Source organism: Trichodesmium erythraeum IMS101, from assembly GCF_000014265.1.
Lineage (GTDB): Bacteria > Cyanobacteriota > Cyanobacteriia > Cyanobacteriales > Microcoleaceae > Trichodesmium > Trichodesmium erythraeum.
In genome coordinates, this window is record NC_008312.1 from 173,014 (window position 1) to 288,356 (window position 115,343).

The 115,343-nt window shown below is 33.1% G+C and carries 70 protein-coding genes, 2 tRNA genes and 4 pseudogenes (2 of these 76 only partly in view); 42 read left to right on the top strand and 34 right to left on the bottom strand.

What is annotated here, in order from left to right:
• The 11 genes from TERY_RS00510 to TERY_RS00555 form a co-directional block, all read right to left on the bottom strand.
• Positions 1–4,375, bottom strand: the 5' portion of a protein-coding gene (locus tag TERY_RS00510; RefSeq protein WP_011610017.1) for a tetratricopeptide repeat protein. It extends 5,531 nt beyond the left edge of the window; only the first 4,375 of its 9,906 coding nucleotides appear in the window; it begins with the start codon at positions 4,373–4,375; its stop codon lies beyond the left edge, outside the window.
• A 1,214-nt stretch (positions 4,376–5,589) separates the two neighbouring features.
• On the bottom strand, positions 5,590–7,176 hold the full coding sequence (locus tag TERY_RS00515; protein WP_370496334.1) for a hypothetical protein: 1,587 nt from the start codon (positions 7,174–7,176) through the stop codon (positions 5,590–5,592).
• 269 nt (positions 7,177–7,445) lie between these two features.
• A complete protein-coding gene (gene urtE, locus TERY_RS00520) occupies positions 7,446–8,198 on the bottom strand; it encodes an urea ABC transporter ATP-binding subunit UrtE (RefSeq protein WP_011610019.1) in 753 nt (250 codons plus the stop codon).
• Between the two features lie 442 nt (positions 8,199–8,640).
• A complete protein-coding gene (gene urtD / locus TERY_RS00525; protein WP_011610020.1) occupies positions 8,641–9,414 on the bottom strand; it encodes an urea ABC transporter ATP-binding protein UrtD in 774 nt (257 codons plus the stop codon).
• Positions 9,408–10,589, bottom strand: a complete 1,182-nt coding sequence (urtC, locus tag TERY_RS00530; protein ID WP_011610021.1) for an urea ABC transporter permease subunit UrtC — start codon at positions 10,587–10,589, stop codon at positions 9,408–9,410. Before urtC ends, urtD begins: the two co-directional genes overlap by 7 nt.
• 644 nt (positions 10,590–11,233) lie before the next feature.
• Complete coding sequence (locus TERY_RS00535) at positions 11,234–12,394, bottom strand: ABC transporter permease subunit (RefSeq protein ID WP_011610022.1); 1,161 nt, start codon at positions 12,392–12,394, stop codon at positions 11,234–11,236.
• 1,082 nt (positions 12,395–13,476) lie between these two features.
• Positions 13,477–14,748 carry an urea ABC transporter substrate-binding protein gene (gene urtA, locus TERY_RS00540; RefSeq protein WP_011610023.1) on the bottom strand — a complete coding sequence of 424 codons (1,272 nt, stop codon included), beginning with the start codon at positions 14,746–14,748 and terminating at the stop codon, positions 13,477–13,479.
• Between the two features lie 349 nt (positions 14,749–15,097).
• Positions 15,098–15,205 (bottom strand): hypothetical protein, encoded by a 108-nt coding sequence (locus TERY_RS35840; RefSeq protein WP_370497356.1) that lies wholly within the window; start codon positions 15,203–15,205, stop codon positions 15,098–15,100.
• Between the two features lie 293 nt (positions 15,206–15,498).
• On the bottom strand, positions 15,499–15,783 hold the full coding sequence (locus TERY_RS35845; RefSeq protein WP_011610024.1) for a hypothetical protein: 285 nt from the start codon (positions 15,781–15,783) through the stop codon (positions 15,499–15,501).
• A 773-nt stretch (positions 15,784–16,556) separates the two neighbouring features.
• Positions 16,557–20,648, bottom strand: a complete 4,092-nt coding sequence (gene cobN / locus TERY_RS26830; protein ID WP_011610025.1) for a cobaltochelatase subunit CobN — start codon at positions 20,646–20,648, stop codon at positions 16,557–16,559.
• Positions 20,649–21,491: 843 nt separating this feature from the next.
• A complete protein-coding gene (locus TERY_RS00555) occupies positions 21,492–22,679 on the bottom strand; it encodes a family 10 glycosylhydrolase (protein ID WP_011610026.1) in 1,188 nt (395 codons plus the stop codon).
• Between the two features lie 569 nt (positions 22,680–23,248).
• On the opposite strand from TERY_RS00555, the gene TERY_RS00560 reads away from it, so the two are divergent.
• From TERY_RS00560 to TERY_RS00570, 4 genes are all read left to right on the top strand, one after another.
• Positions 23,249–24,376: a GmrSD restriction endonuclease domain-containing protein gene (locus tag TERY_RS00560; protein ID WP_011610027.1), complete on the top strand. Its 1,128-nt coding sequence runs from the start codon at positions 23,249–23,251 to the stop codon at positions 24,374–24,376.
• Positions 24,369–24,659, top strand: a complete 291-nt coding sequence (locus tag TERY_RS35850) for an AAA family ATPase (RefSeq protein ID WP_011610028.1) — start codon at positions 24,369–24,371, stop codon at positions 24,657–24,659. The genes TERY_RS00560 and TERY_RS35850 overlap by 8 nt, the downstream gene beginning before the upstream one ends.
• A gap of 141 nt (positions 24,660–24,800) precedes the next feature.
• The gene (locus TERY_RS35855; RefSeq protein ID WP_011610029.1) at positions 24,801–25,475 is read left to right on the top strand and encodes a DUF3696 domain-containing protein; all 675 of its coding nucleotides are present in this window, start codon (positions 24,801–24,803) and stop codon (positions 25,473–25,475) included.
• 17 nt (positions 25,476–25,492) lie between these two features.
• Complete coding sequence (locus tag TERY_RS00570) at positions 25,493–26,431, top strand: hypothetical protein (RefSeq protein ID WP_011610030.1); 939 nt, start codon at positions 25,493–25,495, stop codon at positions 26,429–26,431.
• Between the two features lie 493 nt (positions 26,432–26,924).
• Here the strand turns inward: TERY_RS00570 and TERY_RS00575 are convergent, their stop codons facing one another.
• Entirely contained in the window at positions 26,925–28,040 is a 1,116-nt protein-coding gene (locus TERY_RS00575; RefSeq protein ID WP_011610031.1) for a YhjD/YihY/BrkB family envelope integrity protein, read from the bottom strand.
• Positions 28,041–29,219: 1,179 nt separating this feature from the next.
• Between TERY_RS00575 and TERY_RS00580 the strand changes: the two genes are divergently transcribed.
• Complete coding sequence (locus TERY_RS00580) at positions 29,220–29,840, top strand: hypothetical protein (protein WP_011610032.1); 621 nt, start codon at positions 29,220–29,222, stop codon at positions 29,838–29,840.
• A 1,957-nt stretch (positions 29,841–31,797) separates the two neighbouring features.
• Here TERY_RS00580 and thrC read toward each other — a convergent pair.
• Positions 31,798–32,913: a threonine synthase gene (gene thrC / locus TERY_RS00585; RefSeq protein ID WP_011610033.1), complete on the bottom strand. Its 1,116-nt coding sequence runs from the start codon at positions 32,911–32,913 to the stop codon at positions 31,798–31,800.
• Positions 32,914–34,225: 1,312 nt separating this feature from the next.
• Here thrC and TERY_RS00590 point away from each other — a divergent pair.
• The 4 genes from TERY_RS00590 (at position 34,226) to TERY_RS24565 (ending at position 38,843) form a co-directional block, all read left to right on the top strand.
• Positions 34,226–34,489, top strand: a complete 264-nt coding sequence (locus TERY_RS00590; RefSeq protein WP_011610034.1) for a hypothetical protein — start codon at positions 34,226–34,228, stop codon at positions 34,487–34,489.
• Positions 34,490–34,792: 303 nt separating this feature from the next.
• A complete protein-coding gene (locus TERY_RS00595; protein WP_011610035.1) occupies positions 34,793–35,848 on the top strand; it encodes a fatty acid desaturase in 1,056 nt (351 codons plus the stop codon).
• 578 nt (positions 35,849–36,426) lie between these two features.
• On the top strand, positions 36,427–37,869 hold the full coding sequence (locus TERY_RS00600; protein ID WP_011610036.1) for an AAA family ATPase: 1,443 nt from the start codon (positions 36,427–36,429) through the stop codon (positions 37,867–37,869).
• The gene (locus TERY_RS24565; protein ID WP_011610037.1) at positions 37,869–38,843 is read left to right on the top strand and encodes a hypothetical protein; all 975 of its coding nucleotides are present in this window, start codon (positions 37,869–37,871) and stop codon (positions 38,841–38,843) included. The genes TERY_RS00600 and TERY_RS24565 overlap by 1 nt, the downstream gene beginning before the upstream one ends.
• A gap of 1,069 nt (positions 38,844–39,912) precedes the next feature.
• Here TERY_RS24565 and TERY_RS00610 read toward each other — a convergent pair.
• Complete coding sequence (locus TERY_RS00610) at positions 39,913–41,523, bottom strand: hypothetical protein (RefSeq protein WP_011610038.1); 1,611 nt, start codon at positions 41,521–41,523, stop codon at positions 39,913–39,915.
• The gene (locus TERY_RS00615; RefSeq protein ID WP_011610039.1) at positions 41,523–42,731 is read right to left on the bottom strand and encodes a glycosyltransferase; all 1,209 of its coding nucleotides are present in this window, start codon (positions 42,729–42,731) and stop codon (positions 41,523–41,525) included. Before TERY_RS00615 ends, TERY_RS00610 begins: the two co-directional genes overlap by 1 nt.
• A 55-nt stretch (positions 42,732–42,786) precedes the next feature.
• Here TERY_RS00615 and TERY_RS00620 point away from each other — a divergent pair, with 55 nt between their 5' ends.
• Together TERY_RS00620 and TERY_RS00625 are read left to right on the top strand one after the other, a co-directional pair.
• Positions 42,787–43,854 carry a polysaccharide pyruvyl transferase family protein gene (locus TERY_RS00620; RefSeq protein ID WP_011610040.1) on the top strand — a complete coding sequence of 356 codons (1,068 nt, stop codon included), beginning with the start codon at positions 42,787–42,789 and terminating at the stop codon, positions 43,852–43,854.
• Between the two features lie 1,014 nt (positions 43,855–44,868).
• Entirely contained in the window at positions 44,869–45,816 is a 948-nt protein-coding gene (locus TERY_RS00625; protein ID WP_044136244.1) for a glycosyltransferase family 2 protein, read from the top strand.
• 352 nt (positions 45,817–46,168) lie between these two features.
• Here TERY_RS00625 and TERY_RS24570 read toward each other — a convergent pair whose 3' ends face one another.
• Together TERY_RS24570 and TERY_RS00635 are read right to left on the bottom strand one after the other, a co-directional pair.
• Entirely contained in the window at positions 46,169–46,636 is a 468-nt protein-coding gene (locus tag TERY_RS24570; protein WP_011610042.1) for a Rho termination factor N-terminal domain-containing protein, read from the bottom strand.
• A 537-nt stretch (positions 46,637–47,173) separates the two neighbouring features.
• A complete protein-coding gene (locus tag TERY_RS00635; protein ID WP_155994207.1) occupies positions 47,174–47,440 on the bottom strand; it encodes a hypothetical protein in 267 nt (88 codons plus the stop codon).
• Between the two features lie 710 nt (positions 47,441–48,150).
• On the opposite strand from TERY_RS00635, the gene TERY_RS00640 reads away from it, so the two are divergent.
• The 3 genes from TERY_RS00640 (at position 48,151) to TERY_RS00650 (ending at position 52,443) form a co-directional block, all read left to right on the top strand.
• Positions 48,151–49,005: a hypothetical protein gene (locus tag TERY_RS00640; protein WP_370496343.1), complete on the top strand. Its 855-nt coding sequence runs from the start codon at positions 48,151–48,153 to the stop codon at positions 49,003–49,005.
• A gap of 251 nt (positions 49,006–49,256) precedes the next feature.
• A complete protein-coding gene (locus tag TERY_RS00645; protein WP_011610045.1) occupies positions 49,257–51,251 on the top strand; it encodes an ATP-binding protein in 1,995 nt (664 codons plus the stop codon).
• Between the two features lie 286 nt (positions 51,252–51,537).
• Complete coding sequence (locus TERY_RS00650; RefSeq protein ID WP_011610046.1) at positions 51,538–52,443, top strand: PD-(D/E)XK nuclease family protein; 906 nt, start codon at positions 51,538–51,540, stop codon at positions 52,441–52,443.
• Positions 52,444–53,223: 780 nt separating this feature from the next.
• Here TERY_RS00650 and TERY_RS26840 read toward each other — a convergent pair.
• Positions 53,224–54,471, bottom strand: a pseudogene (locus tag TERY_RS26840) (IS701 family transposase).
• On the opposite strand from TERY_RS26840, the gene TERY_RS35860 reads away from it, so the two are divergent.
• Positions 54,391–54,558, top strand: a complete 168-nt coding sequence (locus TERY_RS35860; RefSeq protein ID WP_370497397.1) for a hypothetical protein — start codon at positions 54,391–54,393, stop codon at positions 54,556–54,558. The pseudogene TERY_RS26840 and the gene TERY_RS35860 overlap by 81 nt on opposite strands.
• Before the next feature lie 1,028 nt (positions 54,559–55,586).
• On the opposite strand, the pseudogene TERY_RS29575 reads toward TERY_RS35860, so the two are convergent.
• The 3 genes and pseudogenes from TERY_RS29575 to TERY_RS35865 all read right to left on the bottom strand — a co-directional run bounded on the left by TERY_RS29575 (position 55,587) and on the right by TERY_RS35865 (position 61,696).
• Positions 55,587–56,475, bottom strand: a pseudogene (locus TERY_RS29575) (IS630 family transposase).
• 808 nt (positions 56,476–57,283) lie between these two features.
• Positions 57,284–59,683 (bottom strand): transglutaminaseTgpA domain-containing protein, encoded by a 2,400-nt coding sequence (locus tag TERY_RS00665; protein WP_011610048.1) that lies wholly within the window; start codon positions 59,681–59,683, stop codon positions 57,284–57,286.
• A gap of 1,890 nt (positions 59,684–61,573) precedes the next feature.
• Entirely contained in the window at positions 61,574–61,696 is a 123-nt protein-coding gene (locus tag TERY_RS35865; RefSeq protein ID WP_370496346.1) for a hypothetical protein, read from the bottom strand.
• 1,748 nt (positions 61,697–63,444) lie between these two features.
• Between TERY_RS35865 and TERY_RS35870 the strand changes: the two genes are divergently transcribed.
• From TERY_RS35870 to sds, 3 genes are all read left to right on the top strand, one after another.
• Positions 63,445–63,576, top strand: a complete 132-nt coding sequence (locus TERY_RS35870; protein WP_370496348.1) for a hypothetical protein — start codon at positions 63,445–63,447, stop codon at positions 63,574–63,576.
• 237 nt (positions 63,577–63,813) lie between these two features.
• The gene (locus TERY_RS35875; RefSeq protein ID WP_370496350.1) at positions 63,814–63,939 is read left to right on the top strand and encodes a hypothetical protein; all 126 of its coding nucleotides are present in this window, start codon (positions 63,814–63,816) and stop codon (positions 63,937–63,939) included.
• A 1,353-nt stretch (positions 63,940–65,292) separates the two neighbouring features.
• The gene (sds, locus tag TERY_RS00670; protein WP_011610049.1) at positions 65,293–66,264 is read left to right on the top strand and encodes a solanesyl diphosphate synthase; all 972 of its coding nucleotides are present in this window, start codon (positions 65,293–65,295) and stop codon (positions 66,262–66,264) included.
• A 210-nt stretch (positions 66,265–66,474) separates the two neighbouring features.
• Here the strand turns inward: sds and TERY_RS00675 are convergent, their stop codons facing one another.
• Entirely contained in the window at positions 66,475–66,954 is a 480-nt protein-coding gene (locus tag TERY_RS00675; protein WP_011610050.1) for a hypothetical protein, read from the bottom strand.
• Positions 66,955–67,051: 97 nt separating this feature from the next.
• Between TERY_RS00675 and hetZ the strand changes: the two genes are divergently transcribed.
• Together hetZ and TERY_RS00685 are read left to right on the top strand one after the other, a co-directional pair.
• Entirely contained in the window at positions 67,052–68,215 is a 1,164-nt protein-coding gene (gene hetZ, locus TERY_RS00680) for a heterocyst differentiation protein HetZ (RefSeq protein WP_044137080.1), read from the top strand.
• Complete coding sequence (locus tag TERY_RS00685; protein ID WP_155994208.1) at positions 68,205–69,227, top strand: hypothetical protein; 1,023 nt, start codon at positions 68,205–68,207, stop codon at positions 69,225–69,227. Before hetZ ends, TERY_RS00685 begins: the two co-directional genes overlap by 11 nt.
• 362 nt (positions 69,228–69,589) lie before the next feature.
• Here the strand turns inward: TERY_RS00685 and murI are convergent, their stop codons facing one another.
• From murI to psbP, 4 genes are all read right to left on the bottom strand, one after another.
• A complete protein-coding gene (gene murI / locus TERY_RS00690) occupies positions 69,590–70,402 on the bottom strand; it encodes a glutamate racemase (RefSeq protein ID WP_011610053.1) in 813 nt (270 codons plus the stop codon).
• An 898-nt stretch (positions 70,403–71,300) separates the two neighbouring features.
• The gene (locus tag TERY_RS00695) at positions 71,301–71,870 is read right to left on the bottom strand and encodes a peroxiredoxin (RefSeq protein ID WP_011610054.1); all 570 of its coding nucleotides are present in this window, start codon (positions 71,868–71,870) and stop codon (positions 71,301–71,303) included.
• Between the two features lie 1,657 nt (positions 71,871–73,527).
• Complete coding sequence (locus TERY_RS00700; RefSeq protein ID WP_011610055.1) at positions 73,528–74,142, bottom strand: nucleoside triphosphate pyrophosphatase; 615 nt, start codon at positions 74,140–74,142, stop codon at positions 73,528–73,530.
• A gap of 690 nt (positions 74,143–74,832) precedes the next feature.
• Positions 74,833–75,375 carry a photosystem II reaction center PsbP gene (psbP, locus tag TERY_RS00705; protein WP_011610056.1) on the bottom strand — a complete coding sequence of 181 codons (543 nt, stop codon included), beginning with the start codon at positions 75,373–75,375 and terminating at the stop codon, positions 74,833–74,835.
• Between the two features lie 466 nt (positions 75,376–75,841).
• Between psbP and ruvA the strand changes: the two are divergent.
• The 8 genes and pseudogenes from ruvA to aroF form a co-directional block, all read left to right on the top strand.
• Positions 75,842–76,132: pseudogene (ruvA, locus tag TERY_RS00710) on the top strand (Holliday junction branch migration protein RuvA); the annotation flags it as partial.
• 597 nt (positions 76,133–76,729) lie between these two features.
• On the top strand, positions 76,730–76,936 hold the full coding sequence (locus TERY_RS35880) for a reverse transcriptase N-terminal domain-containing protein (RefSeq protein ID WP_044136247.1): 207 nt from the start codon (positions 76,730–76,732) through the stop codon (positions 76,934–76,936).
• Positions 76,937–77,532: 596 nt separating this feature from the next.
• Positions 77,533–77,619 (top strand): group II intron maturase-specific domain-containing protein, encoded by an 87-nt coding sequence (locus TERY_RS35885; RefSeq protein ID WP_370497359.1) that lies wholly within the window; start codon positions 77,533–77,535, stop codon positions 77,617–77,619.
• Between the two features lie 340 nt (positions 77,620–77,959).
• Positions 77,960–78,034: an HNH endonuclease gene (locus TERY_RS26865; RefSeq protein WP_370497361.1), complete on the top strand. Its 75-nt coding sequence runs from the start codon at positions 77,960–77,962 to the stop codon at positions 78,032–78,034.
• A 177-nt stretch (positions 78,035–78,211) separates the two neighbouring features.
• A complete protein-coding gene (locus tag TERY_RS00725; protein ID WP_011610058.1) occupies positions 78,212–78,571 on the top strand; it encodes a helix-hairpin-helix domain-containing protein in 360 nt (119 codons plus the stop codon).
• Positions 78,572–78,658: 87 nt separating this feature from the next.
• On the top strand, positions 78,659–78,928 hold the full coding sequence (rpsO, locus tag TERY_RS00730) for a 30S ribosomal protein S15 (RefSeq protein WP_011610059.1): 270 nt from the start codon (positions 78,659–78,661) through the stop codon (positions 78,926–78,928).
• A gap of 10 nt (positions 78,929–78,938) precedes the next feature.
• Positions 78,939–79,412, top strand: a complete 474-nt coding sequence (locus TERY_RS00735; RefSeq protein ID WP_011610060.1) for a photosystem II biosynthesis protein — start codon at positions 78,939–78,941, stop codon at positions 79,410–79,412.
• A gap of 1,643 nt (positions 79,413–81,055) precedes the next feature.
• Entirely contained in the window at positions 81,056–82,117 is a 1,062-nt protein-coding gene (gene aroF, locus TERY_RS00740; RefSeq protein ID WP_011610061.1) for a 3-deoxy-7-phosphoheptulonate synthase, read from the top strand.
• Between the two features lie 1,452 nt (positions 82,118–83,569).
• Here the strand turns inward: aroF and TERY_RS00745 are convergent.
• Positions 83,570–84,703, bottom strand: a complete 1,134-nt coding sequence (locus TERY_RS00745; protein WP_011610062.1) for a HetZ-related protein 2 — start codon at positions 84,701–84,703, stop codon at positions 83,570–83,572.
• Positions 84,704–85,344: 641 nt separating this feature from the next.
• Between TERY_RS00745 and cofG the strand changes: the two genes are divergently transcribed.
• From cofG to TERY_RS00760, 3 genes are all read left to right on the top strand, one after another.
• Positions 85,345–86,304 (top strand): 7,8-didemethyl-8-hydroxy-5-deazariboflavin synthase subunit CofG, encoded by a 960-nt coding sequence (cofG, locus tag TERY_RS00750; RefSeq protein ID WP_011610063.1) that lies wholly within the window; start codon positions 85,345–85,347, stop codon positions 86,302–86,304.
• A 452-nt stretch (positions 86,305–86,756) separates the two neighbouring features.
• Complete coding sequence (locus TERY_RS24580; protein WP_011610064.1) at positions 86,757–88,415, top strand: GUN4 domain-containing protein; 1,659 nt, start codon at positions 86,757–86,759, stop codon at positions 88,413–88,415.
• Between the two features lie 680 nt (positions 88,416–89,095).
• The gene (locus tag TERY_RS00760) at positions 89,096–89,275 is read left to right on the top strand and encodes a hypothetical protein (RefSeq protein WP_011610065.1); all 180 of its coding nucleotides are present in this window, start codon (positions 89,096–89,098) and stop codon (positions 89,273–89,275) included.
• A 90-nt stretch (positions 89,276–89,365) separates the two neighbouring features.
• On the opposite strand, the gene TERY_RS00765 is transcribed toward TERY_RS00760, so the two are convergent.
• Positions 89,366–89,965 (bottom strand): COP23 domain-containing protein, encoded by a 600-nt coding sequence (locus tag TERY_RS00765; RefSeq protein ID WP_011610066.1) that lies wholly within the window; start codon positions 89,963–89,965, stop codon positions 89,366–89,368.
• A gap of 793 nt (positions 89,966–90,758) precedes the next feature.
• Between TERY_RS00765 and TERY_RS00770 the strand changes: the two genes are divergently transcribed.
• Together TERY_RS00770 and TERY_RS26115 are read left to right on the top strand one after the other, a co-directional pair.
• Positions 90,759–91,133, top strand: coding sequence for a hypothetical protein (locus TERY_RS00770; RefSeq protein ID WP_196797182.1), 375 nt, complete (start codon positions 90,759–90,761; stop codon positions 91,131–91,133).
• 134 nt (positions 91,134–91,267) lie between these two features.
• Positions 91,268–92,947 carry a GUN4 domain-containing protein gene (locus tag TERY_RS26115; RefSeq protein ID WP_011610068.1) on the top strand — a complete coding sequence of 560 codons (1,680 nt, stop codon included), beginning with the start codon at positions 91,268–91,270 and terminating at the stop codon, positions 92,945–92,947.
• Between the two features lie 189 nt (positions 92,948–93,136).
• Here the strand turns inward: TERY_RS26115 and TERY_RS00780 are convergent, their stop codons facing one another.
• On the bottom strand, positions 93,137–93,901 hold the full coding sequence (locus TERY_RS00780) for a transposase (RefSeq protein WP_011610069.1): 765 nt from the start codon (positions 93,899–93,901) through the stop codon (positions 93,137–93,139).
• 1,246 nt (positions 93,902–95,147) lie between these two features.
• Here TERY_RS00780 and TERY_RS00790 point away from each other — a divergent pair.
• The 3 genes from TERY_RS00790 (at position 95,148) to psbA (TERY_RS00800) (ending at position 99,376) form a co-directional block, all read left to right on the top strand.
• Positions 95,148–96,521, top strand: coding sequence for a cytochrome P450 (locus TERY_RS00790; RefSeq protein WP_011610070.1), 1,374 nt, complete (start codon positions 95,148–95,150; stop codon positions 96,519–96,521).
• A 276-nt stretch (positions 96,522–96,797) separates the two neighbouring features.
• Positions 96,798–97,859 (top strand): photosystem II q(b) protein, encoded by a 1,062-nt coding sequence (gene psbA / locus TERY_RS00795; protein WP_011610071.1) that lies wholly within the window; start codon positions 96,798–96,800, stop codon positions 97,857–97,859.
• A gap of 455 nt (positions 97,860–98,314) precedes the next feature.
• Positions 98,315–99,376 (top strand): photosystem II q(b) protein, encoded by a 1,062-nt coding sequence (psbA, locus tag TERY_RS00800; protein ID WP_011610071.1) that lies wholly within the window; start codon positions 98,315–98,317, stop codon positions 99,374–99,376.
• A gap of 229 nt (positions 99,377–99,605) precedes the next feature.
• Here psbA (TERY_RS00800) and TERY_RS00805 read toward each other — a convergent pair.
• The 3 genes from TERY_RS00805 to TERY_RS00815 all read right to left on the bottom strand — a co-directional run bounded on the left by TERY_RS00805 (position 99,606) and on the right by TERY_RS00815 (position 103,832).
• Positions 99,606–99,679, bottom strand: a tRNA-Val gene (locus TERY_RS00805).
• Positions 99,680–99,750: 71 nt separating this feature from the next.
• Entirely contained in the window at positions 99,751–101,577 is a 1,827-nt protein-coding gene (locus TERY_RS00810; protein WP_011610072.1) for a protein kinase domain-containing protein, read from the bottom strand.
• Positions 101,578–102,653: 1,076 nt separating this feature from the next.
• Complete coding sequence (locus TERY_RS00815; RefSeq protein ID WP_011610073.1) at positions 102,654–103,832, bottom strand: aminotransferase class V-fold PLP-dependent enzyme; 1,179 nt, start codon at positions 103,830–103,832, stop codon at positions 102,654–102,656.
• Positions 103,833–104,751: 919 nt separating this feature from the next.
• Here TERY_RS00815 and TERY_RS00820 point away from each other — a divergent pair.
• The 6 genes and pseudogenes from TERY_RS00820 (at position 104,752) to TERY_RS00840 (ending at position 111,660) form a co-directional block, all read left to right on the top strand.
• A complete protein-coding gene (locus tag TERY_RS00820) occupies positions 104,752–106,290 on the top strand; it encodes a TM0106 family RecB-like putative nuclease (protein ID WP_011610074.1) in 1,539 nt (512 codons plus the stop codon).
• A gap of 213 nt (positions 106,291–106,503) precedes the next feature.
• Entirely contained in the window at positions 106,504–107,628 is a 1,125-nt protein-coding gene (locus tag TERY_RS00825; protein WP_044136251.1) for an esterase-like activity of phytase family protein, read from the top strand.
• 339 nt (positions 107,629–107,967) lie between these two features.
• Positions 107,968–108,041, top strand: a tRNA-Asp gene (locus tag TERY_RS00830).
• A gap of 349 nt (positions 108,042–108,390) precedes the next feature.
• Positions 108,391–109,815 (top strand): annotated as a pseudogene (gltX, locus tag TERY_RS35890) (glutamate--tRNA ligase); the annotation flags it as partial.
• A 774-nt stretch (positions 109,816–110,589) separates the two neighbouring features.
• Positions 110,590–111,036 carry a CAAD domain-containing protein gene (locus tag TERY_RS35895; RefSeq protein WP_370497363.1) on the top strand — a complete coding sequence of 149 codons (447 nt, stop codon included), beginning with the start codon at positions 110,590–110,592 and terminating at the stop codon, positions 111,034–111,036.
• A gap of 129 nt (positions 111,037–111,165) precedes the next feature.
• Complete coding sequence (locus TERY_RS00840) at positions 111,166–111,660, top strand: hypothetical protein (protein WP_052845729.1); 495 nt, start codon at positions 111,166–111,168, stop codon at positions 111,658–111,660.
• A gap of 1,188 nt (positions 111,661–112,848) precedes the next feature.
• On the opposite strand, the gene TERY_RS00845 is transcribed toward TERY_RS00840, so the two are convergent.
• The gene (locus TERY_RS00845) at positions 112,849–114,858 is read right to left on the bottom strand and encodes an FAD-dependent oxidoreductase (RefSeq protein ID WP_011610078.1); all 2,010 of its coding nucleotides are present in this window, start codon (positions 114,856–114,858) and stop codon (positions 112,849–112,851) included.
• 294 nt (positions 114,859–115,152) lie between these two features.
• Positions 115,153–115,343, bottom strand: partial view of a hypothetical protein gene (locus TERY_RS00850; protein ID WP_044136254.1) — the 3' portion only. The gene runs 61 nt beyond the window's last position; only the last 191 of its 252 coding nucleotides appear in the window; its start codon lies beyond the right edge, outside the window; the stop codon is at positions 115,153–115,155.

Genomic DNA, 115,343 nt, shown 5'->3' on the forward strand with positions numbered 1-115,343 from the left:
TTACTTTTTTAGGTTCTAAAGAGTAAGCTTGGTACCAAAAATCTAGAACTCCTAATGTTTCACCTAACTCAGTCAAAACCATCGCTAATTTGTAATAATTCTCAGCCACCTTTAGTTTTATTTCTAACGCTTTTTCATAACAATAAATCACCAAATTCAAAATTTTATACTCAACATATAAATTGCCTAATACTATATAAATTAAACCATAACTTTGCTGAATTTCCAGAGCTGTTTTGTAACTGCTCTCAGCTTGTTTTATTTCCCCAATTTTTTTCTGAGAATCTCCGATAATTATGTAAGCTGCTGCTACATCTATTTTAAGAGAAATCGCTTGCTGACATTGAGAAATTGCTTTTTCATAAAATCCCTCCTCATAATATTTTTGAGCTTCCTGAATATAAACATTAGGAATATTTCTCACACCATTAGATGTCATATCTTTTAAAAGAAACGTTGAATTTATTTGTTTTACCTCATTGACTTTGGAAATTTCTTTCAGTTTTAAAGTGGAGTGAATAATCTGATTATTATTAGCTTTTTTTGGACTATTCATAACGGTTTTTTCTCCCTCTATATTCCCATAAACATTAGTGACATCTGCTTCGATGATTAGAGGTTTATTGGGAGCTAAAGTTTTCGTAATTTCCTTATAGTTTGTAACCCTTTTATCCTGACTATTTTCTAACACAGATAAAGATGATTCTAGATAATTAACAGAGTCCGATAAATCACTTTTTAAATCAAAAGTTGATATCACTCTACTAACTCCTTTACTAACAACTCTTTGAAAATTTTCAGGTTTCTGAATAATATGAATTGTATCATCAGCCCGAACCTGCTGAATTATTCCCTGACTATTTTGGTGATTTTCTCCTATTAGTAAATTGAGAGAATTTTCGAGATTTTGCCAATAATTAGGAAACACTTTTGTAGTAGGTTTCTTTGTTCCTTGCAGTTTTAATGCTTCCCCTAAACTTTCATAAGCTCCTAATAAATTAGGATTTAATTCTATCGCCCGACAATAGCACGATATTGCTTGAGAAATTACCTTTTGTTGCAGCAGACTATTTCCTAATATTAAATGTTCTTCTGCTGTAGCTTTTCCAGGCTCTAAACTGTAGGCTTGATACAAACAGTTATCACCTTTTGTCTTCTTACCAACTTTTCTCCAAGCTATAGCTAGTTGACGGTAAGCATCAGCATAATTTGGCTGGATAACCAAAGATTTTTGATAACATTTAATTGCTTCTATCCATTGTTCCTGTTGAGCATATAAACTACCGATATTCAGATAAATTTCTGGGTCATTTTTTTCTAAAGAAAGAAATTTTTTATAGGACTGCCAAGCTGCTTCTACTTCCCCTTGAGATTGCAATCTTTTGCCTAACTTTTTGTAGTATAAAGTTAATTTTATGGCTTGATTTTCTGGAGTTATTTTTTGATTAACAGGTTCTAAATATTCAGCCTTTATCGAAAATTTTTCCGCCTCAGTATAGCTGCCAATTTTTTGATAAATTCTGGCTAAGTTTCGGTAAACTCCGGCAAATTTTGGTTGAATTTTTAGAGCTTTTTGATAATAACTTATTGCTTCTTGCCACTGTTCTTTTTTTACAGATAATGTGCCTAAGTTAGCATAAGCTTCTGCAAAATTTGGCTGATATTCTATAGCTTTTGTATACCAATACCAGGCGGTTTCTATTTGACCTTGAGCATAAAAAACATTCCCTAAAGTTTTACAAGCTGGGCTATAATCTGGTTGAGATTTTAAGGCTTGAGTACAGGTAGTTTTGGCTAATTCTAATTCTTTTTGCTTTAAGTATAATTCTGCTTGTTTATTTAACTGACCAGCTATTTCTTGGGAGTTAACTTTTAATGATATTTTTTGACCTACCTGTTTCATCGGTAGCTTCTTCTTTTCCTGAGATATTTTTTTCCTAATACCTACTTGTTGTTCTTTCTGAATAGACGCTTTTATCTCACTACTGAAAACTGTTTCTAGTATTTTTTTCTTCTCAATAATGCCAAGAACTTTTAGAGCTTTTTCTAAAGAATTAAGATTCAGGATAATATCTTCTGTCAGAGGATTTTGATACATTAATTTCCGGATGGGAGCACAACCAAAATCTTCTCCTTTTAAATAGTAATGTTCCAGTCCTATTTTTTGGCTAATCCCACAATAATAATGTCTAATATAGTTAGGTGATACTAATTCTATAACTTTAGTTCCTCTAGGAGAAAATATAATATTTGTCAGTCCACTACCATGAGCTCCAATAATCACTTTGGCATGAGAAAATATGGCTATCTGCTCTTTCAAATTCATTGAGTCTGGCTGAATACAAACAAAACCTATTTCACTTAATTTTAAGAGTACTTCTTCTTCATTGAAAACTCGTCTATATCGTGAATTATTTCTACTTATATATATCCTTTCTGGATAGAATGAGCTGGTTTTATTTTCTGTAAATATCTCCTGTTTTATTCTTGATAAAAATACCTGACGGTGAAATTCTAAACTCCAGGATGTTAGCCTACCTAAATCTCCAGGAAATGAGGGAACAATTAATTTTTTAGCTTGGATATAAGGGTGCTGTTCGCTGGAGATAATTTTATTTTGGGGAATACCTAATACATTCAAACTTTCCCTTTGAAATGGCATCTGATAATTACTAACTAAAAAAAAATCTATTTCTTTTAAGTCTATGCCATGAAGCTTTAGAATTTCTAACCTCGGCAATATATCTACCATCCAATGAAAATATACATGGTCATATAATCCTGATAATACTGCTACTTTACCATCTATTTTTTCTAATTCTGGTAGTTCTTCTAAGTCAAAAATTTCTTGTTTATTTTCATCAGAATTTTGACATCCTAGCTGACCTGCTTCGTTCCAGGAAAGCTCTTTTACAAGTTGATTATCTTGATTGATAATTGCTATTGCATTATTAATCATCCCATATTTTTTCTGGGGTACAACCCATGCCCTACCTGATAGTAGTTGAGCTACAAATGTTTCTGTTTCTGCTCTTTTTAATGAGTTATTTTGGCTGAGAATATTTGTCGTTGTTTGATTTTCTGAACAGCTATAAATTCTACTGCCTAAGTGGAGCATATTAAATTCTTGAAAATTTTGTTCCCACCATGGTCTACTGTTTAATCTTTCACAGGATGATGATAAAAATTTCGGCTTTTTCTGAGCTTTTTTTGATTTTGATAAACTCTGCAAATTCTCTAATATTTCGGGATGCTCTGGATAAGTTTCTAATCCTAGATTAGTAATAATAATTGCTGAATTTATCAGATTTTGCTTGACTAAACTATTACCTAGCTTGACATAATCTTCTGCTGTTACTTGTTCCAGTTCTAAAGCTTTTTTATAATAAATTTTTGCTTGTTCATCCAGGTCAGATTCTCCTGATACATTCCCTAGATGTAGATAGATTTCTATCAGGTATTGAGAAATTTCTTTCAGAGATAATGAATTGGGAAAATTAGAGTTTTTTAGAGCTTTTAAAAAGTTGGCGCCGGCTACTTTCCCTTTGTCTAATTCATCTGTACTTTCTGCTAATAAATTACTCCATTTACAGTAACCTTCCACAAAAGAATTGTTCTGAATAGCTTTTTGTAAATTAGTCATGGCTTCTGAGAGTTTTCCTTGTTCCATTAGGGAATAAAAACTCTCACTATAAGCTGTTAGATTTTCTGGTTCTAGTTCTATGATTTGCTGAAAATATTTAACTGCTTTTTCATGTAATCCCTGACTTTGATATACTTGACCAAGATGATAAAGAGATATGGTAAATTGAGGTTCTAACTTTAGGGATTTTTTCAAGTAAGTTATTGCCTGGTCTAATTGACTTTTTTGTAATAGGGCTTGACCAATATTATTGTAGATAGTAAAGTCGTCTGGTTTCAGCAATAAAGCTTCTTTAAATACAGCAATTGCTGCATCTGATTGACCTTGATGCAATAAAATACAACCCCAATTACTGTAACAATTAACTATAGTTTCATGAGGGTTACTTTTCTCACTTTTTGATAAGTTTATTGCTTGCTGATAACTATCAATTGCTGAAATTAATAAACCTTGATTTTGCAAGACAATGCCCAGATTATAATAAGCGTTAATATCGTCTGGTTTTAGGGCAATTGCTTTTTTATAGCTCTGATATGCTCCTAATAAATCTCCCTGTTGATAGTGTATAATCCCTAAGTTATAGTTAACTTGTTGTAAATTTGGATTCTGATTTAGTGCCTGTTGATAATAAAATGCTGCTTCTTCTAATTGGCCTTTTTCCTGGCACAATGAACCTTTAATTGCGATGTTTTTAGCTTCATCTATCAGTTGAATAACAGGAGTATTTTGCATGTATTATTTTTCTCCATTATTTTCTAAATATGTTTAGTCATAACTGAACCATAACTACTGTCTTTAGTTGGTGTTTAATAGCTAGCCCTACCTATCTAAACATGAAGCACTCTTACATATAGTGTAGACTTAATTTAATATGCATGGGAAAGTCTTGATAATAATTGTTTAAATATTCTTTTTGGATAAAAATAGCTTAGGTTTTATGATCTTCTACTCTTGATTTATTAGGCTTATAGAATAAGTATTGAATAGACTAGTGTGATTAATTTACTTTTCATAAACTTAATTTAAATACTCCATTGTCTCTATTTTTCCCACTATTATTTGATTTTTACCTTTTTTTACGTTGGCAATTTAAAACGGGGCAAATAAATATTATGGTAGTAATTAATGATTATAAACTAGTATAAACACTGAGGCAATTAGCAGTTTTCGCAGTATAAAGCCTGATAAACATTTGGGTAAACTTCGATGATATAACCCGATTTTAAGGTTAAGTAAGGTATGGTAAAAATTACCATCACAGCTAAAAATATTAGTTTTATTGGTTGACTGGGGAGGCTATTTGCGATTAATTCGTGTATGAGTAATTCAACTTTTTTCTTTACCTAAAAGCTAAACTTTATAACCGATAAAATAAAATGTAATTCTAACGAGGGTAGTACTAAGTCTTATTATTGGATAATAACTTATACTAATGGGATAACTAGCACCAGAAAATAAACGAAAAGCAAAGGTACTAAAGTTGGTTGCAATGATGGTAAAAAATAGAACTATGGAAGGATTTTTTCTATATGCTAGAAAGTATAGTCGTTTTAATTAAGATTGAGATAAAAATTGAGTATAATAAAATCAAGTAAACTAGAAACTATTTTCAATCAGGCTTTACAGTTTAGACTTCAGACAAAAAGTAAGAATTTTTATTTTGGTGGAAAATAGTGGTAAAATTAGATAATTTTCTTATATATTTGGGGTAGGAATACCATTATTATATAGATGGTTTTTTCGCCTAAAATTGGAAACAATTAAGGTACAATGCCGTTCAATAAAATTAGATTAAAAAGCATTGGAAAAAGATGTAAAAGAAAATTTAAAAGCTAAATTAGCATATACATAATTTGAAGTTCATCTAACTGCTATTCAGGCTGAGTTTGGGACGATATATACAATTTTAGGTTTGATATATAGACTAACGGTGAGTTATGATTTATTCAACGTGGCCAAGCAATTTCAGCACTGACAGCAAGATAACGAGCTACAGCACCAGCACCATAACGGTTTAAATGACTGGGATCAAAGAAGTATTCATTTTTGGCTAGTTGAGGCTGATATAAATTAAAGTTCAGAAACCTAAAGCCATTTTCTCTCGCTTTACGTTGCATCCACGAATCAAATTCTTTTTCAGCGGACCAACGTACAGAGTCTAAATAACTATCAGATAGAGGTAAGTTAACAAATACTAAAGGAATATTTCGAGATTTAGTAAAGTTAACAAGGGAATTTAAAGCTGCTCCTTGAGTACCTCCAAGATAAAAACTGGCATAGTCACCATCGTAAAGACCTGCTACATAAGGTCGTTGTCGATAATAATAGGAAGGATTAAATTGTCTATCTATTGCCAGAAAACCATTAGCGTTAATGGCATTAGCAGCATTGGCGATCGCTACTGTTTGTACAGGTAGAGTATAGTTTTGGGTATAAGAGGTTGAGTTTGAGGAATTTTCCCTAATAGGCCTTTCCAAAAATACTGATTTGGGAACGGGAGTATAAAGGTTTGAAAACCTGTTATGGGGAACTTCAATGGGTTCATAGAAATATTTTATATAATTACCTAATTTAATATGGCTATCCTTAACCTCTATTGTCTCCCCTACCGATGTATCCCAAGGAAAATTGGTACTGGGTGAAAATACGTTATAGGGTTGAGGAAACTGATAACAGGTAGAAGCAAAATTAGATTGAGCTTGAGGTAACTCGGGACGAATGCCAGAAAGCAATAGTCTTCTACCCTCAGAAGCAATAATTGAATTATAAGTTCGATCCACTCGCCCACTATTAAAAGCTCGTACTCCATCAGCCCAGATAATTAATTTTGGCAGTTGGTTAGTGCTTAAAAGTTGTCGGAGTTGAAAGTCAACTACTTGAGCTGTAGCCCCATTAATACCAAAATTAAATATATTTAACCGAGGATAACCTTTAGCCATTAAATATTGTTGTAGTTGTTGGGGGGCGACCCCATGTAAAGCACGGGAACTCCCAACAATTAAAACATCTGGTACACCGATAGTGGCAATGTAAGATAAATAAAGTTTTAACTGGATATCAAGAATATTACTATTGAAAGAAACAGGGTTAAATTTAGAGGGAGCAGAAGCCGCTTGTTGTTGAGAATAAGCTAGGTTTCTCATATACTCAGCAACTTTTTTCTCAGCAAAAACACGTCTAGGGTTTTCTGGGGGCACTGCTTGCATCCAAGCTACTGCTTGCACCCACTCTTGTGCTACTCTATCCCATTGTTGTTTGGTTCTTGCATATTGAGCTAAGTTTGCGGCTTTTGTAGCAAACCTAATTGCTTGACTAAAAGGGTCAATGGAAGCACATTGTTGACTAGAATTAGAGTTTTGAGAAACGAGAAAAGTTTGGGAGTTATTTTCTGTGTGTGAAGTTAAATGACAATTATTAATTAAGATCGGGTTTTTCTCTAAGGTGGGAGATATTTTGTTTTTAAACTGTTGAGTCGACATACATCCAACAGTTAGGGTGAGCAAAGTTATGGTTACTGTAAAACGTTGAAGCAAATTAATTAGAATTCCATCTACTACTGTTAGTTTTATTTTCTATCTTAGAGTTTTTGGGTGTGGGAAAATTAAATAATGCTCAAAAACTTACTATATAAAATTTTCAGAATTTCAGGTTCGGAAAAACGCTATCAATATTGACTTAATTTAGGTTTGAGCTATCTTTTTAGCTTAATTCCCAACAACTCTATTTTTTTTCCACATAAGTTTAGGAGTGGCATGATATAAATTGATTAAATTAATTCTAGTCACCTAAATTCCTTTACAAACTAAACTGCTAAAAATCTTTGGATCACCTCTTGAGTTAGTTCCGTGGTATTTCCTGATGCAACAATTCCTCCCTTCTGCATTGCATAGTATCGGTTTGCTTTCCGTACAAAATGGAGATGTTGTTCTACCAAGAGAACAGAAATATTTCTACTTTCAATAATATTTCTGAGTGCAGTTTCTATCTCTAAAATAATAGAGGGTTGAATACCTTCAGTTGGTTCATCTAACAAAAGTAAGTTTGGTTTACCCATCAATGCACGAGCGATCGCTAGTTGTTGTTGTTGACCTCCACTCAAGTTTCCTCCCATTCTAAATAACATTGTTTTCAGAGTAGGAAACAATTCAAATATTTCTTCAGGTATTTCATCCTTTCTTTTTCTACCTTTTTTTCTAGCTTCTAAACCTAACAATAAATTTTCTTTTACTGTCAATCTGGGTATAATTTCTCTACCTTGGGGTACATAACCAATACCTAAACGAGCCCGTTGGTCCGTTGTCAGTTTAGCAATACCTTTACCCCATAATTTAATTGTTCCTTTCCGTGGTTTTATTAATCCCATTAATGTTTTTAATAATGTTGTTTTACCCACTCCATTTCTACCAATTAAACATACCATTTCCCCCTGTTTTACACTTAAATCAACATGACGCAGAATATGACTTTCTCCATAAAATACATTTAAATCGGATATTTGTAGGGCGAAATAATTCAGCTGATTTTTCTCAGTTTTATTCTGGATATCAACATTCATTTTTTTTATTTTTTTAATTTCTTATTTTAGTCTATAATAAAGTGCTACAAAATTTAACCCTAACTCTTGGCCACCTAAATTATAATACCGTTTCACAGAAGTTATGTATTAAGATTTTATAAACTCAAAAGGCATCAAAATATGATCGTGATTTCAGAGTAATTAGTCGTCGGGAGCCCACATCTCAAGTTGACTCAAATTGTGGCTTTAAAGGAGGAAAATTAGATTTATCAATTCATCAATGGGAATGTCCTCATTATGGTACCAAATACGACCACTGCAGAAAATACAACAATAAATTATTAGTCACGGCCGGGCAGTCACCAGACAAAAAACGGACAAACCAGGCTAGGGTAGCCCATTCCCATCCCCTCGTTGGGAGGGTAGCAACAGAGGTGGGTCCAGCAGCGAATGAAGCCTTAAACCCCCTAAAAGCTTAGGCTCAGTAGGACTCTCTGTGACTAATAGCCGGAGAGGATGTCAGCCCTAAATAAACTTCTATAACCCTGGGATCATTTTGTACCTCATCCATAGTTCCCTCACAAAGTACAGAGCCTTGATGTAAAACAGTTACTTTTTCGGCTATTTGACGCACAAATTCCATATCATGTTCAATCACAATAATTGAATGACTAGAAGCCAAATTTAACAAAATAGAACCAATATTTTCTGTTTCTTCATCAGTCAAACCAGCAACAGGTTCATCTATTAATAATAGGTCAGGAGATTGAGCAACTAACATACCTATTTCTAAACGTTGTTTTTCACCATGAGATAAAAAAGCAGCCTTAATATTTGCTCTTCCAATTAAACCTATTGTTTCCAATAAACCAGCTACACTTCTAATTTCTGCTGCCGGAATTTTACGAAATAAAGTAGCAATTACTCCTTTATGACGATTAATAACTAAATCTAAGTTTTCTCTAACAGTTAAATTCAGATATACTCTGGGTGTTTGAAACTTACGCCCAATTCCCATACAAGCTCTTTTATATTCTGGAATTTTAATTAAATTTTTACCTCTAAATAATACTTTTCCTGTTGTTGGTTTAACTTGACCAGTAATCACATCTAAAAAAGTAGTTTTTCCGGCTCCATTCGGACCAATAATAAATCGTAATTCACCAGTATCCATGGTAAAATTTAGTTTATTCAGAGCCTTAAAATTATCAAAAATAACAGTTAAATTTTGAATTTCTAAAATTTTTTCTACCACTTCTTTTTTACCTCATCTGAACCTAATTGTTGTTTTTCTACTTCTTCCCTTTCTACCTGAACTTCTGGATTTTTATCTATATTAGGGTAGGTCATAATTGACTGAGAGTAACCAAGAAGCGATCGCAACTTTAACCAACCATATTCTTGCCACCAACCAACAATTCCATTAGGTAATATTGTCACAACTAATAAAAATAATACTCCTTGAAAAAATAACCATATTTCCGGAAATTTTTCACTTAAAAAAGTACGCCCAAAATTAACTAATAATGTGGCAATAATTGCACCAACTAAAGTTCCTCTACCTCCCACAGCTACCCAAATAACCATTTCAATTGAAAAAGCTACTTCCATATAACTAGGGGTAACAATACCACTTTGAACTGTATATAATGCTCCAGAAATTCCGGCAATAGCACCGGAAATAGCAAATACTAAAACTTTAAATTGGGTGGGATTATATCCAGAAAATCTTACCCTAGTTTCATCATCTCTAATAGCAATTAATAGGCGACCAAACCTACCACTGGTTAGCCAACGACAAATCAAATAAATAATAATAACACTAATAATTGTCACTTCATAAAATATTAATTGTGCTTGTTCTGATCCTGCTAAAATACCGAAAAATTTTTCTATATCTGTTTTTAAACCGTTTGTACCATTAATTAGTTTTTGTTGACCGTTGAAGAAGTTAAAAAATACTAGTAAAGCTGCTTGAGTAATAATAGAAAAGTAAACTCCTTTAATCCGATTTTTAAATACTAGATAACCGAGAATTGCCGCAGTGACAGCCGGAATAATTATAATTGCTAAAATTGTTAGAGGAAATGAGTGAAAAGGCTGCCAAAATATAGGAAGTTTTTCTACACCATAAAGAGTAAAAAATTCTGGTAATTCTCCTTCTGGTAATTGTAGTTTTAGGTGCATTGCTAAAGCATAACCTCCTAGTGCAAAAAATATGCCATGACCTAAACTTAATAAACCAGTATAACCCCATATTAAATCTATACCTAAAGCTACAATTGTTAGAGAGAGAAAACGCCCTAATAATTTTAGTCTAAATCCTGATAAAGCTAATGGCATTATGATAGCAAAGATTACAGCTATCACTACTATTATGCCAGTTTGAGTTAATAATTTTCTATGTTGACTTTTAAGCTTTAAAATCATATTTTTGATTAACAATTTGTGGTTGTTATATTTAGCAATTATATCGGAAAAGTGAGAACTATGGGCAGCACTTATGGAGGATACAGAAGGCAAAAAAAACAGGATTTGGAGCTTTTTTGTAAGAAAGCTGATGATTTTATATTTAGGATTTAGGATTGCTATATATATAGCAGAAACTTGCTTATAGATTGTCACAATTCCATAAGTAGAAATAAATTTATCAGCTCTTGCCCATTGACTATTTTCTGTTCTCTATTGTTAAAAATATGGTAATATTTTAGAGGAAAATAAAATAGGATTACTATAGTGTTTTCTTACTTATTTAGGTTCAGTTATTTTTCTGAAGTTTTATTTTTACACAATAGGAATTATACCAAATCTGTTTTCAACAGAACCAATATTTATCAAGGTAAGGTACTTATGAGTCAGGCAGGGGACAGAAGGGTTAGAACGGAATAAAAAAACGTGGTTTTGATAATCTGATTTGCTATTACTAATCTGTAAAAAAATTGCATGGAATATATCTGCTCAAAAAGACGAATTTTGTACTCAAATTTAGATATAATAATTACTATGGATATAAATTTTTGTAGAAAAACTTTCCTAGTTTAGTAGGTACTTTTAATTCAATATTTACCCAAAAACTATAATTCTACTCCTCGACCTTTTTGCGGGAATAAACCTGCTGGTTTAAGTTGTAAAAAAACAATAATTAAAACAAATACTATTACTTTTGCCATAGAAGTAGTTGCAAAAAAATTAAATAAGTCAGTCAAAAATTTGAAACTGTCCGTATTTCCCAAAATTAAAGCTATAGCTCCTGAACCAATCAAATAATTAATAATACCAATTCCCATAGCAGCAATGACAGTACCAAATAAATTACCTACTCCACCAACTACTACTACCATAAAAGCATCTACTATATAATTCTGTCCCGTATTTGGACCAACTGAACCTAATAATGTAATTGCACAACCAGCAATTCCGGCTAATCCTGAACCTAAAAAGAATGTAATACTATCAACCTGATTTGTTGGGATACCTAGACAAGCACTCATGCTTCTATTCTGAGTAACAGCTTTAATTCTTAAACCCCAATTTGATTGGTTCAAAAATAAGTAAATTCCTAGCAAACTTATAGCAGTTAAGATAATAATAAATACGCGAGAGTAAGGTAATTGAAAATCACCAATAGGTAATCCGCCTTGTAACCAAATAGGAGCAGTAACATCAATATTTCTAGAACTAAACCAAGGTTTTACTAATTTAGGATTTGTTAATAAAAATCCGCAAGTAATAGAAATTCCTAAAGACAAGAAAAAAATAATTGCTCTTGCTAAATTTTTAATTTTATCCCAATCAGACCGACGTTTTTTAAGAAAGTAAAGATTCCCAAAATATAAAATACAAAAAATTGTTATACCAATAATTAAAACTCCATTTACACTCCGTACAAATTGACGCAAAATCAGACTAACTCCCCAAGTTGCTAGTAGAGTTTCTGAAGGTCTACCATAGAGAAAACGTATTACGCTTTTTTCTAAAATTAAACCAGCGATCCCTACAACTATAAATGCAATAGGAATAGTCAAAAAAATATAAATATTAGCAATAGGTTTACCTATACTATTACAAATATTTTGAACTACAAAAGTCGTATAAGCACCTAACATTATTAATTCACCATGGGCTAAGTTAATTACTCCCATTAGTCCAAAAATAATGGCTAATCCTAGAGCGACTATTAACAAAACTGAACCAATACTAATACCGTTAAATATAGCTATTAATAATTCTTGCATTACAATTAGGGGTGAGTTTTTAGGAAATAGGGAAAATGGTCACAAGGAAAGGACAACAGATACCTTATAAGACCTTCAGCAATAGGGAAAATTGGAAAACTAAATATTTATGCTCTCCTGGCTATTTTATGAATACCAAATAAGGAATTAAATTACATCAAGTATTACAGCAATTGTTAAGATAGTGAGGTTAAATTTTATCTCCATCTTTTTACCTATTTCCTATTTCCTAAAACCGTAAATAGTTGTACCTCATTGGATTAAAAACTGCTGTAAATCTACAGAGTCAGACCATATTTTCAATAAACTAGGGAAAGTTATAAATAAACCTAGTCCTATTATGCTTATTGACAATTGATTTTATATATATAGCAATTCTAAATTCTGCATAGAAAATGATAAGCCTTCTGAAAAGAATAGCTCCAAATCTTAGTTCCTGCTACCTTCAAGCCATCCATTGATTTTACTCTTCAGATAGGATTTAAATAGGTTTTAATATTTGATTTAACGCTGTTTAGTTTCCAAAGCTAAGTGAAAACGGGACTTGGAAACTAAACCTCTAAAGTTTTATTATCACATTTTATTATTGATTATTATATAGTGTTCATTAAACTCAATAAACACTTCTATTAACTCCAAATAGGTTGTGACAACTCAAGAACTAGAAATCAAATTTGAAACTATTATTAATTACCTATTGACTCTAAACTATTATCTCAAAAAGCAGTAAAATTTTACACACAAATAAAATAAAAATAGGATGGCTATATATATATAATTAAATGCATTTAACCTGCTGTAAATATTAATAATTACTAATTATTATGGAGTTTCCTAAGTGAAATTTATGAGAAATATTAATATCAGGATTCAGCTATCAGCTTTTAGCCTTAAACTAGATTATAATTACTAAGTATTGTATTTAAAAAAAAATTATTCTTCCTCTATTTAAGATAATTTATAAAATAAATAGAAGCAACTTAATTAATATAATTTTTCTACAACAAATCCTTACTTAATTCATCAAAATTTTGAGAGCTAATTACTAAAAATTAAATGCTTAATTGTTAACTATTAACTGTTTAAGTTTTAAATTTACCGCCTTTGTTAGGGTCACTCCAATCACAACTAAATCCCTTAGTTGCTGGCACAAATTGATTCCAGGGTACAGGTGCAATGGGTTTTTTAGTAGACCAAACTATATTAAATAAACCATCATCACGAACTTGACCTATTCTTACAGTCTTAGAAATATGATGATTAACATTCATCGTAACCAAACCTTCAGGAGCATCAAAAGTTTGTCCGATAGCCGCTATTCTTACTGCTTCCAAATTATCAGCTGTACCAGCCTTCTCTACTGCTTGCTTCCAAAGATAAACCATAATATAAGCAGCTTCCATCGGGTCATTTGTAACTCGGTCTGTACCATATTTTGCTTTAAAACTTTCCACCCATTTTTTATTAGTTTCTGTCTCAACAGTTTGGAAATAATTCCAAGCAGCATAATGACCTACAAGAAAATCTTTACCAATTTGTCTAACTTCTTCCTCAGCAATACTCACCGACATAACAGGGTATTTTTCAGGAGTAATACCAGTGCTTTTTAACTGCTTAAAAAATGCCACATTACTATCGCCATTAAGACTATTAAAAATTACTCCACCATTAGGTAAAGCTTGTTTAATTTTAGTAATAATTGGAGTAACTTCTGTATTTCCTAAAGGTAAATAATCTTCACCAATAGTCGTACCTCCTTTAGCCTTTAACTGCTCTTTAATAATTGTATTTGCAGTACGAGGAAAAACATAATCAGAACCAACTAAGAAAAATTCTTTTCCCTTATTTTCTAATAACCAATTTACAGCAGGTTCAATTTGTTGGTTAGGAGCAGCACCTGTATAAAAAATATTTTTGGAGCATTCTTGACCCTCATATTGGACGGGATACCAAAGCATATGATTCTTAGATTCAAAAACAGGCAAAACTGACTTCCGGGAAGCAGAAGTCCAACAACCAAAAACAGTAACTACCTGGTCTTGATCGATAAGTTTATTTGCCTTTTCTGCAAAAGTTGGCCAGTCAGAAGCACCATCTTCGACAATTGCTTCTATTTGCTTACCTAATACACCACCAGCAGCATTTATTTCTTCAATTGCTAATTTTTCAGCTTCAACTACTGTAGTTTCGCTAATTGCCATTGTGCCACTGAGAGAATGGAGAATACCTACTTTAATTTTGTCATCTTTAGTTGTGGTATTATTATTATTACTACAAGATTTGAGAAAAATACTGGTACCTAGAGCAGCCGAACTATAAATTAAGAATTTCCTACGTTTTAATCCTTTATTCATAAAAATAGAACTCTACTATGATGAATTACAAACTTAACTGTACTATAATTAATGACAAATTAAACTTGATTATCAATAATTATGCAATACCACTATATATGGTGTGTTTTACTGATTAATTCCTATTATTTAAACTACAATTAGTTCCTTGGCGTAAATGATGTGAATAGTATAGTTTCGTAGTTCATATATGATGGAAAATAATAATTAATTTGTCTATATTTATCTACTGTTAATACTACTAAAATTTTCAATTAAAAAAAAGATTAAGAACTGAAAAACATTAATTTCTCCAAGTAGCTCTCAATCTTAATTTGATATATCGAAAACTGAATAATATCCCCTTCTCCTAATTTTTAACCAAATAATGAAGTTGTTTTTTTTGTAACTTTGATTTTTTTTTCAAAGCATAATATATAGCCCTTAGTCTGACTCCAAATTTGTTAGCTTTATCTATTAATCTCTATTTCTAAACCTTCTCTAAAATATATTTAGAAGGCTTTCCCATTTAATTTTCAATTTTGGTAAAACTATCGACATTTTCTAAATAATCAATTGCTCTTTTATTTAAGTCTAAACTGCAAGAAATTTGAGAATATTAAAGTTGAAAATTATGGTGTTTCTCAGAAGCTAACCCAGCTTGTAGATTTTTGAGAACTTCTGCCATATCTCTAGCTAAAAGCGCTGAAACTGCTAGCCATAATCAAAGAAATATAAGGCTTTGAATTATGTTATTATCCAAAGATAAGCTCATTTTTTATCCCGTAAGTTAATATTTGCTGTACTAGCTGCTCTTTCGGCCACAAGTTCGGGTGGCCCTTCAATATATCCATCATTACTCAAGCAGGACTGCCCTCCACACTGACTATCTATGAGTAAGACTGCATCTGCTTGGGGTTCATTGTCAAGGTCGAGTGGCACCGTAGGATTATCTTCCAATCTTACACTAGAAGTCACTACTTTATAATTACCCAACCAAATTATTAAATTAGCATGAGTTTCGGCATGAGGTTCAAATCTTAATGGTGAGGCCATATAAACTTTTCCTTCAATAAGTTGGGCTTTTTTAGCTGTGGCATTACATTGTAACGTCGCTCAAATTCTAAGGAGGTAAGGCTATCTCCATTTGCTAGGGGGGGGAATAGAAATTATCTTTTTTTCTCTAGGTAAAATTGTTGTCATTTTTGCCTCTTAGTAATTATTACTAGTATTAGTTTAACTTGGATTTAAGAGTTTTTTTAATTATGCACAAAAACTCAATAATAATTATTTTTATCAATCATTTTATTAGTATACTTATCATTTATTTTCCTATTATTTAATCTTAGAAACAATTAATTTACAATTAATATCTTAGACATTAGACTGATTAGGTGTAAATTATTATCCTCTTAATGCGCATAAAAATTTAAGTATAAATTCTTCTAAAAATTAGGTTATATTTTCGGGATATTCTCCTTATTTAACTTAGATTAAAGCAAGATATTTTGATAACTTTAATTTTCTTAATCTCGGAATTATTGGTTAAACCATAGTAAAAGTTTTCAGATGAGATTCACTTTGCTTATAAAGTTATTTTACGTTTTGCCATTTATCATTTAGGTGCTATTCAACTTTTTTTATATCCTTTAACTTAGTTTGAATTTTTTGCTCTAGATCTCGTTTAATTTCTGTATTATTAATATCATCATATCTGATATAGTTATATTTTTTTTAAATTCTTTATAAAAAATATAATAATATAATAAATTCCTCTGGCGAAAGTTTTTTTGTTTGAATTGATAATGATTAACTAAGAGTTATTTACATCAAATATTAGCCTCAATTATGCCTTCTGCTTCTAAAGCAATAGCCCTCAATTTATCCAAAGTTTTTTGATTAGCTAACTGCCATAAACCTCGTTGATTTGCCTCTAATAATCTTTCTGCCATATCACGCAATGCCCAAGGATTTTTTGCCTGAATAAATGATTGTACATTTTCATCAAAAATATAAGCTTCAGCTACTCCTTGATACATAAAATCTTCTACACATTTTGCCGTCGCATCATAAGCAAATAAATAATCTATTGTAGCTGCCATTTCAAAAGCTCCTTTATAACCATGACGCATAACTCCAGCTATCCATTTAGGATTAACAACTCGCGAACGATAAACCCTAGCAATTTCTTCTTTTAATTGCCTAACTTTAGGATTTTCTGGCAGAGAATTATCTCCAAAATAAGTATGAGGATTTTTACCAGTTAAAGCACGAACTGCAACAGTCATTCCCCCTTGGAATTGATAATAATCATCCGAGTCTAATAAATCATGTTCCCTATTGTCTTGATTATGCAAAACTATCTGCATTTGCTGGAGACGTTGGGAAAATACTTCGGGAGAATTTATAACTCTTTTTTCGGGATTATAACTATTATTAATTCCCGTATAAGCATAGCTGCTCCAATTAATATAAGCTCTAGCTAAATCTTGGTCATCTTGCCAATTTTGAGATTCAATTAAACCTTGTAAACCAGCACCATAAGCTCCTGGTTTAGAGCCGAATATTCTATATTGAGAACGTGCTTTTGCCTGAACTTCAGTTAACCCTAAATCTTGCCAATATTTAACTTCTTTTTTGACTTGACTAGCTAAAGGATTTTCGGTTTCAGGTTCATCTAAATTAGCTACAGCAATAACAGCTTGGTCGAATAAATCGATAATATTAGGAAAAGCATCTCTAAAGAAACCAGAAATTCTTAAAGTTACATCTACACGGGGTCTTCCTAATATTGAAATTGGCAAAATTTCAAAGTCAATAACTCTGCGAGAAGGTCTATCCCAGACTGGTTTTACTCCTAATAAAGAAAGTGCTTCAGCAATATCATCTCCACCAGTTCGCATCGTCGAAGTTCCCCATATTGATAACCCTAAACTTTGAGGATATTCCCCATTTTCTTGAGTGTATCTTTCAACTAAATTTTCTGCTGCTAATTGCCCTATTCTCCAAGCAGTTTCTGTAGGAATAGCACGAATATCTACAGAGTAGAAATTCCGACCTGTCGGCAAAACATCTGGTCTACCTCTTGTGGGAGCGCCGGAGGAACCACTAGGGATATATTTACCATCTAATCCTATTAATAAGTTGACTATTTCTTGATTAGTTTTTTGCAGAGAAGGTAGGAGTTTTTGGCGAATCCATTCTAATTCTTTATTTGTCTGTTGTAAGGGAGAATTAATCAGATTTTTTTCAATTAAATTTCCCACTAAATTAGCTGCTTTTTCTTCCAATAACTCAACAGCATCACCCACAGTACGACAAGATTTTTCATCTATAACTAAGCTCTGATTAATAATTGTAGCAAAATCGTCAGTGAGAGGGTCAAAGTCTAAATTTAAATCTTCAGCTAAAGCACGAGTTAAACCTAAACGTGTGGTACTAGGATGACGAGCAATGGCTATGATTAAATCTCGCAGTTGTTGACCTTGAGGAGATTGACCAAATATATGTAAACCATCACGAATTTGTGCTTCTTTTAATTCACAAAGATAACCATCTATATTAGTCAGTAATTTTGCAAATATAGCATTTTCATCATTTCCAAATTTATCTCCTATTTTTAGAGATAATGAAGATGTCAATAAATCTTCTTTTGAACTAGATAAGTCGGAAATTACACTTTCTTTTCCTCTAACAAATTTATCCTTATTTTGCTCGAAAGGAGGAATAGAATTATAATTTACGTTTTCTACTTCTGTGGAAAATTTATCCCTATTTGCCTGAGAATTTGAAAGGAAGTCTGAGTCTTTTTGTAAAAAGGATAAATCTTTATCTAAACCTTCTTTTTCTATGAGATTAATTATCCTTTCTCCAATCACAGATAACCGAGATGGGTCTAAATTTTGCGCCTCATAATATTCATCAATTAAAGTTTCTAACTGTTGTAAAGATCCATAAATTTCAGCACGAGTCATAGGTGGAGTTAGATGGTCAATAATTACAGCTTGAGACCTACGTTTAGCTTGAGAACCTTCTCCAGGGTCATTAACAATAAATGGATAAAAATGTGGCAAAGCACCGAGTGCTATTTCTGGAAAACATTCTTGAGATAAACCGACACTTTTACCTGGCAACCATTCTAAATTTCCATGTTTTCCCACATGAATAATTGCATCTATTTTAAATTTTTCTCTTAACCAATAATAAAAAGCTAAATAATTAGGAGTTGGTTCTAAATCTGGAGCATGATAATTTAAACTAGGGTCAATATCATAACCACGGGAAGGTTGAATACCGACAAAAATATTTCCTAGTTGAAGTCCTGGAATGGGAAAATTATTTATTTCTTTTACTTCCCTATCTTTCTGAAATTCTGAAAAACAACTAGATATAGATTTGATAAAAGATAGAGGAATAACTCTAGAATTAATCTGTACATCTGTGCTCAAGTTCGTGTCATTCTTATTTCCCCATCTATGAATAATTTTTTCTCGTATCACTTCCGGCAAACTAGCAAAATATGTTTCAAATTCTGCCAACGATAAAGACTGGAAAACCGGACGTAAATCACGACTTTCCCAATCATTTGTTACTCCAGAAGTCAGACGTTTAATTAACTCATCCCCTGTTGTCGGAATACTTTCCAAATAATAACCAGTTTCTTGTAAAGCTTGAAGAATTTCTACACAACTGGCAGGAGTATCTAACCCCACTCCATTAGCAAGACGACCATCACGGTTAGGATAATTTGCTAATATTAATGCGATGCGACGTTGAGACGCTGGAGTTTGTCGTAACTTAATCCAATTAGCAGCTAATTCTGACACAAACTCAATCCTATCTTCAAGCGGAAAATAACTAATTACATCTGTTTCTAAAGCGGAATTCCAAGTTTGAATTGCTTTAAAAGAAACTGCACGACTAATAATATTTCCATCTACTTCTGGTAGTGCAATATTCATTGCCACATCCCGTGGTGAAAGACCTTGAAATTGACTATCCCACTGCTCAAAGTTACCACCACTAAAAATTACTTGTAAAACTGGTATATCTAAATTTTTTCCCTGCCTTAATAAATGATGATTAGTATATATTTCTCTCTCTAAACCTCGATCATTTACAACAGAGACAGCAAAACTGGTTGTGTTTAACAATAATTGAATTGCTTCAGTATTTTTAGGTTGAAAATATTCCAATATTTCTCTTTGTACTTCTACATCTCTAGGAGAAGAAATAAATACCGGAACAGGATCTAAATTTTTTTCTATTAAAGCTTTACAAAGAGCATCTATAGGAGCAATATTTCCAGATAAATAATGAGCCCGATAAAATAATATTCCGACTTTTGCTTTTGTGCTTTTTTCTTCTTTTTTCCTAGGATAAATTCCGACTCGTGGTACTGATATAGGTGAGACAAAATCATAATTCTTTTCCAGACAAATATTAGCGACAAGTTTGAGACCATTAACAAAATTATCTACCCCACCTTCTATTAAATATTGCCAGAATTGATTAACTAGAGAAATTGAAACATTAGAATGACTAATTAAATCTGGATCTTGGCGGTCATCTCCAGGAACAACTATTAGTTTTGCCCGTTCTTTTTCTATCACTTCTAGCAATACTTCTAAGCCATAAGACCAATAGGAACGCCCCCCTAAAAGTCGAACAATAATTACTTTTGCCTTGGATAAAATTTCATCAGCATAAGTATCAATAGTTAACTGTTGTTGTAAGTGAAGTAAATTAGCAACTCGCAGTTGCGGAAAATCAAAAGGTAATTTATTAACTGCTGCTGCTAATGTTTGAATATCTGTATCTGCAGCAGTTAAAAATATTATTGGTGCGGGAGTTTGTTTGATAAAAATTACTCCTTCTGCTTGAGGGTTCCAACCACCAGGGATAGCTGCTATTCGGTGCATATATTTATATTCTTTAAAAGACCTAATAATTCTACCATATTCTTTTTTTTCTTATCTATTAATACTTAGGCTCAACTATAAGCTTTTGAACTCCCGGATTTTTTTACTATCCCTGTATCTTAAATATAATAGTAATTAAATTAATTTTGAAATTAGAGATAAAAATAATATAAATAAACTTGATAATTTGGAGAATATTATTCATAGTCTTATCAATGTTTGTGGTAGTTTTCAGTGGTGTGAGTAATTATCTATTGACTAAATCTCAACTATCTCAAATTTAATCAATAATAATGGAAGTTTAGGAAAGTCGTCGTCTAATATCTTTAATAGGTAAATTTATAGAAAAAACCTTAGAGTAAAAATTATGGGTCTTAAATAGTAGGAGATAGTAATTATTATTTCCTAGATGTGTGGGATTTATAAATATAAAAATTCTATGCTAAAGAAAGTGTAATTCTACTTGCTTCAAAGGGAATAATTTTTGCAAGTTGTGCCAAATATACTAGAAAAAAAGTGTAACTCAAATGAGAATAGGTACATCTTATTCTAAAGTTACTTCAGTAAAATCTTTCTGAGGTAAACATAATATAATTTCATCATTTTTTTTATGAAAGTCTAGTTATTTACCTAAGAGATAAAAATTTACTAGCTCCAGTATTTTTCCTCACCAAAGTCTGCAAAATTTGTACCTTTTACCTTCTAGTATTTATTCAGTCTAATATTAGCCAAAAAATACAAAAGTTAGAGTAGCTATTTCTAATTTATGGAGTGACGCTTTGTCCTAAAATTAAATAGTCTTGGTATTGACTTGAGAGGAAAAAATTTACTTTATTCCTTCTTTTAACCAGATATATATGGTCTATAAGTTTTATGTTTAAACATTTCCTCAAAACTTTTATTTCTGATATTTTCTGACTCCTTTCCCCATTTCCATAAACTTTCATAGAAAAAGAATGATACTCCCGCAAAATTTCTTTTCCGCACAACTTCTACCTGTTCTTCAATTGTCTTTATCGGAGTAGAATTATCTTTTAAACCAGTCAAAATTCCAATAGCAAAAGGGATATGATTTTTTGCTAATTTTACCTCTGTTTGTTCCAACTCATTCATAAAACGTTTAATATCTGGACGATAAACCTGTAAAACAATTTCATCAATCCATTTTTCCCTTTCCCAAGTAAACCAATCTTGCAAATAAGCAGATAAAGCAAAGTGTAAAGGATTTGGAGATACAGAAATAATATAGTCCGGTTTTATCGCTTTTATTTCTTTAGAAACCCGCTCCATAAAATTATTAATTTTATTTGCTCTCCAACGAACCCAAAAAGTTTCTTTATAATCATCAGAAGGCAATAAACCAGGAAATTCTTTTTCATATAATTTTACTGTAAAATCATCATAACCAAATTCAGAAGGTAAGCCAAAATGATCATCAAATTGTATTCCATCTATATCATATTTAGTCACAATTTCTATGACTAAATCTAAAATAAATTGTTGCACTTCTGGATGAAAAGGATTAAGCCAAACTCTAGGATATTTTCCTTCCATTTTTATAGTAGTTCCATCCCTACGTTTAGTCAGCCAATTAGGATGTAATCTTGCTAATTCTGAATCTGCAGGTGCCATAAAACCAAATTCAAACCAAGGAATAATTGTTAAACCTTTTTCGTGTCCTTCACTAATAATTTCTTGTAAAACATCTCGTCCTTGTAAACCAGTTTCAGGATCTAATGATTTGCCAAATACTTGTTGAGCTACTTGACTAGGATAGAGAGTATAACCACCTTGCCAAATAGTGGGATAAAGTGTGTTGAAGTTGAGATTTGCTAAACGATTAATTGCTGTTTTTGTCTCTGAACTAGAAAATAAAACCTCGCTGTCAATGTTGGTTATCCAAACACCACGAATTTCTGTTTTTTGTGCAGATTTACTAATTTGATTAGATGCTAATACAAATGTGATTGTGGTGAAAATTGCCATTAGTGTTAAGGTAATGATTCGGTAAATTGATTTGGATTTAGACATGAAATTTTTAGGGGGATTAAATTTTTTATAGTTGAGCTTTTGCTCAGATTCAGGTATTGATAATTAATCTAAATATCAATAGGATCATTTATTCAATTTCTGACATATTCTCAAAATATTATAATAGAAATAAGTATTAGGAGGATAATTGGAGAAATTAGTTGGTATTTAGGCATAAAATTTTTATAGGGATTAATTTTTTTTAGGTGAGCGATCGCTTATATTCAGACATTAATAATTAATCTCTGCATAAATAGTACAAATTAAAGGTTAGTTTTAAGTAAATATTTAGCTATTAGCTCGATCTATTTTCCTTAGTAATGCTGCACAAAATATGTATAAAATTAATAAATAAAGAAGTTTGGTTTATCATCTTTTTCCTTTCGTAATTTTAATTATCATTAGTGGGTAATTTTTCCTTATAGCTGATAGTTAATGGCTGACAAATTAATACTTACAGTATTAATACCATACTTCTTGATAGTAGTTGTCAGTTTTAAGTAAAAGTTATCAATCTTATTTAATCTCAGATGGTATAATCAAAGTACAAAAAAGAGGGGGTAAAATATATGGTAAATAAAGAAAATTCAGACAAATATCAAGAGGAAGAAAATGATGAAGAGGAAGAATATGAAAAGGATGACTTAATTTACGAGCCGGAGGAAATTAATATTATTACTAGAGAACCTACAATTGAACAGTTGGTGAGAAGAATAGATGAAAAAGTTCTTGATTTAGCTCCAGATTTTCAGCGTCATTCTGATATATGGAAAGATGACGTTAAAAGTAGATTAATTGAATCTATTATTATTAGGATTCCTTTACCAGCTTTTTATATTGATGGTACTAATGAAGACAACTGGTTAGTAGTAGATGGATTGCAAAGACTTTCAGCTTTAAAGCAGTTTATGATTAAAAGTAATAATAATTTACGGTTAACAGGTTTAGAATATCTTGGGGAAGAACTTAATAATAAAAGCTATGAAGAATTACCTCGTAAATATCAACGTCGTATTCAAGAAACTCAAGTTACTGTCTATCTAATTGCGGCAGGTACACCACCTAAAGTTAAGTATAATATTTTTAAACGTATTAATACAGGAGGAGAACGTTTAACTCCTCAAGAAATACGCCATGCTCTTAATCCTGGGAAAGTCCTCAAATTATTATTTTACCTTGCTAAATCTCCAGAATTTACTAATATTATTAAGCTTGGTGAATCACGACTCAAACGTATGGATGATAGAGAATTTGTATTAGGTGCTTTAGCAGTTATGCTTACATCTAATTCTTATGAAAATTATACAAAAGATGGCAGAGAAGAATTTTTAGATAATGCGATGAAAAAAATTAATGGTTTATCTGATTCGGAAATTAAAACACTTGAAAATAAATTTAGAAATACTATGATTATTTGCCAAGAAATATTTGGCAACGAAGCTTTCCGCAAGCCAAAAAAACAAAGAAAAAATCCAGTTAATAAAGCATTATGTGAAACTTGGTCATTTCATATTAGTCAGCTTAATTCTCAACAGATTCAGAAACTTAAAAATCGGAAGCCAGAATTATTAGATAAATTTGCCAAATATATAGATGATGACAAAGAATTTTTGATGTCGATATCTCAAGCTCAAGATAAGATAGAATATCGTTTTAAAACTATTAAAAAAATTATCGAGGAAGTTCTAAATGATTAGTTTATTACGTCTAAAAAATTTTAAACCTTTTTCTAATCAATCTCTATCATTTAGACCGTTAACTTTACTTTCTGGTCTGAATAGCACTGGTAAATTTTCTACTTTACAAGCATTACTATTAATGTGTCAATCTTATCAACAAGGTCTCTTTGAAAATCAAGGTTTATCTCTAAATGGTGAATTAATTCCTATAGGTACTGCTCAAGATGTACTATTTGAAGGAGCAAAAGACGATTTTATTAGCTTTGAAATTGTCTGGCAAAATGGCGTTCGAGGAGTTTAGAATTTCTCTTATGACCGAGAAAAAGATGTTCTAAATCTTAACTCGCCATCTGTTGCTTTTAATATTTATAAATCCAGTCTTTTTAATAAAAAAATTCACTATCTGCAAGCTGAATGTTTAGGTCCTCACTTATTTTTATAAATGTCATATTTCCAATTTCAACAACTAGAAAATTTAGCCACTAAAGGAGAATACACAGCCCATTTTTTATCTGTAAATGAAAGTAAAACTATACCAAATCGTAGCTTAGGACATTCACAAGCAAAATCCCTAGTTTTAAGAGATCAAGTTGAAGCTTGGATGGGAGAAATTAGCCCTGGTACACACTTACAAATAAATGTTAAACAAGATATAGATTTAATCAGTCTTCAATATTATTATGGAGATAGTAACCCTTATCGTTCTACTAATGTTGGATTTGGAATTAGTTACACTTTACCAATTATTGTAGCTATTCTTTCATCCCCACCAGAAACTTTAATTATAATAGAAAATCCTGAGGCACATCTTCATCCGAAAGGTCAAGCAAAAATGGGAGAATTATTAGCTCTTGCTGCTAGTTGTGGAATGCAAATTGTAGTTGAAACTCACAGCGACCATGTTTTAAATGGAATTAGATTAATAGTTTATAGAGAAAAAGTTGACCCTAAAAAAGTTCAATTACACTATTTTGACAGCCAAAAACGAGGAAGAGAATTTATCACTGAAGTTATATCCCCACAGATAGATCGAAACGGACGGATCGATAAATGGCCAGAAGGTTTTTTTGATGAGTGGGATAATAGTTTAGAAGCTCTTTTGGAACCCAGGGAATAATAAATATAGATTTAGAAATGGCGCTTAATGAACTTTCTCTACAGACTCCTATTGCTGATATTTCCACAGCGCAAAAATTAATGTCAGAGTTAATTCAAACTTTACGCCAAGTAAAAAGCCTAGGTATAAGACTGATACTTCGGACTCACAGTAATATTAACAATATAGAACTTGTTTGTGATTATCCTATAGCAAGTTTGCGTAACGACAAAATAGTAGATTTAGAGGAGCGTAGATTTTTCCGTAGTCTAACTCTAAAAGCTCCTTTTTGTGAGGATGTTGTCCCAGAAATTAAAAATAAATTTGATGTGTCTGAAGTTCGGCATCAAGGAACATTAGTAGAGGGTCTTCATTTTGCTTTAATTAGTGATTATCTTGCGGTTAGTTTATTATCTGAACCCAAATGGGATACAGATTTTTTGGATATTCAGGTAACAGAATTAGACGAAAATATAGAGTTAATTGACCAGTCCGAAAAAATTGTTCATGCTAGTCGCAGTCGCCATGTAAAACAACATACCGAATGGATTAAAAACCACATCGAAAATAAATTATTTGCCGGGCAAGTTGATGGAGAAGTCTTATGGGAAAGAAGACAAGAATTTTTTCCGAATTTAATCTTCTGTGAACAAGTAGAACAACAGTTACAACAACTAAAGAGTGGCGACTTAATTTTGCAACAAATAAAGAAACGGTTATTAGACTTAGAAAAATACTGTAAACTTTGGAAAAATGGAGCTTTTAATCCCAATATTTTACCAAGCAAAACAACTCCAGAAAGTGACTCAAGAATTCAAAAGTTTAGACAAGAACTAACTATTAAATGTCCGGATACTAAAGAAAGTCTTTTTAGTTGGCATCTACGGATGACTCCTGGTGCTTGGCGACTTTATTTTTCTGAAGAGTTAGGACCAGGAAAAATAATCATTGGCTATATAGGTACTAAGTTACTTTAGCTAAAATAGTGACAATATTTTTGAGAATAAAGTGCATATTGTTTTTTTTAAATCAGATATAAATCTATATTCAGGTTTTTTATGATTCTAAGAAAAAAGCCCTGAGCGCGAATACTTTATATCCTACTTTTGCTACTATTTAATGCTTTTCTCCTTCTTTACTATTTTAAGAGTGCCCTTAAAGCTATTCCCTTTTTAATAGCGCGAGTTTTTCACATCCCGAATAAAAACACTATATATTCATATTAACTAAAATTAATGAGCAAAAATTACAACTTTCTCATTACCCAATTTTCCTATGTTTTTGGTATTCTCAGCATTTTAACTTTATTAGTATGGATCCTAAGAGGGTGGAAAGTCCTCTCATTTTTACCAGGAGGAGTGCTTTTATTTCTAATTTTTATATCCATAGTAACTGGCGTCATTAGTCTATTACAAAGACCACGGTAACTACAACTTTTTTCAAATATTTACTTATACTATTTTTTACTCTTTATAATTCTCGGTCTCTTGCCATTACTTCTCCTACTGTTACATTTAATTGTGATCCAATTAACACTACAAATGAACTAATATATAACCATAACAACAAAATAATAAAAGTACCAATAGCTCCATAAATTCGGTTATAATTACCAAAATAAAAAACATATAAACGAAACAAATTAGAAGCTGCTGCCCACATTAATGCTGCAATAATTGCACCAGGAATTATAGGTGTACCTTTCCTTCTATAACTCGGGCCAAAACGATAAACAAAAGCAAAAGCTATTGATACTATTCCTAAAGTAATCGGCCATCTTAATTGATTCCAAGTCTCTAATAATCGCAACTTTAAAACACAATTATTAATAGGTTTTTGAAATAAACAACTAGCAACCTGATCAGAAGGGCAGTTAGGTAAAATTTCTAGTAAGCAACTTTGTCGGGAAATCATGTATACAATTAAGTCACTAACTAATACTAATCCAGAGGCAATAATTAATAGTATTAGAGTACCAATAGTCAGTCCTAAAGAAACTAACTTTGCTTTCCAAAAAGGTCTTTTTTTATCAAGAGGAACTTGATGAATTTCATCAAGTGCTGCCATTGCAGAACTAAGTACACTAGAAAATAGCCAGATCGATAAAATAAAACTGAAAGAAAATATTTTTTTGTTGGGAGACCTCTGAATTTCATAGACAGCACTGCTAATTAAATCTTGCACTTGATTTGGCACTATATCTATTAGTAAACTTCCCATTTGAAAAAGGATTGAACTCAAAGATTCAAAGACTCCAATTGCCGCAATTATTGTTAATAATGCAGGAAATAAAGCTAGCATAGCACTATAGGCCATCTCAGCAGATAAACCTGATAATCTCTTTTTAGCAACACAATTAAAGACTTCCTTAATAGTCGTGAAATTCAGATGGAGAATAAAATCAAAAAAGTGGGTTATTCCTCTTAGTATATATTTAATGATAGCATTCAATATTGCCAATAAAAACCTATATTTATTTTGAGCAATTAGAGTTAATAAATATAAAAAATGTCGCCTATTTGTGCGCTTTAAAAATTCCCGCAATGTTACACAATTAAAGTTACGTAGAAAATTTATAAATCTCATTGCTTTTACATAAAAAATATCATAAAAATTATGGGTATTTGAGAATAAATGAGTGAGTAACTACAACTTAAAAGTAAAAATTAATTATAGTAAGCATTTATATATTCGGTGCAGAATAGTTTGCAATTCAGCTTTTGAACATATTCAAGGAATTATCAAAAGTTAGCTTATCACCAATTTCATTTCCTAGTTGATACTGTAGAAACATAACTTTTAATTCTCCTTGAAGACTAATTACTTCTGCCTAGATAATGAGTAATAACTGATAACTATTTGAGTTTAGTTATCTGTAAAATAGTAAAGTAGATTCAAAATGGTGATAAATATTTGATAAATTGTTTACCAATTATTTTTGAGATTTTTTTTTATCTTTATCTATGCTTACCTGTTTAACTGATAGCTGATAGCTGAATGCTTACAAATTATAAATTGATCAATCTCGAAATATTGACCAAAGTAAATTATTGATTTTTTTCAGTTGAATACTTATTATTAATATAGTAGGGTACTAGCAGTAGTAGGGAATAAATTGGAATATATCTAGCCCTTTATCCTTGATTTTATTTTCATAACTACTTGAGATGAAATATTTATCCTGGGTTATTCCTCTAGGTGTAATAAATTTTGTTTTCTACCTATAGTGGTTTTCACTTTATGACTACAAAACTTCTCCCCTCTGCTTTATAGCTTCTGCCTTGAAAACAAAAAATGTGTGTATTTCTTGAATCATGAAAACTGCTATAAGTAATGATATTAACTTGGAGCTTGACTTATGCAAAGCAAGCCCAGAAATCTAGTTTTTTTATTTTGGGTTATGAATGTTAAAAACAATGATTTTTTTGTAGAAATAGAATATAAGCGTAGGTGAGTTCTATTTATATAGTGCTAAATATATTTAAGTAACGAAAATATAAAATAGGGAGTAAGGATGAATTATAAGTCTTTTTTATAAACTAGAATTATTATAAAATATTAAATTAATTGTAATCCAAAATTAGCCATAATAAAGGGTATCAAAAATATTACCTACTATCTATTCCCTATTCCTTCTTGTCTACTACCTAATCACAACCTCTTTGCCACTAACAAATTAATTCAAAATTAGTTTAAAATTGTAGTGGTAACCTGACTTGAAAGTATCACTCAATTAAATGGACACCTTAGAATCTCAAATCTGATATGACTCAGGATATAACCCCATGGTTAAATGAAATTAAAGCTCTTCAAGAAAAAATAGTTGAGCTACAAACAAAAGTAAATGTAACTCAAGATACTGTTTCTAAGTGGCTTAAGCTATATAATATTGAGGCTAAACAACGAAGAAATGAAGCTCAACAGAGTCAAGAAACTATTGATAACTTAAAAACCAAACTTCAGAAACTACAAAAAGGTTTTTCTTTTGCTAAAGACAATAGAGATGAAGTTATGACAACTATTGAAGAGCAAATTGAAGATTTACAAACCTTGGATCAATTTAAGGCCAAAATTATTGAGGTGAGTCAAGAACGCGATCGCTATCTTGAAAAACTCCAGGAATTAACCAAATGTCTTCAGCAAGAGCAAACCAGTCATGGAAATACTCGTAGAAGTTTAACAAATGCCTTAGCAGATGCAGTAGATCTTTTGGCCAAAGCTAAAGCAGCTAAACAGCAAAAATCAGAAACTACTCCTAATATTCAGCTAAAAACAGAAATTAATCATCAAAATCAAACATCTGTCCAATTGCAGGAACGCTTTTATCCTGATATTTCCCAGTTATTAAACAACGAAGAACCATCCCCCCGCTTACCTGAATATTAAGTGATTAGCCTTGCCCTTCCTTATTTGATTATCAGCATGGTAAAATAAAAATAAATAAGTTCCACGCAAAATTAAATACCAGAACCGACTTTCTACATACAGTATTTTCCATTATTACAGGGTATAGTAGAAATACTTAGTAAACCATTTTTTTCAAAATTAATGATTTATTAACACCAAGTTCACATAAATGGTTATATAAACCATTTGTGTTATAGTTGGAGGTAATAATTAAAGTATCTAAAATCCAGTAATAGAGTGACTTATGAAAATCACTGACTCAGCAATTTAATAGTATCATTCTCAATAATGACGAAAATAAAAGCTTGTAGCCATTTATAATTGAGAATATAATTAGGAAAGTAATGACTAGAAATGCTTATAAGTAAAAACTTATACCATGTACCGTTGAATACTTAAACTTTGGAGGCAATAAGGCAGGACGCTCTGTGACTTTCAGCAGAATGATAGAATTGGTACTTACAGTCGTTAGTTTTTTTGATCACTGATTATCCGGACATGATACTATCAACTTTTAAATAAGACTTAAATGCTTAAAGTTGAAAAAAAACTTCGTCAAAAATATTTCAATTGCAACCACCATAATTCAATGGAATAAGTCACGAGAGTATGGAGATAAACTTAGGACTTTAGCCCTTATAAATTCAACTATATCTTCAATTAAATCTAGTTTGTGTGCAGGTAAATTATCCATAACTACAACTCCTCTAACCATAATTTAAGTAGTAAAAAATACTCAATAAATGCTTCAAATGTTAATAGTAAAATTAAATTATTTATCCTCGTTAATAGCTACTATTTTTTTATTAGTTATAGCTTAAATTACTGCAACTTTTTTACCTATAAAAATGCTTGACTTTCATATTATTTGCAACCATTATCTGAACTTGTATGAGTTCTTTTCAAACCTAGTATAAACCTAGTATTACTTCTATTTTATATAAAAATATCAAGTTTGATTTATTGCTTTATATCTTTTACCTTTTACCGCTACTATACTCTTAATTTCGGCAATTTTTTTTGTTGCTGCTTGTCTACTGTTCAATATTTTGTTTATTTTACGGCTTAATTCCAGTTTTTGTAAAGCTCGAAAAATAACAGTCAGACTTAGCAAATTTTCCGCTTTAAATGTAAATAACTAACATAATTCTACCTTAGTTGCATCTAGATTTTATGATGCTTTTCCTCTGATTTTTTTAAGATTACCAAATTTTGTTTTCCCATCTTTTAATAGTTATAAATTGTTATATTATTTATATTGTTTTACCATTTTTTTTCCAACCTTTAGTGACAATAAAAATTATTGCTACTTGCCGAATTAATATTTTCTAATTCAGACGTGATGCAACTATTTTGTATCAGATATTTGTTGAATATAATTTCATAACAAATCATCTTAATTATTGTTTCTAAGTTTACTATCAAATCCGCGGAAGCTTCTATAAATTTTTTACTAAAATTATTAATGAAAACTAAGTAATAGTTTTAAAGAACTTTAATGTTTCTCGAGTACTTAAAAACCGTAACTATCTTCTAAGTTTTTGGTTGGTGTTGGTTGATTACCCCGTGATACCAAATCCAGTTATTAGTAGCTTAGTTAATTAAGTAAAAAATCCTGATCAGATTTGGGTTTTTAATTTGTGAATACCTCCTAATTCAATCATATTTGGTATGAAAACTCAAACAACCTAATAGCTAAGTCTATAAGTCTAGTAAAGGAAAGAATCCCCATACCTTTAGGGCTAATACAGTTCAGATAAGACCAAAACTATTATATTATGGAACTATTAGAGTAGCTCTTCAGACTACTGAAGTGCCAAAAAAAGACTTAACTGAAACCTATTGCCTTGAGGTCGGGGAAGACCTCAACAATTGGTAAAGATTAGAGAAAAAACTTAATTGTCAAACCCAAAATATTTTTCTTCTGGGAACTTTGTCATAATCCCATAATTTTAGCAACTGCCTCCGTAGTTGGCTCTATTCCCTGGGAAAAGTGATCATTATGGCTATGTTTAATTGCTACATCTGGGTCTTTAAGACCATGACCAGTAAGCACACAAACTATCTTTGCTCCTCTGGGAACTTGGTCTTTAATCTTGAGTAAACCAGCAACAGAAGCGGCACTAGCAGGCTCACAAAAAATCCCTTCATTAGAAGCCAATAAACGATAAGCTTCTAATATTTCCTCATCAGTAACAGCAGTAAAACTTCCCTGACTAGCTTTTTGAGCTTCTATTGCTTTTTTCCAACTAGCAGGGTTGCCAATCCTAATAGCACTGGCCACTGTTTCTGGATGAGCTATAGGATAGCCTTTAACAATAGGTGCTGCTCCTGCAGCCTGAAAGCCCATCATTTTTGGTAGGCGATCGCATTTTTTACTTTTATGGTATTGACAAAATCCCATCCAATATGCAGTAATATTTCCGGCATTTCCCACAGGAATACATAACCAATCTGGGGCATCGCCTAAAGTATCCACCAGCTCAAAAGCACCTGTTTTTTGACCTTCCAGACGATAGGGATTAACTGAATTGACCAAAGTCACGGGATATTTCTTAGCCACATCCTTGACAATTTGTAGGGCTTGGTCAAAGTTTCCCTTTATTGCTAAAACTTCAGCCCCATATAACAAAGCTTGAGCTAACTTTCCTAGAGCTACATAACCATCAGGTATTAAAACAAAAGCTCGCATCCCACCCCGTAAAGCATAAGCTGCGGCAGCAGCAGAAGTATTGCCTGTACTGGCACATATTACTGCTTTAGCTCCTGCCTCTTTAGCCTTAGATATGGCTAAAGTCATGCCTCTATCTTTGAAACTACCCGTGGGATTGAGGCCATCATATTTAACAAATACTTCCACCTGTCTGCCTATTTTATCGGCGATGGCTGGCACAGGAATCAGAGGAGTATTACCTTCTTTCAGTGACACCACAGGAGTTTCTTCTGTGACAGGTAGATAGGATCTATAGGCCTCGATCAAGCCAGGCCAACCTTGTAATTTTGACTGATAGGGGGACAATAATTTTGACTGATATGATAATTCTAAAGTCATCTTTAAAGTTTTGAATTGTTTAATTTGACTACTCTTAATACTGAAATTAGAGGAATTATAAGCTGACACTTCGCAACAAGATAAATGAGCCTTAGAACTTTTCTTCTTCGCTGACCAGATTTATATTCTTTGGGGACTAGTCAAAGTAACCTTACACAATAAAACCTATTAAAAATCCTTATAGGCATTATGTTTTGTATAAATTGGTTAGATATTAGATGAAGATTTACGGCAGATTCCAAGTATATGAAGTACTCATATTAAAAAATGCCTCGCCGGAGTGGGTGGGGTTTAAATAAAACCTTTGTATTACAGGCACCTTAACTACGACAGCTATACTTCACCCTTGATGAAATCGGCTGTATTACTTTTTCAGGATTTTCAACATATTTCACCAGTTGGGCATACTCTCGAAGCTACTATCATTTGTATTGATTAGGCAATAATCAAAACAGCTAACTTACTTGACGAGAGTTTCAGGCTTACTAGCTTGGTTGAACGTATCGTATAGTTAATAGTTTTAATCGTAGTAATTTCATTTTTTAGTCTCATTTAATTATACCACAAAAAGTTTATATCTATTCTGGGAATTGGAATTTAACTTTACTCCTTCTAATTTCTGACTTTAGCTATATCAGTGGGTTACAACGCACAAATTCTACCTAGTATCTAGTTGCAAAAGTTAATTTATTTATAGAATACTGCGAGTAGTTATATTTTTTTGGCCATTAAGTAAGCAATTGAGGAGTTCACAGATTCGTAACTTGAGAATCTCAAGCTTTTTATTTAGAAAAAAACGTGAACTCAAAGATTCTCGACTCAAGAATACTATTACTAATTTTTACAATTAGACACTAGGATGAGCAACTATTGTTGGCAATTTATTGTTGGCAACTGGCAAATCTACCCTAAATAAGAATTTAACTTTAGTGTTAATCAAGACTTTCTCAATAACTTTTTGGTCGATAACTTAAGGGATAAAAACTTAATCAAATTTCTATAAAGTCTACTAAAATCTCACTTACTTACCCCAATACAGCAATTGGAGCAAATGGTTGTAAAAATTCAAACACTAGAAATAAACTCCGAAACTCTTGCCCCGGCAGTCCCAAATCCTATTCCCTATTTCTCAAGAATCAGCAAGATTTTGGACAATATCAAAATAGGATTGCTATATTTTATTAATTGTTTAGTATTAGCTTAATTGAACCCAAGATCTAATTTTGGAGGTTAAATTTTGATTTAATCAAGGTTAAATAGCTTAACTTGCTGTAATCTATTCTTAGATAAAAACAATTTTAAGTGGGTATAAATGGCTAATAACTTACTGATTTCTGAGAGCTCATCTAGTTTTTCTAAAGCTGATTCTTCTTTAGATGCTGCTAGAAAAGTACATGAAGAAGGAAAATCAACTAATCAAACCCGTACCTTAAAACAGATGAAGTCCTTATATCAAACAGATCAACAAGTTAAGTTGCTTCACCTTGAGGCAGAAATAGAAACTCTCTTATTAGAATTACGAACCATTAGAGAACGCAATTTAGTCTCACTGATTGAAAAAGAAGTCAGCCTATAAAAATTCTGAAGGCTATTATAGCTAAACTTGAGCAAAAAAAAAGAAGTAGCAAAAGCAACAAAATTAATTAATCTGGTTAGTAAAAAGATTATGATATAATTAAGAAGTATCTTGCTACATACAGCCACCATTGTTTTGAACACAATTTACTAAAAATCACTAAATACTATTAGTTCTAAGCATTAGCTGTAAAAATATTTCTGAGCTCAAAACCGCCAGCAAAGTTTTTGAGCTGGCGTGTTTTTTTGGAGTAATAAATTTACTACATAACTATCAAAAAAAAACGGGGAATTTAAACAATTTATGACTGTATCAATTAAAGAATCTGCTCAGGTCAATTCTAATGGTCAAAAGCACCAACTACAGCTAAAAGATATTGTAAAAACTTTGCCGCGAGAAGTTTTCATCAAAGATCGATGGAAAACATGGGCAATGGTGACAACCAATATATTCATGGTAATTTTAGGTTATTGGGGACTAATAATTGCACCTTGGTTTTTATTGCCCCTACTCTGGGTTTTCACTGGCACTGCATTAACAGGGTTTTTTGTTATTGGCCATGACTGCGGTCATCGCTCTTTTGCTAACCGTAGGTGGGTAAATGATTTAGTTGGTCATTTGGTGTTTTTACCCTTAATTTATCCCTTTCATGGTTGGCGAATAGGCCATAATCATCACCACAAACATACTAATAAGATGGGTGAGGACAATGCTTGGCAACCTTGGTATCCAGAAGATTATGAGGTTGCTGGTAGTTCGATGCAGTTAGTGTATAGGGTTATGCGTGGTAGACTCTGGTGGTTAGCTTCTATTGCTCACTGGGCAGTTGTGCATTTTGATTGGAGAAAATTTGAGAAAAATAATAAGGAAGATGTAAAGTTTTCTGCATTGGTAGTTTTTGGGTTTAGTGCGATCGCATTTCCTTTGTTAATAGCTACAGTTGGTATGTGGGGTTTACTCAAGTTTTGGTTCATGCCTTGGTTAGTTTACCATTTCTGGATGAGTACATTTACTATTGTTCACCATACAGTACCAGAAATTCCCTTTACTCCTGTCCCAGAGTGGAATGAAGCAGAGGCTCAATTATTTGGTACAGTACATTGTGATTATCCCCGTTGGGTAGAATTTCTATGTCATGATATTAATGTACATATTCCCCATCATATCTCAACAGGAATTCCTTCATATAATCTTAGGCAAGCACATCAATTTTTGAAGGATAAATGGGGAGATAAACTTTATGAAACTCATTTTTCTTGGTCTTTAATGAAAAAAATAACAGATCAGTGTCATTTGTATAATCAGACTAAGTTCTATCTCAGTTTTAAAGAATATGATGCTCAGAAAGTTTCCCAGTAATTTGAACTACACTCAGCTATCAGCTTCTAAAATTGTATAACCGGGTTTGAATCTTAAATGTAGCAGTGGTATTATCTCATTATGGAGAAATTAATCAAACAATTATAGGGTAGTCTATACCTTAACTTACGCTTGTGAACTGGACGAGGTCGGCCTCCAGTGGTTGAAGCAAGAAGCAAATATCTTTGACCACGCATTACCTACTTTTGCCTAGTGAGTGACGGAATTGTATAGGTATTGTACAGCAGAAAATACAAGTTTGCAGGCCTGAGAGATTATTGAGCTCGGTTATATCACAAGAAACTGTCCTATTCCCTCGAAAATAGAGAGACTCAAACGTTCTGTACAACTATTAATTCACTATCTGAAGTTTTGGGATGTGCCTATTGATAAAGATTCATCCCGTTCTTTCAGCCACACCTAAACTTTTATATAATCTGGCATTTTGACCTGATTTTTTTTTGTGGAATAATACCCAAAAATACAATCAAACAAATTTCGTATATTATTGACATCAATTAACCCATTCTATCAAATTAGATGATTGAATCAATGAAAAAATGACAAGTTAAGAAATAATGAGCTTCAGTTTTAATCCAGATTTATGTCGCAATGAAAGCGAAGTAGAAAGCAAACTAATTGTTAGTTATCTACTGCCGAAATTAGGATACAGTCTCGAACATTGGCATCAAGAAGTGACCTTAGGTAATATCCGTTTAGACTTTTTATCATTTGCTGCTCAGGAATTACCTTTCTCTTTGAATGGAGACTATCCTTTAGCTTTAGTAATGGAGGCAAAACACCCAAAAAAAAATTTAGACCGCCATCAACGACAAATTAGGCGATATTTAACAAGTTTGAATGTAAAATATGGCTTGTTAACTAATGCTAAAGAAATTAGGATTTATAAGAGAGAAAAAAATGACATTAAGTTAGTATTTAAGTGTTGGGGAAGTGAAGTCGATTACAAAATAGAAGAAATTAAAGCATTAGTAGGTCGAGATTATTTGGGTAAAAATGTGAGTTCTGAGCAACCGGAAATTCGTCTAGAAGAAGCAGGGTTAAGTCACGCAAACACTACTCAATATAAGACAGAAAAAAATCTTATCAACACCCCTGAAAATAAGGTAAATGAAATGAATAAAAATAGTATTAATTCGATGAAAGTAATCGCTGTTTATCATAATAAAGGTGGAGTTGGAAAAACGACAACAGTAGTTAATTTAGCTGCTGCATTGAGTAAAAAAGGTTATCGAGTTTTGGTTATAGACTTAGATAGTCAGGCGAATACAACTTTTGCAACCGGTCTAATTAAATTTAGTGATGAGCAATTTGATGATATAAAAGACTCCTATATTTATCATGTTTTGAGGTATGATGAATATTCTAGTATTTCGGAAGTATCTAGAGTTTCTAGGTTTAATGATCCAGAAATTGATGTAGTTCCTTCTCATATAAATTTAATGGATGTTGAAGGTGAGTTGAACGGTCTAAGAAGTACTCAAACTGCACTAATAAAAAAATTAAAACTCGTAGAAGAAAAATATGATGTTGTTCTAATAGATACCCCACCTTCTTTGAATTTATATGCCTTTGTTCCTTTAGTCAGTGCTAACTATTTAATTATTCCTTCAGACTTAAAACCATTTGCTAATCAAGGTTTATTTAATGTTAAAAATTATCTTCAGCGGGATGTTAACCCCTTTCGGCAAATGATGAATAAACCAGATATAGAAATATTAGGTGTACTGCCTTGTAAAATTAACCCTAATCATAGATTTGTACAACATACATTACCAAAACAGATTCAAGCAGTTTCTAAGCGTTACGATCTTAATATTATGGAAACGGTTATATTTCAAAGAGAAGAACTTGCTAGGTGTGTTGATAAAACTCGTGAAGTTGGAAATTTGTTGATACCTGAACCTAGCTCTATATTTGACTATGCACTAGATTCTTCTTCTTCCCAAGAGTTTGAGTCATTAGCAAAAGAAGTATTAAACAAAATTGGACTACAATAATGTTATTATCTCCAGAATTTTTACTTGTAAAAGAAATTACTTCTAATGTATCTCGTTCCGAGTTTTCAGAGTCAGATTTAGAACAAGTTGCTCGGTTAATTTTAAAAGCTGAAGGTACAATTAAACCTCTAGTTGTACGTACTATTGGTTGGGAATCTTACGAAGTAGTTAACGGACATTTTGAGTATTATGCTGCACTTAGAGCAAAAGAAATAAATCCTCGTGATGGGGAAAGAATAGGAGCATTTATTATTGAAGGTCATAAAGCAGATGTGTTAGAAGAACAGGTGAAAATGCTCAGGAATATTTATCCTATATCTGAGGACTTTATGAAAATTCCTAGAAATATTTCTCCTGTATCTGAAGCTCCTACAATTCAAGAAGAAGGTAGAATCAATTTAAGTAATTTAGATAAGCTGCTAGATCAAAAATTGCAATTAATAACAACAAAGTTAGATCGATTAAATGCATCATCTCCTATTGATTATCAATCTCAAGAAAATAAGATCATAGAGCAAAAACTGGAGAATATTGAAAGTAAAGTTAACCAGTTATTACCAAAAACAAATATCACAGAAATTGAGGAAATTCTGAATAATAAACTAGAAATTATACGTCAAAAAATTAGTAATCTATCTAAGCAGGAAGCTTTAGATATATTAGCAAAAAATAAAACAGCTTTAAATCGATATTTAGAAGCTATTGATCGTGAATCTAATCAACTACAAAGAGTTAATTTGTTAACAGTAGAAACAGAAGAGGAAATCCAACAAGCTTTCCAGCGTAACAATATAAGAGGAGGAAATGAGGCATGGAAAGCAATTGAATATTGGCGAAAACCAGGTAAAAAGCTGACATGGGAAAATTTAGAAAAATCAGCAAAGACAGCAAGAAAAGGTCATCAAGATAAAATACAAGGATTTGCAAAAGGTACTTACAACAATTTAAAAAAGATTGGCTATATACCTGATTAATTGTGAAAAAATAATTACTAATTAATAAATAATCAGCTTTTCTTTTTTTTTACTTTTGGTAAAAAAAGAATGCTTAACTTGGGTGAAACTTCAATTATTAAGTAATTAAAATATGCTTAATAGCTTTTTTGATAACTATAGCAATTCTCAATTATTTTAGAGAAATTATTATATGTAGTCAAATCAGGTACCCTAAACAATTGTACTTTTCCATGATACCTCATTATTTATCTTCAAAATCATTTAGGATTAGTATAGCAGATCAAAAGAGTGTTTTTTTTCTCACAGGGTGATATGAAATCTTTTCCTATTCTAGAAGTCAAGAAACCTTGTCTTGTACTTAGAAATGGGTTTCTATAGCAAATCCAGAATAGAGAGAGCATCCTAAGTTTTTGTTAGATCGCTATACTATTCATGACTTGTAAATCATTAGACATCTCCAATAACAAAAAAGACAGGACTTACGCAAAGACAATATATATAGTTCATGACAAAAAAAGCGCGATCTTCATGCTCTGCTTTATCCGCGCTCGGTACTTTGCCACACGGAGCAAAACCTTAACTATTTTTATTCAAAAACACTTTAGTTATTCTTAATTGAAGGATATTTCAATTCTGAGGCCAAACTCATCTGATAATAATTCGTTGCAATTCTTGGTAAATATTTTTGCCGGAATTTATGTGCAAATGTTTTTCAAAAATTTTATACGTTCCATCTCACAAGCCTAAAGATTTTTTGAATTATCTCCAAACATCACCCTACATGCGTCTTAGACATGTTAATTGTTTAATGCTAGGGTAAAATTCTTCAATTTTCCATCTGGTTTGATATTCAAATTCATAGCTTTTAGTGATGATTGACTTAAGTCATTAGTTACAATATACTCGGCTGTTGTTGGTAGATACAGTTGCCTGTATGGAGCTTAACTTTTTGTTCCGAAAGGAATTTCTTTTATCTTAATTATTTTACCCACTATTTTCTCGGAATTATTCCAATTTCATTGGACAACTTTAACTTCCCACCTTCTGCGTTATAAATTCTGACTTTTGAATTCTGCCGTAACAACTCTCATCGCTGAATTTGATTTTTGTATATATTCTCCTCTTTTACAAAAGCAGCATCTAGTTGATCCAATAATTTTTCAATCTTTTCCTTTGCCTGTTTGCTAGTAGATGGTTGTTTATTTAACCATGACATTGCCCTTTTTCGGCCTTTTTGACTTGCGACAATTAGAGTACCCCAAGCTATCGCATTCATTTCCTCTCTATTTACTTTAATAGTTGCGTCAACTCTTTTGCGGAGACGACCAGTATCATTTTGCAGTAATTTAGCAATATCATAATTGCTGCTCAAATTATTTTCAAACACATCTAGACTTTGTTGCCAACGACCATCTATTAAACCAGCTAAAACTTTTTGACTTGGGCTTGCCCAGGAGGCGATCGCCTGAGCTTCTGTAATATTGGCATGAAACTTAATCAAATCAAACTGAGCTTGTGCCTTTTTCGACCATTTAGATTTATTTATTAAATTCTTTCGCAAAGGTTCAATTAAAGGAAAAGCAGGAGACCATAAACCATTACGAGCTAACCCCAGAGCATCTCTATAATATGCATCCCCAATAGGAGTTTCATCAAGGGAAATTTTCTCCAACTCAATGGGATTAAGTATAAACTTTCGCGGTTGAATCCAATAAATATCAAAATTAGGATCTAACCCCACAGTTTGCTCGATCACTAGTTCTGGATCTTCCCCACCAGTCATTTCCTGCCAGATCGGAGCTTGACCAGCAGCACTTTTCCACTCCAACATGGAACTTAAGTAATTTCTAGTGGGATTATAATTAATAATTTGCCCATAAGGAATAGCTTTATTATTTTGTAATCTCTGACCACTGACAGTAAACCAAACTCCTGAGGCAGGAACTTTGCCTTGAAACTGACGTACTGTTGTTATAGGTAAAGGTTGATTTGAACCTAGAAGAGCAGAAGCAGATTCAATAGTAGATTCAATTACAAAAGATTCAGCCGGACCTTCTAGTGGTAATTTATTAACTAATCGAAAATATGGTTTACTGCCTTCTCGTTGATTAACAGATAAAACTGATTGATAGACCCGCAATTCTACTACTTCCCGACAGGGAGTTTCACAGGGCAAAGATGCTCTAGATTCAATTTGCTTCATTACTGGCACTAATAGATCTGAACTAGAATCTGTTGTTTTATTAGGAAGAGAAAAAGTTTTTCCAGAGCTAAACCCTTCTTCTTTAATATTAGATTTAATTTGCTCAAGAGTTTTTAAAGATTTATTCCCAGATATGTAGAATTGAGTCCATTGTGGTAATATTTGATTGAATAAGACCATAGCGTTTGGATCAGAAATTAACTTGACACTAAGCCATGCTCCCACTGCCATTAAACTAGAACCACCAAATAACAAAGTAATTCCTATCCATTCAATTATCCATTTCCGCCAAGGTAAAGATAGCAATTTCAACGAAAGTTTTTGAGACTGAGATGGTCGTCTGCGACGTCTCCTAGATTTTGTAGTAGAGGTAATTTGACTAATTTGTGTAGCTTTTCTAGTTCTAGGATAATAGTTTTTCTCAACTGTTTGAAAAGCCTTAGGAGATTTCTCTTGTATGTAACTAACTTTGGAGTTGTAAATCTTTTTTTTCATTATCCTAGTAATACCCTTTCATACCGCTGACCTTGAATTTTCCAAGTATACTCGGTTTCTACCAGTGATCGCCCGTTTTCTGACAACGTTTGTCTTAACTGCCTATCCTCAAATAACCGACCAATGGCTTCTACATATTCTTCTACATAATTTGCCCTTAATGCTCTTAGTGGTTTACCTGCACCATCAACTGCTAATCCTTCCAAACCACGATTGCTGGCCACAACAGGTGTACCTGCTGCCATTGCCTCTAAGGTTTTATTTTTAATTCCAAAACCAGTGCGCATAGGAATTACACAAATTGTAGCCTGATGTAAATATTCTGCTATTGAAGGTACGCGGCCCGTAACTTTTACCCCTGGGCGAGTCGAATATTCCTGTACTTCTCGTACTGGTCTTGCCCCTACCAATGCTAAGGTTGTATCAGGATAACGTTCTTGTACCCTAGGCAATATCTCTAGAGTCAGAAACCGAACTGCATCAATATTAGGAAAATTATCTATAGCTCCCACAAAAATTAATTGCTTTCCTCCTGGGTCGCTACTACGACAAGGAAAATGACTAAGATCTACCCCATTCGGAATAACTGAAATTTGACTATTGGGGCTAAATTCCTTTAGTTGTTTCCCATCTTCTTCAGTTGTGGCAATTATAAAGGAAAATTTTGAGCAATAACGTTTTTCATAACGCAGGAGTAGGGGAAGATTCAGTCTATCTCGCAAAGGCTTCTCTGCTATGCCAGTTTCCAACTGTTGCCGACAAGTGCCATAAACTGAACTGTGGACATTAACTAGGGTTTTGACTTTCTCCTGCCATTGATGACGAATATAAATTTCATTAACGGAATGTTCGCAAGTAATGGCCTCACATCTACCTGCTCCCACAAACTCATCTACCCACTTTTGCATTTCTGGCGAATATATAGAGATAACGCTGGGTGGAGTACCTTCTATTATAAAATTACTAAAACGTCTTAGTTTTGCAAAATTTCCTTTTTTAGGCTCTTGAGGGCGGGGAAATATGGCCAATTCTTCTACATAAGATCTCAATGAATCTACTTCTAAATTATTGACATCTGGAGAGCTTTGTGTTAGCAAAGTAACAGAGTGTTTCTTGCTCAAAAATTTCAGTAGATTAAATGTTCTAACTTGTGTACCGCCTTTGCTAGGAGGATAAGGAAAAGTAGAGGAAAGCATTAAGATTTTCATAAGGATTCAAAATTGTTTAACTCACATATAATGAGGACGATCAAAAGCTTGTATTATGAACATTATGTTAATTGGGTATTATGGCTATCATAACATTGGAGATGATTTGTTCGTTAAGCAACTTACTAATTACTTAGCTAGCAAACAAAAAGTTAAAAATATTTTTATTTTAGGTGCAGAAAACTATTATAAATTTGAGAGTACAAAGGTTTTTTATTTTGCTAATAATCAATTATCAAAAATTAAGAGGGCTTTAATACTATTGAAAAGTGATTATATTGCTTGGGGTGGAGGAAGTTTAGACTTAGAAAGTAAACCAGGTAACTTATTGAAGTTGCAAACATTATCAAAATTAATGGGTAAGCGTTTTGGCTTTCTTGGAGTTGGATTGGAGTCTGTACTTAAGGAAAATAATAGCAAAAGCAAGATCGTCAATATTTTTGAAAAATCAGACTATCTATATCTTAGAGATGACTATTCCTATGAAATGGTATTAAAGCAGCTTAAATTTAAGCAATTACCAAGTCTAGGAGGTGATTTAGCTTTCTTAGATTTGACTATTTATGAAAAATTTTTAAAGCCATTAAACCAAGAAATTAATATTGCTAATATATCATTTTCTGGCAAAAACTGGTGGGGTGAGAGCAGAGCTAAATTTTATTCAAAACAGTTAATGCCTCTAATTAAAAATTATAATTGTGTTATTCATTTGCTGCCTGGACATGTAGGAGAATATAGGGAAAGAAATGATAATCGTTTCCATGAATTGCTGAAAAAATATCTCCCTTCTACTAATTATAAAATTCATTCCTGGAAAGAACCAGAAGATTTTCTAGAAATTCTGAGCTTGATGAATTTCCATATAGGAAATCGTCTCCACTCAATTATACTTGCTGATATACTAGGCATTCCAAATATTGGGATTGGTAGTTATAGATCAAAAATTTTCAATTACATTCATAAGACAGATACTCTAGTTAAAGAAAGATTAGTAGATTTTATGAAACCAATATCTATGGAAAGGATAATGACAATTTTTCGTCAATACAAAAAACCAGAAAAGTTTATATTAAAAGAATTTTCTACCGCCAGGTATTGCCTGGAAAAAATTTTCTTTTCTTAATTATTTCTTTATCATTTAAGGATGATTTTAGAGCTAATTTCTCAGTTCAAGCAAAGTCCTTATTTACAAAAGTTTTACCAATAAAACCTACCTATAGCAATCCTAAATAATATTAGAGAAAGTCTCTATAAAAAAATTTAGTTAAAATTTGTAAAATTAACAATTGAGCTTTTCCATGATACCTGATTTATATTCAAAATCATTTAGGATTAGTATATACTTGATCAGCATCTATAAAGTTTGACAAAAAGATTAAAACGTGGGTTGTTGAAAAATATAGTCCGTGGGATGTGCTCGTGAAAAAGGATTGCAGATTCTCAAAAAGGATAGACCCAACATGAAATAATGCCCTATAATTATAAAAATCAAGATTACCCTTCTACGAGTTATAGAATCTGGCTTAATTGTGTTCAATAAATTGATAGATAAGCCAATTTTAGAAAATATTTTCAATCGCCTCAGTAAAAGCTAGAGAGCTTTAACATCTATTTCACCATCACTAAAAATCTTCCCTTATCGGCAATAAATGCGCGCTATTTGAGCAAGGGTTATTGGTAGTATTGATTCAGTATAAATCTGCTTGTGTATTTTAGTTACAGTACTTTCCATTGCCGGTGAGGTCAAGTTTTGCCAAGCATATGCCTGCACTACAAAACTTTTGTTACTCAGATTTGTACCTCATTTGTCCGAAACCTGCTGTATCATTCAAAATTAGGTTAATAATAGAGTTGTTGTGAATTAAGGGAAAAAAATGGCTAAAACCCAAAACAAGTCCAGGTTGAAGTGTGCTTTTGAGTCCTACAATTTTGAAAATTTTTCAGAGTAAGCTTTTGAGTATTTTCAATTTTCCCACACCAAATAACTCTAATAAGTACTTTCCGCTGTTATTAAGTATACATAGCAAGTAAGATGCAAGGGCTACAAGAGTTTTACTATTTAAGCCTTGTACCTCATGTGTCCGGAATCTGCTGTATATTAAAGTTCCCTCATAAATTCTGTAATTTTTTATGGCAAATGATAAAAGTTAGTGTTTGCATCCCCACCTATAACCGAGCAAATTTGCTCCCCTATGCAGTAAATAGTGTTTTGAATCAAACTTACAATGATTTTGAATTAATTATAACTGATGATGGTTCAACAGATAATACTGCTGAAGTAGTTAGTCAGTGGAATGATTCTAGAATTCGTTATATTAGGCATCCACAAAATATTGGTAAAAGCAATAATATGCGCTCTGGTTTTAATGCTGCCACAGGTGAATACTTTATCAAATTTGATGATGATGATGGTCTGACCCCAGATTTTTTGGAAAAAACAATTTTCATTCTAGATCGAAATCCAAGTATTGATTTTGTAGGAACTGACCATTGGGTTATTGATATTAACAATCAACGAGATCAAAAAGTAACCGATAAAAATTCTCAAAAATGGGGTAGAACTCAACTTTTAGAAGGAAGAGTAAACAATTTACTAGAAATAGTATTTATTAATCAAAGTTTTCAAATTGGTGCAACATTATTCCGTAATAGAACCCTACAAGAAGTAGGATTTATGCGTCCTAATATACAAAATTGTGAAGATAACGATCTATTTGTCCGTCTAGCTCTAGCAGGAAAAACAGGTTATTATTTGCCAGAAAAATTAATGGAATATCGTTTTCATCTAGAACAGCATGGAATTAACCGGGCAATTCCTTATCTAACTGATAAGCTAAATTATTTACAACAATTTAATTTTAAGTTGAGTAAATTAGAGTCACTTAGAAAGTCAAGACTAGCAGAAACTCAGCTAATGTTGGGACTACTACTAATTGAAACAGGTAAAACTCAAAAAGGAAGGCATATGGTTTGGGAGCAAAAATCTTTTTCTCCACTAAGAGCGTGGACTGGGCTAGCATTATCTATATTACCTATAGAAACTCGTGAGCTTGCTTTCAAATTTATACGTAGGCTACGCAGTTAACAGTCGACTACTGATTAGACTGATTAGGCAGGCTAAGTTGCCTGCACTATAATAAATAGACTTTTCCTCCAAAAAGTTTTTCAACCCTCATTCTCCCGTTCCTAAATCAGTATTTTTGGAGAGGTCTAATACTTGGGGTTGCATACTTACGGGATGATAATTAGACATCTCTAAAAACTAAGTTTTAGCCTAGTAATTACAAAAGTTTGAGATTAATTTTCAGAAAGGTCTATTAAATTTATATAAGCTGAAACTATTGATTTTGGGACAGACTTTTGGCATATATCAAAGTCATCCCATGATCGTACAACCCCTAATTACTTAACTTTTGATATTCAGGATTAAGCTGATCTTAACTAGCAGCAGCATCAGCTTCCCGAAGAGCCTTGAGAATTTCCGGGCGTTTCATTCGCGCATAACCACGTAATTTCCGCTCTTGGGCAATTTTCTTAAGTTGTCTGAGTGATTTGGTATCGTAGTCATCAACAGGAACTTCTGGTTCTACCTGAGATGCTGAGTTAGCTTTAGTCTTTCTAGTACTTGTTTTGGTGGTAGTCGCCTTAGACCTAGAGGTTGTCGAGGTTGGCTTGCTCTTGGTCGTTGTCTTAGGTGCTGTCTCAGTTTTAGCTTCTACTTCTACGGTAGAATCTAGTTCTGGTATTGCCTGCAATTGACGTCGAACTGCTGAGACTTGAGTTTTTAAGTCATCTTCAAGATCTTTAATAGACTGGGAAAACTGATTAACTGTTTTTACCATCCCTTCAAGTTTTTTTTCTATTTGTTTGTCAAGATCATCAAGCTGTTTTGATAATAATTCCATTTTCACTCCTGTAGAGCTAGATATTGTCTTTTTAGTTGTTGAATTTGTGGTTTTTCTTACCAATGTTTCTACCTTATTATAAACTTAATTTTCTAGGACATGTAATCATTTTTAAAATGCTCAATTTGAGCAATATCAATGCTTTGCTCCAGCAAAGATGTTAATTGATTTCTAATAACCTCCTCATTTTTATTAATTGATTGATCGATTTTTTTCTGGTGAGACAATCTACCTTTTGATCAAATGATACCTCAAGTTGTTGTAATAGATGATCAAAGTTGAGTGTTTCTACTAGCTTTTTTGCTTGAGTTAATTTCTCCATCTGTAGTCTAGCTATCTCCACTTGTTCATCTTTCCTCTTATCAATTCAGGCCCATATTTTATTGGTTTCAACTTCTTTTACAACTTAACAGATATCAGCACCACGAATGATTTCGTATTGCTGTTCATAGTCGTAGTTATCTATTAGAGTTGTTGGGAATTAAGGATAAAAATGCCTAAAACCCTTATCAGTTGATCCTTAAGCCTGGATTCGACCTAAAATAATGAAAGTCTTATATAGTAAGCTTTTGAGCATTTTAAATTTTCCCACACCCAAATCTCTATTAATCTGACAAGTAGTGGTATCAAGCTACTATCTTGATCTATAAGACTATTAAATAGAGCTTCATCTCTTTCTGGAGGAAGATATTTCTCCTGAGACTCTGGTAAAGTAATTTGGGATATAGAAATCAATTCCAATTCCAAATTTAATGGTTGTACCGATAACTCTTCTTGTCGATTTTTGCGCTCTCCTGAAACCATTCCCTTATAACTTTCCTTAATTCCTAAAATCAAATCAAATATAAGGTATGATGCTGGTAACATCTAGATAGAAGGAGATAAATTACATTAACCTTGTTAGTCCTTTTTGTAACTTTTGATAAATTTAGGATTTTTTACTTTTCCAGCTATTAGAAATATCCTAATTCAATCCCAGGTAAGACAAAAATAGGATTAGGTGGTCAGAGGGAGTGAACTGTCTAGTGCTGCCTAAGCGATCCTAACAGGTTTATGGTCAAATGTGTGGGAATTTTAATTCTCAGGCTAAAAGCTCATATATCACCAAGCCCAACAGTGTTTTTAGTTATTGATTTTTGCCATGTCTTTTGTGATTTTTTCTCTTACCCAGATTTAACTTTTATCAGGCTACTTTAGCATACTCTTTTTAACTACAGTTGACAAATAAATTATGATCTTAGTAGCAGTTGACTGTATGCTATGAATTCAGTAAACACTTGTCAACATGTGTTAAGTTATTGCTCTAGTCCTAAAACTTGATTAGGTATAGCTAGGGAACAAGCCAAGAGAGGTCGCAATCATAAATTACTCTGAAAAAGATGGAGCTTACGGCATAAATTTTATGGCCATATTAGGTCGCGATCGCATAATTCTATTAAAGTGGCTGAAGTTATTTTGTAACTTTTTTGCACAAAATAGTCAAGGTTTACCTATTTGATTAATAATAGTATTAATTGGCTAATTTTTGCAAGTGGGGAGAAGATGATCGCATGGATCTTAAACATCTAAAATTTATTTTAAAATTACTAGGCTACAAAAACTATCGAGTATCTATTAATAAAATTCAGCCAGAGCATGGAATGAAGGTTTCTGAGAGGGATGAAATCTGTTACCGCCTTTGCGATCAAGGTTTAGTAGAGTTTACAAGGGAGGTTACAAAAATTAATATATCAGCCCAGGGAAAATCATTTCTAGATAGTAAAAAAGATAGCAATTCACTAACCTCAGAAGAGTTAAAAGTACTCAAAGCAACTGCTCGGGGTGCTATTTCTCCGGGAGCAACTGGTATCATGCCTAGCTATAGAGAAGCTGTCATTACAGATTTACTAGACCAGGATTTAATCAAAGTTGTTGCTCAAAAAATCAAAGAAGTTTGGCTAACAGAAAAAGGAAAGCAATTTTTGTGCCAAGAATATTCATCTCACAGTACGGCAAAAGAAATCTCATTGAAAATGTTAAGTGATTATCTCCAGTTAATGCGTACAAACTACAATCAGGAAAAAAAACCGTTGTTTTCTGGAGATTCAAAAAAAAAACAAAAACCCAATGACGATCAAATTTTAGCAGAGATTTGGTCTTTAGACAATCGTCATGGTACAGATAAGTACTTACCGATTTTTCATCTACGAGAAAAGCTACAACCCCGTTTATCCCGAGAAGAACTAGATCAGGCACTCTACCGTTTAGAAAGAAATCATCAAATAGAATTAAGTTCCCTACAGGAGGTAAGATCCTATACACCAGAGCAAATTGAAGCAGGTATCCCTCAAAACATTGGCGGATGTTTATTTTTTATCATTCTCGACTAATACAAAATTACCAAAAAATCTTTACAGTTAAAAAAAAGAGCAGATAAGGACGTTCCATCGAACGTCCCTAAGTCTTAGGGAATAGGGAAAATCCTTGCTATCTATTTAATTTTTCTGTATGGCAAAATCCAGGTCTTCCCTAGAAATAAAAAAAAGTTAATCTAGCAGTATTTTTAGAAACTGGTATAAATCTTCTTATATCTGCTATCGTAATTCTCTAAGCATCCTTAAAAATACTAACAATTTATATTATGGCATCTATAGATCAAATTATTCAAAGAGAACTTAATCCTTTCGATCCTGTAACTCTTTATACTATTAATTTTTGGCAAGAGCAACAAAATTCTAACCTGAATGTTGATTCTATCCATCAAAATATTATCACTGATATAGAAACTGTACTAGAGCAAGTGGCTCAGGAACATCACCCCCGTACTTTGATACTTACAGGTGACTCTGGTTCTGGCAAAAGTTACCTTTTGGGGAGAATTAAAAAATTATTCAATACTAAAGCTTTTTTTGTCTATGTCGATCCTTGGCCTCATAGTGATTATATTTGGAGACATATTTTACGTCAAACTGTTGACTGCCTGATGAAAACTCCAGATGGTAAAACAGATTCTCAGCTATTACTATGCCTCAAAAGTCTATTAGCTTTCCCAAATAGTAATTTGGTCCAAAAAATTCTTGGTGAAAGAAGAGTATTCATTAGAAACCTTAAAGCAATTTACCCTTCTGGGATTTACAATCCTAATGATTTTTTCAGTGTCCTCTATCATCTACTAGATCCCCAGTATAACGCTGTTGCCTGTGAATGGTTACGAGGGGATGATTTGGATGAAGACGATTTAAAATCTTTGGGCATTAAAAATAGTATAGATTCTGAATATTCTGCGCAAAAAATTATTACTAACTTGGGAATTATTTCCGCTGCATCTCAACCTATTGTTTTATGTTTTGATAATCTTGATAATATTCCTCGCTTGTTAAATGGAACCTTAGATTTACAAGCATTATTTAATGTTAATTCTAGTATTCATACTCACTATCCACAAAATTTTCTGATAATTATTAGTATTATTACGAGTACCTGGAAACAAAATTCTAAATTCATTCAACCAGCAGATAAAGCCAGAGTTAATGCAGGATATTTCCATTTAAAACCAATTACTTTAGAACAGGGTGAAGCTATATTAGCAACTCGTTTAAATACTTTACATTCCCAGGCAACAACTAGGCCTAAATCAGCTACATTTCCTCTGTCAAAAGAAATATTAGAACAGCAGTTTCCCAGAGGAATAACTCTACCTCGGAATATACTAGAATTGGGACGTAAAGAATATGAGCAGTACAAATTAAAATTATTGAATCAGACACAGAATAGTCAAGATTTAACACCAGAAACACAATTGGCGACTTTTAAGTTGATTTGGCAAGACCACTACAATAAGACTCAGAAAAAAATTAGCAAAATTACTGATTTAGCAGCACCTGAATTGATTCGGATGCTACAAGAAGTATTAAATTCTTTACAATGTCAGAAGGTAAAAACTAAATTATTAAGTGGGAAATATGCCAGCCATTCTTTGAGTTATCAAAAACAAAACCAAGAGCAAATTATCGGTATAGTTTGGACAGAAGATCCAAATATGAATAGTTTTTACAATACAATGAAGGCTTGTCAGAAAGTAGTGAATAAAAAATTGTGTCAAACTTTATATTTACTGAGAACTTCTGAGGTAGGAAATTCTAAAAATCTTAGCAATAAAATATATAGAAAAATTTTCCAAGGTAAGTCAAAAAATATTCATATTAAACCTAATTTAGAATCGGTGCATTTTTTAGCTACACATCATAGTTTGGTGAATGCTGTCCTCGCTAATGAATTAGTTATTGAAGGTAAGATTATTAATTTGAAAAAGTTTGAAGAAATAATTGGTGAATCACAAATTTTCAATAACTGTAGCTTATTAAAATATTTTTCTGTAGTTGTTTCTGTAGGTACTCAAGAACAGGAAAATGATCTAGATTTAGATGAGGTCAAGGATTTTGTATTAAATTTAATTAGAAAACAAAGTTTGATGGAACGCAACAGCATAATCGAAAATACACTAAATCAATTTGTCAAAATAGAAGGTTCAAAAATTGATATAATAATAACAGAGCTTGAGGGAGAAAATAAAATAAAAATTATTACTCCTACATTAGGATTAGATGAACAATTAGTTTGTTTTGTTCCTGGTTAATAAGGAATTTATAACTGATTATTAGAATGATTAACTATTTTTAATATAAACTATAGTAATTCTCATCTCTGAGTGAAGTGCAAAATTCTTTCGTTACGCGCAAGTAGGTAGGGACGTTGCATGCAATGTCTGTAGGTCATAGCAATTAGTGAAACAGGGAATAAAAAAGAAAAAACAACTGTACCTCAGTAGATTGAGAAATGTTATAGATAAAACTGATAATTATTAAAAATTGTTAGTTACGTTAATTGCTTGAAAAAAACAGGAAAATTAAAATAGTCCGTCAATGCCAATAAGTAATAAACCGCAATTACAATCTCCACCATTTAGTATTAATAATGTTAAAGTTGCTTTTGATTGCCCGCGTTTGTTTTATTTGAAACATAGTTTTGGAGGTAATCATCCGTTTTTTCCCAAGAATTATATCCAGGAAATTGATAATGCTTTTCTTGACTTAGCTAATCAGTTAATGAATATGATTTGGCAAGAATCTAGAATTAAAGTTTTGTTTGCAGGACAATTTGAGGGGTTGGTGGTAGGGGCGATCGCTAATCAAATACAGCAATTATTTTATGGTTTGATTTTCTTTCCTTATTTACAAACAATAATTACAAAAGATGCTACTTTAACAACAGCATTGTATCAAATTTGGCGGGTTTTAACTAAAATGATTTTTAATATATCTAAAATCATTGTTAAAAATCGGCGTTACTGTCATGAAAGTGTTGTGCTTCATCGCACATTAATTATGGGAGAAACACTAGTAGATTATACTTTTAAAATACCAGATGGTAAGACTCAAAAGTTAACGGGAAAAGTTAATAATTTAATTTTTGATTTTGAGTCTCGTCGCTTGTGTGTGGTTCATTTTCAAACTTATGAAACTGTGGAAGTATTGTCTCATTTAATAGGAGTTGCTCTCCATAGTTTTTTGCTTAAACAAAAGAAAAAAGTGCCTGTTGATGCTCTTGTTTATTGGGTTTTGCCTGAGTTGGGAGAGTATTATTATTCCTGGGAAAAGTTGGAGAACGTAGTGGAGAGTTTAGTTCCCAATAAGTTGGAAGAGATGCGGGAGTGGTTGAAATGGGAGGAGTTTCAACCTGGCTCACCTCCACCTACGGAGAAAGAGTATTTATGTGATATTTGCCCTCAAAAGGAAAGGTGTCAGAGTTTTTTTGATGGGGGTGGGTAAAGGTGTTAACAAAGTCAGAACTTACAAATTCAGAAGTTGTTTTTGTAATGGAGATTTTGATTAACCCTCAAAAAACATTTTGCCTGGTAGTTTTAGATTCAATAATTTTGATAATTATTAGGTTACCACCGAACGAGTATGATTCGTTTGGCCTGACAAGCTCATATAAGTTAGGCCACTCCCAAATTGAGTATCACTAAGGGTAGTTATGCAGGCTAAATTCCTCCCCTGACCAGATTTAGAGTAACTTCCGTTGCTCAAGTACCCTTAGTAACAACTTGCTCTGAAGTTACATGAGCTATTAGTCGTCAAACTAGCAGGCTTGATCTGTTTATTGCAGGCCTTGGAAGTTAGATAAGGTCAATGGACAGTCAATCATGTATTACCGCTTGTTACACAAAATTGGTGAAATTAAGCCTGATAAAACAAACCCACAACGGGATGACTCAGATGAGTGATAATGTCATTCAATGTTATCGCATCTACCTAGGGGCTAGGTGATACTAAGAGACGTATTGCAATAATAAACGATACATACATGGGAGTCGAAGCAGCCCCTTTAATACTTTCAGCTCTCGACTTTGCTCATCGGTGGTCATATGATAGTCCCACAGGGGGTGACTTCGTTCCCATAACTCATTTCTTGTGAGCTTTAGAGGTCCTAAGTCATCCTTTGATTTGCCCGCTAGCCCTTTAAGTGGTTGAAGACCTAAAGGGGCGTCATCTACACCATTTTGGTCACAGGAGATACAAGAACAATTAATGGAACTTACACAACTTTTAAGCCCAAATATAACCCAAACTCTCTCTGTGAGAGGCAAATACGTCACGGTTATTAGTCAACCAATTAAAAAAACGGAAAGATATAGCTGTACGAAAAGCTTCCAAAGCATCAGTAAACGTCTTTAAAGGTTTATTTGCCCATCGCCTTTGTAATCCTCCAGTTAGTTGATGGCAAATGATAAAAGTATAAGCACAAAATACCAGGATAAAATGGCGTTCTAGACTCCATTTATCTCTTACTTGATATTCTCTTAACCATAAGCATCATGAGCACTTCTCAATAAAAAACCTCTATCCAATTTCTGGAGGGAGTAACTATTGACTATCCATTCAGATGTCACTTTTAATGGCTCAACATTGGTAATAAAATAATCAATTTATGTGGCATATTCTATAGAAATAGCATTCATAACGATAGCAAATTTTCTTTCTTTAAAAAGGCTTGAATTTGATGTTGTAAATGTCGTTACCCAAACTTTTTTTGGTTTTTCTAAACTTAAGATAACTGGCTCAAATTTCTATGATGGCAAAATTTTAGCTAATTCTTATATTATAATTTATATTTCATCAAGGAATTTTAGTTTAACTATTATTTTTCGGTTTTTTGCGTTTTTCCTAAGTATTTTAATTCTCTTTCTTTGAGTTTGTTCAGGAGTGTTGTATTCTTGCCATAACCACCATTAATTAAAACTATTCCGGGACTCATAACTCGGCTAATACTGCGGTCTATTAGCTCTATTCCTATATCTAGTTTTTTATCAAAGAATTCGTCATCTTTTCCTTTTGCTAAAGAACTTGAATGTTGATATAATTTAATATCTAAAGGGAAACTTTTTTTTCCATCATAATAATGAGTTGTTACAGTTACTATGACCTTATCTGTTTTACCGATTTCTCCAATATATTATATTGTCGGCCTACGACCGATGTAAAATTCCCCTTTTTCGGTGTTCCGAATCATCTAAAATTAAACTACATCCTTTCTTGAATTTAGTTTGAGAACGTTTGTTGATTATTTCTAGGCGACGTTGATTGATTTGAGTTGGCTCGATTATGAGAATCTGCGATGAAATGATGTAGCCGATTATATACTACTCTAATAGAGTTATTGGCCATTTGGGGTATGTTTTTCCTTTTGCTTTCCCCTAGTAATCCAACCAGATAGTGACGGAATCCTGTTTTTTGGGGTGGGTTTTTCCAACAATCATCAAACTGTTTACACTACCTTTCAAAGCAAGGGGGCATTGCAGTAGGGGTCGTTTATTTCATAGAAGAGCGATCGCGAAGCGGACTGGAAGTCTATCGCTTCAACGTAAAATTATTGTAGACTAAACATTATAGTCTAATTTGGCCAGTTAAGTTGTATAAGTCCCATTAATTAACCTGATAGTGGTTGATGTTTGCTTAGCATGACCTAGGAAACCTTTAACAAAATTCATCTTCTTCACTAATACTTACTTCTGTTGCAGCATCGTCCTCAGTCCTTAAGGCTTATCAGCTTTTACCCCATGCACCAAGAGTAATATTTGTTAATTCATTAAACCTGAGCTATTAAGTCACTCCCTAGCTGAGAGGGAAGGAATTAAACCTCCATGAGTCGCACTCAAACTAACAAAGCCAATATTTGGTATTTTGGGGGGTGAGAATGTGATGACGTCACGATCTACTAATTTAATAAATGTTTGTTACACTTTACTTGGGTAGGGGAGCAGGGCACTTACCCCTGACCCCTTCTAGGAAGAGAAGTAGGTAGGGACATTGTATAAGAGCGTCCGTACCTCACCGAGTTAAAAGCCACTCAAAAGCATTGTTGGATAAGGGTTTAAAGAATATAAGTGAGGGTGAAGAATTGACTGATTTTGTGATACGGGATAATCATTCTTGTTGGTAGTGTGCTTCGCTCACCCACACCAACAATCTGCATTGATTTATTATTCAAGTATATGAATCTTAGAACATTTATGTAAATCAATTAAAAAATTTGAGCGATCGTCGTCTTTTATCTTTTCTCTTCACCTCTCTCTGTTAATCTACAAATATAGTTTTGATACCCATGTTTTTTGATAAGTTTACCTGGAGAAAATGAAGTAGTATAGCACTACGCATTCAAGTTAGGAAATATAACAAGTTAGGACATATAATTAAAATGGCGATCGCTAAATGGGAAGGGGGATAATTATTAAAATAGTCCAAATCCTTCAATGCTCCAACTATCTACTATACCTGAACTTCCCCCTAAGAAAAATAACACAATGCCCAAGCCAAAGTAGTTGAGCGCGATTTTTTCAACTACCAGTTACTGGGTAGAATAAATGGGCTTTTAAGGCCGATATAGTACATTTGTATGGAAGGAAGTTCAGCTATGGAAAAACGTTAGGACAATTCTTAAATGCTCCATCAACGCAATCTCTAATATTTTCAAATTCGTTTTTTCTTTGTTTGATCCATGTCTTCAATACTGCCCACCAATTTTCTATGTTGTTTAAATCGGATGAATAGGTTGGCAAGTACCATATTTCACATCCGTCACTTTCCACTATCTGTCTAATATTTTCACCTTTATGAAAACTAGCATTATCTATTATTATTACATCTCCTTTTTCTAACTGTGGTATTAAGCATTATTATAATTATTTTTCAAATAAGTATCGATTATATCCACCTTCAAAAGTTAATGGAGACAAGATTTTTTTCTCTCGTAAAGGGAAGCGTCCAACTGAATCTCTCTGCTCTTTTTCCTGATTTTAATTCATAGCATCTTTCCCCTTTTGGACTATAACCATAACCATAAACCAGTACAATTATCAAAACCTGCTTCATCTACATAAACCAGTTTTTTTTGATCTACTGTTAATAGTTTTTCCATAAATTTTTGTCTTTCCACTTCATTTCTTTCTTCATAACCGTAAGTTTTTTTTCTAGTTATACCCAATTAATTTTTGACAAGCTTTTGATACATTTTGTTGTGTCAAATTATCTCCCCATAACTCTGCTATTTGAATTTGAGTTTTGTGATTATGCCTCAAAACAAATTGTTCAAATTTATCCTAATCCTTAATTTTTAGTTGTTTGCCCTCTGATTCATTATTAATAGCCTCCAAATCTCCAGTTTCCTTTTTCCTTTTTAACCATAAATAAAGGGTATTTCTGCTAATGTGAAAAAGCCGACAAATAATACTTTTTTTTCTCTCTTCTTTCTACAGAAGCGATTGCCTTCTGTCGTAATTCATAACTATATGGTGCAGGCATGAAACAATCTTAAAATAAATTAGCTAATACCATTTTAACTTGTCCTAACCCGAATGCGTAGTGCTATATCGGCCTTAAAAGCCCATCTATTCTACCCAGTAACCGGTAGTTGAAAAATCGCGCTCAACTACTTTGGCTTGGGCATTGTGTTATTTTTATTAGGGGGAAATTCAGGCATAGTAGATAGTTGGAGCATTGAAGGATTTGGGCTATTTTAATAATTATCCCCCTTCCCATTTAGCGATCGCCATTCTAATTATATGTCCTAACTTGAATGCGTAATGCTATAACAACTTTGACAATTTTTTACCTCAAAAGTTCCACAGTTTATATTAGTTTTAATTCATTAATTAGGATTTGCTAAAAAAGTCTATTAATAAGGGAAATGAGTACGCAGCAATTGCATAATATTAATTTTTTTGTATTTTTCCACTCAGGTAAGGGAAAATCCTAACCTAAGTGGGAGAATATTAATTTCGTAACTTTTTTGTATGTTTTTCAAGGTAAGCTACAACTTAAACTGATAATATATAAAGATTCTATATGGCGTTGCTCAAGTTACTAAGGTAGCGTTTTTTTCTTCTTTTCTATATCCTGTTTTCCTTGTTTACTAGTTTTAAGTAACTTTGCATTCAGCTCCCCTACTAAAACAAATAAATTTTCTACCTCAACAGTGTAGGAATTGCTATATTGGTTCAGCTAGTCATCTTGATATAACTTCTGCTGTGCAGCCCATAAACTTATTTATTAACAAATCAAAAAAGAATCACTTTGTAATTCACCTTATTGACTTCTTTATTCCTAACTGTTAATTTAATTTCCGCCTGATACTACTCTTTAAATTCCGCAGTAAACCTTTTAATCTATTCAAATTAACCTCCTTACCACCATAACGCCATTCTACATAAGCTTGCGAAATTTCTTCTATTATTTCTGCTTCATTCCTAGAGTTATATCCCTTAATAGCCTTAGTATATTCAAAAGGGGTCTGAAAACCATGTTTAACTAATCCCTTACTCGCCATCAAATTCAACATTTGTTGATAGATACTCTCCATAGGATATAACCTTCCTAACCAACGACCATAATGCCATTTTTGCCAAAAAATATATAATAACCAACCCAAAAAACCTAAAGCAGTAAATAATATTAAACCAGTAAATATGCCTTGCCAACCTTGAGAAAATAAAGCAAAAAACCAAGCAATAACTCCCAATATCCAAAGGAATATTCCACCAATAAACCTCTCCAAAAAACCAGTTACAGGAGAAGGTAACCAACCAGCTACCCACTTCCAAAAAACCATTAACCCAGTAAAACTTTGATTTTTTTCAATGGAAGGAGGAATTAATGGCATTCCCGGAATAGGATTAAAAGCAAACCACCCATACCCCGGAAAATATACCTCCGTCATCATATAGGCATCTGTATTTTTGACCACATATAAACCAGTAAAAGGATTAAATTCACCAGGAGCATAACCGGCAACTAATCTCGCAGGAATTCCAATAGAACGTAACATTATTGTCAAAACAGTAGAAAAATGATCGCCATAACCACCCGTAATTTTTTCCCCTTCCCGGCTATTTTGGTAACCAAATAAAAAAGCTGAGACTAAATCTTCATCTTCTGCTAAAAATGGTGGTGCTTTTTGAAGTTTATAATTTGGGTTTTGCTTAAGGTATTGAGCTAAATAAAGAGCTTTTTCGTAAGGAGAAATAATAGGTTTAATTTCTTGAGCAACTTTATTTTTATTTGCTAAAATATCTTCTGTTTTTTGTCTGACTTTTTCTAGTATTTCAGAAGGAATCTGTAAATAATATTCACTAATACTTTCTGGATAATTTGTTCCCGCTTGACTCAAAATACTACGATTTCGATAAGGAACATTAGAAATTACTGTATAGGTTAAACCTTCTCTAAGTTCAAGAGGAGAACGTAAATTTCCATCAAGGTCAATGGCTACTTTTTTAGTAGGAAAATATACTTCTTTGGCCTGATATAAAGCTGGAATTAAATTTGGTAGCGGAGAAACTACTGTATAATTTTGAATGACTTCTTTAGTTTCATTTTTATAATTCTTTCTCTGTAAACCCACAGAAAATTGATAAGAAAAACTGCTACGATCTAAAGTAATAGTCTTATCATTTCGAGAAATTTCCCAACCTTCACCAGTATATTTATCAAATGCTAAAACTCTCCAAAAACCTTCAGCTTGCGACCTAACTCGCATCACAACTTGAGGCACTAATTGCCCACGCAAATTTTGGTTAATTTTAGTATTAAACCCGTAATAATAAGTATCATTTAAACTTCCAGGACCTGATTCTTGGTTAGTTCCATTACTATTTCCAGAACCATCTCTATTTCCCCTACCTTGACTAATATAACCAGGATTTGTAATTGTTCGCCCATCGAAATTTTCTAAATCAAAATTAATCGTACTGCTCACAGGAAAAGTTCGTATTTGATATCCAGGTAACCTTGGTAAAAAAGCAAAAATTGTCATGCCCAAACCAAGAATTACTAACAATAATATTGTTAATCGCTTGGGAGACAAAGTAGCATTTAACAGAGATATTTTTTTTTGCTGTTTTTGCCTTCGAAGCTCTAATTTATTACTGGACAATCTTGAGTACAAACCTAACCTAGAACGGTAATCTAAAACAAGACAAGGAATAGCAAATATAGTAAACACTATTAATACAGGTCCATAAGTTAAAGTTTGGCTAATAGTGCCTGCAACCCCCAACAAAATTAGCCCTATAACCATTGAATAACCTAAGTCTTTTCGCCTAGGTAGATCGAAGCTATGTAAGACTTGAAGTTGAATTAATAATTCAGCCAATACCAGTCGTGTATCATTTAGCTCACCAAATAATCTACTCAAAAAAGCAGCAAAAATTAATAACATTCCGATCGCCAAGCAGAATTTAGCTAGCACATTTCTTTTGTAGCGATTATACCAACTCCAAATTGCTCCTATAATACTTAGTGGTCCTGCCCAAACAGTTAAAGGTAGTTCATCTGTTGCTACCCCAGCAGCCACGTCAATTGCTATAATACCTACTATTACCAATGCCTGTACCATTACTCGTAATAGAATAGAATCTTCAGCAATAGGTTTAGGTGCTGCTTGTACTTGTTTCCACAGAAGTCCTAATATAGGTAGATTTCGCACTTTCCATCCAGAAAAATAATTAGACATAATTTTATTGGTAGAAACTGAGGGAATATTAGTTTTTGATTAAGATCATTCACTATTACTAAAAAATAAGAGTCTAATATACTAGAAAACTGATAATTTAACTCTAGTAAATCTCTATGAAACCCGAATTTTAGCCAATAATAAACTAGCTAAATCAATTAGTAGATAGTGATTTTATCCATTTAACCTATAGCTAGAATATAGAAGAAAATAGTATAATTTTCAACTAGCCTTAGCTTGATAATACAAAGTTTATAATCGCCTAAAATTATTTTTGGTAATGCATCAAGAAATTGTGAGAATGATAAGATTATTATTATCCCTAAATACTCTTAATTATTCTAGAATTGCCTTCTGTGTTGCCATCAGAAAACTTATAAACATGGAAAGACTAGTAATTTTCTCAACGATATTATTGTCCTGAATGTCTACAAACTTTCACCGATACTTTAACACTCTCTATTATCGGCGAAAAATTGGTCATGAGAAAATCCCATGGTTTTAGAGGCTCATGTTGAAGGTAGTAGTTTAAGAGGAATTCGTCGAAAAGTGAATCTGGTTTATAATACAGCAGTCAGTTTAGTCAAGGCGCGCTCTAAAAAAAGACAAATGTCAAGACTGGCCATGTAAAAAATCTTAAAACCTCACAGGTTACCAGTAATGAATTGTAGTCATTTGTTCAAAAAAACAAAAACATTGTCACATGAATAAATTGGCAGAAGATAACTGTTTGATAGTCATGCTTCAAGCTTCATCCAGCGGATTAATTTTAAGTGAAGTGAATAAATAAATATATTGACTAGTTTATTAAAATTAATTTTCATTTCAATACATAAGGAAAAACTAGCTGTAAACAATGGGATACAGGTAATTGGATAGGGTAAGACTCGTTCATACCCCCCAGAATTAAAGTACATCATTGGTCAATACCAAACCCAGCATAAAGAGCGAACTGACAAATTGTCATGCAGCTAACGTTTAGGTTGGCTCACGCTTACTTCAATTGGATTTAGATCTATACTCGTAAAGACAATACAGCGGTAAAAAGGATAGGATGAGCGGCACACCCTGGAGTGGGACAACTAACTAACTCATCCCAGACCTCGTGCTCTGCACTACCTTCTTTTTTGTAGTCAGGAAGTATACTTATTGCCTTGCTTAAAGCCTCTTTTTGTACAGACTTCCTTGCACCACTTAAATATAATAGAAATTTTTTTAGAATTTTATAAATATTAATGGTTAGAAACTAAGGCTTATTATATCTACTCTAATCTCCTGGAAGCTGTGAAAAAAATTATTACCAATTTTGAAACTGAATATACAGTTAATTTTGTTTAGGTAGTTAACATTATTAGTTAATTGAATTTTCATTGACTTTCTATATATTTTTTATGGTATGATAAAGCACTTATTTATTATTATTATTATTAATTATTCCTTATTTACAATATCTAAGGAATGTCTTTTTTTCATTATATATTGAATTGGTCTGCTATTCAGTGAAAGAGAATATTGCTAATGGAATGTTTAAATCAATTATATAAATGTATAACTATATAATTAAACATTTTGTTTTATTAATTTTTAAATTAAGGGTAATGAATTATTCTATGGAATAGATATCTAAAAAATAAAGGTCGTGCTATGATCACAGTATAAATACAAAAAAGATTAGTTATTGAACGATTAATTCAACTACAAAGATATCATCAAAAAAAAAGATATCATCAAAAAAAGTCGATATGATTAATTATTGATATTCATTTTTAAGGTTAGCTATATTTAGCCATACAATTTTAAAGCAGATAAGTTGATAATTTATTAATACATATCTATCAATATCTGCTGTGTTATATAATGCAAATTAGTATGGGAATTGACAATATCTTCTTACCAAGTTTTATTTCTTGTAATTTTTTCAGCTCGTTGAGCTAATACTAAAAGTAAATACACGGTAAATATATAACCAGTTGCCAGAATAGGAATTATTACAGGAGTATGATTGTAGTTCATAGTTTTACCAAATTGTGAGGAGCGTTTTGCTTTAAATAAAGAAGTAACTAATATAACTTATGTTAGATATTAATTAAATTAATTCTAAATACAGAAGTTATTTTTACTTAATTTTTAGAGTCAAATAAATTTGTTGATAATTTTTTTAACTCTTATGTTTTACTTACATGTTTTGTTGCTAAATATCAGTTAAAGCTTGTAGATTTTTTTTTATTTATTTCTACAATGTTATGTATTTTTTGAAGTTTTGTTGAGTTATACTCTACTTGAGTAGTCTCTGTAATTGATATATTAAGCTATCAGCAATTACCTATTACTACTAAAAAAAATATTATTAAAGATGGAGGCATTTAAATAAATGTCGCCCTGGATTACTAGATTTTGCCCTAATAAATATTACTTGATTTGATAAAAAATACCTGCAAAATTAAGTATTTTTTTTTAGATAGATTTATGATTCAAAGCTATTAATCAATATTAATTTAATAGTTGTTAATAGCAAATATCTTCCTGGTTTTGATTAGATATTAATCTAAATATACTAGCCTGATCAAAAGTTTTCATACTGAATATTCTCAGTGCTTGGGAAGGTAATTTAAATCTACTTCTGCTATTAAGTTGTTAATAATTTAAACGACGTATCGTATTGTAAATTTTACCAAAACTGCAAAATTATTACTGTACAAAACTTTAACTTGAACTAGTTGTTGTTAAAATAGCCAATTCAAATGGTTAATAATTTAAGTTGTCTGCATATATATCTCGTTCATATCATGCAGTATTTAACTGATTTACTTATAATCATACAACTTAATAGCTGATTCATACGATTAAACATCAAATTTTAACAAAATCATTATCATTCCTAAATTCTATGTATTCATTTCAGAGGTTCTTAAATACTTTTCACAATAATGACTAAGTTCTCACTATTAGAGACTGAAAAACCTATTTACTTTTTTTTAATTCAAGGTTCAATCAGTATCTTTTTTCTATCTTGATTTATTAAAGCTATAACATTTTCAAATGATATATCAAATAAGAGTAAGTTATTTATTAACTGTAAGAACATGAGGCAAACCTTCTTTCCTGTTGCCTCTTCCACACATATCTTTTACCTAAAAGCAACTAAGTTTTTGACGTGAATCAAATGAAATTGCTATTTTGGATTAATTAAAATTATAGCACAGTTAATGCTATTTGTATAGATTATTTTGAGATTAGCTTAACAGTTAGATACAATTTACTACTAATAATACTAACATCAACCTATATTTTTGTTACCGCTTAAGTAAAAACTGAGTTGATCTAAATTCAGATGAGAACGAATAAAACAATAAAATAATCAAGACAATAAACCGTGTTTCCTTATAGAATGAGCAAGTCTTATTTGTTTGTTTTTTAAAAAACAATTTCATGTGACCATCAAGATTTCCAACTTTCCTATATCTAAAGATAGTTAGTTGATACCAATTTTCTCAAGTATGGCTATACATCATACTCAACAAAAAAATCATCAGGACTTAAGCAATTAGGCTATATGTAGAGTACTCAACTGTCATTTTTCACCATGGGGATCCGCTGTGCAACACAACCAGAAGAAAGTGTAAAATTAATTCTTAAAAAATTCTAATTTAATTATTTCTTAAATGATAATTAACTTTTTGGAAAAAGATAAAATGGATTAAATTAGGATAGAACTGAATACTGAAAAAGCTGACTTTAAAAGATCATAAAAATACTGGCTCTTGATCAAACACAAAACAGAATATTTAATTAACTTTGCTTATGGACTTAACTGGAGTTTTTTATTAATATTTGGGCGATCGGAATGGAAGAGCGATCGCCCAAAACAGAGTTTAAATATTGTGCCTTTTTGATCATGCAATATACATAGTGTCTTTGTGTAAGTTCTGGTAATTAAAGAAAAAATAGCTATCTAGAGCGATCACCGAACAAAAAAAATGGCCAAAACATACTCATTCTCCCATCTATATTCGTGTGATATGAGCAAATTCAAAATTAAGAAGGTTCTCAACGTCACATAGTGCAAAGATTTCAAGTTAGTTTGGCTTTTGTCTTTGATTTATTACGGCATTATATAACCCAATTGAACTGTGAATCCAAAGCAACATAGAGAAATACCAAAGATTCAAATGGATGGCCATGTTAATTCTTTAATTCAGCAGCAAATCGAACAAAAACCTTATATTTTACTTTGTAAATTATGTGAATCTTTATAAATTAGAACTAGAGTGAAAGTGAGTGTATCAACGATGTATCGAATCAAAAAAAGTCAATATAAGTAGAAAAAAAGTCTTTATGCTTGTTGACCAACACAAAGAAGATATTAAACATGCAATGCACTTGTGTATCGAAAATAGCTGGCTAGATTTATGTAGATATAAATAATTTGGTTTTTGTTGACGAATTAGGAGTTAAGAACGAATCACTGGTCTTTATGATCGAGGGAAGATAGAAGAGAGACTAGTTAGCAATACCCCTATAAATAAATGACAGTAATTGGTAGTACAAATAAAAATGTATTTGAAGCATATATAAAGTAGATTTTAGTAACTCTACTTAGGCCCAGGGTAATGGTACTAATAGATAATTTAAGTTTATACAAAGGTTCTATAATTCAAGGGTTAATTTCTTTAACAGGAGCCAAGTTAATGTTCACACCCTGGGTACTCACCTGATTTTTGATCCATCGAACTAAACTATGTTAGTCAAAATTCAAAGAGTTTCTCTGCCTTCATCAAGCTCTTTCTTCAGGAACAATTATATTGAATTATATAAGAAGCGATCGCTCAAATTACTAAAATCGTAGCATAAATTTTTAGAAAAATAGTTTATTCAGATAAAAACCGCTGTATAATAGGGTACAATGATTTAAAAAAGTTGGAAAATTATCACGAAACTCAAATAAATCGACAGAAAGACTTTGCCAATTTTTGGAAATGTCTAATGAAGTTAGCTAAAAATTCCCAATTTACTCACTCAAATCCTAATAAACTCGTTGTTTATATTTAAAATCAGTTGTTTTGTATTGATAAATTTTTGCTTACATATCTGAACTTTTTTCTTATACTAAATTTGAGATAATTTATTAAATTTTAGATTTGAGAACTAGAGAAACGGTTAGTAAAAAGTTAAAAGTCTTGATGGGTCAACCTTTAAAGATTTTGTTACTGATTAGTTATTTCTACCATCCTGCATTAATGTTTAATTGTATAAATTAATATACTTATTGAGCCACTCAAAAAGCTTTGATCCAAAGGGAGGTCAGAAAAAAATAATATTACTAACCTTTGCAACTAAAAACTGGTTAATTTTTAACGCCATTCCCGGAAAGAGGACTAATATTAACCCAACACAATTAGTGCTATTTGTACAGAGTATTTTGATAACTTCTTAATAATTAGATACAATCTACTACTTCTAATGGCATTGACTTATAATATGGCTTATTTTTTTGAAAATATTTTATTTTAGAATCAAGATTTTTAACTTTCCTATATCAAGGATGCTTAGCTTAGAATAGGAATATAATTTGTAAAATTTTGTTAACTTGTAGCTTGATTGGTTAATCCATGACCACTTCCACTCTCCTATTCTCTCCAGTAGAAGCAGACCTTCAACTGCTAACGAATAACTTAAAACAATTGGTAGGTGCCCGTCACCCTATATTGTACGCGGCGGCAGAACACCTATTCCGCGTCAAGGGAAAGCGGATAAGACCAGCTATTGTCCTATTAATTTCACGGACTACCATGCTAACGCAAGAAATTACTCCTAAACATCGTCGTTTAGCAGAAATTACAGAAATGATCCACACTGCTAGCTTAGTTCACGATGACATAGTAGACGAATCAGAAATCCGTCGAGGCGTCCCTACCGTTCACAGTTTATTTACTAATCGTATTGCGGTACTAGCTGGAGATTTTCTATTTGCTCAATCATCTTGGTACTTGGCCAACCTGGATAATCTAGAAGTTGTGAAACTTCTTTCAAAAGTAATTATGGATCTTGCCGAAGGAGAAATTCAGCAAGGACTACATAGATTTAATACTGATTTATCCATAGAAGCTTATCTAGAAAAGAGCTATTACAAGACATCTTCTCTAATTGCTAATAGTTCTAAAGCTGCAGCTATTATTAGTGATGTCCCACCAGAAATAGTCCAAGATATGTACTACTATGGAAGATATATAGGTTTAGCATTCCAGATAGTGGACGATATACTAGACTTTACCAGTGCTACAGAATCTCTGGGAAAACCTGCTTGTTCAGACCTCAAAAGTGGCAACTTGACAGCACCCACATTATATGCTTTGGAAGAAAAGCCTGCATTAGAAAAACTACTGGAAAGAGAATTAGCCCAAGATAGCGATTTAGAAGAAGCTATTCAATTGATTAAAAATAGCCGAGGTATTAAAAGGTCTCAAGAGTTGGCTACTAAATATGCCAAAATGGCTGTTGAACATTTACAATCTTTACCAGATTGTGATTCTCGTCAAGCTCTAATTAATCTTACTGACTATGTTTTAAGTCGCCTGTCTTAGCTTTTACTATTGTCCAATAATTAGTTAGTAATAATGAACGAATACTATTAATTAGTGTATGGCTAACAAACAATATTTATATTGATACTAACTAGGGTTTTTTTGAGCCGATTTTAAATTATCGTTTCCAATTATAATTTTTATATATTTGCTTGAGGTAATTGAATTTTTAATAATACAAAATCCAGAGTGGGAAAATATTTCAATATCTTAAGCAATGTCTGGAGGAATTTTACTAGGATTGGAACTAGAGGATGCCTGATACTGTCTGAGATATATACTTATCATTTTCTGGACATCCTCTCTTTTAACTTCCGTAGCTACTGTTAAATCACCAGGTTTTTCAAAGAAAATAAGGCTGTCTAAAGGTTGAATTGCTATCATTTGAAAAAGTATATGAATAACTGGCATAGGTGTCGCTACAACATTATCTTCCGAAATAGATGATGAGGCATCTTTCAGTGTAGGAAAAGCATAAATAACGCGTTTTTCTAAATCCAATTTACTGCGATGACCTAAAGTAGTTAAAACCCAATTTTGCGACAAAGTTTGCAAAATATAGTATTGCAAGTGCTGGAGTTGTTGAGCTAACAGTTTTAAAGCAGGTGTAATAGCCTCAACAATTTGTGGTGTATTACCATCTTGGGGTGCATTTTTAATAAGTGTTTGTATTTGTTGCTCTAAGTACATAATTTAGTGTTTTTCATATTCTCATAAATTATCTAAAAAGTTAGGTGTATTTGTGATGACTTATAAAGTTTATTAGTAGTTAATTATTAATACAATGATGGGGGAAATCTGCCAAGTTGGCGAAGAAATCTTAAAGCTACTCCTAGATGAATTTCAGCAGTCTACTCGTGGGTCAAGGCAAAATTGCCGAGAGGTGGCAGAACGTATTACACACGAAGTAGATAGGATTTGCACAGAAAGTAAAAGAATTCAAGCTTCGGGAGAAGTGGGTAAATGGGCTAAAAATTTAGCTCTACATCGCTTGAAACGATGTATACATTACTACCAGCTTCGTTCTCAAGAAGGAAGAATAGAATTACATAGCACCTTCAGCGCTATTATTTATAGATATATCACTCCTGCCCAAATACAATCAAGTTATCAGGCCAAATTAAATCTGATAGAAGATTTTTTACAACAATTTTACCTGGAAACTTTGAATGCTTTTCGGCGAGAAAGTGAACTACCAGCAACTTATCGTCCCCGTACTTTGTTAGAACTTGCAGAGTATATGGCCTTTACCGAACGTTATGGAAAGAGACGTATACCTTTATCTGGTGGTCGTAGTCAACAATTGATTATTTTACGGGCACAAACATTTTCCCAACAACAACCAAAGGAAACATTTGTAGATATTGACCAAGCAGCAGAAGGAACAACTACTGACTCAGATAAGACTTGGAACGATAGATCTATCCAAGAAGTTCGAGAAGCAATGGTTGCACAAGACCCAGGTAATAATATTGCTTCTTTGCGTCAGGTTGTGATTGAAGAACTAATGGCCTATCTAGAGGAACGTGAACAGAAAGACTGTGCAGATTACTTTGCATTGCGTTTACAAGATTTATCAACTGGAGAAATAGAATCTATCTTAGGTCTAACTCCCCGAGAAAGGGATTATTTACAGCAACGCTTTAAATACCATTTGCTCAAATTTGCTATGGGACATCGTTGGGAACTGGTTCATCAATGGTTAGAAGCAGATTTAGAACAAAATTTAGGCTTAACTCCTACGGAGTGGGAAGCCTTGCATCACAAAATTGATTCAGAGCAAAAAAATTTGCTAAAATTAAAACAACAAGGTATTTCCGATGATGTGATCGCGAAAACTTTAGGTCGTAAAATCAACCAGGTTAAGAAAAAGTGGTATAAATTACTCGAACTTGCCTGGGAATTACGAAATCGTTCAGGTTCCGGAGCAGGGGCATCAAGTGATGAATAACGAAACGAACAAACAGGTGGAAATTTTTGAAAAAAATTTCTTTGATTGGCTTCTATCGAAGCCAAATTCTACAGAAATATCAACAGTAATAGATAGTCCAAAGTCCATAAATAATATGGAAGCAGAAGTCAAGGAAGAGTTGGACGAACTCTATCCAGATGATTCCGAAGAAATTGGCTGTCTCAACTGCAACGGACGTCCACCAATGCCACTGGGAGAAGTACTAACTGTGTATAATCGTTTCGAGTCATTGTTACAAAAACGGATGAAAACTGAGATTGAATCTAAACCACCACTGTTTCCTTGGGAAGAAGTGGGATACGATACTGACTATCCAGACGTTGAAGCTAAAGATTTAGTTTTCCCAATTCCTCCTTGGGCATCACAAATGAAAAATATCAAGTGGAGAAACTTATCTATACCTTTAACATATAGTGTATTTACTCGACTTTTGCAGTCTTGCCAAGAGATTGTGCAATCCAATTTACTACCTGGTAGTAGATTGGTTAAAGTTGTAGATAATTTGTTCCCTGGCCAATCTCAGTCCCTAAATCATTTAGCCAGCTTAGTCTTAGTGGGTCAAACCCGTGATGGAGAGTTGCCTTCCCTGGAAGTTATAACTTACAATAGTGCAACTCCAAGACAACAAATGTTGTTGTCTTTACTTGCTGCTAAAGAGATTCTATCATCTTTAACTTTGATCTGTTATTTAAACGGGTCAGTGGTAAGAAGACAGTGGGAAACTGCTGTAGGTTTGATTAATATTGAGGCTGAATATTATATTGCTGAAGATAAGTCTTCTGCATCTTTGAGATGTAAAGGGGAATTACCAGAAGCAGCAAGTCTAAAACTGCAAGGTGGAGAAGCTCAAACAACTGCTCAATGTTCTGAGGCTGGTACTCTATTGGTAGAATTGTTTGATCCAGAACCTGAGCAAAAATATGAGCTAACTGTTAAGTTTTCAAATTGGGAAGAACCTTTAAAATTTGCTGTTTGTCTTCAAGACCTTTAATGACTAAATTTGTAGCTACAAAATTCTAGTGACAAATGGCTAAGAATAATAATATACTGTGCCTATGCTGGTAAAATCTTAAATAGATGCTTCTAAAAATTAATTAAAATGTCACTGGCTATGAGATTTTAATGTTTATTCCTGCTTTGACGGTAATACTCGGCAGCAGGATTTTCACAGGTGTTAACGGTTCAGCTAAACGTATTCATTAAATTAATATTTGCATACTATACCCCATCTTATAGATATGCCAGACCTCGTTTAATCATAACTTATAAGGCTTAATAGCATATCTTTTATATAAACAGAATTAATTAGAATAAATCTGCCTCTGTGAAGTCTATATAGAAACTAGCATTAAATTACTTTAGCATAGCTGGTAAAGAAATTACTTGTACATCTGGTTTGTAACCAAGCAATTGTAATGATAAATCAGCAAATTTTTGTGGAGAAGAACTAACTACAAATTTTGTTGGTTTTGGTGTTTTATCGTTTTCCAAATTCATAATTTTTAACTCTCTAGCTACTACCTTAACCAGAGAAACTGCAGGATCTACAAAAATCACCGACTTAGGTAATAATGAACGCAATATTGGTTCTAAATAAGGATAGTGAGTGCAACCATAAACTAATGTATCAATTTGTTGCTGTATTAGAGGCATTAAATATTCTTCTGCTATCTGATATGTGTAGGGATCATGTAGCTGATTTTGCTCTATTAATGGTACGAAATAGGGACAACCAACTTGCCAAACTTGAACAGAAGCATTTGCTTCTAAAATAGCATAACGATATGCATTACTAGCAGCAGTTGCAGGAGTCGCAATAACACCTATTCTCTTTCCTTGTTTCACTGCAGTATTAGCTCCAGGTACAATTAATCCTAGAATAGGAACATCAAATTTTGATTTAACTTTTTCTAGAGCCAAAGCTGAACTGGTATTGCAAGCCATCAACACCATTTTTACTCCACTTTTGACTAGCCATGTAATAATTTCATCTACAAATTGTAAAATCTCTTCGGTAGTTCTTGTTCCATAAGGTAATCTTGCTGTATCGGCAAAGTAAAGAATAGATTCTTTGGGTAACTGTCTATATAATTCTCTTAAAACAGTTAAGCCACCTATCCCACTGTCAAAAATTCCTATTCTTTTTTGTCTGGTTTCAGTAGTCATTATTTGAGTATTTACATAAATCAACTATAGCAGTCCTCGGGGCAGTTAAGAGCTTCTCACGCCTCTCAAATTTAGTCTGTGTTGCGAATTTAACCTCTGACTTGAGCTACATATCTCCTAACCACTTTGGCTGTTTCTATATAATTCAATTCCTCAGTTTGACATACTCCAGACATTTTACTTAGAGTACACTCGGGAACTTTAAAGCTTTGACCATAATTTTAGTGGTGAGTTAATATTCTCCCTCTCTGCTATATTCACAGTAATTATACACACCCCTATTAGCCTCACAGAGGTATGTTTTTAATAAAGGGACAAGTAATGACTTTTATCCGGAATAAAATTTCAATAAAATAAAACCGTACTTTTTTATACAAAAAAAAGTATAAAATTTCTCTGATATCCTTCTCTTTCGCCCCTTCCACACCCAAGGGCATAATTAAAACATATACTCTTTTCATCCCCTCTCCGCTCCTGGGAGCGGAGCTATCGGGGTAATAGACTTATTTTTCTTATCTAGTTCCTGTCCAAGACTACTACAAGAATGCCAATCCTTAAATAAGCTTTTAAGAATTTTATTAAAGTATTCCCAAGTAGCTATAACTTAAACATAAACCAGGTTTATCAACAAAATTGCATATTTGTGGGCAAAAAAATAATCAGAGTAATAAAGCCAATTTATGATCAGGATAGGTAAGTCCTGTTAGGATTATGTGAAAAATTAAAAATATATAGCAGAGTAATTTGAAAATATTGTTTTACTGCAAAGCCTTTAGCCTTGTATTTAAGAGTTTGACACTACAGTTAACAAATCAAATATAATTGCTATATGAACAGAAAGAAAATTTTTCATTACCTACATTATTGTTTATCTCAGCCTAAAAATAAGAGACTACAACTATCCCACAAAATCTAATCTAGCTGGTTTGTCTTTTGGTGCTTCTTGACCTTTGAGAAAAGCTAATACTGTATCTGCATCAGATACCTCAAATGGGTCATCACCATAGTTGTCAGCAAAACCTTCCTCAACAAACATCTTTTCAATTGTGCAGTCATTCACAACCATTGCATAGCGCCAAGAACGCATACCAAAACCTAGATTGGACTTTTCTACTAACATTCCCATTTTGCGAGAGAATTCTCCATTACCATCTGGTAGTAGGAATACGTTTTTAGAACCTTGCTGTTTACCCCATTGAAACATCACAAAAGCATCATTTACTGATAGACAGATAATTTCATCTATTCCTTGTCCTTTAAATTCATTGTATAGTTCTTCATAGCGGGGTAGGTGAGTAGATGAGCAGGTTGGTGTAAAAGCACCGGGTAATGCAAATAAGACAACACGCTTGCCACCAAAAATTTCTTGAGTAGTTTTGTCTTGCCACCGGAAAGGATTTGGCCCATCAACTGACTCATCACGGACACGGGTCTTGAATACTACGTCAGGAACTTTGTCAATAACCATAACTTAAACTTACCTCTGGATAATTTAGTAGATTAGCAATTCAATCTATATTAGCTTTTACTGATTTGACACTCCCCTTACACTGAAGATATGGGGAATTCTTGGTTTTGCCACCGTAATTAAAATCTCAAAGAAAGGGAAAAATTTAAGGCTTCCCCAACCTCTTTTGAGTATTAAGACTCAAGTGATACAGTGTCACACAAGTATTGACTACACTGTTCCCATGTGCCTCACGGTACAGTTTGATTACTATAATAAAATAGTTTCGTACTCTTGTGGATTTAGTGAGAATCTATCGGCCATATTAGAATACTTTCTTTCCTAATTTTTGACCTTTTGATTGATTTCACCTTCTAGATCAGAATAATTATTAAATAAGAATATGTCAATGATATTAAAGAAAAATTTTATTTTCGAGTTTTTCAGTAGAAAGTGCTTTCAAATAAGGTTTTATTATCTTTACTATAGATAATTTGGTATATTTAAGAAGGAAATTAAAAATATTATATTTTAACACAATTGACTCTCGACTTACAATTTTCCACTCATCACTTACTAATATCACTCTCTGAATAATTGGTTATTTTACACTTTAGAAGTTAGGAGAAAGGAAAGCAAAATTTATTGTTTTGAAAGAAAATAAATAACACAAATAAGTATATTTAGTCTGAATATATAGGAGATTTCATCAATGGTTAGGTAAAACTATGCCAGTTAATAGAATTGAAGTACAAAGGTTTTATCAACAAAAACAATAATATACCAATTCAGAATAAGTTATGGCAGATATCATAGTAAAAATAATATCTTCAAAAAGCATTTATAGCAGATTTTATAGTAAAAATAATATCTTTACTTCACTGGAAAAAATTTAATATTATAAATGAACTAGATTATTTTTTACTTTAGATAAAAGAAGCCAAGTTAATAACAGAGGTAAAAAAAATAATAAGAGTTTTGGGCTCAAGATGATTTGGTGGGAAACTGTAGGGGTAACAGACAGAAATAAAAAGCTGATATGACAAAGTGTGCAGGTCTTCTACCTAGTCGTGATAATTTAGATGTTTTTGAGGGCAAACAGTCATTAATTATTCTGCAAATTTATCAAATATTTCACAGAAATTAACCAATATTGACCTCTATTACCTGTCTAAAAATAGCTATATTTTCAAGATTTTATTGAGACAACTTGCATAATTGGCTACTCTTTTTTGATAAATCACTTTTCCTTTTTTTAAGTATTAAGAGTAAGTCAAATTTATTAATAATGTGACCGCAATTAATAGTTCTATTTTTACCTGAGTTACTTCTAATTTATGGCCTGATTTATTGAAATATCTGAACATTTATTCAATACCTATTCATTTTTTATAGGTATTTATTTTGGTTTTGTTCAGCACAAAAGTTTGGTCATAATTAACCCGACCTATTCTGACATATTACCTCAATATTTATTTTCTACTTACTCACAAAATTCACAGCTATAAAAACCTGAGCTTGAGTAATTTTTACTCTTTTTAAATACATTTATCTTCCTAATTTTATTCCTACTTCTCTTAACGCTATCCTAAGTTATTTTTCTATTTCTATATACTGGATTATTTTCAATCTCAGACAAAAAAACATTTTTTTTAAATTTTAACTATTTTTATTGATTTTACCAAAAATTACTAACTTGATATCCTAGATTATTAAGCATAACTCTGAACAATGGTAGACTTAAACCTATTACATTTGTGTGACAACCATCTATCTTTTCTATAAATAAACCACCAATGCCATCTATAGCAAAACAACCAGCACATTTTAAAGGTTCTTCAGTTGCAACATAAGCTTCTATTTCTTGGTCATTAACATGGGAGAAATGAACTTTAGTCATTCGACAAAGTACGATAGTTTTATTTTGGGATAAATCAATTAATGCATGACCAGTGTACAACTGACCTACTTGACCACGCATTTTTTGCCAACGAGTGATCGCTTCTTGCTTATCATTAGGTTTACCATAAATCTGGTCTTCAATAACTAATACTGAATCACATCCTAAAATTAAATTTGATTGCTTTTCAGGTAATTTTTCCTTCATTATAGAGTTAGCTATTGTTTCTGCTTTAGCCTGAGCTAAAGTTTCTACTAATTGTCTAGGTTCTTTTAATTTAATTGTTGACTCATCGAAGTTACTAGGCATAACTATAGGGTTAATACCAACAGTTTTTAACAAGCGAAGTCTTGCTGATGAAGATGAAGCTAATATTACGCTGGGAATTTTCATATTTTAAAGCATGGGGTTCATAAAGTATTCAAAATTAGAATTGAATAATTTTTTAGGACTATAGTCTATAGTTTTAATGGTATTTATTATTATTTTCAATTGGGAAAATTACTATCCATTCCTTGGATTAAATCTTCCTATTGATGTAGGTAGGCATAAAAATTGCTTAACTCTTAATTAAATTTTAAAAGTAACTCCAAGTTCATCTAGACAGTTGATTTGAGAGGTAATTTATATTTTGTTACATGAATATATTTTCTAACCTAGCCACTTAATGCTAATTCCCAAAAATAATGCAAGAAGAAGGTTCAGGCTTAAGCTATTAAGTGATAAAAGAGTAAGACCAATGTTTTTAACAATTAATTTGCCAATTTGCCAAAGTGCGAAGATATCTTATTCCTAAATCCTACTCTCTACTCCAACTGTCTCAATAGAATGTGGCATTATTTTTTTTTAATAGTATAAGAGACTGCTTGTAAAATAGGTTAAGTATTAATATACTTGTGGATAAATTCAATCTTAAAATTGGAATAAGGTTATAGATAGAAATCAATTTACCTTTAGGGAGTATCCAGCCTTTATACTTTTAAGGTTATGGTAATAAACTCAATGGCAAATAATTGTATTTTTGCCTATTCCTTACTCCCTATTCCCGATATTTTTTTTGATATTTTCTAATATATTCAGTCTCTAATATACAGAGAAAGAATTAATAACTTGCTGAAACTTATCATTCACTTTTTCCCACCGCTTTTCGGTAGTGGAAATATTGATGGTGAAAAGCTTGCCTCGACTAACTGCTACACTTGCTAAGTTATGACGTTCTCTTCCATCAGCAAGTTTAACTGCATACTCCAATTTATAATATGTTTTAGTCTTATACTCTCGTGCTTCCGCGTTAACTAATTCTGCTTCCCGACCTGAGTCTTTTGGTGCAATGGCATTTTTGCTAAGTCTATAGCCTACATCGGTAGGAGTACCCAAATCACTCAAAGTCTTTTCTTCAACCATGGGACTAATAACTACGCTAACATTCTCAGTAGCCTCAACTAGGTCATGGAAGACTACATCTGGGCCATCAGAAACTTTGACTTCGATCCAACCATTGGGATAGAGGAACTCGTAACCATCTGTTGTATCTACAAAGCTTTGGAGTCCACCGCCTACAGAAACACAACCTGTTAGTGTAAGAGCGATCGCTACTAAACATAAGGCCACAATTTTTTTGAACATTTTTTTTAATCTAGACTCTACATAGCTGCAGTGGAGTTGAGTTAAAGTTAAATTCAACTCCTATTACTCCAGTAAATTTATTCTCTCATTAAATCTTGATTAATTTAACTATTTGTTCAGATTAATTAATTTTAACAATCTTTAAAGTTTTAGTTAAATCCAACACTTTTAGTAATAGAATTAATTTTTGTACAGCAATAAAATATATATTTTCCAAGTTTATTGTTTGTTCCATACCATAGATTTATCACCCTTTTATTATCAAAAAAACTAAAGTACGCTAATTTTAGTCAAGATAGGAAAAAATTATCATAGTCATACCAATTATCCCCACAGATTTGAATTTTATATAAATGTTATTTGTTGAAGTAAATCTAGTATAATCTGAAACTTTGTGAATATTAACTTTGTTGTTTCAAGAGTTGTCATTAATATATAATTTGATGATAATTTTGAATTAATTTGAATGATTAACTATCTAAAAGGCAAAGTGGCAAATGTGTACAAAGGCAGTGGTTTTCGTATGACTGTAATTTTAGAGGTTAATCAAGTAGGTTATGAGCTACAAGTTCTACCTCGTTTAACTCAGAGTTTACAGGAAGGGAAGCAGGTGCAAGTTTTTACTCACCAACAAATGCGAGAAGACCAAATGGTCTTGTACGGTTTTGGTACTTCAGCTGAAAGAGACTTATTTCGTCAGTTAGTAAGCGTAAGTGGTATTGGGGCACAATTAGCGATCGCTCTATTAGATACTCTGTGCGACTTGTTGGCCACTAAACCTTTAATTAGGATATAAATGGCCGTTCCAAGTCAACACATGAGGACAACCTCGACTTGTGAATAACTCTTATGACCTTGTAGGTGAGATTCCTACCGCCTTGTTGTTGGGTTGACAGCGTAGGCCACAAGGTAGAGACTGAACATCAATCCTTGAAGCTGGTCTAAATGGGGTCAAAGCTTTAACTACCAGATAAGTGAGACTTCTAGCAGAGACTGACAGGTGGACGAACAGGAAGGTAATTAAACTCTCGTGATAATAGACCATTTTAAAGGTAGCTAGTTTATGTAGGACGAAAGTCAGAGGGTCTATGGATAATTATATAGAGTAGTAATTATCAACAACCAATACGAACCCTCCGGGAGATTTTGCCCCGCTAAATCAGTCGCAATAAAGGCATAAGGGAACAAGGAAACTTCTCTAAGACACCTAAGAGTATAGGTCGAAAACTTAGGAAGCCATTCAAGGTCAATCTACGCAAAATGGTCGTAGGTCTTAGAGAGAGTAGGATTGAGTAAGAAGCTCATTGAAGCAGACGTACTCACTGTTAAACGTAATGTAAGGTGACAATTAGCGATGAATAAGGCTAAAACACTAAAAATAAATTTAGAAAATCCTAAACTATTTTTAAGTGTGGCATGGGATACAGACGATATACTCTCCCAAGTCTCTATCAAACTAGCCCTAAAGTGGCGAGATACAGACTGGAAAAAGGTTGAGAAGAATGTATTGAAGTTGCAAAAGTTAATTTACAGAGCATCCAGCCGTGGCAAACAAAATTAGCAAGATGCGTAAATACTAAAAACTTCTGACTTCTAGTTATTATGCTGGGTTACTAGCTCTTAGGTGAGTAACATAGGTAGACTTGGGGAAAAAAATGTGGCTGTGGATAGCATCAAAAATCTACCTCATAAGCAAAGATTTAACTTTGTAAACTTATTGAAATCAAATTACTTCAAGGGAAGTCCGACCCTTAGATCCTCAATACCAATACTAGGAAGAGATGAAAAGGGACAGCTAGGATCCCCAAAGATGTAGGAGAATACATTACAAGCCCTGGTAAAATTAGGTAACTCACCAGAATGGAAAGCAGGTTTCGAGCCTAACAGTCATGGTTTTCAACCACGACGATCAACACATCATGCTATTAGTGCTATCTTTGACAGTGTCAAGCAGAAAACTAAAGATGTGTTAGATGATGTGTTAGATGTTGATATATCCAAATGTATAAGCCTAATTAATCATGATGCACTGCTAGAAAAGATGGTAGCAAAGTCTACAGATAACTAATCAAAAAATGCTTAAATTCTGGGGTATTTGACTATAGGAAATTAGCGGATATATATAATTCTCACAAATCTGCTTCCATTAGAGCGCTAATAAAGAAACTTAATCCAGTAATTGGAGGATGGGGTAATTACTTTTCTACCCAAGTCAGTAAAAAGATATTTAGACTCACTGAATAATCTCTTGTTGAAAAGAATAGGTTGATGGACAAATAGAAGGTATCCAAACGAGTCAAGCAACTAGGTCAATAAAAAGTATTTGCTTAATATTGATAATGGCAATTTGATTCTGGAAAGGCGTAGATATTTACCAAATCAACACTTAGAGATATCTACTGTAAGGCATATCAAGGTGAAAGTTCACAAATCATCTGATTGTGACTGGACTTATTGGAATAGTAGAATTGCTAAACACCCAGGTGTAAAGACAGAAGTAGTAACACTAATAAAAAGTCAGAAAAACAAATACGTATTTTGTGGATTAAACTTCAGGCCAACTGTATAAATCGAAGTTGACTACATCGTTCCCTGGTCTGAAGGTGGTAACAAAACACATAAGAATAAACAAGTGTTATGTTTACATTGTCACTATTAAAAAAAAACTGCTGAAGACTTGAAAGCAGTGAGCCTATTAGACTAATTAGATTTTAGGTGGAATTTCATTGGGTGTACCCTTGAATGGGACGTTTAAGAGAGGAGCCGTGATGAGGTGAAAGTCTCACGTCCGGTTCTGAAGACGAGCAGACCTTATAAAGGATAACCGGAAATTGGTTTGCTTAGTTTAACAGAATTACCCGACTTAGTTCAAGCTATTGTTGGTGGAAATACTCGTGTATTAGCCAAAACCCCAGGAGTAGGAGCAAAAACAGCAGAACGTATTACTTTAGAATTGAAAAATAAATTGGCCGAGTGGCGACAAGATGCAGGTTTAACTACATCAGTACCAGTGGGAGTTATGCCTGCTATTCAAGAAGAAGTAGAAATGACTTTGTTGGCTTTAGGATACACAGGTCAAGAAGTAATACAATCATTGCAAGCAGTTAGTAAAGATGCTAATATGTCCAAAAATACAAATGCAGAAGACTGGATTCGAGAAGCTATTAGTTGGTTGAGTCGTTCTACTCAACTGTAAAAATTTCATATAGGTATTTATAAGAATTAATTTATGTGATATAGTAACAGTTTGTAGTATTTTTTTAAAGGTTAATAAATAAAGTATATGGCTCTCAAACAACAGCGTAAACAAGAGATTATTGGTGAGTATCAAACTCATGAAACAGATACAGGTTCGGCAGATGTCCAAGTAGCAATGCTGACAGAAAAAATAACTAAATTAAGCGCTCATTTAAGAAATAATAAACAAGATTATTCATCCCAAAGAGGCTTGTTAAAGATGATTGGTAAACGTAAGCGTTTATTAACATACATTCAGAAGCAAAACCAGGAACGTTATAAAGCATTAATTACTCGCCTTGGCATTAGAGGTTAAAAATTAATTTATGTCTTCAGAATCATCACGCAAACCCTTACCTTTTGAGCCTGCTAAAAGTCGGAAAAAGCAAGGTAAGAAATTATCTTCTTCACCAAAAACAAAGGTTACAGAAAAACAAAGTACTCCTAATCTAAGTCAAAAGAGTAAAAGAGTTAGAGCAGAAAGTTCTATTCCTGAAATAGTTAGTCGGAGGATGATTAGCCGTATGGTATTATTATCTGGAACACCTCTACTACTAGCTTTGTTAACTTTTGTTTTTGGCTATTTTATTATTATAAATGATCTGTTTACACTACCAAACCAAGTAATTTTGCTAGTTAGTATTAGTTTTTTTGGTTTAAGTGTTATTGGTTTGAGTTATGGTATTTTTTCAGCGTCTTGGGACGAAGATAAAAAAGGTAGCTTATTAGGTTTGCAAGAGCTAAAAACTAATTTTCAAAGGATGAAAGAAGCCTGGAAAGAAGCTAAATCAAAAAGCTAATTTCTTTCTATAATTTAGTAGTTATAGAGATGAAAATAAACTCATCTTATAATTCTAGTCCCAAACTTTATTTTATGGTTTTTTGAGAAAAGCTAGACTATCATATCTACAGAGAAAACAGGGCTTTATATTAGATATCTCCAAAAATACTAATTTTTTTTGGAAGGTCATTCAGTGAGGGCTTAAGAACTTTTTGGTGGAGAAGTCTGTTGATGATTCAAATTTGGTTGTAGACTTGTCCTCACTCTTTGTTAGTTTTGGAAGGAAAAGCCAATATTGATATCTGAGACACAACATATTAAGCTCTCGAGAATTAATTTCCCAGGATTACTCCAAATGATAGTCTATCTTTCTGCCTATGAAAAGTCTAAACCAGGAGAGAAGAAGTTTATTAATTCTAAGCTACAAAAACAGTTTATTACTCAAGCTAAAAAAATTAGGATAGAGAATGATTATCATGAGTTTATGTTATACCATTCCAGTAATCTTTAAATAATTTCAACCAAGATTACCAAAACTTTTTTACATCAACCAAAGGTAAGAGGAAAGATAAATCTATCAAACTTCATCAATACTTACTAAACTTAAAACCTTGAAGTCATGAGCTAGCTGCTAGATTTATAAAAAGGGGGGTTAAAGTTAGTCAATATAAAGTTTCTAGTATAGCTAAATTTGGCAATTTCAAAATATTTGGGTCTAGAGATTTACAAGGGTGAAGCATTATAATTAACTATTATTAAAGACTCTCCTAATAGATATTTATTAAGTTGTATAAGTAGAAATTAATCCAAAAACTTTACCTAAAACTAATGATTTAGTAGGTATAAGTTTTGGCGTTAAAACTTTTGCGAGGGTAGGGATATTGTATTAGGGCGTCTTTATATGTGGTAAAAAAATTGATTAAAAGTTAGCCTCTTTCAAAGGAGCTTTGAATGGCGAAAATTAAGTAAGTTATTCTGATAGAAAAACTAGAGACTTTAAAGGATAGAAAAAGAGAGATAAAGGCTTGCTAAATTGAAGACAAAACTAAAAGATATTAGAAAATATTTTTGGCATAACATAAATTATCTACTAAAATAAAATACGAAAACTAAGTAATAGTTTTAGAGATATGATATGTTTCTGGAGTGATTAAAAATCGTAAATTATTCAGAGAAATTATTGATATACATTTGCAGATTTATATAAATACTTCTAGCTAGAAGGTAAAGCAGAAGAATACGGTATTAATTTTATAGTAATTAGTTGTTGAGATTCAATATCTCAAATTTTCTCATGTTATGGTGTCTAAGGTGAAAAGTTAAACTTTCAGGTGCGAGAGAAGGTTTGGTTGTTACTCTATGACTTTAGGCCCGAAAGGATATTAATATTATAGAGATATAAACCGAAGTATAAATATTTTGATTGCGGGACTCCCAGTGACAATTTTTTGGAGTAGCCTTAAAAACTTCTGAAAGTAAATCTAGGAATATGGGTTCATTGAAGTAGAAAACTGCCTATCAGTAATGTTAAGGAATCATTTGCGGTTCCTAAAACCAGTATTAAGAAAATTTTAATAAGAAATTACTAGGACTTTACTATTTCAACTGATAGTTAAGGTAACCTTATATTGAACTTATACCTATTTGAGTGCAAAAGTATAAATGATAATAGTAACAAAAATCGGTTCTCCAGAAGTAGAGATAGATCGTCTTTGTCAGGAACTCAAAACTAATTGGGGTCTAACTCCAGAAAAAATTGTTGGGCGCTATAAAGTTGTTATTGGTTTAGTAGGAGATACTGCAGACCTGGATCCATTACAATTACAGGAAATGAGTCCTTGGATCGAACAGGTAATGCGGGTTGAACGTCCTTACAAACGAGCAAGTCTAGAGTTTCATAACGGAGAAGCTAGTACAGTAGTAGTATCTACTCCAGATGGACCTATACCTTTTGGCCTTCATCAAGATCTAGTTGTAGTTGCTGGACCCTGTTCGGTAGAAAATGAGCAAATGATTATAGAAACAGCTCAACGGGTGAAAGCTGCTGGTGCTAAGTTTTTGCGTGGAGGTGCTTATAAACCTCGTACTTCTCCTTATTCTTTTCAGGGACATGGTGAGAGTGCTTTAAATTTGTTGGCTGCGGCTAAAGAAAAAACTGGTCTGGGAATTATTACAGAAGTAATGGATGCTGCTGACTTACCAAGGTTGACTGAAGTTGCGGATGTGGTGCAAGTAGGTGCCCGTAATATGCAAAACTTTTCTCTATTAAAAAAGGTCGGTGCTCAAGATAAACCAGTGCTTTTGAAGCGGGGAATGTCAGCTACTATTGAAGAGTGGCTAATGGCTGCAGAATATATTTTAGCAGCCGGAAATTCAAATGTAATTCTTTGTGAGCGCGGTGTTAGGACTTTTGATCGTCAGTATGCTCGTAATACTTTGGACTTGTCTGCAATACCAGTTTTGCGATCGCTGACTCATTTACCAATTATGATTGACCCTAGTCATGGTACTGGTCGAGCTGAATATGTACCTGCAATGGCAATGGGAGCTATTGCTGCAGGAACAGATTCTCTAATGATTGAAGTCCATCCAAATCCAGCAAAAGCTCTGTCAGATGGCCCACAATCTCTAACACCAGATAAGTTTGATACCTTAATGGAGGAAATGGCAGTTATTGGTAAAAGTGTTAAACGTTGGCCACAACCGGAACCAGCCATTGTATAGCTTTGATTAAAAATTGATTGATTTTATCTGCAATACAGCCAAAAAATTAAATCTTGATTGACAATTATTAGTCAGTTAATAACCGAGGCGATATCAGAGTAAAGGTGCTTACAAGATTTTCTTTCTTGTAGACATTGAGAGATATCCCATCAGTAGATAACCCTCTACTTTGCATTACTAAGTATTTGGAATAAACTGATAGTATGGAAGCCGTAGAATTACAGCTAATTTCTCAAGCTTGGGGTACGTTTGTCATAGGTAAGATGCCTGTGTTACAAATATTTTATCTTTAATAAAAATTTTGTACTTTATATACTTGAAACCTACTATAAATTTCAAGCTTGTTAATGAATGGCGTGAAAGAGGATATTTCGTAATTATTTAGTAGTTAGCTATCAGTTATATATGAAATTATGATAGTTGACTACTGTTACTATCTATGAATGTTAATAACTCAAGACTAAAGGGAAAACAGGTTCATTTAACATTGAAACTTAAACATAAACTATTTAAATTTGAGTTTTTACCTATTTTAAAGGTATCTTTACTACATCAAAATAAATTTTCTACTTTTTCTAAGAGTAAAGATTCTCTCCTCAATAACTGTAACTTTGCTTTTTACCCATAATTTATAGGCGTTAACCTCAAAGTCTAATAATAGTAGATGATGATTTTTAGAGATTATTTTAAATATCTACTTGCTGATTTTTTTTAAGATAAATTAGATACAGTTGACTGATGATTTTCAGCTTATTGATAATAGCTTCAATTTTCTTTTGCTCTAAATTTTTAACTAGAGATTTTATAACTCCATTTTAATTTCAAATAATTATATATTGGGATGATTTTTGTTAAAAATAAATTCTGCCAATTCCTGTCATGATTATCAAACGAACTCCGGTAGTTATTTGACAATTTTTGAGTATTTAAAGCTGTTATAGTTTGAAGATAAATAGTTTTAAAATAACTGGAGTAATAGATTTCCAAAACATGAAAATTAACTAGGTAATTGCCATAAAAACAACTTTAAAAACAAACATTTTTTTTATATCAAATCATCCTATTATTTAGATTAAATAAATAGTTTTTAATTCCCTTTTAGGATGCTTTTTGTATGAATAATTGTTCATAATATCTGGGATAATATTGAACAAATAGCTATAAGTAATTAGTTGCAATTCATTATAGTTTTCTTCTAAATAATTATTATGTTTTCTATTGCTATTATGATTTTTTTGCAACTTATAAATGTAGTTTATGGCTCATGAATTAGGTAATTAATTTACATCAATAATATAAATAATTATAAGCAATTTGTATCAGCATACGTGAATATTATCACAGATATACGACTCTAATCCTAACTGATGACATAGTTTATTTATCATAATAAATACTGCTAAAGTACACCATTATTTACTAGGAATAAACTTTATTTAGTTTTTTGAGAAATCAGCTTTTAGAACTGTTCCGTAAAGATTGAGCATCCAAATATAATTGAGTCCATTCACTAATAACTTGATTAGTTTTTAGGTTTAACTCTTTAGCTATTTCCTCTAGAGTTGCACCTGACTTTAAAGCTTCAACTAAATGACGTTGTTGATGATTGAGATTTTGCCAATATTCTCGCCATTTACTAGGAGTCAAACCTAGGCTATTATCATTGAGAGAAATTTCTAGCCAACTAGCTATTAATTCTGGTTGTTGCTTGAGTGCAAAAACGCGAATTGCATGATAACTAACTTTTTCTCGTAGCCTATATATCTTTTGAACGGGGATATTTAAAGCTTTAGCAATTTCATACTGAGTATTGCCTCTAATATAAAGTCTTAGCCATTCTACGGCCTTTTGATCAACTTTTTCTGCTAAATATTTCTCAAATTCTTCTAGGACTTTAGACCGAAGTTGATATTTTTCTATTGTTTCCCCATCGTTATACTCTGATGTGACCACAGTGTCCAAGAAGCTTACTTTATCTTCGGTATCACCATAACTAATATCGTCTGAGATGAATTTTACCCATTCTTTGACAGGTACTTGAGTTAAACCACCTTTTTGAGTCCGACGTAGATAATTAACAAATCTATAAACCAGTAAAGGTTGATTACGAATTGGTCTGACACAATACTCTTCTACACTGGCCAACAATAAAGAGTTTCGGAGATGGGGATTTTTTGTACATTCGGCAATATTGGCCATTTGCTGTTGTAGGTAGCGATCGCTATTTAACATATCTTGGACTACTTCTTGGAGAACATCAATTGCACTTCGCTGGCGATCGCGACTAGTACTTACCCATGCTCGTATTTTTTCTCGCAGCATCACTAAACCACTCAAGCGCTGCATCAAGTTTTGATAAGCTTGTTCTGGTGAAGCTTCCAAATATCTTTGTCCTAGAATTCTATAAAGAAATTCTCTTCCTTGAGATGTTATTTCTTTTTGGACAGGAGTAAAGCTATCTAACTTATTAGAATCATTTCCCAATAGCCAACAAATAATACTATTGTGGACATCTGAGCTATGGTTTGGGTAGTCTTCTTGAAGTCTAGTTCTCCACTCTTGTGCCAGTGCTTCGGCGAAAGTCATTATATTTTTGATTCTAGATATTCAATTTTAGCTAATGGGCTAATGGAGGGAGTTAACCTCTGCCAAATTTTGCTAAAGTTGATATTTTCAGTTATTTTACTAAGATCTTTGACTACTAATTTAATATATAGTTTCAGTTGATTGTGTAGAGAAAGTTTTTGTTTGAGTTAAGTATATTTATGCAGTGGGAAGTCAAAACTAGTAGGAGGTAAAAATTTTCTATTAATTTCTATCTCCAGTATGGGAATTTTTAAATGAGGGACATTTGATTTATCTATAAACTTAAGTTATAGGAATTATTAAGCAAAAAAATTTTATCAACTAAAATAATCTTAAATTTTACTTTTAATAACATAATCTAATATTGGTTAAATATACAACTTATTTAATGAGAAATTTTTCAAGTCCTCAAGGTAATAAGCAAAAAATCTGGTCTCAAGCTTGCCCTTTTAAGTAAGACTTTTTCATTCTCCAAAACTAGTAATTAATTAAAGCTTCTAGTGCTGCTAAACTCTAGAATAAATTTGTGTAGGTACTTATTCAAGTTTATTGAAAAAAAATCAGAATATATTCTTTCATTATTGCTCTTCTAACTGACTCATTTTTTAAAAGTTATATAACTAAAATTTAATCCTTTACCCATGTCTAGAATTGTTACTTATAGTCCAGCTTATACAATAGTTCCTACTTATGAGTGTTTTAATAATTGCAGCTATTGTAATTTTCGCTCAGACCCCGGTAAAAGTTCTTGGTTGAGTCTATCAGAAGCAGAAAAACAATTATTATCTCTCAAAAATAAAGGTACAATTGAAATATTAACTCTAAGTGGTGAAGTTCACCCGAATAGCAAATACAGAAAAGCTTGGTTTCAACTAATATATAAATTATGTCAACTAGCTCTATCTTTAGGATTTTTACCCCATACTAATGTAGGGATACTTACTAGGTCAGAAATGGAGGAGTTGAAACAGGTAAATGTTTCAATGGGATTAATGTTGGAACAGATAACACCTAAATTACTAAAAATAGTCCATAAAAATTCTCCTAGTAAAATACCACACTTACGTTTACAACAATTAGAATGGGCTGGGGAATTAAGAATTCCTTTTACTACTGGTTTATTGTTAGGAATTGGAGAGACTGTAACTGACTGGAAAGATACTTTAGAAGCAATTTCTAATATTCATCAAAAATGGGGTCATATTCAAGAAGTTATTATACAGCCATATAGTCCTGGTTCGGAAAATAAATGGGTTTCTGATGGTTTTAATGTCAATTTATTGCCAGAAGTTATAGCGATCGCTAATGAAGTTTTACCCTCAAATATTACTCTACAAATTCCTCCTAATTTAGTGAAAAAGCCAGAAATATTATTGGCTTGTTTGGAAAATGGTGCCCGAGATTTAGGAGGGATAGGACCTTTTGATGAAATTAATCCTGATTATCCTCATCCTCACTATCAAGCTTTAATAAAAGTTTTGGAGTCTAGAGGATGGCAGTTAACTAAAAGATTACCAGTCTATTCTAAATATGATGATTGGTTACCAATAAATTTAAAAAATATTGTAAGTGAATGGCGTATAAAATTATCTATATATTGATAGTTTTTAATTTGTTTAAAAGTGGAAATAATTAAGTTTTGCTTGAACTTTCTTCTTTAAAGGCAGGAAATTAGGACGGGTGAAGCTAAATCTTGATTTTGAAGTTTCAATATGTCCCAGAGACAAGGTTATCGGTTAACCTAATTTGAAGTTTCAATATGTCCCAGAGATAAGGTTATCGGTTAACCTATATAAGTAAATTTAACAAGGTTTGTATTTGAATTTTTAGCTAACTATTGTTCCTCATAATGGTTAGAGGTAGAAATAAAAACCTATAGACTTGTTGAACAATCCTTACTTGACAAATAAAAGGATATATTTTAGAATTTACTGAATTATTTGTGGTTTAGATAACTCTTAAGCCTCTGCCTAACAATCAAAAATACAAATGGTTGTAGGTAAAATCAAAAAACAATTAACCTTTAACTTTTGCCCCTTTCTTTTTTATAAAGATGAAACCTATATTTCGGGCTATTATTCTAGCCTTCCTGGCATTAACTTTAACAAGTTGTTCATTACCACCAGATCAAATTGCCTCTCGACTAGAACCTAGTCTTGTTAAAGTATTTTATAAAAATCAACCCGGACATGGAACTGGTTTTTTTGTACCTGGAGAAACAGGAGTTTGTAAGGTACTGACGGCAGCTCATGTTGTGAACAAAGAAGGGGAAAAATTATTACAAACTAAAGATGGTAATGTCTGGGATGCTGCATCTGTTGAAATGTTTTCAGATGATATAGACTTGGCTTTAGTAACTTTTGAGCCAGAGAAAGAAAAATGTGATTATCCTACTCTCAAAATAGGTAATTCAGAGGATATCAAACAAGGTAGTTCTATATATGTTTCTGGCCTTTCTAGTCGGGATGGGAAGATGCTATCTCAATTTGTTAAAGGAAATGTTACGGCTTTGAATGTTTTTCCACAGGGTTATAGGGTTTCTTATCAAGCTTTGACTGTCGCTGGAATGAGTGGAGCTCCTGTTATAGATGAGAGGGGTAAGGTGGTGGCAGTTCATGGGATGAGTGATGTGGAAACAGTTAAAGGTTTTAGTTCTTTGAAAACAAGTTGGCCTGAGTTAGAGTTACAGACTACCTGGCAAGCTGAAGAAGTTGTGAATACTGCTATTAAACATTTGACTTTTTCTTGGGGTATACCTATTAGTTTCTTTAGGGAGTCTCCGTTTTACTATGACTCTGGGGATATCTATGGGTTAAGCTGGTGGATATTTTTGTCTGGTGCAGGAATAGTTGCTGTTAGTTTTATTTATGTTGGTTTCAGGTATTTAAATGTTTCACCATTTATTGCTGAAGTTAATAATTTGAAAACACAACTCCAGGATGAGGAAGACAAAGGGGAAGAGGTTCAGAAAGAGTTAAAGTCACTAAAAAATAGTTATAAGGGGTTGGAAAGAAAACTGGAAGCGGAAATATCGGAGAGATCTGAGGCTGAGGAGCAAATTCAAACTCTACAAGTTGTTGTGGAAAAACAAAAAGTGTTGGAAGTGCAACTAGAAATTGAGATGTCAACAAGATATCAGGTTGAGGAGCAAATTCAAACTCTACAAGTTGCTGCACAAAAGGAAAGGGAGTTGGAAAGGCAGTTGGAGTTTGAGTCTCAAAATACTGAAGATAAGTCTGGTGTTGATTTATTTCTGGTTTCTGAGGTGGTCGGTGACTATACTAAGTTGCGTGATCTATTGGCGGCTAAACAGTGGCGCGAAGCAGACTTAGAAACATATAAAAGAATGTTAGAGGTGGCGGGCAGAAACTTGAAGGGATCTTTGAGGGTTAAGGATGTGTATAATTTTCCTTGCAAAGATTTAGTGACTATTGACGAACTGTGGATAAAATATAGTGATGGTAAGTTTGGCTTGTCTGTTCAGAAGCAAATTTATGAGAGCATGGGTGGTACGAAAGACTATGACTATAAGGTAATAGAAGATTTTGGAAATAGAGTTGGGTGGCGTCAAGATGGAAAATGGTTGAGGTATCATTATTTGACTTTTAGTGAGAAGTATGAAATGGGGTGTTTACCAGTAAGTTTTTATCTTGAGAGGGTTGCTTCTCTTCTGTTTGCAGGAATGTGCAAGTTTATAGACTGTGATCTTTAGTTGTTTCACTTTTGTTTTTTGATGATTTTTTACTCTTTGAGTTTATCTGATGTTTAGGATATGCTCCTCTTTTACTACTAGAAAAGTGGCTGGGAAGTTGAGATTTTTCACACAAATTTTTTACACAGTTTTTTCACATAAATTTTTCACACAGTTTTTTCACATAAATTTTTCACACAATTTTTTTACACCACCAAATTTTTTTACACCACCAAATTTTTTTACACCACCAAATTTTTTTACACCACCAAATTTTTTTACACCACCAAATTTTTTTACACCACCAAATTTTTTTACACAAGTTTTTCACACAAGTTTTTCACACAAGTTTTTCACACAAATTTTTCACACAAGTTTTTCACACAATTTTTTTAGACCGCCAAATTTTTTTGGTCAAAATATTTTCTGGTTCTAAGCGATCGCTTCTTTTATTATTCTATTAGTACTCACTTATTGTCATGGTTCTAGGTAATAATAGAGAGTTAAGGGTTTGATACGGCGATCGCTTCTATTATAACATAAAAAATTTTGATATTCTCAAAGAAAATAAGTTGATGTTCGGGGGCTGAAAATAAGATAGTTTAGATGTTCTCAAAATAGGTAGTTCTTTCTATATTTCTGGTTTTCCTAGTCGGGGTTAAAGGCTCCTAACCCAGTTTATTGAAAGTGATGTTTCTGGTTTGGAGCGGTTGGCGCGGGGTTCTGGAGTTTCTGCTCAAGTTTTGAGTCTGGGTGGAATGAGTGCTTCCCCTGTTATGGATATGAGGGGTAAGGTTTTGGGAGTTTATGGGATAAGTCGTCTGGAAATTATCAAGTCCTTTGTTTTACAAAAAGGAGGTTTATTGACTCAGAATGGTTAGCTACTTACGAGGTTGTGCAACGAGTAGAAAGGGATGTTCAAAGTTTGACTTTTTCTTGAGCTCAACTTATGGTTTTTGACTTGACTAGTACTATTTTCCTGCTAAAAGATCTTCTTTTGCTAAAAAAGGCTGCAAATAGATCACAGATGACTCTCTAGAAAAATTAGGGTTTTCCTGTTTTCCTTTAGTTACTTGATGAACAATGGTACCGAGATGTAGGGCATCGGTCATTTTTCTCAAGGCTTGATAACCATCTACTCCTACGTCTAAAGTTAACAATAATGGGCAGTTGCTACTTAATTTGGTGTTGACACAAATGACTTCTTGTTTGGGAGTGTTAGGATCTTTGCGATAGTCTAAGGATAGAATGCCATCTTCGCGAAAATTTTCTAGTCGTCTTTGTATTTCTTCACATCGTTTAGCGGGAGACCAACCTCCTCCCATGGGTATCACCATACCTAACCAGGGTTTTTTGCTTTGATCATCGTCGTATGTTACTGTCCAAACTTTTTTGCCTTGTGTTGTGTCTGTTAGTAGCTCACAATAAAAACGGTTGGTTTTTTTTACTAACAAAGTCGGTCTACCTTGCACAATATCAATACTTAAACCTATGGCGTCTAATAATAATCCAATTATGTAAATTATTAGGCCTACTGCTGCTATTCCTGTAATTTTTTTGTTTCTTATCATTGGTTTATCCTAAATTATATCTATATATAAGTTGTGATAATTATGCAAAGTTAATTACACGTTTGCTTTTAAAAAGTTAAGTTTCAAAGGTTAAATTTTAAAGGTTAAATTTCAAAGTTTAAATTTCAAGGTTTAAATTTCAAAGGTTAAGTTTCAAAATTTACTAGAAATTTACGTCAAGGGTCATTCAACTCAAGGGTTAAAAGTTAGTAGATAAGTTGAGCGATCGCTTTTTGATAACTAGAAAAAATAGCTCTCTGTTTTTGGTCAAATATTTTTCTGGTCAGCAGCAACCTCCCTAATAATTTCTATATTAACTACATATCTGCTTTTGAATTTTGATTATATATATTGTGAAGCTCAAGAGCAACTTTACCTAAAGTTTTCTTCAATATCAGCTCAGGAATTTCCAGAAATTTCCACTTATTAGACTAGAGGTGAATTTTTTCTGTTATTTATTTTTCGGTTGTCAGTTTTTGATGGTCAATTTATTTGATTTTTGTAGTTTGTTTTTAATCATCAATTTTTTTCTTTGGGAAAGCTTCCCTAAATAATTTTAGCAATAAAAATAAGTTGGGTCTCAGATGGTAACTAAACTTTTGAGAATAATTTTTTCTGTGGTGACTTATTTAGTGAATAATAGGTTTTTTTGACTTAGCGATCGCTACATTAAAATTTTATCTAAAAATATGACTTAATAACTATATAATGGCATAGATAGATAACATAAGTTAGTCAAAAAAGAAATATGAAACATAATTATTTTTTACTTTTTTTTGTATTCTTAAATATTATGCTTTTTCCTAAAAATGCTTATGGTGACGAAACGTGGACGACTGAAGAATATAAGGTAATTTATCTCGAAGACAGAAAAAACACTGCAGTTTGGAGGTATGGAGATAACGTTGGACATGTTTTTATAGATGGTTTAGGGGGTAAAACTGAGGGCCGAGGGTCTTATCATGGTTATTGGGTACAAAAATCCTCTTCTCGTCGTTGCGATACTTATCGGGAAGATATAAATGGTAAGCCTACTTATTATTGGGGTAGATTTGAGATTAAGTTTATTGACCCTAATTTTCCTTCCCGTTGGCAAGCTAAGCTTGGTCTTTGTGATCAAAAAACTACTATTATTCTGAATGGAACTCCATCTGTTCTTGACAATTAGAAAAAGTTGTTTTATTCTGAAGGTAGATGAGTATTATAGGAAAATAGTGGCTCTTTTTAGGGAGTGGTCATTTAATCAATTTCTAGGTAAAATGAACAAGGCTTAATTTTAATACTTCCTAACTGCTGCTCAAAATGAAATCTCTACTTCGTGCTTTTGGTTTGACTTTCCTGTCACTAACTCTGACAAATTGTTCTTTGTCTCCAGAAAAAATAGCTTCTCGGTTAGAGCCTAGTATTGTTAAAGTATTTTATCAAGGTGAACCAGGACATGGCACTGGTTTTTTTGTGCCTGGAGAAAAAGGGGTCTGTACTGTACTCACGGCGGCTCATGTTGTGAAAAAAGAGGGGGAAAATTTATTAAAAACTAATGATGGGAAGGAGTGGCCTGCTTCTCAGGTCGAAATATTTCCTAATAATATAGATTTGGCTTTGGTCAGTTTTCAGCCGGAAAAAGGAAATTGTAATTATTCGCCACTGAAAATAGGTAACTCAGATGGCCTCAAACAAGGTAGTTCTATCTATATTTCTGGTTTTCCTATTAGGGATGGGTACTTGGTATCACAGTTTGTTTTGGGCAGTGTTTCTCGTTTGGATAGGTTGGCCCAGGGTTATGGGGTTTCTTATCAGGCTTTGACTGTGGGGGGTATGAGTGGTGCCCCTGTTGTTGATGTTAAGGGTGAGGTTGTGGCTGTTCATGGGATGAGTGATGTGGAGGTTGTTAAGAATTTTGCTTCACTACAGGCAAGTTTGTCTGAGTCGGAACGCTCTGTTTATCAGGATGCTGTGCGACGGGTTGAGGCGGGTGTTCAACGTTACACTTTTTCTTGGGGTATACCTATTAATATGCTTGAAAATTATCGCGGCGAGGCGATCGCTCTGGGCATGGAAGGACAGGAGGTTGAGTTACAAAAACAACTTGAGTTGGAGCGGCGGAAGCGTGAGGAGGCGGAACGACGAGTGGAAAAGCTGGAGGCGGATCTACAAAAGGAACTTCGAGAGGCTGAAAAGAGGGCTAAAGAGGAACGGGCAGTTGAACTACAAAGGCAACTAGAGGAGGAAAAACGCCAGCGTGAAGAGGCGGAGCGACGAGAACGAGAGCTGGAAGCTGAACGACAACGGCAGAAAAAAAATGAGGTTTCTCTAGTTTCAGCTAAGGGGGTTGACTATCGGAAACTGCGTGACTTATTGAAGGCTAAAAAGTGGCAGGAGGCAGACGCAGAAACAGAGAGGGTAATTTTAAAAGCTGCGAGTAGGGAGTCGGAAGGATGGTTGAGAGGGTCGGATGCTAAAAATTTTTCTTGTCAAGATTTAGGCACGATTGACAAACTTTGGGTAAAATATAGTAATGGAAAATTTGGATTTTCTGTGCAGAAGCAAATTTATCTGAGTTTGGGTGGTACAAAAGAGTATAATAGAGATGTGTGGGAAAAGTTTGGAGACAAAGTAGGATGGCGTAAAGGAGGTGAATGGTTGTCGTATAGTGAATTAACTTTTGATGATAAACATTATGTGGGGCACCTGCCGTGCCGGGCGTTGGGCGTTTGGGGTATTTTTTTTATTGGCTGGGTATACCGGCTGCACCTTTTCGGTCGCTGGGTTATTCCACCTGTAGATTGTAACATATATTATATCTGGCGTCAAGGGGAAAAATTGGGGAAAGCTTTTTTAACGGTTTTTCTTAATTTCGGCGATCTGATACCTGGCACCAGGGGGAAAAAAAAGGAAAAAAAGAGGGGGAGGGCTCAGAGAAAAAAGTCAAAAGTAGAATTCAGTCAGCCAGAAGTTGGAAATGTTGTCAGAAGTCTCACCTAAAAAGTCAGAAGTCAGATTTTAATCTTAATTTCTCTTTTTTGAGCATCAAAAAATTGCATGACCACCTGTGGGTCATATATTAGGTATTAGGTATTAGGTATTAGGTTAATGGTTTTAAGTGTTAGTTTTTAGGTTTTAGGTTTAAAAATTAACTAAACACTTTAATTTTGGCCACACTGCGATATGTCATTACTGATCATCGAAAAATTTCATAGCCGCCTCCGGGTCATAACAATTTGCCAAAACAAACTGCCTGGCTACCTCCGCCACCAAATTTGAGGGAGGTTCCCAGTCTGCCCAAGGAAGTCGCATTTGTCCTGGAGAAACCTTATTCTTTTTCTTTTTTTTCACCTTAGGCAAAAACCTACTACCCCAACGACTACGCTTTTCCGGTTTTGGTCGAGGTTTGTATTTGTGACAAAATTTCCTATAGTTTTTAGCACATTCATCAAGAGTTTTTCCCAGAGACAAAAAAGCAGGATGCCACTTTGTGAGACCATCATCAGTGAGGCGGTCATAAGTGCCATAGTTAGAAAAGTCATAGAAAAACCCAGACTGCATATTAGCTGCTTTTGGGTTAGCGTGAATATAGCGAAGAGTATTCAAAGCTCGTTTTTTATCAGTATTTTCAAACCCGGTACTATGGTATCTCTTCTCCCAAAAATGCCCGGTACGGTTAAGCATTTGATTAAAACACATAGCCGTATACCAGTTTAACCAGTGCATAATTTTCGGTAAGTCTTCCCGAATGGATGGCTCTAGTAAATAATGAATATGGTTACTCATAATGCATAGAGCATAAAGTTTAAAGCCAAACTTATCCAAAGCTTTTTTTAAGGCAAACAAAAAAACCTGACGACATTGGAGACGAGTCAAACGAAACTCTCGGTTGTTGCAACGACAAGTAACATGATCGGAATATTGAGGCAAAAGTTGACGTGGTTTTCTAGGCATTATCAGTTAAGAGATAGTCGGATATATTTGAAACCCAACAGAATTAAATATGTTAAGTTTCCCCCGGTTCTGCGGCAAAACATTATCAGGGTGAGTGCGTCTTTTCCTGAGAATGTCAACAGTCTATCAGCGGGTTGTTTTTGTGGTTGAGCTTGTTGTTTTTGTGGTTGAGCTTGTTGTTTTTATAGTTGAGCAAGTTTATATCCAGTTAATAAAACATTTTCTGATGAGTCAAGCTAGGGTAAATAGTCATATTCTTTACGTTCAAAAAATCCATGCCAAATTGTTAAAGCTAATCAAATTTTTGGCAAAAAAAATTATCTGATTTGACATAAATATTATTTCTGAGTTCATAAATTTGAAAAAGATTTCCCCCAAGTTATTTAAGTTGGTAAAAAGAATAGGCAGTAACTGACTCCAGCAGTAGGATATTTTTCGATTTTACTGCCTAATTCATTGCCAATTTTTTCGAAAAAATTTCAAAGGCGACTTCAGTTTTTGATAAATTATTGACTCTTTTGACAGCTAAATAACAGTCAGCTTTTGATAAATTATTGATTTTTTTTGGTGAATTATTTTCTACAACTTACTGCCTTACGAAAAAGAGATATTAATTAGTTTTTGATAAATATTTTTTTCCATTCAGTTATTAGTTATGAGTACGATAAACCTAGATAAACTCAGATAAAGAAACCTAAAACTATAAGGCAAAGTAGTAGCTTTCTGGCTATTCCCCTTTGTTAGGTTTTACTGATAACGATGTGGTTACTCCTCCATGAAAAGCCCTATGTGAAAATATTTTTTATGTGAGAATATTTTTGTAGCCTAAAATTACTAGGGCTGCATAAGCTTCCGCTTGACTGGCAAAACCACCAGGGTATCCTAATGCTTTGCCGCCTGTTACTTGTAGCCTTAAGTAAATGTCAGGTTAAAAGAGACTTTGATATACGCCAGTAAAGTTACTTGGTGAAGCGATCGCTTCCTTGATCTGATATTTGCTAGTGTCTGACCGTAGACTTCAAAATGAGGTCAAACTTCTCCAAAATGTGGGAAAAAAATCACAAAAATATTTAACTGTTGTTGGTTTTGGGGCTGTTGCAGTCGTAGCAATTTTCTTGTATAATATTATTTATACCTCAAATTAACATTGATAACCCATGGATGCCATTATTTCCTTGTACTTGAGGTAGTAATAAGTCTGGGTTAATTAGAATATCTAAAAGATAGCTAAGTTAAGAACATAATAATGATAAAATTACCAGGTCCAAAATCTCCGGCTTTAACTCAAATTCTACAGTGGACAGCTAAACCCATAAAATTTATGGAAAAATGTGCGAGGGAATATGGCGACACATTTGAAGTAAAATTGAACTATCCAATTGTATTTATCAGCCATCCAAAGGCTATTGAGGAAATTTTCAAGGCTAACCCCAAAAAATTTGATTGTGGCTCGAGTAATAAATTAGCGCAGCCATTATTGGGAGATTATTCATTACTGTTATTAGATGATATTCCTCACCAACGTCAACGCAAACTGTTGATGCCTCCCTTTCATGGGAAACGAATGCAAGCTTATGGAGAATTAATTTGTAATGTTGCTCAAGAAGTAGCTAGCAAGTGGGAGATAGGGCAGGTATTTTCTATGAGAGAATTTACTGCAGAGATATCTTTAAAAGTAATATTACAAGCTGTTTTTGGTTTATATGAAGGAGAAAGGTACTCTAAATTAGAGAAACTTTTGGGGTCACTTCTCGAGTCATTAAGTTCTCCCTTGAAAACAAGTATGTTATTTTTCCAGTTTCTACAAATAGACTTGGGTCCCTGGAGTCCGTGGGGAAATTTTATTAAGAACAGGGAAGAAATTTACGAGTTACTATGTGCAGAAATTTCTGAACGTCGTCAAAAACTAGACCCGGAACGCTCTGACATTTTGACAATGCTTTTATTGGCAAGGGATGAAGAAGGGGAAGGTATGAGTGATATAGAATTGCGAGATGAGTTGATGACCTTACTCATAGCGGGACATGAAACCACAGCAACGTCATTATCTTGGGCTTTTTACTGGATTCACCATCAACCAGAAATTTATCAGAAGCTATCACGAGAATTAGAAACTTTTGGGGATGATCTAAACCCAATGACAGTTATTAACTTACCCTATATGAATGCTGTTTGTAGTGAAACCCTGCGTATTTATCCAGTGGTAATAATAGTTTCTCCACGAAAAACAAAATTACCAATAACAATAATGGGTCAAACATATCCAGCAGGAACAGCTTTAACTCCCTGTATTTATTTAACTCATCACCGAGAAGATCTGTATCCTGAACCAAAGAAGTTTAAACCAGAAAGATTTTTAGAACGTCAATACTCCTCTTACGAATTTTTACCTTTTGGTGGTGGTAACCGACGTTGTATTGGAGCAGCATTTGCTATGTTTGAAATGAAAATTGTGTTGGCAACTATTCTAAGACGTTACAGTTTAGCATTGGCAGAGAAGCAAGAAGTAAAACCATTACGTCGCGGTTTAACTTTAGCTCCAGCGGGTGGAGTGAAAATGGTTATGACTGGAAAACTTATGCAGACAGAAAAAAAGTTCCCTTCCGTAGCAACTGTATAAAATCAGGACTTTAAGTAAAATATAAAAAAATCGGCCATCTGTAGATCCCTATGTAGATCCCTAACAAAAATTATCCCTACTTGTTGAGCGATCGCTTTTGGTCCATATTTATTCATAAGTAATAATTATAATTCAAGTCAGGAAGACTATCTTCAAACCCCTTTACAAACCAAAATAAAGTAGTTAAAGTATCTATAACGGTCAAGGAAAACAAATCCAAAAGACCGGTGCATCTTGAAAACTTCATATACAAAGCACAGCAATCATAAATTAATTATGACTACAACATTACAACAGCGTGAAAGCGCTAACGTATGGGAAAAGTTTTGTAGTTGGGTAACAAGCACAGACAACCGCATATATGTAGGTTGGTTCGGTGTATTAATGATCCCTACTCTCTTAACTGCAACCATCTGTTACATCATCGCATTTGTAGCAGCACCTCCAGTAGATATTGATGGTATCCGTGAGCCCGTCGCTGGCTCTCTAATGTTCGGAAACAACATAATTTCCGGAGCAGTAGTACCTTCCTCAAACGCTATCGGTCTACACTTCTATCCCATCTGGGAAGCAGCTAGCTTAGATGAGTGGCTATACAACGGTGGCCCATACCAGCTAGTAATTTTCCACTTCCTCATCGGAATCTTTACTTACATGGGTCGTGAGTGGGAATTATCTTACCGCTTAGGTATGCGTCCTTGGATCTGTGTAGCTTACTCTGCACCAGTAGCAGCAGCAACAGCAGTATTCTTAATCTATCCTATCGGTCAAGGAAGCTTCTCTGATGGAATGCCTTTAGGAATTTCTGGTACTTTCAACTTCATGATCGTATTCCAAGCAGAGCACAACATCTTAATGCACCCATTCCACATGCTAGGAGTAGCTGGTGTATTCGGTGGTTCTTTATTCAGTGCAATGCACGGAAGCTTGGTAACATCTTCCTTAGTACGTGAGACAACTGAAACTGAGTCTCAGAACTATGGTTACAAGTTCGGTCAAGAGGAAGAAACTTATAACATCGTAGCAGCTCATGGCTACTTCGGTCGTTTAATCTTCCAATATGCTTCATTCAACAACAGCCGTTCTCTACACTTCTTCTTAGGAGCATGGCCAGTAGTAGGAATATGGTTCACAGCATTAGGTGTGAGCACAATGGCCTTCAACTTAAACGGTTTCAACTTCAACCAGTCCATCATTGACTCCAGCGGTCGCGTAATCAATACTTGGGCAGATATCATTAACCGCGCTAACTTAGGAATGGAAGTAATGCACGAGCGTAACGCTCACAACTTCCCTCTAGATCTAGCAGCAGTAGAAGCACCTTCTATCAAAGGTTAATCTCTAACTAGACTTAAATAGTTAAAAAAAAGCTCTCCAGATGGAGGGCTTTTTTTATTTGTTTAATACCCAAAAAATTAGCTCAAGGGTAAAAAAAAGAAAGCCCTTGGTAAATTAAACATACTTTAAGAACAAATATGGGAAAAGTGATGGAAGTAGGGGTATGTGTTTCAATATTTGGTATAAAAGCTGATTTAATATTTCCTGTAGCCAAAAAACTGAATAGATATAACTGACTGAAGTGAAAGGTTAATTCAAGGTATTTGTATATTTGAGCCTAGGGAGATTAATTCATAAGTAATAATTATAATTCAAGTCAGGAAGACTATCTTCAAACCCCTTTACAAACCAAAATAAAGTAGCTATAGTATTTATAACGGTCAAGGAAAACAAATCCGAAAGACCGATGTATCTTGAAAAATTCATACATATTAAACAGCAATCATAACTTAATTATGACTACAACATTACAACAGCGTGAAAGCGCTAACGTATGGGAAAAGTTTTGTAGTTGGGTAACAAGCACAGACAACCGCATATATGTAGGTTGGTTCGGTGTATTAATGATCCCTACTCTCTTAACTGCAACTATCTGTTACATCATCGCATTTGTAGCAGCACCTCCAGTAGATATTGATGGTATCCGTGAGCCCGTCGCTGGCTCTCTAATGTTCGGAAACAACATAATTTCCGGAGCAGTAGTACCTTCCTCAAACGCTATCGGTCTACACTTCTATCCCATCTGGGAAGCAGCTAGCTTAGATGAGTGGCTATACAACGGTGGCCCATACCAGCTAGTAATTTTCCACTTCCTCATCGGAATCTTTACTTACATGGGTCGTGAGTGGGAATTATCTTACCGCTTAGGTATGCGTCCTTGGATCTGTGTAGCTTACTCTGCACCAGTAGCAGCAGCAACAGCAGTATTCTTAATCTATCCTATCGGTCAAGGAAGCTTCTCTGATGGAATGCCTTTAGGAATTTCTGGTACTTTCAACTTCATGATCGTATTCCAAGCAGAGCACAACATCTTAATGCACCCATTCCACATGCTAGGAGTAGCTGGTGTATTCGGTGGTTCTTTATTCAGTGCAATGCACGGAAGCTTGGTAACATCTTCCTTAGTACGTGAGACAACTGAAACTGAGTCTCAGAACTATGGTTACAAGTTCGGTCAAGAGGAAGAAACTTATAACATCGTAGCAGCTCATGGCTACTTCGGTCGTTTAATCTTCCAATATGCTTCATTCAACAACAGCCGTTCTCTACACTTCTTCTTAGGAGCATGGCCAGTAGTAGGAATATGGTTCACAGCATTAGGTGTGAGCACAATGGCCTTCAACTTAAACGGTTTCAACTTCAACCAGTCCATCATTGACTCCAGCGGTCGCGTAATCAATACTTGGGCAGATATCATTAACCGCGCTAACTTAGGAATGGAAGTAATGCACGAGCGTAACGCTCACAACTTCCCTCTAGATCTAGCAGCAGTAGAAGCTCCTTCTATTAAAGGTTAATCTCTAACTAGACTTAAATAGTTAAAAAAAAGCTCTCCAGATGGAGGGCTTTTTTTATTTGTTTAATACCAAAAAAATTAGCTCAAGGGTAAAAAGCCGTTTCAGTTCAGTAATGGTAAGTTCGGTTAATGAAATTAGCAAGACTAGTTAGACTAACCCAACAACCATATATCTTTCAGACTTTTTGGTCTGATCAGGGATAGCTAAATATAGATATAAATAAAAAATATGGACGTAACAGAACTCGAATCTGTGACCCCCACGATGTCAACGTGGTGCTCTAACCAACTGAGCTATACGTCCCGATAATTATAGATTATAACACACCTTTACTGAACTTGCAACCTCTAAAAGATATAATTTCCTACCAAAACCTAACTCACCTTGTGCCAAACACTCAAACTTCCATCCCCACAACTCGCTGCCAACAGATGACCATCCATACTAAAAGTCACCGTATTGACTGTCGTATCTTTACTCAATAGTCCTACTTTCTCCATTGTATAAGGATTCCATAAATATAAATTCCCATCCCGACAGCCACTTGCCAAAATCAAACCATCAGAACTGATAGCCACACTATTCACAGCATCAGGATGCTGTAATACTCCCAACAAATTTCCCGTGCCTAACTGCCACAACCTCACAGTATGGTCACTACTGCCACTAGCTAATATCTGACCATCGGGAGCGATCGCCACACTCCGAACTACATCACTATGACCAGTCAAATTGAACAACAACTTTCCTGTCTGAACATCCCATAATTTAATCATCTTATCTCCACTGCCACTTGCCAAGACCTTACCATCAAGACTAATAGCAAGAGACTCAACCCATGCAGTATGACCTTGCAAAAACCCTCGCATTTTCCCACTGGCGAGATACCAAACCTTTACCGTCTTGTCATTATGACCGCTTGCCAATATCTGACCATCTTGGCTAATAGCGATCGCATGCACAGCACCCCACTCTTGACCAAACCAACCTTTCAAAGTACGCACCAACTTTCCAGTACCCAAATTCCAAATTTTTAGGGTACCATCATTACTGCCACTTATCAAAGTCTGACCATCCGGACTAAAAACGATCGCCTGCACCCATCCGGAATGACTAAACATCCAACCTCCTAAAGTCTGAGGCTCGTTCCCAGTTCCCAAAGTCCATACCTTAATATTATTATCTTCACCCCCACTCACCACAGTTTGACCATCAATACCAAAAGCTAAAGTTCTGACTTTATGACCATAACTTTCGAACCTTTCCAAACCTGCCCAAGAACTTACCAGTGTTTGCATTAAATCTTTCAGAACCTCTTCTATAGAGTGATAACGTTCCGACAAGGAAACTTGCAACATTTTATTAATGATATTACTCAAAGACTTACTCACCGGTCTAGGTAAATGTTGTTGCCATAAAAACTCCTCACCGTAACGCAAGTCAAAAGGGTTTAATTGAGTCATTAACTGAATACAAACAATACCCAGACTGTAGATATCACTAGCAAATACTGGTTTACCCATTAATTGTTCTGGAGCTGTATATTCTGGGGAGCCAATAATAGTATCAGTTTTGACTGTGGGGTGAATGGAAATAGCTTTAGCAGAACCAAAACCAACTAAACATAAATTATCCCCCCAGCCATATCCTGTTTTATCAGCGCCACGACGAATAATATTTTCTGGTTTAATATCGCGATGAATGACTTGATTTTTATGTATAAATTGTAAGACTGGCAGTATTTCTTTGAGAAACTTTCTAATTTTTTGTTCATCAAATGTGCCCTGTTCTTTTAACTCTTGAGCTAAGTTTTTTCCTTGTATATATTCTTGGACTAAGTATTTATAAGACGAGACAAAAAAGTAGGCTAATAAACTAGGAATTTGAGGGTGTTTTCCGAGTTTATCTAATTGTAAAGCTTCTCTATGAAATGATATTGATGCTTTTTCTATTTCATTAATATTTTGTTCTGCATTTTTACCGGGAGTAGCTATTGGTAGAAATTGTTTAATTACAGATACTGATTTTGAGGGAATATCTTCATCAACTGCTAAAAATGTTCTACTAAATGTGCCCATTCCGATTGGTTTGAGGAGGCGATAATGTTCTCTCAAAATTAGTTTTGAACCACAACTTTGGCAGAATTTATTTTGATCAGGATTTTCAGGTTTTTTGCAAGTAGGATTATAGCAGTAACTCATACCTTTTCACGGAAGTCAAAATCAAAAGTCAAAACTCGGAACTCGGATTTTATAGTTTCAAAACTTTAACGTTACAGTAATTTCAAAAAAATTATTTTACATTGTTAGTTTGAAGCTATTCATAATAGATATTAGGCAGAACTGCCATATCTATATAAAGGCAAACCGCCGGAGGTGAAACTACATATGCTGTATCATCTGATATGCATGCCTAAGTTTTAGATAATATTCTTTTTTTTATACATTATCATATTTTATACCAAATCCGCAGCAAAATTATTCTATTACATTTCAGAAACTGTACCCTCAATCTATTTTTTAATCTTGAGGATAGTATTATTGATTAGGCTAGGGAAAATTTAAACAACCTTCCAAATATTCCAGACTCTTAAAATCTAACTAATTTTCTCCTCAACTTTCCAAGTATTCAAAAAGTCAATTTTAAACTTTTACTACTTATTGAAATAAGAATATATTTAAATCATTTTTTCAGTAAACCCATAATAAAATCGATAAGTTTAGCTTTTTTCGGTGGATAAGTCCTGATGATATGTGTTTTGATTTGATAATTTTTTTGCCATCTGTTTAGAGATAACTTTACTGTACTAGCCAACAAATTTTTCCAGAACTGAAGTCAGATTTACCATGACCAAATTATCTCACTTCATCAACCATATATAAAAATCCTTCCCCCCCCCCCCAAATATTGCGGAAAAAATGAATCTTAAAATCTGGGTCATACCTATCCGAAAAAACTCTCGCTGTTAACCCAATTTTTCTTTAATAAACTAAATTAAAACTCCACTCCCCACAAGATAAACAGTTTCCAAATATAGCAATCTTCTTGTTAATTTAGCTACTGTTAACCTTTGAGATTTATCTTGTTTTTCAGCGAACTCAACCAAGGGAAAAATTTTACTTGTAGAGCTGAATATTTAATCTCATCTACAAAATTAAGTCATACCAATTATTATAGAATAAACTTCTTCTTTGTTTAGCTAAGTGAATATTAATTATTCTTATGTCGTAGGGAAGTTTTATACAACCCCCCTACCCTTACTCCCCTACTAACTTATTCAAATAAAAGCTTTAATTTCTGCAACTAATTTATCAATTTCTGCCTCTAAACTAAAATAATGAATAGAAGCTCTCACACAATCTGGGTTAATAATAGTTCGCACCATAATATCCTGGTTTTCTAAAAAATTCACTAACTCTTGATGTGATTTACCATTAGTTACTTGAAAAGAAACTAATCCAGCTTCTGGCGGTGATGTGGATAAACATTTAACTTCAGGAATTTTGATTAAATTATCCCATAAATATTTACTTAACCTTTGAATTCTATCATACCTTTCTATTGCATTTCCCCATTGATTATGTAGACTTATTGCTTGCCTTAAACCAGAATATAAAGGATAAGCAGAAGTAGAAACTTCATAACGTCTACCATCAGGTTTCCAGCCAATTATTTGATCAACTTTATCTCTCAAAATACTCCCCAAACCAATAAAAGTAGGAATTAAACTTTCCCTAACTTTAGGACTTACATAAAGTCCCCCTAAACCTTCTGGTCCGCACCACCATTTATGACCAGTAAAAGCATAAAAATCTACCTCTGTTTCTGCTAATTGTAAAGGTAAAACTCCTACAGATTGAGCAGCATCAGCTAAAACTTTAATTGGAGATTTAAATAAAGAATGGCACAATTTAACAATTTCAGTTAATGGTAAAACCTGACCTGTATTCCACAAAATATGACTGATTACCAATAACTTTGTATTCTGACGTAAATTTTCTTTAATTACTGTTACAGGGTTTCCTTTATTCAAGGTTTCCATTATTGGACAAGTAGAAACCTCTATATTAAAACGTCTTTGAATCTCCTTAATTGTAGCAATAATTCCCGGATGTTCACAGTCAGAAAGTAAGATATGATCTCCCTCCTGCCAATTTAAACCCCAAAGTGAAATATTACAACCTACAGTAACATTTGGTGTCAAAGCAATAGTATCTGGAGAAACTCCTAACTCAGTAGCGATCGCTCTTCGCATTAAAGCTGCTTCATTAACCACCCACTTACCAATTTTTCCAGAAAAAGGTCCGAAATTTTGTACTTTTTGATAAGAATCATAAATTGCCTCTAAAGATATTTTAGGCATAGGTCCTTGACCACCATAATTAAAATAATTTTTATTAGCTAAAGCCGGAAAGTTTTGTCGATAACTTGACAATTGAGAAATCTTCTGATCCATAATTTTTTTGAAGATAAATAGCAAAATTATACGGTCTTTAATTATATCATAAATGTTAATTAATTTAAATAATTAGATAGATAAAAATAAACCTTATAATCAAAAACATAACAAAACTTATAATCAACTTATCAACTAGTTATAACTCTTTTAAATCTCTATTAATATTTTAAAGATTATTAAACCTACCTAACTTATTTTCTAATTATTATATTTAGTATTAACTAACTCATTTTTTAATTTTATTAATAGTTTTTCTGCTTTAACACTTCCCCAAAAAGTTTAGTTTTTTTTCAATACCAGAAGTGAATTTTTTTTCTACTAAAATTTTCATAATATCCACAACTTTTGTCTTCTGTATTGAAACTAAAATATCTTTATTTTTAAATAATAAAAACTGCTACAATCAATCTTTTAGTACATCTGCTTCACTCTCTATTAGTCTTTCTTCAGAAATACTTGGGAGAAATTCCTAGTCTACTATAAGAGATATATAACTTTTTGAGGCCATCCGTAGTTACTCATCCACAAGTATTGACTGATTTTGCCTACCGCATTTCTTATATATTCAAAAAAACAACTAGTCCCTTAATTATAGAAGAAGCTTTAAACCCAATTTTTTAGCTAAATTGATATTTTAGGTATTTTTTTTGCTAGAATTTGATTAACTATAAATAATTCTACGACTACCCTGAGTCTGAAAATATAAAACACTGTAAAGCAGTAAGTTAGAGATAAATTTTGTAATTTTTTTATATTTGACAGTTTTGTAATTATAAATACTTATTATTTTTTCTCTTTTTGGTGTAATTTTATTTTTATTCTACTAGTGGGTTGAAGTAAATAGAATAAATATTTATTTGTTTTACTGTAGATTTTTAACTGCCGTTAAGCCCCTGACTTATGAACTAAATAATTCATGTTTATCACTGACTCTCAGCTACTTTCTTATCAACGCTGTTCTAGAAAAGTATTTTTAGATGTTTATGGAGATTTTAGACAACAAGAATCTCCTAGTGATTTTCGACTGAAATTAATTAAAGATAGTTCTGCATTTAGGTCTAGTATAGTCGGTAATTATAATTATCAAAAACCGGATTATCCTCAGGGAAATTTTATTGCTGGGGCAAAAGCTACAAAACTATTAATGGCATCAGGTGTTGATGTGATTTATCAGGGAGTATTAATGATTCAGAAATCTGCCATAGAATCATCCCTAGAAAATCAAGTTCAGACAGATAATTTTCTATCGACTAATTTTGTTAGCTATCCAGATTTATTAATTAAATATCCTGGTTCTTCTAGCTTCGGGAATTGGATTTATATTCCCACGGATATTAAATTAAGTAAACGTCCGAAATTAGAATATCAAATAGTTACTACTTTCCATGCTCAAATATTAGCTAGCATTCAAAAAACTTGGCCAGAATTTGCTTATTTAATTCTCCGAAATAAAGGATTATACAAAGTTAATTTACAACAGAGAATTCAGGCAATGCAGCAAGCTATTTCTGAGTTAATTTTTATGTTGCAAAATTCTCTAGAACCAGAAGTTTTTATCTCTCGTCAAAAATGTAGTCTTTGTGCTTGGTATAATACCTGTCATGCTGTTGCTAAAACTGAAAAACATTTATCTCTTTTACCAGGAGTTACCTCTAATAGATATGCTGTTTTGAAGAGATTGAATTTAACAACTTTAGAATCTTTAAGTCAAACGAATCCTAATGATTTAGAAAGTTACCCAGAATTTGCTGATGGAGTCGCAATAGAAGTTGTGCAACAAGCTCAATCAGTACGAGAAAATAAAGTTATTTTAAGAAATGAAAAATTCACAAAACAACTAGAGATTCCAGCTTTATCAATTACTGATTATAAATTAACTAAGTTAGTAAATGCTCCTGTTGAATTGTACTTTGATATTGAGGCTCAACCAGAAATTAATTTGGATTATTTACATGGTGTTTTAGTAGTTAATAAACGTTACAATACAGAAAAATTTTATGTTCATTTAGCAGAAAATCCTTTAGATGAAGAATTGATTTGGCATCAATTTTTAGACTTAGTTTGGAAGTATCCTATCGCTCCAATTTATCACTTCTGTGAATATGAAATTCAAACTGTCAAAAAATTAGCTAAACTCTATAATACTCCAACATATAAGTGGAAACCATTGTTGAAAAGATTTGTGGATATTCATAAAATTATTACTCAAACTATTACACTACCTATAGAAAGCTATGCCTTGAAAAATATTGCCCGTTGGTTAGGTTTTGAATGGCGAAATCCTGAAGCTAATGGCGCTCAATCTGTTTGCTGGTATGATCAATGGTTAGCAACAGGCGATCGCTCTTTATTAGACGCAATTATTATTTACAATGAAGATGATTGTTATGCTACTTATTATGTTAAAGAATGGTTGTCAAAATTTTTAGAACAGGAACTAGGAAATAGGAAGTAAAGGATAAGTAAATATACAGTATTAGCTCTAGCAAATGATTGACAAGGCCTAAATGGTAAAACTCTTACATTTATAATTAATTGAAGAAATTTAAGACAGCTATATTTATGATTTATCCCATTTTTTTTCAAAATTTATGTTCCTATTATGTATAGCAATTTTGAGATAAACTATAGAGTTTATATCAAACTTTTATGCTATTTATATGAAATTATGAAAAATCCTAAAAATCAAAGATATAAATATTTAATTTCTACCTTAGTTACTTGTTTGGTTATTCTTCTAATTACAGCCATATTGATTAAATCAATGACTCAAGCAAATATTCCTAAAATAACTTTTTTAGGAGAGGTGAATTTTCCCACAGGTTTAAAATTTAAAAATACAGAAGTAGGTGGACTTTCTGGCATAACCTACAATCAAGATAAACAAATTTATTATGCTATTTCTGATGACCGTAGTAGGAAAGCAGCAGCGCGATTTTATACTCTTAAAATTGACCTAGATATAAATAAAATTTCGGAGGAAACTGTAACTTTTATAGATGTTACAACTTTATTAAATGAAAATAGCCAACCATTTCCCTCTTTAAGTATTGATACAGAAGGAATTGCTTTGACTGGAGAGAGTTTATTTATATCTTCTGAAGGAGATAGAAAACGTCAAATACAACCATTTATTAGAGAATTTTCTTTAGCAGGTAAACAACTACAAAATTTACCAATTCCCAAAAAGTTTCTGATACAAGCTAAAAGTGGAATCAGAAATAATCTAGCCTTAGAAAATTTAACTATTACTCCTAACAAAAAATACCTCTTCACTGCTACAGAAAATGCTTTAATTCAAGATGGTGTAAAAGCAAATGTTTCCACTGGTAGTCCTTGTAGAATTTTACAGTATGATTTAATTAAAGGTAAGCCAGAAAAAGAGTTTTTATATATCACAGAACCTATTACTTCTAAATCTAATAATTCAGGTGTTTTAAAGATTAATGGCTTAGTAGAATTAATGGCGTTAGATGATACTCATCTTTTAAGTCTAGAAAGATCTTTTTCTCTAGATACTGGAAATGTGATTAAACTATTTCAAGTTGATCTGTCAAATGCAGATAATATTCAAAAAATTAATAGCTTAAATACTCATTTAACTCCTATTTCTCCAGCACAAAAAGAATTATTATTAGATTTGAGTAATCTAGAATTAATCTCAGACAATATTGAAGGAATGACCTTTGGCCCAAGATTGGCAGATGGTCGGCGATCGCTCATCCTAGTCAGCGATAATAATTTTAACCCCTTACAATTGACTCAATTTCTCATTTTCAGCACTAAACTCTAGCTGTTCAAGTCAAAAACCATTTTGGTTATCAGTTATTAGTTATTAGTATCTAGTTGTGACCAAAACATTTTAAAGTGTCATGCATAAATTATGTATTTTGTCAATTTGTCTATGTGAAGAAAAATGTTGATAAAGCATAGTCTTTCTGGGGAGGGAAGTTAAAAGTCAAAAATCTAAGAAAGACATTGGAGGATATCTCAAAATACCTCAAGAAAAAAACTTTCAAAGTTTTGTCGGGTAAAGGTTGTGGCTCAAGGAAACAGGAATATTGAAAAAAAATTGGATAAATGCTTGACAAATCAAGTAGAAAGAGTAATAATCATATATGGCATACGGAAAGGGACTGTAGTTCAATTGGTTAGAGCACTGCCCTGTCACGGCAGAAGTTGCGGGTTCGAGCCCCGTCAGTCCCGTATAATCAATGAATAACTGAATACTATTAATAATTTCATAAACCTAATTAATAGAGCTTTTTGACTGATAAAAGCCTAAATTTTATGATGAAAATATCAAGTTAATTTAGTATTAGAATTAATTAAGTCAAAATTAGAGATTTATACTGACTATGGTAAATTATATATTTAAGTACGGTTCAGTTAGGATTTTTTTGTAGTTCTGTAATCTGAAAAAACTCGTCTAAGTACTTCAATACCATAATAGTTTTGGTCTGATCTGAACTAAATTTGGATTAATAATATTCTCGACCTTTAACCAGAAGTTAGAATAAAACCTAAAAACAAAAAAACTAAAATATAAATTAATATGAGTGTTAGAGTTCGTCTGGCCCCAAGTCCAACAGGAAACTTACATATAGGTACAGCCAGAACTGCTGTATTTAACTGGTTATTTGCACGAAATCAGAAGGGAAAATTTATCCTAAGAATAGAAGATACAGATCAAGAGCGATCACGTCCAGAGTATACAGACAATATTTTGGAGGGACTGAGCTGGCTAGGATTAGAATGGGATGAAGGACCATTCTATCAGTGCCAACGTTATGAACTATACCAGAAGGCAACTCAAAGTTTATTAGACAAAGGATTAGCTTATCGCTGCTATTGTACAGCAGCAGAACTAGAGGAAATGCGGGAAGCTCAGAAAGCCAGAAAAGAAGCACCTCGCTACGATAACCGCCACCGAAACCTCACAGATCTGGAAAAAAAAGCTTTTGAAGCTGAAGGAAGGCAAGCAGTAATTCGCTTTAGAATAGATGATGATCAAATAATTACTTGGAATGATATGGTCCGCGGGAAAGTCACCTGGAAGGGAAGCGACCTAGGTGGAGATATGGTTATTTCTCGTGCGGCAGGAGGAGATGAGGTAGGACAACCCCTTTATAATATGGCGGTGGTAGTAGATGATATGGATATGGAAATTACCCATGTGATTCGAGGTGAAGACCATATTGCTAATACAGCTAAACAAATATTACTTTATGAAGCCTTAGGGGGGAAAATACCGGAATTTGGCCATACACCTCTAATTCTCAATAAAGAAGGACGAAAATTGTCAAAACGAGATGGAGTAACTTCAATTTCTGATTTTCAAGAATTGGGTTTTACTCCTGAAGCACTGGCAAATTATATGTGTTTGCTGGGGTGGACGCCTCCAGATGCAACGGAAGAAATATTTACTTTAGCACAGGCAGGACAAAACTTTAGTTTTGAAAGGGTGAATAAAGCAGGAGCTAAGTTTGATTGGGATAAGTTGGATTGGATAAGTAGTCAATATTTACATAATCTACCAGTAAAACAACTGACAGATAAATTAATTCCCATTTGGCAAAAAGCAGGATATGAATTGGATCCAGAGGGCGATCGCTCTTGGTTAGAACAACTAGTAACATTAATAAGACCAAGTTTGACTCGCCTCACAGATGCAGTGGAAATGAGTGAGTTATTCTTTTTTCCTACTGTAGAACTGAATGAAGATGCCAAAACGCAAATGCAGAATGAAGATTCTGTTAAATCTATTAATTCTATTCTAGAAATAATAAATGCTGATGCACCTCTACTAGTAGCTGATGTAAAGCAAACTATTAAAAAGGTGACTCAGAAGGTTCATGTGAAGAAAGGCGTTGTTATGCGATCGCTAAGAGCATCCTTGACAGGTGCAATGCAAGGGCCAGATTTAATTGAGTCCTGGTTACTGCTGCATCAAAAGGGCTTTGATATATTACGCTTCAAAAAATCTATAGGTCAGGAAATTGAGGACACGAAGATTGAGGACACGAAGAAAGCAGAAACTACTCCTCACAAGAGTAAAGGTGAAGGTAATGTTTTGCTAAAAACAACAACTCCAAAATCTCCTGCTTTATCAAAAGAACAAACTCAGACAACAAAACCACCTAAAAAAGGACAAACTGCAACTCCAGTGGCAACTACTCCTACCGCTACTGATGTAACTGAGAATACTTCAGTAGGGACTCAAGAAACACAGAGCCAAATTACAACTCCAGTGGCAACTACTCCTACTGCTACTGATGTAACTGAGAATACTTCAGTAGGGACTCAAGAAACACAGAGCCAAATTACAACTCCAGTGGCAACTACTCCTACTGCTACTGATGTAACTGAGAATACTTCAGTAGAGACTCAAGAAACACAGAGCCAAATTACAACTCCAGTGGCAACTACTCCTACTGCTACTGATGTAACTGAGAATACTTCAGTAGAGACTCAAGAAACACAGAGCCAAATTACAACTCCAGTGGCAACTACTCCTACTGCTACTGATGTAACTGAGAATACTTCAGTAGGGACTCAAGAAACACAGAGCCAAATTACAACTCCAGTGGCAACTACTCCTACTGCTACTGATGTAACTGAGAATACTTCAGTAGAGACTCAAGAAACACAGAGCCAAATTACAACTCCAGTGGCAACTACTTCCACTGCTACTGATGTAACTGAGAATACTTCAGTAGAGACTCAAGAAACACAGAGCCAAATTACAACTCCAGTGGCAACTACTCCTACTGCTACTGATGCAGAAACCAGAGAACAAAAAGTAGCTACTCAGGTTGAAACTTCCATTTTAGATGACCAAAAACCTGTAGATACAGTAACCAACCAAACAGTAGAGGTTGAACAACCCAATAAGATTAAAGAGCAATTTATTAATATCTTTTTTAACTTTCCTGACTATATTAATCAATTATATCAACAATACCAAGGTCAGCTTAAATTATTTGGTTGGTTAGCCTTAGTAATATTAACTTTTACGTTCATGGCTGTTGTTATAGAAGCTTTAGATGGAATTCCTATTCTATCAATTATTTTTGAATTAATTGGCGTTATATATTTAGTCTGGTTTGTTTACCGTTATTTACTCAAGAGATCTAATCGACAAGAATTATTGGATAAAATTGAAAATATAAAAAGAGAAATTTTTGGTAAGCCATCTTAAATAAAAACTTGATGTACTAAAAAAAAGAAAGGGAAAATTAAAAATATTCAAGTGAAACAGCAAAATATGTGATTTATATTTTCCCCTATAACTTTTTTAACATTTTTTATGAGAAAACAGCACTCTACAATGAATATAAATAAATACAAAAAAACGATATTATTTTTAGGAGTATTGTTTTCATCAGCAGGAATGCAGAAAATCACCCCAGTTTTATCCCAAAATTTACAATTGACACCTATATTTGAAGATGTTAACTTGTATCCAAAGTCTACTCTAAACCGAATGATTATCAGAGGGTTAAGTGGAGGACCTATATCTGCAAAAGAAAAAACAGGTAGAGAAAATACTGTAACAGGACCATGTGTAGGTTTTATTGATAGAGAACCAGATCATAGATTAGTTTTAAATGGCTTTTTTAAATCTCTGAAACTTGAGGTTCAAAGTAGTGAAGATACAACTTTAGTTATTAGAGGTCCTGGAGGTAGTTGGTGTAATGATGACTTCGAGGGAAAAAATCCAGGAATTACAGGTCAATGGTTTTCAGGTACTTATGACATTTGGATAGGTTCTTACCAAAGAAATAAATACTATCCTTATGTAATTAAAATTACTAAAGAATAAAGATAAGTAATAATCTTAAGTTAATTTAATTAAGTTTTTTTGTATGAATTATAAGTATTTATAGAAAATTTATTTGTATATATCGTACCATTCTTTTTTTTATTGGTATAACAGTTTGGTTTGTAGATATTTTGTGCAGCTTGTTGTCAACTACAAGAATGGGATAAAATTGATTTTTCAAGTAACTTGAGTATAGCTATCAATATTTCTAGTAAATGTTTTTCCCAATTTGACTTAATTTAAAAAAAGGGGCATTCAAACTAATATAACTGCCTCAACAAAATTAATTATATATTTTCCAGCAAAATTATCAATAACTTTACTCCTAGGATAAAATGATTTAGGATTACTATACCTTTAAGATGTATATTCCTGTCTTTCTAATAGTTTTAAATAAAATGTTTGAGATAAGTAGGTAGGCATGAAAAAAACTTAGCTATATTAATATTTGTATACTGACTTCAAGCTCCTCTACAGAGTTAGTTTGAGGTTAATTTACATTTTGTTACATAGCAACCAATTTCAACACCGACTTACTTAACCTTTGAGTTTACCAAAACTAATTTAATATTTAAAAATATTAAATAAAAATACAGCAAAAAACACAGAAAAATCATTGACCAATTAAGAGTATTTTGCTGATATAAAAGTAACCCTATTTGAATTGATTTTTGTAGGAGAAAAAAATGTTTTGGAAGCTTGGAAGTAAGATTTTTACTTTAGCAAATTCTGAAGCTGTTTCTAGCTTGTGTTTACTAGTAGTTACTGCTATTAGTTTGTATTTGGTGAAACGCAAACAATAGTCAAATATCTTATTAGATTAGTTTACTATTATATCAGATTTGGTGATTAATTTTGTACAATCAATAGAATTAATATATTTAGCTTATTTCTTGCTCTACTCCCTCATACCAACTCCAGAAGTGTTTGTTACACTTTCTGGAGTTATATACCCGTCCCTAAACCCTCTAGTATAGTGGAAGAGTAGGGATGTTGCATAAAGGAGTCCCCACAAAATTTATAAAATTAACACGCTTTTAGAGTACTAATTATTAAATAAAGTTATCGTGGAAGTGTTAATTACTTAATAATTGAACTGTCAGCCAACTTAAGCATTCTTTTTTCACACTTGATATAAAAGTATATTTCTTGGATGTTATACTCAACACAAATAACTCATCTTTAATTCTATTTCCATTCATTCCAAGAATTATTAAAAATAGAAGTTTCAGGAAAAGCTGTGTGATTCCCATTTTTATTTAAATCACCTTGTAATATTTCTAATTCCCATTCTTTAGAAGGCATATCATCAATTAATTCATAAGGAAAAATACCTCTTTCTAAAGCAAAATCAATTGTTGTACCAGCAGCAGCTCCAACAGACCATTCAAAAGAATGAACTCGATAGGCAGCAGCAGCAATATAACTTGTTGCAATACTCTTTCCAGCTACTAATAAATTATTAATTCTTTGCGGGATCATTGCTCGTAAAGGTATTTGAAAAGGATAGGTAGCACCCTGACCTTTCCTAATGTCTTTTCGTTCAGAATTATTTGGTACTTCTGGCGGGCTTTTTGTCATGCAAGGATGAAAATCTATGGCATAATGACCAATTCCTACACTATCAGGAAAAACAGTTGCCCTTGCTCGTTGAGGGATTTTTTCTACTGAATTAATTTTTGAATTTTTAGGTACAAAACCACCAACTATTCCCCAAAGATAATTAAACTCATCTGACCTTAAATTTTTTTGATAAAAATCATCCCGAAAATTCTTTTTAGCAATATCAACCTCCACCACTGTAAAACCTCTTGGATGAGTTTTTCCAACACGACCAATAATGCGTCGTCCTTCTCGAATATAAGGATATTTTGATAACCCATGGGCTGTTCCCATCGGTGTATCAAACCCACTCAATAAACGATAATTTGGATATTTTTGCTTCACTCCTTCTCCTAACTGGGAGTCAGTAGTACCTTCAACTAACCAATAAAAATAACCAAGAGCATTTTCCTCACCTCGACGGAGGGCTTCAGTACGCAAGCCGCCCATCCAGCCTCCCGGTTGTAGTTGACCTGTAGCTTGTAGTTGCCCTCGACTGTAAATTAAATTATCATCCTTGTTTCCAGGGCGGTAGTCATTACCCCAAGTCCAATTTTGCATGGAAATATCACCGGGATAAATAGTTCGTTTTCTGTAGTTACCTGGTTGAGGTGCGTCTGGTTTCGTCGACCAAATTTGTCTATAGCTGAAAACTAGGTTGAAATTAGCTAATCTAGATAATTCATAACTATAGTAGGGGGAATACTGAGAATAAAATGGCGGTTTGACATGGGCTTGAGGTGTTTTAGTCGCCTCCATCGCAAAAGTGTAAGTGAAACCTTGAGTGCAGTAGGGGTCTGTGGTATCAATAGGAGATGAGGGGTTAACGTAGGTTTGGGGATCGATACCCAGACGGTAGGGAACATCTGCCAGAGCAATAACTTCTCCGGTTTCAGTTGCTTCAACAACGTACCAGTCTGCACCACCTGTTTTTTCTGAAGATGGTTGAGGTACAAACTGAATTATAGTTTTATCAAATCTTGCTGAATTTTCGTAAAGGTAGGCATCTTCGATAATTTGAGATAGAGGTTCAATGTTTATGGGTGGGGTATCATCTGCTGGTTGATGTTGGATAGCGATCGCCTTATTAATTTGGTTCTGAGAAATGTCTAATTGTTTGATAACAGTATTGGGAAACCATTTTAATGTACCGCCACCTTTTTTGGCAGCATTTTCTAACATCTGGAATAGGATAGCGTGACCATCGTAAGGCATAAAACAGGAAACACTTACCCAACAGTTGCCAGGGTTTAATCTACCATATTTTTCTTTAATGCGTTCGCGTAACTCTAGATAACCACGGGGATAAAATAGAAGACTGCGTTGAGTTCCGCGTTCGTCAAGAGCAGAGGTGCCTTGAGAGGAAATTTGACCGCCTACCCAGTCAGTGATTTCAGTCATACAAACGGTGCGCCCTGCTAATAATGCTTCATAGGCGGTTGCAGCTCCTGCTAACCCACCACCGATAACTAAAATTTCGCAGGTTTCTTCTTGATCTGGGGTAGAGGGTAGCGCGGCTAAAGTTGGTGTAATAGCTGGAGCCAGGGAAAATAAGCTGAGAATTAGGCTAGCTATTGGGTTGGTTTTTATTGGCATAATTTACAGTTAAATATGAAAAGGCAAAAGTTCACTTATAGTAAATTGGTATAATATCTTGTTGTATTATCTTATTAACTTAGTATAGTACAAAATCCGGTTAAACAAAAGTACCTTTTTAAAATTTTTTTCTCAACATTTTGCATTCTTTCTTCCTTGTATCTGACTACCATACAATTTGTCAAACATCCGCCAGGTAAGTCACCTTACCCGACTCGCGCGCAAAACTGTGCGTGAGATTTTTACCTCACACGGCTTCTCTCTTAGAGATCATTTGTCATAGGTACATCCTTCTTATTCTAGTATTAACATATCATTTACCCATATACATCTCTCAGGTAGATCCTGTAATTTTGGTTTTTGATATGTTTTGCTATCTAAGACTGTTTTAGTGTCGTGTTTGTTTTTATATGTGTTGTCACCACCTTCAAACTTAGGTATTATGAGGTCTACCTCTATCAAGTCCGATGGTTTCAATATACTTC

Bases quoted from the DNA above. Each gene is read 5' to 3' on its own strand.
- urtE (WP_011610019.1), bottom strand. From the start codon at position 8,198: ATGAATGTTGATATCCAGAATAAAACTGAGAAAAATCAGCTGAATTAT.
- urtC (WP_011610021.1), bottom strand. From the start codon at position 10,589: ATGATTTTAAAGCTTAAAAGTCAACATAGAAAATTATTAACTCAAACT.
- TERY_RS00535 (WP_011610022.1), bottom strand. From the start codon at position 12,394: ATGCAAGAATTATTAATAGCTATATTTAACGGTATTAGTATTGGTTCA.
- urtA (WP_011610023.1), bottom strand. From the start codon at position 14,748: ATGAATAAAGGATTAAAACGTAGGAAATTCTTAATTTATAGTTCGGCT.
- TERY_RS35845 (WP_011610024.1), bottom strand. From the start codon at position 15,783: ATGGCCTCACCATTAAGATTTGAACCTCATGCCGAAACTCATGCTAAT.
- cobN (WP_011610025.1), bottom strand. From the start codon at position 20,648: ATGCACCGAATAGCAGCTATCCCTGGTGGTTGGAACCCTCAAGCAGAA.
- TERY_RS00555 (WP_011610026.1), bottom strand. From the start codon at position 22,679: ATGTCTAAATCCAAATCAATTTACCGAATCATTACCTTAACACTAATG.
- TERY_RS00560 (WP_011610027.1), top strand. From the start codon at position 23,249: ATGGTAAATAAAGAAAATTCAGACAAATATCAAGAGGAAGAAAATGAT.
- TERY_RS35850 (WP_011610028.1), top strand. From the start codon at position 24,369: ATGATTAGTTTATTACGTCTAAAAAATTTTAAACCTTTTTCTAATCAA.
- TERY_RS35855 (WP_011610029.1), top strand. From the start codon at position 24,801: ATGTCATATTTCCAATTTCAACAACTAGAAAATTTAGCCACTAAAGGA.
- TERY_RS00570 (WP_011610030.1), top strand. From the start codon at position 25,493: ATGGCGCTTAATGAACTTTCTCTACAGACTCCTATTGCTGATATTTCC.
- TERY_RS00575 (WP_011610031.1), bottom strand. From the start codon at position 28,040: ATGAGATTTATAAATTTTCTACGTAACTTTAATTGTGTAACATTGCGG.
- TERY_RS00580 (WP_011610032.1), top strand. From the start codon at position 29,220: ATGACTCAGGATATAACCCCATGGTTAAATGAAATTAAAGCTCTTCAA.
- thrC (WP_011610033.1), bottom strand. From the start codon at position 32,913: ATGACTTTAGAATTATCATATCAGTCAAAATTATTGTCCCCCTATCAG.
- TERY_RS00590 (WP_011610034.1), top strand. From the start codon at position 34,226: ATGGCTAATAACTTACTGATTTCTGAGAGCTCATCTAGTTTTTCTAAA.
- TERY_RS00595 (WP_011610035.1), top strand. From the start codon at position 34,793: ATGACTGTATCAATTAAAGAATCTGCTCAGGTCAATTCTAATGGTCAA.
- TERY_RS00600 (WP_011610036.1), top strand. From the start codon at position 36,427: ATGAGCTTCAGTTTTAATCCAGATTTATGTCGCAATGAAAGCGAAGTA.
- TERY_RS24565 (WP_011610037.1), top strand. From the start codon at position 37,869: ATGTTATTATCTCCAGAATTTTTACTTGTAAAAGAAATTACTTCTAAT.
- TERY_RS00610 (WP_011610038.1), bottom strand. From the start codon at position 41,523: ATGAAAAAAAAGATTTACAACTCCAAAGTTAGTTACATACAAGAGAAA.
- TERY_RS00615 (WP_011610039.1), bottom strand. From the start codon at position 42,731: ATGAAAATCTTAATGCTTTCCTCTACTTTTCCTTATCCTCCTAGCAAA.
- TERY_RS00620 (WP_011610040.1), top strand. From the start codon at position 42,787: ATGAACATTATGTTAATTGGGTATTATGGCTATCATAACATTGGAGAT.
- TERY_RS00625 (WP_044136244.1), top strand. From the start codon at position 44,869: ATGATAAAAGTTAGTGTTTGCATCCCCACCTATAACCGAGCAAATTTG.
- TERY_RS24570 (WP_011610042.1), bottom strand. From the start codon at position 46,636: ATGGAATTATTATCAAAACAGCTTGATGATCTTGACAAACAAATAGAA.
- TERY_RS00635 (WP_155994207.1), bottom strand. From the start codon at position 47,440: ATGGTTTCAGGAGAGCGCAAAAATCGACAAGAAGAGTTATCGGTACAA.
- TERY_RS00645 (WP_011610045.1), top strand. From the start codon at position 49,257: ATGGCATCTATAGATCAAATTATTCAAAGAGAACTTAATCCTTTCGAT.
- TERY_RS00650 (WP_011610046.1), top strand. From the start codon at position 51,538: ATGCCAATAAGTAATAAACCGCAATTACAATCTCCACCATTTAGTATT.
- TERY_RS00665 (WP_011610048.1), bottom strand. From the start codon at position 59,683: ATGTCTAATTATTTTTCTGGATGGAAAGTGCGAAATCTACCTATATTA.
- TERY_RS35865 (WP_370496346.1), bottom strand. From the start codon at position 61,696: ATGAACTACAATCATACTCCTGTAATAATTCCTATTCTGGCAACTGGT.
- sds (WP_011610049.1), top strand. From the start codon at position 65,293: ATGACCACTTCCACTCTCCTATTCTCTCCAGTAGAAGCAGACCTTCAA.
- TERY_RS00675 (WP_011610050.1), bottom strand. From the start codon at position 66,954: ATGTACTTAGAGCAACAAATACAAACACTTATTAAAAATGCACCCCAA.
- hetZ (WP_044137080.1), top strand. From the start codon at position 67,052: ATGGGGGAAATCTGCCAAGTTGGCGAAGAAATCTTAAAGCTACTCCTA.
- murI (WP_011610053.1), bottom strand. From the start codon at position 70,402: ATGACTACTGAAACCAGACAAAAAAGAATAGGAATTTTTGACAGTGGG.
- TERY_RS00695 (WP_011610054.1), bottom strand. From the start codon at position 71,870: ATGGTTATTGACAAAGTTCCTGACGTAGTATTCAAGACCCGTGTCCGT.
- TERY_RS00700 (WP_011610055.1), bottom strand. From the start codon at position 74,142: ATGAAAATTCCCAGCGTAATATTAGCTTCATCTTCATCAGCAAGACTT.
- psbP (WP_011610056.1), bottom strand. From the start codon at position 75,375: ATGTTCAAAAAAATTGTGGCCTTATGTTTAGTAGCGATCGCTCTTACA.
- TERY_RS35880 (WP_044136247.1), top strand. From the start codon at position 76,730: ATGAATAAGGCTAAAACACTAAAAATAAATTTAGAAAATCCTAAACTA.
- rpsO (WP_011610059.1), top strand. From the start codon at position 78,659: ATGGCTCTCAAACAACAGCGTAAACAAGAGATTATTGGTGAGTATCAA.
- TERY_RS00735 (WP_011610060.1), top strand. From the start codon at position 78,939: ATGTCTTCAGAATCATCACGCAAACCCTTACCTTTTGAGCCTGCTAAA.
- aroF (WP_011610061.1), top strand. From the start codon at position 81,056: ATGATAATAGTAACAAAAATCGGTTCTCCAGAAGTAGAGATAGATCGT.
- TERY_RS00745 (WP_011610062.1), bottom strand. From the start codon at position 84,703: ATGACTTTCGCCGAAGCACTGGCACAAGAGTGGAGAACTAGACTTCAA.
- cofG (WP_011610063.1), top strand. From the start codon at position 85,345: ATGTCTAGAATTGTTACTTATAGTCCAGCTTATACAATAGTTCCTACT.
- TERY_RS24580 (WP_011610064.1), top strand. From the start codon at position 86,757: ATGAAACCTATATTTCGGGCTATTATTCTAGCCTTCCTGGCATTAACT.
- TERY_RS00765 (WP_011610066.1), bottom strand. From the start codon at position 89,965: ATGATAAGAAACAAAAAAATTACAGGAATAGCAGCAGTAGGCCTAATA.
- TERY_RS00770 (WP_196797182.1), top strand. From the start codon at position 90,759: ATGCTTTTTCCTAAAAATGCTTATGGTGACGAAACGTGGACGACTGAA.
- TERY_RS26115 (WP_011610068.1), top strand. From the start codon at position 91,268: ATGAAATCTCTACTTCGTGCTTTTGGTTTGACTTTCCTGTCACTAACT.
- TERY_RS00780 (WP_011610069.1), bottom strand. From the start codon at position 93,901: ATGCCTAGAAAACCACGTCAACTTTTGCCTCAATATTCCGATCATGTT.
- TERY_RS00790 (WP_011610070.1), top strand. From the start codon at position 95,148: ATGATAAAATTACCAGGTCCAAAATCTCCGGCTTTAACTCAAATTCTA.
- psbA (WP_011610071.1), top strand. From the start codon at position 96,798: ATGACTACAACATTACAACAGCGTGAAAGCGCTAACGTATGGGAAAAG.
- psbA (WP_011610071.1), top strand. From the start codon at position 98,315: ATGACTACAACATTACAACAGCGTGAAAGCGCTAACGTATGGGAAAAG.
- TERY_RS00810 (WP_011610072.1), bottom strand. From the start codon at position 101,577: ATGAGTTACTGCTATAATCCTACTTGCAAAAAACCTGAAAATCCTGAT.
- TERY_RS00815 (WP_011610073.1), bottom strand. From the start codon at position 103,832: ATGGATCAGAAGATTTCTCAATTGTCAAGTTATCGACAAAACTTTCCG.
- TERY_RS00820 (WP_011610074.1), top strand. From the start codon at position 104,752: ATGTTTATCACTGACTCTCAGCTACTTTCTTATCAACGCTGTTCTAGA.
- TERY_RS00825 (WP_044136251.1), top strand. From the start codon at position 106,504: ATGAAAAATCCTAAAAATCAAAGATATAAATATTTAATTTCTACCTTA.
- TERY_RS00840 (WP_052845729.1), top strand. From the start codon at position 111,166: ATGAATATAAATAAATACAAAAAAACGATATTATTTTTAGGAGTATTG.
- TERY_RS00845 (WP_011610078.1), bottom strand. From the start codon at position 114,858: ATGCCAATAAAAACCAACCCAATAGCTAGCCTAATTCTCAGCTTATTT.